Below are 114,696 nucleotides of genomic sequence, written 5' to 3' on the forward strand. Positions count from 1 at the left end.
CTCCCCCCCACCCCCCCCCCCCCCCCCCCCTCCCCCTCCTCCTCACCCCCCCCCCCCCCCCCCCCCCCCCCCCCCCCCCCCCCCCCCCCCGGGCCCGTTTTCGGGAGAGGCGCTTGCACTCGCAGGGGTCGAGTGCTAATCATTGGCGTTAGCACTCTCCCAGTGAGAGTGACAGAACTTGGATCGGGCCAGTGAGGCCCGCGGGCCTGTGGGGCAAGGAACCACAAGGCTCGCAGGCCGTCCGTCGCGGGCGCGGGCACGATCCGGAGAAATCCACCCCGTCCGGGAGGACCACTTCACATGGCCAAGATCATCGCGTTCGACGAGGAGGCACGGCGCGGTCTCGAGCGCGGGATGAACCAGCTCGCCGACGCCGTCAAGGTCACCCTCGGCCCCAAGGGCCGCAACGTCGTCCTCGAGAAGAAGTGGGGCGCGCCCACGATCACCAACGATGGTGTTTCCATCGCCAAGGAGATCGAGCTCGAGGACCCGTACGAGAAGATCGGCGCCGAGCTGGTCAAGGAAGTCGCCAAGAAGACGGACGACGTCGCCGGCGACGGTACGACCACGGCGACCGTGCTGGCCCAGGCGCTCGTGCGCGAGGGTCTGCGCAACGTCGCCGCCGGCGCCAACCCGATGGCTCTCAAGCGCGGTATCGAGAAGGCCGTCGAGGCCGTCTCCGGTGCCCTCCTCGAGCAGGCCAAGGATGTCGAGACCAAGGAGCAGATCGCCTCCACGGCCTCCATCTCCGCCGCCGACACCCAGATCGGCGAGCTCATCGCCGAGGCGATGGACAAGGTCGGCAAGGAAGGCGTCATCACCGTCGAGGAGTCCCAGACCTTCGGTCTGGAGCTGGAGCTCACCGAGGGTATGCGCTTCGACAAGGGCTACATCTCGGCGTACTTCGCCACCGACATGGAGCGTATGGAGGCCGTTCTCGACGACCCGTACATCCTGATCGCGAACTCCAAGATCGCGAACGTCAAGGACCTGCTCCCGCTCCTCGAGAAGGTCATGCAGGGCGGCAAGCCGCTGCTGATCATCGCCGAGGACGTCGAGGGCGAGGCCCTGTCGACCCTGGTCGTCAACAAGATCCGTGGCACCTTCAAGTCCGTCGCCGTCAAGGCCCCGGGCTTCGGTGACCGTCGCAAGGCCATGCTCGGCGACATCGCCATCCTCACGGGCGGCGAGGTCATCTCCGAGGAGGTCGGCCTCAAGCTGGAGAACGCGGGTCTGGACCTGCTGGGCCGTGCCCGCAAGGTCGTCATCACCAAGGACGAGACCACGATCGTCGACGGCTCCGGCTCTGCCGACCAGGTCGCCGGCCGGGTCAACCAGATCCGTGCCGAGATCGAGAACTCGGACTCGGACTACGACCGCGAGAAGCTCCAGGAGCGCCTGGCGAAGCTGGCCGGCGGCGTGGCCGTCATCAAGGCCGGTGCCGCCACCGAGGTCGAGCTCAAGGAGCGCAAGCACCGCATCGAGGACGCCGTTCGCAACGCGAAGGCGGCCGTCGAGGAGGGCATCGTCGCCGGTGGTGGCGTGGCCCTGCTCCAGGCTTCCTCGGTCTTCGAGAAGCTTGAGCTCACGGGTGACGAGGCGACCGGCGCCAACGCCGTGCGTCTCGCCCTGGAGGCCCCGCTCAAGCAGATCGCCGTCAACGGTGGTCTCGAGGGTGGCGTCATCGTCGAGAAGGTGCGCAACCTGCCCGTCGGTCACGGCCTGAACGCCGCGACCGGTGAGTACGTCGACATGATCGCCGAAGGCATCATCGACCCGGCGAAGGTGACCCGCTCTGCTCTGCAGAACGCCGCCTCCATCGCCGCGCTGTTCCTCACCACCGAGGCCGTCATCGCCGACAAGCCGGAGAAGGCCTCGGCCCCGGCCGGCGGCGGCATGCCGGGCGGTGACATGGACTTCTGATCGACCCCGGTCGATCATCGTCCTGACGTTCCGAGGGCGGCACCTTCCCGCGAGGGAGGGTGCCGCCCTCGGGCGTTTCCCCGAGCCTCCTGATCCCCATCGAGGCCGGCGGACCCGGTCAGGGCCTGCGCCCCTTCCGGGCTCAGCGCCGGCTCAACGGCCTCGCGGAGCCCTAAAGGGCACCCTCCTGAACAGGGGCCCGGGATTCCGGGTGATCTGGATCATCGGTCGGGGCGGCGGCACGCAGCGCCGCCTCGACCTGGCGGTTGCCGGTCATGGTCGACGTGACGGCGGTCATGGTGAGGAGGAGGCCGGCGGCGGTGTAGAGCGGGGTGCGTACGTCGTAGGTGGTGGCCAGCCAGCCGCCGAGGAAGGCGCCGAACGGGGCGGCGCACATGGCGAGCATGCGGGAGGTGGAGGCGACCCGGCCCATCAGGTGGGCGGGGACGACCGCCTGCCGGAGGGAGGGGCCGAGCACCATCGTGGCGCCCATGCCCGCTCCGCAGACGGCGAGCGCGAGGCCGGCGACGTACGGGTTCGGGGCCACGGCAAGGCCCAGGATGGCGAGTCCCTCGACCGCGGCCGTGCAGGTGAGCGCGGTGCCGGTGCCGAGTCGTCGGCCGAGGAAGGAGGCGATGCCCGCGCCGAGCAGGCCGCCGGTGGCCTCCGCCGTGAGGAGCAGGCCGAAGCCGAAGGTGTCGATGCCGAGACGATCGTGCGCGAAGAGGGCGAGTACGGTCTCCACGGCGAGGAAGGCGATGTTCCCGACCGCCGGACGCAGCGCGAGCCCGAGCAGTAACTGATCCCGGAATACGTACGAGGCGCCGGCCCGCGCCTGCCGCAGCAGCGACTCACGGGCCTGCGGTACGGGCCGGGGTGCGGCAGGCAGCGACCGTACGAGCAGTGCGGAGAGCGTGAACGACACCGCGTCGGCGAGCAGCGGAACCGCCCGCCCGAGCGCGAGCAGGGCACTGCCCGCGGGCGGCCCCGCGAAGCCGGACGCGGCGGTCTGGGCGCCGCGCAGGCGGGCGTTGGCGCGCTCCAGGAGCGCGGGGTCGCGGCCGAGCAGATCCGGCAGATAGGCCGTGGCGGCCGTGTCGAAGAAGAGTCCGCCGAGGCCGAGCAGGAAGGCGACGGCCGCGAGCAGGGGAATGCTCAGCACGTCGAGCGCGGCCGCCGCCGCCGGTATCGCGAGCAGCACCGCACGCGCCGCGTCCATGACCCACATCGTGCGCCGACGGTCCCAGCGGTCCACCAGCGCGCCGCCGAGCACCCCGAAGAGCAGCCAGGGCAGCGTTCCGGCGGCCGTGACGACGGCGAGCGCCATCGGATCCCGCGTCAACGTCAACGCGAGCAGCGGCAGCGCGGCATGCGACACCCCGTCACCGAGCGAGGACACCGTCTGCGCGGTCCACAGCCGTTCGAACCCGGTCGGTAACTTCCTTATGTCTGAGGTCACTTGGCGTCCCCTTCGGCCTGCTCGCGCGATGTCGGGTGGAACAGTGCGAAGACGAGTGACGTGTCCGGCAGCGACGGGTCGGACAGCTCCCGGTACTCGATCGCCAGTGCCTGTAGCCGCGCCCCCAGCTCCGCGAACTGCTCGTCGGTGAGCCGCAGATGCGCCATCCCTACGTGCCGCTCGCCGTCCACCGGCGACGCCTCCAGGTCCGCCACCGCGTGCCGCATCAGCACGTCCGGGCCTCCCTCGCCCGGATCCGGCAGCACGATCGACCGCGCGGCCATGGCGTAGTACCGCTCGGTGACCCCCCGGACCTTCCGCGTTCGCACCACCTTCACCAGGCCGGCCCGCTCCAGCAGCCGTACGTGGTAGCTGGAACTCCCCTTCGCGACGCCCACTCGCTCGGCGATCTGCGTGATCGTCGCGGGTTCGAAGCGGAGCACGGCCATGATCCGGTGACGCGTGAGGTTGGAGACGGCGCGTAGCTGGTCGTCAGTGGTGACGTGGAACGTCTCGGGGAGATCGTCGGTAGGCATGCCTCCAATGGTCAACACTTCTTGACCATTGGGCAAGGGGGTTTTTCGGCCTTCCGGAACCGGCCACCCGTTACCCGGTCCCCGCGGGCGTGGTCCGGATCACAGCGACGGATCTCGGCTCGGTGGAATGCCGTGTCCGGTGTCGCGGTTGACGCTGAAGAGCAGTCGATGCATGTGCACATACCGCACGGAATCTCCTGCCTCGCCGACCACTCGACGTCATACCGACCACCTGTTCGAGGAGCCCCCACGTGACCGCTGACGCCGCGTCCCGCGCAGCCGAGATCCTTTCCCGCCCCGTTTCCCTGAACGGCCTGACCGTCCCGAACCGGATCGTCATGGCGCCGATGACCCGGATGTTCTCGCCGGGCGGTGTACCGGGTGAGGACGTGGTCGGCTACTACTCCCGCCGCGCCGCCGCGGGCGTGGGCCTGATCGTCACCGAGGGCACCTACGTCGGCCACGACTCGGCCGGACAGAGCGACGCGGTGCCGCGCTTCCACGGGGAGGACCAGCTCGCCGGGTGGACGAAGGTCGCCGACGCCGTGCACGCGGCGGGCGGCACGATCGTCCCGCAGCTCTGGCACATCGGCATGGTCCGCAAGGCGGGCGAGCCGCCCTTCGCGGACGCTCCGCCCGTCGGCCCCTCCGGCCTCTACAAGGAGGGCGCCGAGGTCACCGGCGAGAGCATGACCCAGCAGGACCTCGACGACGTCATCGAGGCGTTCGCCAAGGCCGCCGCGGACGCCGAGCGCATCGGCTTCGACGGTGTCGAACTGCACGGCGCCCACGGCTACCTGCTCGACCAGTTCCACTGGGCGGGCACCAACCGCCGCGAGGACGCGTACGGCGGCGACCCGGTGGCCCGTACGAAGTTCTCGGCGGAGATCGTCGCCGCGGTGCGCGCCGCGGTCTCGCCCGAGTTCCCCGTCCTCTTCCGCTACTCGCAGTGGAAGCAGCAGGCCTACGACGCCCGGCTCGCCGAGACCCCGGAGGAACTGGAGGCGATCCTCGCCCCGCTCGCCGCGGCCGGTGTGGACTCCTTCCACGCCTCCACGCGCCGCTACTGGGTGCCCGAGTTCGACGGTTCCGACCTCAACCTCGCCGGCTGGACGAAGAAGCTGACGGGCAAGCCCACCATCACCGTCGGCTCGGTCGGCCTGGACGGCGACTTCATCAAGGCCTTCGCGGGCGAGGGCTCCCCGGTCAAGGGCATCGACGACCTCCTCGACCGCATGGAGCGCGACGAGTTCGACCTCGTCGCCGTCGGCCGCGCGCTGCTCCAGGACCCCGAGTGGGCCGCGAAGGTCCTGGCCGGCCGCTTCGACGACCTGGCCCCGTACGACGCGGCGGCGCTCGGTTCGCTGAGCTGACCCGGCGTGGGGGCCGGACCGACGGGAGCTGTCACACGCGCGGCCGCTCCCGCCGGTCGGCCATCGCCGCACGCGCGGCGGCGGCGTGGGCGTGGACCGCGGTGGAGGTGAGCGGGCCGGTGAACCGTGGGGCGGTCTCGCCCCGGCACGGCCCGCAGACACCGCCGGGCAGCGCCTCCGGAGGCCCCGGGGTCCCGCACTTCGCGCATTCCAGGGCGCGCAGGGGTGGGCGAGACGGGGTGTCCGGTACGGGTTCCGGCGGGAGTTTGCTGGTCAGGCGCTGCCGCACGAGGGCGGCCGGACTGTGGACGGGGACGGGGAGTCCCGCGGTGAGGGCCCGGATCACCTGTTCGTCGGTGGCGCCCCGCACGAACCACTCGGTCAGCAGGGGCGCGAGGTCCGCGCAGTCCCTGGCCGACAGGGACAGGACCGGGGTCGTACGGCCCAGTGCCGCCAGCAGGATGTGGGCGCGGGAGCGGGTGGGGGCGGACCGCCGGTCCGGGGGTTCCTCCGGGATGTCGCCGCGGCTGAACCCCGCCCACCAGCCGTCGTCGCGCGCCGTTCGGGTGAACCACGATCGAGTGACCCAGCGAGAGCTTCCCGAACCGGCCAGATGTTCGCGTCCACGGCGCAAGTGGCCCGCCCGGGTCAGGTTGTTGAGCGCGGTACGCAGCGCGCACTGCCCGTACGGCAGCTCCTTGGCCAGCGTTTTCACGGAGATGTCGGCCCCGTCGGAGAGCCGGTCGACATACGCGGCGATCGCCGCCTCCCGCGGCGGGAGGTGCGCGAAGTCGTCGCTCGCGCGGGGGCGTTGCCCCGGTGCGCTGCGCTTGCCGTAGCCGGGATTGGCCATCGGGTGCGGGAAGGCGTGCGCGGAGCGGGGCGCGGCACTAAAGTTGGCGTCAGCCATGGGATCGACCTCATTCGTCGGATCTCGTTGGTCAAACCCCCGCAGGTGTTGGCGCACCTGGCGGGGGTTGTTCGTTCTGTGGGCACGCTAGAGCCTGGTGACTGTGCGTGGCAAGTCGGTCGCGAGAAGTCAACTCTCCAGGGTGGGTGGGCGGGTTGGGCCCACCGCCCATTCCTTGTTGAGAGCGCTCGGAGTTCGGTACTTGAGCTTCGGACCTGGGGCTACTGGGCCTTGACCCCTTCGAGGAAGGCCGCCCACGCCTGGGCCCGGAACGTCAGCCGGGGCCCGGCGGGGTTCTTGGAGTCCCGCACGGGGACGAGGGTGGGGTGACCGTCGGCGACTTCGAGGCAGTCGCCGCCGTCACCGGCGCTGTACGTCGACTTGCGCCAGCGAGCGACCTCCAGGCAGTTGCCGCCGCTGGCGTCGCTGTAGTTGGACCGGTACCAGGTGACCGAACTCAGTTCGTACTCATGGGTGTTGTTCTCCATGTTCGTAATCATGCGCCACGGACTCGACCAGGGACAGGGAGGCCTTTGGCGCGAGTGCCGCCGCCTGAATGAGGTTGAAGGTGAGACTGTGCCGGGCGACCGTGGCCGGGTCGTCCACCAGCTTCCCCATGTCCACCCCCTCGACGAAGCACAGCGGGGGCGCGTCCATGAACTCCATGAGCTTCAACGAGCCGCCCATCGCGGCATGTGTACCGGCGTCGAACGTCAGCATCTGCATGATGATCCGGCGGCGGTGCGCCAGGTCGGCCAAATGGCGAAGAGCCTCTGCCATCGTCGCGGCTCCGCCGACCGGTCGGCGGAGCGCGGCCTCGTCCAGAACCACCCACAACAACGGGGTTGTTGGATCGTCAAGGAGGCGGGCGCGTTCCATGCGGGTCGCCACCAGGTCATCGATCTCGGTGTCGGGGACGGTCGGCCGATAGATGCGGAACAGGTCCGCGGCGTACGCCGGAGTCTGCAACAAGCCGGGGATGAGCAGCGGGAGATAGTGCTTGATCGCCGTCGCGATCGCCTCCGCCTCCGCCGCCTCGGCGAAGTGGTCCGGGTACCTCGACTTGGCGAGGGCGGCGCAGTTACGGGTGAAGAACCCGTTCGTCCCCAGGATCTCGTCTATCTGGACGGCGTACTCAAGCTGCAACCGCCGTGTCCCCGACTCCAGTTGGCCGACGAACGAACCGCTGACGAAGAGGGGTTCGCCCAGTTCGGCCTGGCTGAGGCCGGCGTTCTCGCGGGCGTGCCGCAACTCCGCGCCGATCATGGCGCGGGGTGAGGAGGACGGGTCGAGGTCCTTGGGTCCGGGCATGGCGACTCCCTGTCACACAGGTGGGGTTGTTGGAGCGCCGACTCTTCCCAGGTTAGAGGGGTGATGGCCACGCTGGGTGGTGAATACGGACACTCAGCGTGGAAGGTGCGGTGCGATGGAGATGACGTCGAGTAAGCGCGTGCGGCCGACGGAGGAGATCGTCGAGGAGCTGCGGGCGGCACTGACCGGGGTCGGCGTGGTGCTGCCGTCGCTGCGGGTCGATCCGGTGACCGGCGCGAGCGACGAGCCGTTCGCCCTGGTCGCGCTCGGCCGCTGCAACGTGGGCACCGCCCAGAAGCTGACCGCCGTGCTGCGCGAGTGCGGCGTTCGTGACGGCCGCGGTGAGGCGTGAGCGCGGAGTACGCCGTCGACGTTCGGGACGGGCGGCTCGGGCAGGTGATGGGGCGCGAGGGCGGACTCGTACAACTGCGGCCGCCCGGCGGCGGTTGCGAGTGGGACTGTCCCGAGGACGCCCTCGGGGAGGCGCCGCCGGGGGAGGTGCTGCGGGCGCGGGTCCGGCGGCTCAACGCGGAGGCGCGCCTGCCGTGACCCCGCGCCCGGGAGAGGGGCGGGACCGCTCGCCTACAGATTCCCCATCGGCTCGATGTCCACCTTCACCGGCGTGCCCCAGATGCGGAGTACCTCGTAGTCGGTGAACTCGTGGACGAGGCGGTAGGCCATGCCGGGGCGGGGGGTCCGGCGCTCGGCGGCGAGGTAGCGCTCGGCTTCCTGGCGGTCGCGCCGGGGGGTGCCGCACAGGTGCCACTCCTGGCCGCTCCAGACCTCCGGGAGCCAGCGCTGCTGGGGCTGCGGGCGGTCGGCGCGGACTCCGTAGCGGGTCATCGTGCGGTCGGGCAGCTCGTCGGGGGCGGGCGCCCGGCCGTGCCCGTACGCGTCGTTCACCTCGGTGCGGCGGGCGGTGCGGCGGCGGGTCTCGCAGAGCAGGCAGCGGTCCGGGGCGCTCTCGTCCACCGGGCCGGTCGGATGCTCGGAGCAGCGGGTGGTCGGCGCCGCCGTCGTCACCGTGTCGTCGAGCAGGTCCAGGGCCCGCTTCAGGTCCGCCTTGACCTCGTGCAGCTTGGCGTCGGGGGTGTCGGTGTTCAGTGCGTCACCGTGCTCCCCGAGCAGCCGCAGGGCGCGGCCGAGGGCGGTCAGCTGTGCGTGGTTCATGGGCCCAGCCTCGCACGCGCCACCGACAGTGCGGCTGGGACAAGGTCCTAAACGGTGGCCTGTTCCGCGGCCTGTTCCGCCCGGGGTGCCGGTGTCACGCCGCCGAGGCCGAAGAAATAGGTGGCCGCGAACCCGACGGCGTACCCGGTGAGCAGGCCGCCCGCGTAGATCGCCGCGGTCAGGGCGAGGCTCCGGTTGCCGGACAGCAGCGGGAACAGGGCCAGGCCCGAGGGGCCGATGGCCGTCGAGCCGACCCGGTCGCCCAGCATCGAGAAGAAGCCGATGAAGGCGCCGCCCGCCGCGCCGCCCGCGCAGGCGGTGACGAAGGGGCGGCCGAGGGGGAGCGAGACGCCGTAGATCAGGGGTTCGCCGACGCCGAGGAGTCCGGCCGGGAGCGCCGATCTGATCGTCGTACGCAGCGAGGTGTCGTGGCGCAGCCGGACGTACACGGCGAGGGCGGCGCCGACCTGGCCGGCGCCCGCCATGGCCAGGACGGGCAGCAGGACGGTGTAGCCCTGCTGCTCGATGAGCGTGGTGTGGATGGGGATGAGGGCCTGGTGCAGGCCCAGCATCACCAGAGGCAGGAACAGGGCGCCGAGTACCAGCCCGGCGAAGGCGCCGGTGGTGGAGAGCAGCCAGGCGGCGGCCGTGCCGATGGCGGAGGAGAGCGCACCGGCCGCGTACATCAGCGCGTACAGCGTGACCAGGCCGGTCAGGAGCACCGTGAGGGTGGGGGTGACCAGGACGTCCAGGGTGGGCGGGACCCAGCGGCGGCACCACTTCTCCACGTACGTTCCGAGCAGGGCGGCGGCCAGGGCGCCCAGGACGCCGCCCTGGCCGGGGGCGAGCGTCACGCCGAGGACCGTCACCTTGGCGACCCCCGCGTACACGATCACCGAGGCCACCGCGCCGCCCAGGATCGGGGTGCCGCCGAACTCCTTGGCCGTGTTGTAGCCGACGAAGACGGCGATGAGCGCCATGAATCCGGCGGCGATGGCGGTCAGGGCGGGGGTGAGACCCGGCAGCACGCCGAGGTTGACCAGCAGGCCGTTGAGGCCCGCGATCACCCCGCAGCCGATCAGGCCGGGGATCAGCGGCACGAAGATGTCGGCGATCCGCCGCAGGAGCAGTTTGAGGGGGGTGGCGTTGCGGCGGGTCCTGGCGGCCTTCAGTTCGGCGCCGCGCAGGGCGAGCCGGTCGGCCGTGGTGGTTTCGGCGTCGTGCGGGGCGAGCCGGTCGGCCGTGGTCGTCAGCAGCGCCTCGAACTCGGGCGTGACGCGGGCGACCGTGCCGGGGCCCAGCACGATCTGGCAGGTGTCGCCGTCCGCGACCAGGCCGAGGACGGCGGGCAGGGCCCGCAGGCCCTCCTCGTCCACCAGGTTCCGGTCCCGCAGGCCGAGCCGGAGCCGGGTCATGCAGTGGGCGACGGTGAGGACGTTCGCGGGGCCGCCCACGAGGGGGAGGAGCGCCGCTGCTGTGGTGGAGCCCGGTGTGCGCACTCCCCGAGCGTGCTGGTCAGCCGGACGCCTTCGCCAGCGCGGCGCGCAGATGGCCCTCGGACTCCTCCAGAAGGCGGGCGGCGGTGGGCCCGTCCACGCCGCCGAGGACGGTCAGGATGGCGTTCTTCACCTCGCCGTCCGTGGCGGCGAGCGCGTGTTCGATCTCCTCGTCGGAGGCTCCGGTGGCGAGCGCGACGATCCGGCGGGAGCGGGCCCGCAGCTTCTCGTTCGAGGCGCGGACGTCGACCATCAGGTTCCCGTACGTCTTGCCGAGCCGGATCATCGTGATCGTCGAGAGCATGTTGAGGACGAGCTTCTGCGCGGTGCCCGACTTCAGGCGGGTGGAGCCGGTGAGCAGTTCGGGGCCGACGACGACCTCGATGCCGTGGGCGGCGGCGGCCGCGAGCGCGCTGTGCGCGTTGCAGGACAGGCCGACCGTGAGCGCGCCCTGCTTGCGGGCGTGCTCGACCGCGCCCACGGCGTACGGGGTGCGGCCCGACGCGGAGACGCCGACCACCGTGTCGTCGGCCGTCACGGCGAGCGCGTCCAGGTCGGCCGCCGCCAGTTCCCGGGAGTCCTCGGCGCCCTCGATCGAGGTGACCATGGCGGTCGGGCCGCCCGCGATCACGCCGACGACCTGGGAGGGCTCGGTGTTGAAGGTGGGCGGGCACTCGGAGGCGTCCAGGACACCGAGGCGGCCCGCGGTGCCGGCGCCCGCGTAGATGAGGCGCCCGCCGCGGGACATGCGCTCCGCGATGTCGTCGATCGCGGCGGCGATGAGCGGGAGCTGCGCGGCGACGGCCGTCGGCACCGTCGCGTCCTCCCCGTTCATGAGCCGCGCGATCTCCAGCGTGGGCAACCGGTCGATCTCGGACAGTTCCGGGCGGAACGCCTCGGTGGTCAGCGTCTCCAACTCTGCTCGAAGATCGCCGTGGTCGGGCATGGAGGTCATGGGAGGAGCGGCTCTTTCCGGTGAGGTGTCGTACCGCGCCCCGGGGGCGGGGCGCGGGCCGGGGACGGCGTGCGGCATCGCCGCGCGGGCGCGACGAGCCACCCACGGGACAGCGGTCTCCCCGATGGATCAGGTTCCCGGTCTGTGGCGCGGTGCGGCTAGCGACCGCCGCGCGGGGAGTGGCGGTGCGCCAGGGCCTCGTACGAGGCGGACAGCGCGGGCGCCGCCGTCTCGTAGGTGCGCTGGGCGACCCCCACGAACAGACAGTCCACCACCAGGAGCTGGCTGGTGCGCGACGACATGGCCGCCGGGCGCAGCTCGCTCTCGCGGGCGGTCGAGGTGGTGAGGATGTGGTCGGCGTACTGCGCGACCGGTCCGCTCGGACGGCCGGTGATCGCCACCGTCGTCGCCCCGTGCTCGAAGGCGACCCGGAGCGGTTCGATGACGTCGCCGGTCGAGCCGGAGTGCGTGATGGCTATCGCCACGTCCTTGGCGCGCAGCTGCACCGCGTTGGTCACCGCGAGGTGCGGGTCGCTGTGCGCGTGGGCTATGAGCCCGATCCGCATGAGCTTCTGCAGGAGATCCTGGGCGACCAGACCGGACGCGCCGACTCCGTAGATGTCGACGCGGCGGGCGGTGGCTATGGCGGCGACGGCGTGGCCGAGCTGGACCGTGTCGAGCGCTGCGGCCGTGTCGGCGAGGGTCTGCTGCTCGTCGTACGCGAGCTTCGCCACGACGTCGGCGATGGGGTCGTCGACCGCGATGTCGGCGGTGACGGCGGGGGCCCGGCCCGACTGCTGCTGGGCGGCGAGCCCGGCGAGCGCGAGACGCAGGTCCCGGTATCCGGGATAGCCGAGGAGGCGGGCCGTGCGCACGACCGTGGCCTCACTGGTGCCGGTGAGCTCGGCGAGCCCGGTGACCGTGAGGGCCGCGCAGCCGGCCGGGTCGGCGGCGACGGCCTCGGCGACCCGCTGCATCGAGCGTGTCATCGAGGGCGCGAGGGTGCGCACCCTGGCCGCGAGGGCGGCGGGGGCGGGCGGTGCCTCACCCGCGAAAATTTCCTTCACGTCATGGGTCACACCATGAAAGATATTTTCCTTTGGGGTGGACGGTCAAGGGTGCGCACAATAGGGGCATGGACCCCACCGGCAGCCCCCTCAGCCCCCTGGAGCAGGCGTTGCACGCGGCGCGCGCCCGTGTGCTCGCCGACCTGATCGCGGGCCGGGTCGCCGAGGCGGACGTCGTCTCCCTGGTCGAGGACTCCGTGGTGCAGCGCCGCTGGTGGGTCGAGCAGTGGCCGGAGGGCGCCGGATTCGTCGCCGGGCTCGTCGCCCAGGACGTGCAGGACGCGCTCCTGGAGCGGTACGGGCGGTGGCCGCTCTGCCCGGTGTGCGCCGCAGGCGACCCGCACGCCCTCGAAGTCGAGCCCGAGTTGGGGCCCGACCCGCACTGGGTGTGCCACCAGGCGGGCGTGAAGGTGTCCCCGGTGGGCTCCCTCGCCTCGGCGACCGGCGGAAACCCGCCCTCGTGACCGTCTACATCGATCCACCCACGTGGCCGGGGCACGGCCGGGTGTGGTCCCACCTGATCAGCGATGTCTCGTACGACGAACTCCACACGTTCGCCGAGGAGTTGGGGGCGCCTCCGCGCGCCTTCGAGCGCGACCACTACGACATCCCCTCGCACCGCTACGCCGACGCGGTCGCCGCGGGAGCGGTGGAAATCAGCAGCCGCGAGGTCGTACGGCTGCTGCACGGGTCGGGACTGCGCCGCCGCAAGCGCGCGGGCTGACCGCGCGGGGCGCGGGTGCTCTCGGGGGCGCCTTCGCGGGGCCCTCACCGGGCTGTCGCGCTCGCCCGCGACCTTGCGCCCGCCGGGGGTTGCAGGGCGGGCCGCCCCCGGCCAACCGGCCCGGCCGCCCGGTCAACAGGCCCCCGCCCTCTCAGCTTTCGCGGGCGTACAGCCGCAATGACCCGTCCAGGCCGTGCAGTTCGCGGGCCGCCTTCTCCAAGTCCTCGCTCACGCGGGTGAATCCGGCGCGGGCGATCACCCGCTGGGACGGGGCGTTGTCCTGCTCGATGGCGGCGAACAGGAGCTTGACGTCGTCGCGGGCGAGGGCCTGCTCGGAGAGGGCGCACAGGGCCTCGGTCGCGTAGCCCCGGCCGCGGGCGTTCTCCGCGAGGTCGTAGCCGACCTCGGCGCGTCCCTCCTCGTCGGGCACGCTGTGGAAGCCGATCCCGCCGACCGCCCGCCCGTCCTCGCGCCGTACGAGGACGAACATCCCCCATTCCGGCCGGTGCGCCCCCTCCTCGTACGCGCTGACGATCATCCCCGCGGCGTCCCGTGTGCCCTCGAACGGGCCGCCCTCGATCCAGTCGAAGCCGCCCGTGCCGCCCGCGTTCAGATCGGCGGCGGCTGCCGGGGTGACCCCCTGGAGGGTGAGCCGCTCGGCCCCGATCACCAGGTTGTTGCTCCAGCGCCACTCGGCGAGCGGTTCCCGGCCGGGCAGGTCACCGCGCCCGGTGGCCCACAGGAGCGTGCTCCACGGGGCGTCGGGTTCGGGCCGGACGTGCGGGAAGATCCGGGTGAGGACCCAGGCGCACAGCTCGGCCGGCGGGCTGTACGGGAGGCCGAGTCCCTCGGCGATGTCGTGCGTGTGCAGCAGGATCTCGGTGACCCCCATCGCGGCGAAGCCCTCGCGGTTCGCGCTGCGGAACGGGTACGGGTGGAAGGCGCGCACCTCGCGCGGTGTCGTCCGGACGGCGGCGGCGAGCAGCCCGCCGGTCGCCTCGATCACGTCGACGACCCCCGCGTTGCCGGTGCCGTCGTCCAGCGTGATGCCGAACGGCACGTACGCGGTGGTGGCCCGCCCGGCCAACTGCCCGGCGTACGCGATGAGATCACCGGCGACGTGTTCGGCGGTCAGCCGGCAGCTCCACTCCAGCCGTCCCGCCCGTACGCCGTCCCAGTCCCGCCCGGCCGCGGGCCGCAGCAGCGCGGCACAGCTCGCGACGGCTTCTTCCACCCGGTCCCCGCCCATGTCTTCCATGCGGCCGAGAATAGGACGGATCACGCCTTGGAACGTACGGGATTCTTCGCCGGTCCCCCCTCGCCCACGACCCTTGAGCCCGGCGTACGGCGGTGCGGTCGCAGCGATACGACGGCCAGGCCGATGGCCGCCACGTTCAGCGCCGCGCCCGCCCAGGCGGTGGCCGGGTAGCCGAGCCCGGCGTCGATGACGGTGCCGCCGAGCCAGGGACCGGCGGTGTTGCCCAGGTTGAAGGCCGCGGTGGTGGTGGCGGCGGCCAGGGTGGGGGCGGCCGCGGCGACGTCGAACATCCGGGCGTTCAGGGCGGGGGCGGTGCTGAAGCAGGCGACCCCGAGCAGGAAGGAGAGCAGGACGGCGGCGACGGCGTACCGCCCGAGGAGGGCGAACGCGACGAGGACGACGGTGTCCGCCACCATGCCGCTGATCAGCACCCCGAACAGGTGGGCGTCGGTGAACCGGCCGCCGATCGTCGTCCCGATGACCGCGCCCACGCCGAACAGCGCCAGTACGGTCGGGACCCAGCCCTTGTCGAGGCGGGCGACATCGGTGAGCAGCGGGGCGAGATAGCTGAACGCGCAGAAGACACCTGCCGCGGTGAGCGCGATCGTGCCGATGGACAGCCAGACCTGCCGGTCACGGTAGACGAGCAGTTCCCTGCGGAGCCGCGGCCGCTCGGCAGGGGGCGGAATGGGCGGGACGAGGGTCACGATGCCGACGAGCGCGACGGCGGACGCCGCCCCGACGGCCCAGAACGCGGCCCGCCAGCCGAGCCCTTCGCCGAGGAAGGCGCCCGCGGGCACGCCCAGCACGTTCGCGATCGACAGGCCGCCGATCATCACGGCCAGCGCCCGCGCCCGTGAGGTCACCGGCACCATCGCGATGGCCACGGCCGCGCCGACCGCCCAGAAACCCGCGCAGGCCAGGGCGCTGACGACACGGGACGCGAAGAGCACGGCGTAGCCCGGCGCGAGGGCGCCCGCCACCTGGCCGAGCCCGAAGACCGTGATCAGGGCGACGAGGGTGGTCCGCCTGGGCAGGCGGAGCGTGGCCACGGCGAGCAGCGGCGCGCCCACGACCATGCCGATCGCGAACGCCGAGATCAGCAGGCCCGCCTGCGGGATCGTCACGCCCATGTCGTCCGCGATGGGCGGCAGGAGCCCGGACAGCATGAACTCACTGGTACCGAGGGCGAAGACGGACAGGGCGAGGATGTAGACGGACAGGGGCATACGGGGGCGGTCGCCGGGCGGGGTGATGGTGGGAGCGACGGTGGAAGCGGTGCCGGGTATGTCCGGCTTCCGGGGGTCAGGGCTCGGGGGCATGCCTCCTTCGTACGTGTTCCGGAGCCTGCCGTCGAACTTCTTTTCTCGCCCGGACCGGTCCTCAGGTCCCCGTCAGTGCCGTCAGTTCGTCCCCCATGTTCCGGCGTGCCGGCCCCGACCACTCGCGTTCCCCGTACGAGGTCCTGAACAGCCCGGGCAGGTCCAGGAGTTGACGCAGTACGGCCGCCCGGCCCGCGCGGAAGGCGTCGTCGGGGACGAACGCGTACTCCTCGCGGACGGCGGCGGTGTAGGCGGCGTACGCGTCCGGGGGCGACGCCAGGACCGCCAGGTCCGCGTCGCACAGGACGGCGCCGTTGGTGTCGTCGTCGGCCGGGTCGTGGGAGACGGTGAGCCGGACGAGCCGGGCGACCTCGGCCGTGCGGTCCGCGCCGACGCCCAGTTCGGCCAGGGCGCGTTCGGCGAGCCGGGCCGAGCGCTCCTCGTTCTCCGAGCGGTCCGGCAGATACACGGCGTCGTGGAACCAGGCCGCCAGCCGCACGGCGGCCGGGTCGGCGGCATGCTCCCCGTGCGCCTCCAGTACGTCGACGCGGTCGAGGACCGCGAGGAGATGGCCGGTGGTGTGGTACCGGCGCTGGGGTTCGGCCCAGCGGTCCAGGAGGTTCGCCGCGTAGGGCCCGGGCGCGGGTCCGGACCCCTCGTGGCCGTCGCGGGCGGCCAGCACGGTGTCCGCCCAGCGTTTCGTCAGTTCCGCGTGGGCCGGGTGGCGGTTGCTCTCTGCTGCCATGAGGCCATTGTCCCCGTAGCCCGTAGCCCGTAGCCCGTAGCCCGTAGCCCGTAGCCCGTAGCCCGTAGCCCGTAGCCCGTAGCCCGTAGCCCGTAGCCCGTAGAGGGGCTGCCGGCTCAGGCGCGCCCGAGGAGTGGCCGCTCGCTGTCGTCCCGGGCGGGGCGGGTCCGGGCGCGGAAGGTGCGGCGGTAGGCGTCCGGAGGCACGCCGACCGTGCGGTTGAAGTGGCGGCGCAGCGTCGTGGCGGTGCCCATGCCGGTGGCCGCCGCGATGGTGTCGACACCGGCGTCGGTGGTCTCCAGCAACTCCTGTGCGTGGCGGATCCGTTGGGTCAGCAGCCATTGCAGCGGGGTGGTGCCGGTCACCGACCTGAAGTGGCGGCCCAGGTTGCGCGAGCTCATCCGCGCCTGGCGGGCCAGGTCCTCCACGGTCAGCGGACGGTCCAGCCGTTCGAGGATCCAGGGGAAGAGCTCGGCGAGCGGGTGGTGGTCGGGGGCGGGCACCGGGGTGGTGACGAACTGGGCCTGGCCGCCGTCCCGATGGGGTGGCACGACCAGATGGCGGGCGACGGTGTTGGCGACCGACGAACCGTGGTCGAGGCGTACGAGGTGCAGGCACAGGTCCATGGCGGCGGCCTTGCCCGCGGAGGTGAGCACCCTGCCGTTGTCCACGTAGAGGACGTCCGGATCCACCGTCACCCGGGGATGGCGGGCGGCCAGGGCCCGGGTGTGCGCCCAGTGCGTGGTCGCGCGCTTCCCGTCCAGCAGGCCCGCGGCGGCCAGGACGAACGCGCCGGTGCACAGGGAGGCCACGCGCGCGCCCGCCTCGTGGGCCGCGCGCACCGCGTCGACCAGGACGGCGGGCGGCTCCCGGTCGATGTCGGCCCAGCCCGGGACGATCACCGTGTCGGCACGCGGGAGTTGGTCGAAGCCGTGGTCGGGCTCCAGCCGGAACCGGCCCGCCCGCACGGCCTTCGGCCCGCACAGCGCGAGGTCGTACCAGGGGCCCGTCACGGCGGCCGGCGCGGAGCCGAAGACCTCGCAGGCCAGGGCCAGTTCGAAGTGGAGCATCCCGTCGGTGACGGCCAGCGCGACAGAAGTCATGTCCGGAATTGTATGGGGCGTGGCGTTCCGGACACTCGTGCGGGACGTCCGTCCTCGACAGGATGTCCGTGACGGATCAAGGCAGTTCACTTCGAGCACGGGGGAGAACCCATGGAGTCGGGGCAGGCGGTGACGGTGTTCGGCGCGTACGGGCACACCGGACGGTTCGTGGTGGCGGAACTGCTGGAGCGCGGGTTCGTCCCGGTCCTCTCCGGCCGGGACGCCGAGAAGCTGAAGGAACTGGCGGCCTCGCACCCCGGACTCGACGTCCGCCCGGCCTCGGTCGACGATCCGGCCTCGCTCGACCACGCGCTGGCCGGTGCGGCGGCTGTCGTCAACTGTGCCGGGCCCTTCGCCACGACGGCCGCCCCCGTGATCGAGGCGGCCCTGCGCGCCGGGATCCCGTACGTGGACGTGGCGGCCGAGATCGAGGCCAACCTCGACACGTTCGCGCACTTCTCGGAGCGCGCCCGCGCCGCGGGAACGGTGATCGTCCCCGCCATGGCCTTCTACGGCGGCTTCGGCGACCTGCTGGCCACCGCCGCGATGGGCGAGTGGACGGCGGCCGACGAGGCGCACATCGCGTACGGGCTGAGCGGCTGGCACCCCACCGCCGGTACGCGTGCCGCGGGCGCGGTCTCCCGGGAGCGGCGCGGCGGCCGGCGCGTCCGGTACTCCAACGGGCAGTTGGAGTACCGCCAGGACGCCCCGCCCACCCTGGAGTGGCCGTTCCCCGACCCGACGGGTCCGCGGACCGTCATCGGGGAGTTCTCGATGGCCGACGTGGTCACCGTGCCCAGCCACCTCGCCGTCCCCGAGGTGCGCACCTACATGACCGTCGAGGCGGCCGGGGAACTGGCGGCCCCGGACACCCCGGCGCCGCGTGCGGTCGACGAGCGCGGGCGGTCCGGGCAGACCTTCGTCGTCGACGTCGTCGTACGCTCCGCGGGCGCCGAACGGCGGGCCGTGGCGCGGGGCCGGGACATCTACGCCGTCACCGCGCCGCTCGTGGTGGAAGCGGTCGACCGTATCCTCACGGGCCGCACCAGGACGGTCGGTGTCGCCTCCGCCGGGAAGATCTTCGACGCCCCCGACTTCCTCCGCGCGCTGTCCCCGCACATCTCCTTCGAACTGCGCCGGTAGCGGGCGCACACCCCGCACGCCCTCACGCTCCTGGTCCGGGCCGGCCGGGAACGCGGTCATGTGCCGCTGCCCGCGGACCTCGACGACCCCCTGCGCCTGGGTGGCGTCCCCGGCGACCGGCCCCCGGCCCGCTACATCGGCGGCGCCGCGACCCTCGTACGGCTCTGCGCGGGCCGGCCGGTCGCGAAGACGACGGCGTACGAGCTGGTGGGGGCCGGGGAGGAAGAGCTCAATCTGTTCGGCTGAACGGCAGAGCCGCACGGGTGGGGCCGCACGGTTGGGCCGAACCGTGGGGAAGGGAGGGGCCGGAGGGGAAAACCCTCGACGGTCCCTCCACTCGCCGTGATCTTCTCGCGCCCCCGCTTCCGCCCGCGTACTCTTGGATTGGACTAGACCTGTAGCGGCCCAAGGGAAGAGGTCCGATGAGCGAGCGGAAGAGCGCAGTCCTGGAGGTGATCGCCCTCGACGTGGAGGACGCGGTCGCCGCTCAGGCCGGCGGTGCGGACCGGCTGGAGCTGGTCACCGACATGGCGGCCGACGGGCTGACTCCGTCGGTGGAGACCTTCGCCGGGATCCGTGCCTCCGTCGACATCGCCCTGCGTGTGATGCTGCGCCTGTCGGACGGCTTCGCGGCGGGCGGCGCGCGGGGCGTCGACACGCTCGTACGGGTCGCGGGGGAGCTGCGGGACGCGGGCGCGGACGAGTTCGTGCTCGGATTCCTGGACGAGGACGGCGGACCCGACCTGACCACGGTGGAGCGGATCGTCGACGGACTGGACGGCTGCCGCTGGACCTTCCACCGCGCGATCGACCGCGCCGCCGACCGTGACGCCCTGCGCAAGCAGCTCGCGGACCTGCCCGGCCTCGACGCCTATCTGACCGCCGGGTCCCCGACGGGCGTCGACGACGGGCTCTCCGTCCTCGCGGCCGAGTCCGCCCGCCGCGGTGAACCGGGATACGAGCCGCGGATCATGGTCGGCGGCGGTCTGCGCCTCGACCATGTGCCGGGGCTGCGCGCCGCGGGCCTCGACGCCTTCCACATCGGCGGTGCCGCCCGTCCGGGAGGCTGGACGGGACCGGTCTCGGCGGAGGCGGTACGGGAATGGCGGACAGCCCTCGACGCGTAGGCGCCGCCCCCTCGGCCGACGTACAGGTCGCCGCCCCCTCGGCCGACGTACAGGTCGCCGTCCTCTCGGCCGACGTACAGGGCGCCGTCCTCTCGGCCGAGGTGGAGAGCGCCGTCCCCTCGACGCGTGGAACGCCTTCCTCCTTGGCCGGTTCGGCGTCCGGCCGCCGACGGGAAGTTCAAGTAGGGCCTCGCGCCGAGCGGTTGGCGGGTCAGGCCGGCGTTACGCCGGAGGTCGCCAACCGGTCGGCGGGTCAGGCCGCGCGGCGGGTCGGGTCCGGATCGGCTCGGCCGGTGAGACCGGTCGCGCCGGTCCGGCCGGTCAGGTCAGCTCGGCCGGGAGCGGCGCCGCGTGCGTCACGATCAGCCCCGAGACCGCACGGGTGAGCGCCACGTACAGGCGGCGCAGGCCGGTGCGTTCGTCCGGCTCGCCGTCGACGACGGCCCGCGGCTCGTCCAGGACCACGTAGTCGTACTCCAGGCCCTTGGCGAGCGAGGCCGGTACCAGGGTCAGCCGGGTCTCGGCCGTCGTCTCCTCGCCGGGACCGAGATACGTCCGTCCGGCCGCCGTCAGCGCCTCGGCGAGCACCGGGATCCGGGCGTCGGCGGCGATCAGCCCGACCGACCCCTCGTGGCCCAGCAACTCCTCCACCGCGCCCAGGACTTCGGCGTCCGCCGCGCTCGCGCGCACCTCGAAGAAGCCCGGGTTCTCGCGCACCGACGCGACCGGTGTGAGACCGGGCGCGATGTGCGGCAGCAGCCGGGACGCGTAGGTGATGACGTCCGTGGGGACGCGGAAACCCGCCGTCAGCTCCTCGACGACGGCGTCCCCCTTGCCCAGATGGCCGAGGGCCTCCTCCCAGCTCCGGGTCGCCCAAGGGGTCGTCCCCTGCGCCAGGTCCCCGAGCACGGTCGCCGACCCCGTCGTGCAGCGCCGTCCCACCGCGCGGTACTGCATCGGCGACAGGTCCTGCGCCTCGTCGAGCACCACGTGCCCGAGGGAGTGCGTGCGCTGGACCAGGTCGGTGGCCTCGTCGATCAACACGGCGTCGGCGGCGGACCACTTGGCCGCCTTCACGCCGCGCACCGGCTTCGCCCAGAGGATCTCCTTCTGCTCGCCCTCGTCGAGCAGCCCCTCCGCGTGCTCGGCGAGGAACTCCGCGTCGGTCAGCAGCCGGAGCACGAGCTTCGCGGGGTCGACCTGCGGCCAGATCGCCTTGACGGCGGCCTTCACGGCGGCGTTGCGGGCGACGGCGTCCTGCACCCGGTCGTCCGGGGCCTCCCCGGAGCGCTCCATCTGGACCAGCACGGCGTGCGCGATCCGCTGCGGAAGGGCCTGGTGGGCGGCGCCGTACCGGATGTCCCGGCCGAGCAACTCCCTGACGATCTCCTCCAGTTCGTACGCCGGGACACGCCAGCGCCGTGATCCCCTGACCACCACGACGGGCTCCGCCGGGATGGTCACGTGCGAGCGGACGGCCCGGCGCAGCACCTGGGCCATCCGGGCGTCGCCCTTGAGCACGGCCGCGGCCGAGTCGTCGTCGCCACGCACCTCGACATGCGCGACGAGGTCGTCGACGGTCGCCTGCCTGACCTCCAATTCGCCGAGTGCGGGCAGGACTTGCTCGATGTAGTGCAGGAAGGACTTGTTCGGCCCGATGACCAGGGTGCCGGTGCGGGCGAGCCGCTCCCGGTGCGCGTACAGCAGATACGCGACCCGGTGCAGGCCGACGGCGGTCTTCCCGGTGCCGGGACCTCCCTGCACACAGACCGAACCGGACAGCCCGGACCGTACGATCTCGTCCTGTTCCGGCTGGATGGTCGCCACGATGTCGCGCATCGGACCGACGCGCGGGCGCTCGATCTCCTGCTGGAGCAGCTTGCTGGTGGCCGCGGCCTCGGCCGGGTCGGAGAGGTGCTCGTCCTCGTAGGCGGTGAGGTCGCCGCCGGTGTAGCCGAAGCGGCGGCGCAGTCCGACGTCCAGCGGGTCCTTCTTCGAGGCCCGGTAGAACGGCTGCGACACCGGCGCGCGCCAGTCGATGACCATCGGGTCGCCGCCGGCGTCGTGGACATGCCGGCGCCCGATGTAGAACCGCTCGCCCTCCGCGCCCTCCGCCCGGTCGGAGCCCGGCGGGTGCAGATAGTCGAGCCGTCCGAAGAACAGCGGGGTGTGGCTGAGGTCGGCGAGGGCCTTGATCCGCTCGCCGATCTGCCGGTGCAGCACCTCGGCGTTCACCCAGTTCGCGGTGACGTCGCGGATGTCGAGGTTCTCCGCGTCCTCGCGCATCGCGCGGAGCGCCGAACGGGACTCGGAGAGGTGGGCGCGCTCGCGGGACAGGGGATCGTCGGACTCGGACGGGGCGCCGGACGGACTGTCGGACAGAGTGGACACGCGGAATTGCCTCCGGGGAAACCTGCTTCGGGAGTGCTTCGGGAGTGCTTGGAGTGCTTGTGGGGTGACGCAGATCGTGGATCTCTGCGGATTTCGTTGGGAATCCGTGCGGAATCCGTGCGGAATCCGGTGTGATTCCAGGTGCCGTCCGGTTTCCGGCCGGGCGGCGGCACTCCGCGAAGGGAGGCGGGCAAGAGCGAAGATTCTAGGCGACGGACGGATGCCGGGGCCAACGGGTTTTCCGCTCCCCGACTGCCTTGTCAGGGTCGGGCACCCGGGGACCCTAGGGGGTGGTGTCCGTCGTAGGGCGTACGGCGGGGGGCCCGGAGCCGTACCTGGGGGGTGGCGAGGTTCGGTCCGAAGACCGACGCCATTCGGCGTATCAGTGCGCACCATGGAGATATGAGTGCAGCCACTTTCACCCAAGGTCCTGCCCATCCCGGGCCTGTCGCGCGAGGCGCGACGGCCGTCACCTCCGTCCACCATCGGCACCGCCTCGGCGACGCCGTGCGCGCCGTCAAGGTGTTCGCGCGAGCGGCGCTCGGTGTCGTGCTCCTCGGCGAATACGGCGAAGAAGCAGGCGTCCGCCACCACTGACGCGTACGCCCGCCCCTTCTGCCGCGCTACCCGGAACCCCGGCCCGGGTCGGCGGCCCCGCAAGCCGACCCGGCGCGGCTGAGCGGCATCCCGCCGCACGCCGACGGCCTGTCCGTCGCTTGATGGCCTGGCCACCCGTCCGGGAGCAGGAGAGCCCCGTCTCTGGGCCGCGAGCCGCCCCTGCGCGGCTGAGCCGCGTTCCGCCGCACGCCGGCGAACCCCGGCCGGGTGCTCCGCGTCCGTCGGGCGGCAGCCCTGTTCAGCGCGGCCGAGTGGCATCCTGCCGAACGCCGACGGCCCGCTGGGGCGTCGGCGCCCGGCTACCCGCCCGGGGGCCGGGCCCGCCCGGGGAGTTCACTCCTTGTCGGTCTCTTTGTCGGTCAGGAGTTCGTCGGCGTCCATGATCCGGTAGGCGTAACCCTGTTCCGCCAGGAAGCGCTGGCGGTGGGCGGCGAAGTCCTGGTCGATCGTGTCGCGGGCGACCACGGAGTAGAAGTGGGCCTTGTGGCCGTCGGCCTTCGGGCGCAGGACGCGGCCCAGGCGCTGGGCCTCCTCCTGGCGGGAGCCGAACGTGCCCGAGACCTGGATGGCCACCGTGGCCTCCGGCAGGTCGATGGAGAAGTTGGCGACCTTCGACACGACGAGGACGCTGATCTCGCCCTCCCGGAAGGCGTCGAACAGCTTCTCCCGCTGGGCGTTGCTGGTCTCGCCCTTGATGACGGGCGCGTTCAGATGCTCGCCCAGCTCGTCGAGCTGGTCGATGTACTGGCCGATCACGAGGATCTGCTGACCCGCGAACCTGCGGACCAGCGCCTCGGTCACCTTCCGCTTGGTCGCCGTCGTGGCGCAGAAGCGGTACTTCTCCTCCGCCTCGGCGGTGGCGTACGCGATCCGCTCGGAGTCGGTGAGGTTCACCCGCACCTCGACACAGTCGGCCGGCGCGATGTAACCCTGCGCCTCGATCTCCTTCCAGGGCGCGTCGAACCGCTTGGGCCCGATGAGCGAGAAGACGTCCGACTCGCGCCCGTCCTCCCGTACGAGCGTGGCGGTCAGCCCCAGCCGGCGCCGGGCCTGGAGGTCGGCGGTGAACTTGAAGACGGGAGCGGGCAGCAGATGGACCTCGTCGTAGAGGATGAGGCCCCAGTCGCGGGAGTCGAAGAGTTCGAGGTGCGGGTAGACACCCTTCCGCCGGGTCGTCAGCACCTGGTAGGTGGCGATGGTGACCGGGCGGATCTCCTTGCGCGTACCGCTGTACTCGCCGATCTCCTCCTCGGTCAGCGAGGTCCGCTTCACCAGCTCGTGCTTCCACTGCCGGGCGGAGACGGTGTTGGTGACGAGGATGAGCGTGGTCGCCTTGGCCTGCGCCATGGCACCGGCCCCGACGAGCGTCTTGCCCGCGCCGCAGGGCAGCACGACCACACCGGACCCGCCGTGCCAGAAGTTCTCCACGGCCTGCCGCTGGTAGGGCCGCAGCGCCCAGCCGTCCTCGGCGAGCTCGATGGCGTGCGCCTCGCCGTCGACGTACCCGGCGAGGTCCTCGGCCGGCCAGCCCAGCTTCAGCAGGGTCTGCTTGATCTGGCCGCGCTCGGAGGGGTGCACGGCCACCGTGTCGGCGTCGATCCGGTTGCCGACGAGCGGGGCGACCCGCTTGGAACGCAGCACCTCTTCGAGGACGGGCCGGTCGGTGGTGGTGAGGACGAGTCCGTGGGCCGGATGCTTGCTCAGCGTGAGCCGTCCGTAGCGGTCCATCGTCTCGGCGATGTCCACGAGCAGCGCGTGCGGGACCGGATAGCGGCTGAACTCCACCAGCGCGTCCACGACCTGCTCGGCGTCGTGCCCGGCGGCCCGCGCGTTCCACAGGCCGAGCGGCGTCACCCGGTAGGTGTGGATGTGCTCGGGCGCCCGCTCCAGCTCGGCGAAGGGGGCGATGACCCGACGGCAGGCGTCGGCCAGCTCATGATCGACTTCGAGCAGAAGCGTTTTGTCGGACTGGACGATGAGCGGTCCGTTCACACGCGTCCCTTTCTGCGTGGCGGCACCCGGCGCGGATGCTCGGCCAAACGTCCAGTGTGCCCTACCGGCGGGTGATCACGGCTGGTCGTCGGCCAGCTCCGCGACGCCCGTGACCCGGTGCAGCGGATAGGTGCGGACCTCGTCCGCGGTGTGGTCGTACGCCGTGACGAAGCCGCCCTCGACCCGGATGGGGGCGATGACGCGCTGGCTGGCGGAGCCCTCGGCGTTCACGTAGCCGATCCACACCGCCTCGCCCGTCATGACGGCGGCCTGCATGGTCGCGAGGGTCTCGGCGGGGCTGGTGCGGGGCAGCCCGCCGTTGCCGGGACCGCCGGCGGCCGGGTCCTCCTTGCGCGGGGCGGTGGAGGCGAGGTCCCCGGCCCGGATCGCGCGGACCGCGGCGCCGAGGAGGGTGGCGTCGGGCACCGGCGGGCCGTCCGGGACGGGCTCCGGGGCGGTGCGCGGCGGGGTGCGGTGGGCGTGCGCCCGGCTGATCAGGACGTCACCCTCCGCCGACTCGGCGGCGGGCGCGAAACCCATCGACCTGAGGCCGGTGAGCAGGCTCGCCGGATCGGTCTGCGCGGCCAGCACCGTGGGCGCGATCCGCCGCAGCCCGAACTCCTGCGAACGCTTGTCGGCGAGGATCTCGTTGAGCACCGCCTCGTCGTCGCAGCGGACGTACGCCGACGCCGCCCCGATCCGCAGATGGCCGTGCCGGCGCGCCATGTCGTCGATCAGATAGGCCAGCGGCTGCGGGACCGGCGTACGGGAGTGGGCGGCGAGGAACGCGTGCAGGTCGGACGCCGAACGGCCCGCGTCGAGCGCCCGGCGCACCGAGCCCGGAGTGAAGCGGTAGACCGTCGCCCCGCCCTTGGACTCGACGTCCGCGAGCACCCCGAGGGTGTCGGCCAGCGGACGCTCCAGGGGGCCGGGCGCGACCGCCGTCAGGTCCGCCTGGAGCAGGACGTGGTCGAGCGGCTCGGGCAGCAGCGGAGCCAGGAGCCTGGCGGCTCGGGTCGCCGCCGCGGCCCGCTCGGCGGGGGAGTGCGGCACGGGGGCGGTCACGGGGTGGTGCCGCTTGTGGGCGGGGAGCTTGTCACCCGGGCCGGACGGCTCCGCGCCCTTCGCGCCCGCCGTCGCCGGCAGACCAAGCAGCGCCCGCCCCTGCGCGGACAGCGCGCCCCGGCCGGTCACCCCGAGCAGCTCCGACTCGGACAGCGTCCAGCGGGTCAGCCGGGCGCGCAGGTCGTCCGGCGCGGGCCGGGCGCTGCGCGAGGGCCGTTCCCAGTACAGCCGGGCGAGGAGGGAGTCCGTGGCGGGCGTCGCGCCCTCGGGCAGTTCGGCGAGGAGGGCGAGGACGCGGTGGCGGACCTCGGGCGCCGCGGACCGGTCGAGGCCGGGGCCGAGCGCCGAGAGCGTACGGTCCTTCGCGTCCCGTCCGCCGACCAGTCCCGTCGTGCGGGTCGCCGCGAGCCACGCCGAGGCGAGCCGCGCCCAGCGCTCCGCGGCGGGCAGCTCCAGCCACGCGTCGTAGGCCGGCGTGGCCGCGTACCGTTCCTCCGCCTCGCCGTCCGACGCCAGCAGGCCCGCCCCGTAGGCGAGTTCCACCCAGAACGCGGCGATCGGCTCGGAGACGTCGAGCGCCACCGCCGTCCGCTTCAGGTCCCGCACACTCAGCCCGCCCGCGCGCAGCACCGCGGGACCGCCCTCGTGCCAGTCCTTCAGCAGCTCCTCGACGGTCGCCAGCGTCGTGTACGCCTGGCCGGCCGCGGCGGCGTCCACAACCTGTGGACGGTGCGTCGTCGCGGCCTCGACCGCGGGCGCCACCGGCTCGGTCACCCGGTGCGCGCGGCCCGCCCGCAGATGCAGGGCGACCTCCCGGGGCAGAACGACCGTGCCGGGACCCGTCGGCAGCAGCAGCCCCCGCCCGATCAGCCAGCGCAGATGCGCCGCCGGTTCGGCCGTCACCTGCCCGTACGGCGGCCCCCACACCAGCCGGGACAACACCTCGATCGCCTCGGCGGGCGCCTCGTCGAGCAGCGCCGACATCCGGCTCCGGTCGGCGAACAGGGCGCTCAGCGACGCCACCGCCGACACGGAGTCATGGGTGGACGCCAGCCCCGCCGTGGCCACGATCTCCTGGATGCGCCCCGGCGACATGCCCGCCGTGGCCTCGCCGACCGTCGGCCCGAGCCCCGTCGGGGACGGGTGCTGCGGCGACGGGGCGAGCAGCTCCCGTGCCGTCCGCACGAGCCGGAGACGGTCGTCGCCGCCCCACAGGAGCGCCTGCTCGCGCAGGGTCCCGAGCGCGTGCGGGAAGGCCGCCGTGACCGTGGGGTCGGCGTCGTCGCCCGCCAGCAGCCCGAGCAGTTCGTCGTACGTCGCCGGTTCCCGCGCCACCGCCAGCGCCTCCGCCGTCTGTAGCGTGAAACGGTCCAGACGCTCCAGGGCGCGGACGACCGACGCTCGCGTGCCCGCCCGGGTGGCCAGCTGGGTGAGATCCGTGGGGACGGGGGTGATCAGGTCCGGCCGGGACCGCAGAAGGGCGGACAGTGAGGCGTCGTCCCGCGCGCGGAGGGCTTCCGCCAGGGACCGCGGGGCGGTCGTCTCGGGGCTCATCCTCTCAACGTTAGCGGGTGGCGCGCTCCCCGGGACCGGCCCCCGGCCCGTGGATCGTCCGACGGTCGTGCGGCCCGGGCGGCCGGCGACGGTCGTACGGCTGCCCGAGCCCCGGGCGGGTCGCTCCCGCACACGGGAAAACCGGTACCTTCGTCACCGCGGGGTATCCAACGCACCGGCCCCGGAGGGGACTTCGTGGGGATCGAGAGCGACCAGCTGGTCTTCGACTATCTGAGCCGGGTCGGCGACCTGGCCCAGCGGCGGCAGTTGCCGTCGGCGACCCGGATGCGCCTGGTGTCGGAGCTGCGGGGCGAGATCGACCGCCGCCGGGCGAAGACCACCGTCGACAGCCCCGCCGCCGTCCGCCGCATCCTCGACCGCCTCGGCAGCCCCGACGAGATCGTCGCGGCGGCCGGACGGGGCACCGACGGCAGCGGCAGCGGAGCCGGTACGCGGACCTGGGCCGCCGTGCCCGTCCAGCGTGCCGCCGCCGAACCGGAGGAGCGCCCCAAGGGACTGCGCCGCGTCGTCCCCCGCCCGCGCCCCTCGCAGGAGCGGCCCGCCGGGAGCGCGGGGGCCGACACACCGTCCCCGCCCCACCTGGCGAGCGCCCACGAACTGGGCGACAGCGCGACCCGGCCGGACTGGTGGCGCGCGACCGACAGCCCCTTCGGGCTCGGCGACAGCGTGCCGGGGTTCGTCGGCGGCGTGGAGATCCCCGAGCTGCTCAAGCCGCCCCCGGGGGACAAGGACCGCGGAGCCGAGGACGACGCGACCCCGGCCAAGGACACGGTGGCGGCACCGGGCCCCGAGGACGAACCGGCCGCCGAGGCCGCCGTCAGGCGCCGCTTCCCCCGCCGCCTCCCGCGCCTGGGCGGCTACACCAACCCCCTGCTCCTGCTCGCCGCCGCCCTCCTCGTCGCGGGCGCCGTCCTCGGCAACTGGTTCGCGCTCGGCCTCGGCTGGCTGATCGCCTACGGCTCGCGCCGGCTGAGCCCCGCGGAATCGAAGTGGGCCGTCCTCGTCCTGCCGGGACTGTCGGCCACGGCAGGCATCGTCTGGCTGTGGGGCCGTACGAACGGCCGCTGGGGCACCCCGATCGCCGAGGGCCACATGAACGACGCGATGGCCCAGACCTGGCCCTGGGTCGTCCGCGGCGCGGCGGTCACCTCGGCCCTGTACCTGGTCTGGCGCTCCCAGCGAGGCCGCTGAGGCCCGGTGCGACCGGTGACGCCCGGCGCTCGCGGCGCTCGCAACGACCTGGACCGGCCTCCGGAAAATGCCTGGACCGTACATCCGGTGCCCTGGGCACAATGGCTTATATGACTTCCCCTGCGCTGACCGTCGGCTTCGACCTCGACATGACCCTGATCGACTCCCGGCCCGGGATCCACGCCTGCTACGAGGCGATCTCGGCGCGGACCGGGACGTACATCGACTCGGATCTCGTGGTCACGCGGCTCGGCCCGCCGCTGGAGGACGAACTCGCCAACTGGTTCCCCGCCGAGGAGGTCCAGGCGACGGCCGACCTCTACCGCGGGATGTACCCCACGTACGCGATCACCGGCACCCTCGCGATGCCCGGCGCGCGCGAGGCCGTCGCGGCGGTGCGGGCGGCGGGCGGGCGCACGGTCGTCGTGACCGCGAAGTGGGAGCCCAACGCCAGGCTGCACCTGGACCACCTGGGCATCGACGCGGACGAACTCGTCGGCAGCCTGTGGGCCGAGCAGAAGGCGGTGGCGCTGCGCGAGCACGGCGCGAGCGTGTACGTCGGCGACCACACCGGCGACGTACGCGGCGCGCACTCGGCGCGGGCGTACGCCGTGGCCGTGGCGACCGGGCCGTGCGACGCCGAGGAACTGCGCGCGGCGGGCGCGGACGTCGTCCTCGGCGATCTCACGGAGTTCCCGGCCTGGCTGGAGAACCACCGGTGAGGGCATGACGGCGCCGACACCGGTCCGCCGGAACGGCCGCCGTCAGGGACGCGCCGGGAACGGGCCGGAAGGGGTCGGTGACGAGTGCCGTCAGGAACGCGCGGCGCGCGCCCGGCGGCGGCCCTGCGCGGCGGACTGGAGCACGCCGGCCGCCGCCAGCAGGAATCCGACGCCCATGAGCATGCTCAAGCCGAACATGTAGAACGGGAAAGGTTTCGTACCGAGCAACAGCGGTGCCACGGTGACCAGTGTGGCCAACGCTCCGATGAAGAACACGATGGCACCGGCACGGATCAGCCGGTCACCGGCTTCTGGGGAATTCGCTTGGGTTTTGTCACGCACCCGACCAGGGTAGTTCCCTGCGCGAAGGAACAATCCAGCGACGTCTTGTCACGAACCGACGGACCATTAGCCTTGGTACCGGCGGGTCGGCGGACCCGCTCCAGTGCTATCCAGAGGCGTTTTACGGGCAGTTGCCCCTGCAACCACCCGAGCCGTTCCAGAGAAGTTCCCGACGAGTACGAGGACGAGGACAGACGTGCCCACCGGCAAAGTCAAGTGGTTCAATTCCGAGAAGGGCTTCGGCTTCCTCTCCCGTGACGACGGCGGCGACGTCTTCGTCCATTCCTCGGTCCTGCCCGCCGGAGTAGACGCCCTCAAGCCCGGCCAGCGCGTCGAGTTCGGTGTCGTCGCCGGTCAGCGCGGCGATCAGGCGCTTTCGGTGACCCTTCTGGAGCCGGCCCCCTCGGTCGCGGCGGCCCAGCGCCGCAAGCCGGACGAACTGGCCTCCATCGTCCAGGACCTGACGACCCTCCTCGAGAACATCACGCCCGCCCTGGAGCAGGGCCGCTACCCCGAAAAGGCCTCCGGCAAGAAGATCGCGGGCCTGCTGCGCGCGGTCGCCGACCAGCTCGACGTATGACCGCCCGTCAGCGGCCCCCGGCCAGGGGCTGAGGAGCGTCCGGAGAGGTCCGGGGGAGAGATCAGGGGAAGTCCAGCGCGTTCGGGCCGAGGGGCGGCACCAGTCCCTCGGCCGCCGCGCGCGTGAGCAGTCCGCGGACCGCCGCGTATCCGTCGTCGCCCAGATCGGCCGTGAACTCGTTGACGTACAGGCCGATGTGCTGGTCCGCGACGCTCGGGTCCATCTCCTGGGAGTGTTCCAGGACATAGCCGCGGGACGCCTCGGGATCGTCCCAGGCGGCGCGGACCGAGGCGCGGGCGGCGTCGGCGAGCTCCCGGAGCCGCTCCGCTCCCAGCGACCGCCTGGCGATGATCGCGCCCAGCGGGATCGGCAGCCCGGTGGTCCGCTCCCAGTGCTCGCCCAGGTCGGCGAGCTTGTGCAGCCCGTAGTCCTGGTACGTGAAACGCGCCTCGTGGATGACGAGCCCCGCGTCGACCTTCCCGTCCCGCACGGCCGGCATGATCTCGTGGAACGGCATGACCACGATCTCGCCGACCCCGCCGGGAACCGTCTCCGCCGCCCACAGCCGGAACAGCAGATACGCCGTCGACCGCTCGCTGGGCACGGCGACGGTACGACCCGTGAGTCCCCCGGGCTCCAGGCTTCCCCCGAGCGGCGAGGTGACCCCAGCGCCCGCCTCCCCGGTCAGCACGAGCGGCCCGCAGCCCCGCCCGAGCGCGCCGCCGCACGGCAGCAGCGCGTAGGTGTCGAGGACGTACGGCAGCACGGCGTACGACACCTTCAGCACGTCGAACTCGCCGCGCTCGGCCATGCCGTTGGTGATGTCGATGTCCGCGAAGGTCACGTCCAGCGCGGGCGCGCCCGGGATCCGGTCGTGCGCCCAGGCGTCGAAGACGAAGGTGTCGTTGGGGCAGGGCGAATAGGCGATCCGCAGGGCTTCGGCGGATTCAGTGTGTGCGCTCATGCGGGTTCCAACTCTCCAGGAGGGGCCCCAGCTTCCCGAAGGCCTCGGTGAGGGCCGCGAGGGCGTCGCCGACGCGCCACGCGGCGCGGTCGCGCGGGCCGACGGGATTGGACACCGCGCGGATCTCCAGCACCGGCACGCCGTGCGCGCCGGCCGCCTCGGCCACCCCGAACCCCTCCATCGCCTCGGCGAGGGCCCGCGGATGGCGGGCACGCAGTTCGGCGGCGCGAGCGGCGCTGCCGGTCACGGTCGACACCGTGAGCACAGTTCCGGCGCGTCCACCCGTGACGGCCACGGCCCCTCGTACGAGTGATTCCGGCGGCCGATGGCTGACGGTCCCGAAGCCGAGCTCGGTGACCGGGAGGAAGCCTTCCGGTGCCTCCGCGCCCAGGTCCGCCGCGACGATGTCGTCGGCGATCACGAGCGATCCCACGGGCGCGCCGGGCTGGAATCCACCGGCGATGCCCGCGCAGACGACGAGGCCGTAGGGCGCGCCGTCCAGGGCGGCAGCGGTCAGCGCGGCGGAGACGGAGGCGGCGGCGAGGCCGGGGCCGACACCGGCGGCGAGCAGATCGAGCCCACCGAGCCGGTGGAGCGTCGCCCCCGGAAGCCGTATCTCGCGCGCCGTGCCGGACGACGCCGCGGCCACCGCTTCCCTCTCCGCGGAGACGGCGGTGGCCACGAGCACCTTCGGCCCGGCGGCGGCGATCAGTTGTCCGAGTCCTTCTTGAACTTGAACGACCACAGGCCCTTGACCGTCTTGTCACCCTCCTTGACGGAGATGACGTTCGACGTGGCGTTGGCGCCGTACTGCTGGTTGAAGAACACGCTGCCCGGAATGGTCAGGTACGTCTTCTTGGTGCTCTCGGGCAGGAGCTGCTGCCCGTTCAGCAGGATCGTCCAGCCGTTGTCGGCGATCTTCGGGTCCACGCCGAACCGCACGGTCGCGTCGGGGTCGACGCCGATGGACTTGATGTCCTTGGACCGCAGGCAGCTGGTCAGGTCCGCGGTCTTCAGGACGTTGCCGTCGTTGTAGCAGTCGGCCTCGGAGCTCACCGACTTCGTTCCGACGGTGACGGTGGCCATCGGTGTCGGCTTGTCACAGGCGGACAGGGCGAGGAGTCCGGCGGAAACGGCGCCGACCGTGGCGACGGCGCGGCGACGGCGCGCAGCGCGTTGTCCATTAGCGGCTCTGCCGCGGGGCAGGGAGGTCATGGCCGAAGGCTATCGGGCGCGCCCACCCGTGCCCCCACGTGGGGTGCGGCGTGCCGTGTGTGGCCCCCGCGCGGCTCAGGAGACGCGCTGCCGGGCCGATCCGCCGCGCCGGGCCACGGAGAGCAGCCCCCGCACGGTCGTCAGCCACCCGACGGCGACGATCCCGGCGGCCACCCAGAGGCCGAGCGGGCCGTTGAGCGGCATCGCGATACCGATGGCCCCGCCGAGGACCCAGGCCATCTGGAGCAGTGTCTCGGAGCGGGCGAAGGCCGAGTTCCGGACAAGTTCGGGGACGTCGCGCTGGATCAGGGCGTCCAGGGACAGCTTGGCGAGGGCCTGCCCGAACCCGGCGACCGCGGCGAGGCACGCCACCATCAGAGTCCCGAAGAAGAGCGCCGCCGTGATCGCGGCACCCAGCACGAACGCCACCACCGTCACGATGATGATCTCCGGGGCGCGCTGTTTCAGCCAGGCTCCGACAGCCGTGCCGAGCGCGTTGCCCACGCCCGCCGAGACGACCACCAGGCCGAGCGAGACCGCCGCGCTCTTGCCGCTGAGCGGGTGCTCACGCAGCAGGAAGGCGAGGAAGAAGATCAGGAAGCCGGACAGGCAGCGCAGCGAGGAGTTGGCGCCGAGCGCGTGGGTGACGGCCGTCCCCACGGTCCGCAGCCCGGGGCGCGGGGGTTTCTTCAGGTGCGGGCCGTGCAGATGCTCCTCGTCGGCGGCGAGCAGCGCCTTGTCCTCGCCCTTGGCGGAGTCGACCTTGGGCGGCAGCGAGAACGACAGGAAGGTGCCCCCGATGAAGATCGTGAAGGCGCCGTAGAGCGGATAGCGCGCCCCCAGCGTCTGGAGCACGGCGGCGATCGGCCCGGCCACACCGGTGGCCAGGAGCCCGCCCAGAGTGACCCGGGAGTTGGCCTTGACCAGGGAGAACGTCGGTGGCAGCAGCCGGGGCACGACGGCACTGCGCACCACGCCGTACGCCTTGGAGGCGACGAGCACGCCGAGCGCGGCGGGATACAGCTCGAACGTTCCGCTGACGACGGCCCCCGCCAGCATCAGCGCGAGCATCGCCCGGGCGAGCATCGAGCCCGCCATGGCGGCCCGCCGGCCGTGCGGCAGACGGTCGAGCAGCGGGCCGATCACCGGGGCGAGGAGGGCGAACGGCGCCATCGTGATGCCGAGGTAGAGGGCGACTCTGCCGCGGGCCTCGTCGGTCGGCACGGAGAAGAACACCGTGGAGGCCAGCGCGACCGTGATCATGACGTCGCCCGCGCCGTTCACCGCGTGCAGCTCGATCAGTTTGCCGAGGCCGGACTCGCCCGCTCCGTGCGCGTGGGTCGCCTTCCGGATGCCGCGCGCCGTCCGCTTGACCGGGAACTGCAGGGCATGCCCCACCGCACGGACGGACCCGGTCACCCGGCCCGATCCGCCATTCCGGTTACTCCCCTTGGCGCCACCGATACCGGTTGCTCCCTGGGGCGACCTTGCGGATGCCACTCCGTCATAGTGCCCCGACTTCGGGGTGCGTAGTGCGGTTACCGCGCGTATGGGGGCCGAGTGGGGCCGGGCGGATCACATTTCGACGGGGCGGATCACGTTCGGCGGGGCTGGACGGGCCTGGGTCGGGCGGGTCGCTTTTTGGCGGGGTGAGACAGGTGGTGCGGGTGGGAAACTCTTGGCGCGGAGCGCCGGAGATATCGCCGCGGAGCGGCAAAGATCCCGGCGTGGAGCGCCGAAGACGCCCGCCGGTGTGGGCCCAGGGGCCAGGAGAAGGTAGCGTGCGTAACGCGCCTGCGGCGATTGTTCTCGGCCGCGCGCCTCTCGGTCATCCCGCAGAATGGATGGCGTAGGTGCGCCCGAGTGCGATCGGGCGCGGACGTCGACGCGGCCCAACGGTCCGCTCCGTCCGCACCCCCGCTGAGGATGGGCGCACCCGTGAGACGGCGTAGGAGAGAAGCGATACCTGTGAGCGCAGCGACAACGCGAAGCCGCACCCCGGACCGTCTGTGCGCCGAGGCCGTCGACCTCGCCCGCGCGGCAGCGGAGGAAGCCGCCCATCCCGGCATCGTCGGCGAGCACCTCGGAATGGTCTCCGAGGGAGACCGCGTTGTCACGCACTACTTCGAGTGCAAGGAACCCGGGTACCGCGGCTGGCGCTGGGCGTCGACCGTGGCCCGCGCCTCCCGGGCGAAGAACGTCACCCTCGACGAGACGGTGCTGCTGCCCGGCACGGACGCGCTGCTGGCCCCGGAGTGGGTGCCGTGGAGCGAGCGGCTCCGCCCCGGCGACATGGGCCCCGGGGACCTGCTGCCCACGGACGCCGAGGATCTGCGGCTGGAGCCGGGCTACTCCGGCGAGGACGAGCCCGCGCCGAACTCCGCGGTCTCCGAGGACATGGCCGAGCTGGTGGAGGCGGAGGACGCGGAGGTGACCGCGGGCACGCCCGCGAACCTGCCGATGGTTCCGCGCCGGGGCTCGATCGCCTCCGTGGCCGAGGAATTGGGGCTGCGCAGGGCCCGGGTGCTCTCCCGGTACGGGCTGCATGTCGCGGCCGACCGCTGGGAGGAGTCGTACGGACCCAAGACGGTGATGGCGCAGGCCGCGCCCGCGTCGTGCGTCAGCTGTGGCTTCCTGAACCGCATCGGGGGTTCACTCGGACAGGCGTTCGGTGTCTGTGCGAATGAGTTCTCGCCGGCGGACGGGCGTGTGGTGTCTCTGGCGTACGGGTGCGGTGGGCACTCCGAAGCCGCGGTCATGCCGACGCCTCCGCGACCGCCGCTTCCGGTGATCGACGAGACCCAGGTGGACCCGTTCCCGCTGCGTCCGTCCCCGGACTCGGGCTCGGTGCCCGCGACCCCCGACGAGTCCACGGCCGAACTCGGCCACTCGTAGCCCCCGAGGCGGCGGCCTTCCCTCCCTGGGGCGTACCTCCCCCGGGGAGCCGCACCCGCCTCACCCCGGCACAGGCACAGCCTTCTTCCGCCCCCTCCGCCCCTGCCCGTCCCGAACCTGGGGCTCCGCGCCCCAGACCCCGCTCCTCAAGCGCCGGAGGGGCTGAGTCCTGCGCCCGGGGATGGGCCGGAGGGGCTGAATCCTGCGCCCGCGCCAGCGGGATGGGCCTCAGGGGCTGGGTCTTGCCCCTGAGGGGCGGCACGCGGCGGCGGGAACCAGGGAGAGCGCGCGGTACCTTCGTGCCGCGACCCGGCGCAGCATTCGCGGTCGCGCCAGGCGAGAGGGAGAGTGAACCCGTGAGTAAGTTCGTGCGGCCGGCTGCCGAGGGTACGGACCCGTTCGGCACGGCGCGCCTGCGCCGCGGCGTACTGGACGCCTGGGCGACCAGCCCGGCCCGGTTCCGGGAGGACGCCAACGCCGAGGAGGACCTCGTCCTCGGCGGCTACCGCGACCGGCTCGTCGTGGAGCTCGCCCAGAACGCCGCCGACGCGTCGGCCCGCGCCGGCACCCCGGGCCGGCTGCGCCTCACCCTCCGCGACGGCGTCCTGGTGGCGGCCAACACCGGCGCTCCCCTCGACGCGGCCGGAGTCGAGTCGCTCGCCACCCTCCGCGCCTCCGCGAAGCGGGACGCGCACGACACGGCCGTGGGCCGTTTCGGTGTCGGCTTCGCCGCGGTCCTCGCCGTCACGGACGAGCCCGCCGTCGTCGGGCGCCACGGCGGTGTCCGCTGGGCGCTCGCGGAGGCCCGCGGTCTCGCCGCAGACACCGCCGGGAACAGCCCCGGCCTCGGTGACGAGATCCGCCGACGGGACGGTCATGTGCCGCTGCTGCGGCTGCCGTTCGCGGCCGAGGGCACCGCCCCGGACCCGTACGACACCGCCGTGATCCTGCCGCTGCGCGACACCGCCGCCGAGGACCTGGCCGAGCGCCTGCTGCGGAACATCGACGACGCCCTGCTCCTCGCCCTTCCCGGCCTGGAGGAAGTGGTCGTCGAGATCGGCGACGCGGAGATCCGCACCCTGCGCCGCGCCGCCGCCGAGCACGGGGCCGTCATCGACGACTCCCGCGACGGCGCGACCCGCTACCGCACCCTCGACCGGCACGGCCCCCTCGACCCCGCCCTGCTCGCCGACCGTCCGGTCGAGGAGCGGCTGCGCCCGCACTGGTCCGTGACCTGGGCCGTCCCGGTCGACGCCGAGGGAGCCCCGGCCCGCCCGCGGACGAGCCCCGTCGTGCACGCGCCGACGCCGAGCGACGAAGCCCTCGGCGTGCCCGCGCTCCTCATCGCCTCCCTCCCGCTCGACACCACCCGGCGGCACGCCGCCCCCGGCCCGCTGACCGACTTCCTGGTGGAGCGCGCGGCGGACGCCTACGCCGAACTCCTCGCCGGCTGGCGGCCGGTGGACACCGGGATCATCGACCTGGTGCCCGGCCCGCTCGGCAAGGGCGAGCTGGACGGCGCGCTGCGCCAGGCGATCCTGGACCGGCTGCCGCGCACCGCGTTCCTGCCGCCCGCCGCCCCGCCCGACCGGATGCCGGCCGCCGACACCCCGGAGGACTGGCCCGAGAGCAGCCCCGCGGAGAACCCCGTCGCCCTGCGGCCGCGTGACGCCGAGGTGGTGGAGGGCGCGGGCGCCGACACCGTCCGGGTGCTCGCCGAGGTGCTGCCCAGCCTGCTGCCCGCCGGGCTGGAGCGGCGGGTGGAACTGCGCACGCTGGGCGTCGCCCGGGTTCCGCTCACCGAGGCCGTGGACCGGCTGGCCGGTCTGGAGAAGGACCCGGAGTGGTGGTACCGCCTGTACGACAGCCTGGCCGGGGTCGACCCGGACCGGCTGTCCGGACTGCCGGTGCCGCTGGCCGACGGCCGGACGACGATCGGGCCCCGCCAGATCCTGCTGCCCACCGCCGAGGGGTCCCTGGTGGCCCCCGACACGCTCGCCCGGCTCGGCCTCAAGGTCGCGCACCCGGACGCCGCCCACCCGCTCCTGGAGAAGCTCGGCGCTCTCCCGGCCTCGCCCCGCGCGGTGCTCACCACCCCGCAGGTGCGGGCCGCCGTGGCCGCCTCGCTCGACGACGAGGGCGGTGCGTGGGACGAGGACACCCCGGACGCGGAGGAGCTGGCGGACACCGTTCTCGCGCTGGTCCGCGACGCCGCCCTCGAACCCGGCGACGAGCCCTGGCTCGGCGCTCTCGCGCTGCCGGACGACGAGGGGGAGCTGGTGCCCGCCGGTGAACTCGTGCTGCCCGGCAGCCCGTTCGCCCAGGTCATGCGCGAGGACGAACTCGCCTTCGTCGACTCCGAGTTGGCCGACCGCTGGGGTGAGCAGCCGCTCGCCGCCTGCGGAGTCCTCGCGGGCTTCGCCCTGGTGCGCGCCACCGATGTCGTCCTCGATCCGGACGAACTGGAGCCGCGCGACGGGGACTTCGCCGAGCCCGACGACGCGGGTCTGCTGGACGCGGTGGACGTGTGGTGCGAGGACGTCCTGGACCGGCTGCCCGATTCGCCGGTGCCGCCCGTCGCCACCGAGATCGTCGCCGTACGGGATCTGGACCTGGTGGACGACGACCGGTGGCCACAGGCCCTCGCGCTGCTCGCCCAGCCGCCGCTGCGGGACGCGATCACCCAGCAGGTGCGCGTTCTGCTGCCGGACGGCACGCACGAGATCGTCCGGCCGTACACGGCCTGGTGGCTGCGCGGGCATCCGGTGCTCGACGGGCGCCGCCCGGCCGGTCTGCTCGCCGCCGGCGGCGATCCGCTGCTCCGCGGTCTGTACGACGAGGCCGACGCGACCGGCTTCGACGACGAACAGGTGCTGCGGGCGCTCGGCGTCCGTACGTCCGTGGCCGCCCTGCTCGACGAGCCCGGCGGCGCCGCCGAACTCCTCGACCGGCTCGCCGACCCGGACCGCGAGGTCTCCGGCGCCCAACTGCACGCCCTCTACGGCGCGTTGGCCGACCTGGACCCCGAGCGGGTGACACTGCCGGACGAGCTGCGGGCCGTCGTGGACGGCGAGGTGCGGGTCGTGGACGCGGCCGACGCGGTGGTCGTGGACTCACCGGATCTGCTGGCGTTCACCGACGGGACACCGCTGCTGCCGGTGCCGCCGTCGCGGGCCGCCGAGCTCGCCGAACTGTTCCAGGTACGGCGGCTCAGCGAGTCCGTCACCGGCGAGGTGACCTCCGAGGGCACCGAGCACGACGTACCGGAGTCCGTACGGGTCCTGCTCGGCCCCGGGACCCCCTCCTCGTACGTCGAGCACGAGGAGCTCGTGGTCGACGGCACCGAACTCGACTGGCGCCGCACCCGGGACGGGGTGCTGCACGCCTCCACCGTGGAGGGCGTCGCCGCCGGACTCGCCTGGTCGGCGGGTCAGTGGCCGCGCCGCTTCGAGGTCGCGGCCCTGCTGGAGGACCCGTCCCGCACGGAGGAGCTGGCGCGGGACCGCTGGTTCGACTGATCGGGTGTGACCGCTGGTCCGACCGGCCGGGGCGGACCAGCGGACCGCGTCGGCCGGGGCACCGGACCGTGCGGGACCGGCCGCGGCGCGGGGCCGTACGGGAACCGTGGCGCGGCCAGTGGCACATGCGTTCACGATTTCGTCACCCGGCGTACAACCCTTGCGCACCCTCGTGTATCTATTCGTCTGAGCCAACAGGCTCAGTGATCACTTGGGGTGGCGGCTGCCCCCGGCCGTGTGCCGGACGGCCGCCGGGACCTCGCTCCTAACAGAGGAACGCATGCGCACACGCGCCATTGTGGCCGCCGTCTCCGGTGCCCTGGCTCTCTCCGCCCTCGCAATACCCGCCGCCCAGGCGACGGGCGGTCACTCGTACAGCCGCGACGACGTCCAGAAGGCCGTGCAGGCCGCGCGCGAGGCCGCCGACGGCAAGTCGGCCTACACCGGCTCCACGGGCGAGGACGCCACGACGTACCCGCTGGACGTCACCTTCTCCGCCGTGAAGGTCAACAACGGCAAGCCGATCGTGGTGGGCACCAGCAACACCGTCACGGTCCCCGTCACCTTCACCGTGACGCACTCCGCGGACGTCGACATCTACGCCGCCGACACCTACATGGACGTCGAGCTCTACCGCGGCGACTACAGCCTCCCGGACAACTGGCTGGTCGGCCCGGACTGGCCGGTCTGCACCGACGTCTCCGCGACGAAGGCGAACTGCAAGAGCACCATCGAGGCCGACCCGACCTGGGACCTGCTGGGCAACGAGGACGCCACCACGTGGAAGGCCGACGGTTACGTCCTCGACTTCAACGACCAGGACCCGCTGGCCGACGACATCGACTGGAGCCAGGTCGGTTTCGCCGGGGCCGGCAACCTCGCCACCACCACGCTCCAGCGCTACTCCAAGCTGACCGTCAACGCCGCGCCGGAGCCCGTGAAGAAGGGCAAGACCGTCACGGTGACCGGCAAGCTGTCCCGCGCCAACTGGGACGACTTCGCGTACCACGGCTACACCGGCCAGTCGGTGAAGCTGCAGTTCCGCAAGAAGACCAGCAGCACCTACACCACGATCAAGACGATCAAGACGGACGGCACCGGCAACCTGAAGACGACCACGACGGCCACCGTCGACGGTTACTTCCGCTACAGCTTCGCGGGCACCTCGACCACCCCGGCGGTCAGTGCCGCGGGTGACTACGTCGACGTGAAGTAGCCTCCGCGGTCGCGCTCCGGCGTGATCCGAACGCGTTCCGTGTGTCCGGTCCTGGGGTTTTCCAGGGCCGGACCACGGATTTGCAATCCTTGCGCAAAACGTTTCGACGTCCGTACAACTGTCTCCCCGGCCGGACGGTCTCCTCACGTGAGTCAGCAGACTCAATGATCACTTGGGCCGCACGCCCACTTTCTCCACCAGGGGAATCATGCGTACTCGCGCCATCGTGGCTGCCGCTTCCGGCGCCCTGGCCCTCTCGGCCTTCGCCCTGCCGGCCGCCCACGCCGCCGGCTCAGCCCCGTCGTTCCGCACGGAGGCCGCGAAGGCCGTCGCCGCCGCCGGTCGTACCACGTACGCCGGCTCGACCGGCTCGACGCTGAACGTCAGCTTCTCGAACTTCAAGATCGCCAGCGCGATCAAGGTCGGCACGAGCAACCACGTCGCCGTCCCGGTCACCTACTCGATGACCTTCGACTCGACGTACCAGCTCGGGGTGAAGAACTACGACAACGGCCCCCTCATCTACAAGGGCTCGCTGGCCACCCCGGACAACGTGCTGATCGCCGACAACCCGGCGACCTGCACCGCGACGAGCTCCACCACGGCCAACTGCACCGGGCAGATCGACATCTACCCCGGCGCGGGCACGGACGACGCGTCGTACGAGCTGCTCAACTCCGACGCCGGCAAGTGGACGGCCGGCGCGCTGGCGGTGAGCGCCGATGATGGGTCCGCCCTGAAGGGCGACCTGGCCACCACCTCGGTCCAGCGCTACTCCAAGCTCACGGTCAATGCCGCGCCCGAGCCGGTGAAGAAGGGCAAGACCATCACGGTCACCGGTGCCCTCACCCGCGCCAACTGGGAGGACAACGCGTACCACGGCTACACCGTCCAGCCGGTGAAGCTCCAGTTCCGCAAGGCGGGCACCACCACCTACACCACGGTGAAGACCGTCACGAGCAGCTCGACGGGCTCGCTGAAGACCACCGTCACGGCCGCCTCCGACGGTTACTTCCGCTACAGCTTCGCGGGCACCACGACCACCCCGGCCGTCAACGCCACGGGTGACTACGTCGACGTGCAGTAGTCCGGCCGAAGCCCCGTGCCCCGGCGGGGGCACGGGGCTTCGTCATGTCCTGGGCGCGGCGAGGGCCCCGGCGTCTCAGTCGGACCGCCGGTCGACCCACCTCCACAGGAGCTCCAGGACGGCCGCCGCCACCACCGAGATCAGCACCGCGACCCACGGCATCGCCTCGCCGACCAGCTTCAGCGCGAAGAAGTGCTGCAACCTCGGCACCACGAGCACCAGCACGAACGCCCCGCCCATCGAGGCGACGAGGCAGATCCGCCACCAGGTGTAGGGCCGGGCGATGATCGCCAGCACCCACATCGAGACCAGGAAGAGCGTCAGCGTCGCGGCGCTCGTCTCCGCCTCCAGCGAGCCGTCTCCCGTGTAGTGGTGGCGCGCGATCAGATACGTCACGAAGGTGGCCACGCCCGCGACGACCCCGCCCGGGACCGAGTACCGCATCACCCGCCGTACGAAGTGGGGCTGGGCGCGCTCCGTGTTGGGGGCGAGGGCGAGGAAGAACGCCGGGATACCGATCGTCAGAGTGGACAGCAGGGTCAAGTGGCGTGGCAGGAAGGGGTATTCGACCTGCCAGCACACCACCAGGACGGCCAGCAGCACCGAGTAGACCGTCTTCACCAGGAAGAGCGTCGCGACCCGGGTGATGTTCCCGATGACCCGGCGGCCCTCCCCGACCACCGACGGCAGTGTCGAGAAGCTGTTGTTGAGCAGCACGATCTGGGCCACCGCGCGGGTCGCCTCGGACCCCGAGCCCATGCTCACCCCGATGTCGGCGTCCTTCAGAGCCAGGACGTCGTTCACGCCGTCGCCGGTCATCGCCACCGTGTGCCCGCGCGACTGCAGAGCGCCGACCATGTCCCGCTTCTGCTGCGGGGTGACCCGCCCGAAGACCGTGCCCTTCTCCAGGGACTCCGCCATCTCCTCCGGCCCGTCCGGCAGCCGGCGCGCGTCCACGACCTCGCCGGTGAGCCCGAGCTTGCCGGCGACCGCGCCCACCGACACCGCGTTGTCGCCGGAGATCACCTTGGCCTTGACGCCCTGCTCGGCGAAGTAGCGCAGGGTGTCGGCCGCGTCGGGGCGCAGCCGCTGCTCCAGCACGACCAGCGCGGCGGGCCGCGCGGCCTCCGCGACGCCGGGGTCCTCCAGGTCCTTGGTGGTCTTCGCGAGCAGCAGCACCCGCAGACCCGCCTCGTTCAGCCGCTCGGTCTCGGCCAGCGCCGCGTCCCCCTCGGGCAGCAGCACGTCGGGAGCGCCGAGCAGCCAGGTGCTCGACTCGCCGTTGCCCTCGCTGAAGCCGGCCCCGCTGTATTTCCGGGCGGAGGAAAAGGGCAGCGACTGGGTGCAGCGCCACTCCTCGCTGTCGGGGTAGGCGGCGATGATCGCCTGGAGGGAGGCGTTCGGCCGCGGGTCCGAGTCGCCGAGCGCGCCGAGGACCCGGCGCAGATACGACTCGTCGGCGCCCTGGAGCGGCCGCAGCTCGGTGACGTCCATGCCGCCCTCGGTGAGGGTGCCGGTCTTGTCGAGGCAGACGGTGTCGATGCGGGCGAGGCCCTCGATGGCGGGGAGTTCCTGCACGAGGCACTGTTTTCGGCCAAGGCGGATGACCCCGATCGCGAAGGCGACGGAGGTGAGCAGGACCAGACCCTCGGGGACCATCGGCACGATCCCGCCGACGGTCCGCGCGACGGAGTCCTTGAAGCCGTGCTGCTTGACCACGAGCTGGCTGATGACGAGGCCGATGGCGGTCGGGATCATCATCCACGTCACGTACTTGAGGATCGTGGAGATACCGCTGCGCAGCTCGGAGTGGACCAGCGTGAACCGGGAGGCCTCCTCCGCGAGCTGGGCCGCGTACGCCTCCCGGCCCACCTTGGTCACCGTGAAGGCGCCGGTGCCCGCGACCACGAAACTGCCCGACATCACCGCGTCGCCCACGTGCTTGACCACGGGGTCGGCCTCACCGGTGAGCAGCGACTCGTCGATCTCCAGCCCGTCGGCCTCCGCGCAGGCGCCGTCGACGGCGACCTTGTCGCCCGGTCCGATCTCGATGAGGTCCCCGAGGACGATCTCCGACGCGCGGACCTCGGCGGCGACCCCGTCCCTGCGGACGGTCGGTCTCACCTCGCCGATCACCGCGAGCGAGTCCAGGGTCTTCTTGGCGCGCCACTCCTGGATGATCCCGATCCCGGTGTTGGCGATGATCACGTAGCCGAACAGGCTGTCCTGGAACGGCGCCACGAACAGCATGATCAGCCAGAGCACGCCGATGATCGCGTTGAACCGGGTGAACACGTTCGCCCGGACGATCTCGCCCACGGAGCGGCTGCTGCGCACCGGGACGTCGTTCACCTCGCCGCGCGCGACCCGTTCGGCCACCTCGGCGGCCGACAACCCCTCGGCCCGCCGGGAGGCGGGTATGGGCACGGGGTGCACGGGATCGAGTTCGGCGCCCGCGTCGATGTGGGTCATGCATTCGACGGTACGTGCGGATATGCGGCTTCACTCGCCGAGTGCGTGAAAGTTCCGACCTGCGGAGGACCGAGGACGACGGCAATGCTGCCGCGGGTGTAGAGGAACGCCCGTTACTCCGTCAGGGGACGGCCGGGCCACTCCGTCACGGGGACGGCGGCGGCTACTCCGTCACGGGAGTGGCCGGCCCCGCGGCGGCGGCCCGCTTGATCGCGGCGTCACGCCTGCGGACGTACCAGATGCCGATCAGTCCGAGGCCCGCGCCGGCCAGACAGGTCCAGAGCCACCACAGGTGTCCGTGGTCGTCGAACCAGCCGTAGAACGGCAGCTGCACCAGGAAGAGGACGAACCAGAGGATCGTGCCGCCCGTGATGGTGGCGACGACGGGGCCCTCCAGGGGCTCCGGCGCCTCGTGCTTGGGGGTCCACTTCGCCATGTGCACAGCTTACGAGGGTCGGCGACCGGTTGTGTTCGCACCCGCTCTCCCTTGTACGGCAAGGGTCTACGCGCGGAGATAGCGATTTCCGACTCATATGTTCATACTGAAACCGTCCGAGTCTGGCCAGTTGTATTCGTAGAAAACACCAACAGCGACCTGGGGGAACCTGCTGGTGAGCGACCACTGACCAGGCTCGATCACGTTCCCCGTCCCCCTGCACGCTTGAGGACCCGCATGTCCACCTCGGCCGCCACCAAGGCCCCCGCCCCGCAGGAGCCGGAGTCCCGGCCCACGCAGAGCACCCTCGACCGCTACTTCAAGATCTCCGAGCGGGGCTCCAGCCTCCCGCGTGAGATCCGCGGCGGTTTCGCCACCTTCTTCGCGATGGCGTACATCATCGTGCTGAACCCGATCATCCTGGGCAGCGCGAAGGACATGTACGGGCACCACCTCGACAACGGGCAGCTGGTCACCGCGACCGCGCTGACCGCGGCCTTCACCACGCTCCTCATGGGCGTCATCGGCAACGTGCCGATCGCGCTGGCGGCGGGCCTCGGCGTGAACACGGTCGTCGCCCTCCAGCTCGCGCCCCGGATGTCCTGGCCGGACGCCATGGGCATGGTGGTCCTCGCGGGCTTCATCGTGATGCTCCTGGTCGCCACCGGTCTGCGCGAGCGCGTCATGAACGCGGTGCCGCTCGGCCTGCGCAAGGGCATCGCGATCGGCATCGGCCTGTTCATCATGCTGATCGGCCTGGTCGACTCCGGCTTCGTCACGCGCATCCCGGACATCGCCCAGACGACGGTCCCGCTCCAGCTCGGCACCGACGGTCACCTGCACGGCTGGCCCGTCCTGGTGTTCGTCCTCGGCACCCTGCTCACCCTCGCGCTGATCGTGCGCAAGGTGCCCGGCGCGATCCTCATCTCGATCGTCACCATGACGGTCGTCTCGGTGGTCATCAACGCCGTCACCACCGTCCCGTCCTGGGGTCTGACCACCCCGAAGTGGCCCGGCAACCCGGTCGCCAGCCCGGACTTCGGGCTCGTCGGCCAGTTCAGCCTCTTCGGCGGCTTCGGCAAGGTCGGCGTGCTGACCGGCGTCCTCTTCGTCTTCACCGTGCTGCTGTCGTGCTTCTTCGACGCGATGGGCACGATCATGGGCATCAGCGACGAGGCCAAGCTGACGGACGCGCAGGGCAACATGCCCGGCATCAACAAGGTCCTCTTCGTCGACGGCATCGCCGTCGCCGCGGGTGGCGCCACCTCCTCCTCGGCCACCACGTGCTTCGTGGAGTCCACGGCCGGCGTCGGCGAGGGTGCCCGCACGGGCTTCGCGAACGTGGTCACCGGCGCGCTCTTCGCCGTCGCCCTCTTCCTGACCCCCGTCGCCACGATGGTCCCGTCCCAGGCCGCCACCCCCGCGCTGATCGCGGTCGGCTTCCTGATCATGTCCCACTCGGTCAAGGAGATCGACTGGGCGGACTACACGATCGCCATCCCGGCCTTCGTGACGATGATGCTGATGCCGTTCACCTACTCGATCACGAACGGCATCGGGATGGGCTTCATCACCTTCGTCGTGCTGCGCCTGGCGGCGGGGCGCGGTCGTGACATCCCGGTCGCCATGTACGTGGTGTCGGCGGTGTTCACCTTCTACTACCTCATGCCGGCCCTCGGCCTGACCTGAGCGGCACCCGCCGTACGGGGGCTCACGTGACCCCGTAGAACTTCTCCGTCTCCTCGACGGCGGTCTGGAACCGCTCGTCGAAGTCGTCGCGAATGAGCGTCCGGACCACATAGTCCTGGACGCTCATTCCGCGTTTCGCGGCATGTTGTCGGAGCCGGTCGAGCAGCTCCCCGTCCATACGCAGGCTGAGCACGCTGGTCCCCATGGAGTCGAGGGTCGCCGCTTCCCGACCGGATTCGGGTTGCTTTCCGGAGCGATCTCACTCATATGAGTGATCCGCCGATTGGATGGCGCGTTTCACGGGCACCCCATTGTTCTTTAGCGAGAGTAATGAGTTACGCTAAAGAACATGCCTGACCTCACCCATGGCGACGACGAGGCCGCCGTGAACGCCTTGCGCTCCGCAGTGATGCGGTTGTCGCGTCGACTCAAGCACCAGAGGGTCGACGAGTCGCTGAGCCCCACCGAGATGTCGGTGCTCGGCACCCTCGCCCGCTGCGGCAGTGCCACGCCCGGCGAGCTCGCCCGTAAGGAACACGTGCAGCCGCCGTCGATGACCCGTATCGTCGCGCTGCTCGAAGCCAAGGGGCTCGTCAGGCTGGAGCCGCACGCCGAGGACCGGCGCCAGAAGGTCGTGACGCAGACCGACAAGGCTGAGGCGATGCTCGAAGAGAGCCGCAGCAAACGGAACGCGTTCCTGGCCGGACTGGTCGAGGCCCTCGACGAGGACGAATGGGCCAAGCTCCGCGAAGCCGCCCCCGTCCTGGAAAAGCTCGCGCACATCTGACCGACGGCGGCCCTCTTTCGCTCCCCGATCCCGGTCCGGATCACTGATCTCGGCCCGGATCGCTGATCCCGGTCCGGATCGGCGGTCACGACTCGGATCACCGGTCTCGGTCTGGATCGCTGATCTCGGTTCGGATCACTGCTCTCGGAGCGACGGAGGGTCCGCCCTTCCCCGCAAGCGCCGACGCCCCCCATGACGCCGACGTCCTCGATCGCACTGGAGGCGAGCCCTTTTGAGTACGGGACCCGGAGCACACTCCGCACCCGCACCAGCCACCCACGACCCCACAGCCGCCCGCGACTCCCCCCGCTCCTCCTCGATGTTCAGCTCGCTGAAGATCCGGAACTACCGGCTGTTCTTCCTGGGCCAGGTCGTCTCCAACACCGGCACCTGGATGCAGCGCATCGCCCAGGACTGGCTGGTGCTGAGCCTGACCGGCTCCTCCGCCGCCGTCGGCATCACCACCGCGCTCCAGTTCCTGCCGATGCTGCTCTTCGGCCTGTACGGCGGTGTCCTCGTCGACCGGCTCCCCAAGCGCCCCACGCTGCTGGTGACCCAGACGGCGATGGCCCTCACCGGCCTCGCGCTCGCCTTCCTCACCCTCTCCGGCCATGTCCAGGTCTGGCACGTCTATCTCGCCGCCTTCGCCGTCGGTATGGCCACCGTCGTCGACAACCCGGCACGCCAGTCCTTCGTCTCCGAGATGGTCGGCCCCGGCCAGCTGCAGAACGCGGTCAGCCTGAACTCGGCCAACTTCCAGTCCGCGCGGCTGGTCGGCCCCGCCGTCGCGGGCCTGCTGATCACCGGCGTCGGCACCGGCTGGGCCTTCCTCCTGAACGGCCTGTCGTTCGCGGCCCCCATGGCGGGCCTGCTGCTGATGCGTGCCCGTGAACTGCACGTCGTCGAGCGGGCGCCGCGCGCCAAGGGCCAGCTCCGCGAAGGCCTCCACTACGTCGCCGGCCGTCCCGAACTGATCTGGCCGATCGTCCTCGTCGGCTTCATCGGCACCTTCGGGTTCAACTTCCCCGTCTGGCTGTCGGCGTACGCGGACGACATCTTCCACTCGGGCGCGGGGGCCTACAGCCTCTTCAACACCCTGATGGCGATCGGCTCACTGGCCGGCGCGCTGCTCGCGGCCCGGCGCGGCACGGCCCGGCTGCGGGTGCTGATCGCGGCGGCGGTGGCCTTCGGCGCGCTGGAGGTGGTGGCGGCGACGGCCCCCACGCTCTGGCTGTTCGCGCTCCTGATGGTCCCGATCGGCATCTTCGGACTGACGGTGAACGTCACCGCGAACACCTCGGTCCAGATGGCCACCGACCCGGCCATGCGCGGCCGTGTCATGGCGCTGTTCATGATGGTCTTCGTGGGCGGCACGCCGCTGGGCGCGCCGCTGATCGGCTGGGTCACCGACGTCTACGGTCCCCGGGTGGGCTTCGCGCTCGGCGGACTGGTCTCGATGATCGCGGCGACGACGATCGGTCTGGTCCTGGCCCGCCTCGGCGGCCTGCGTGTCTCCCTCGGCTGGCACCACGGACGCCCCCGGATCCGCTTCGTCCCGCGCGTGCCGAGCGGTGAGGAGCAGCTCGTCACCGCTGTGTGACAGGTGCCGCCCCGGAGGCGGTCGGCCCGCTCGCGCGGCCGGCCGCCTCACGCGTACGCAGGGAGACCGAGGGGTTCGAGAGAGCGGGCACCCCTCACGCGTACGTCCGGAGGCCGAGGTCCGGGGGAGCGGACCCCTCCCGGGTACCTCCGCACGCCGGGGTCCGAGGGGACCCGGCCGGTCTGCCCGCTCCCGTGTGCTGATCGTCGTTCCCTGGAAGGCTGGCCCCATGAGACTCTTCGCGGCGGTACTGCCCCCTGCCGATGTGGTACGTGAACTCGCCCCGGAAGTGGACGCGTTGCAGCGGATGCCGGGTGCGGACGCGTTGCGCTGGACGGGCCGCCCCGGCTGGCACTTCACCCTCGCGTTCTACGGCGAGGTGGCCGAGGACGTCGTCCCGGACCTCGCGGAACGGCTGCTGAGGGCCGCCCGTCGCACCGACCCGTTCCCGCTGTCCCTGCACGGCGGCGGGCACTTCGGCGGGCGTGCCCTGTGGGTGGGGGCGGCGGGGGACCTGGAGACCATGCGGCTGCTGGCCGACCGGGCGGAGGCGGCGGGCCGCAAGGCGGGCGTCGAGATGGAGGAGCACCGCCGCTACCGGCCGCATCTGACGGTGGCCCGCAGCCGCGACTCCGCGGACTTCAAGCCGTACGTCGCCGCCCTGGACACCTTCGTCGGGAAGCCCTGGACGGTGGGTGAGCTGTGTCTCGTCCGCAGTAACCTGCCGGTGTCGGGAGTGCCCGGTGAGCAGCCCCGATACGAAACGGTGGTCAGCCGGCCGCTGGGGGCGGGCGACGGGACGGGCCGGGCGGCCGGTTAACCTCGATGACGTGAACCCGAAGACCCGTAACCGGATCATGGCCGGTGTGCTCGTGCTGATGTTCTTCGTCGTGGCCATGGCGGCGGCGCTCAGATAACGACCGCCACCGCCGGACGCCGGCAGTGGTCGGAAAGTGACCTCCACCGCCGGACGCCGGGTGCGTCGCCTGGCTACCAGGCGAACGCCTCGGGGGACGGTCCCGGTCCCGGGAAGATCTCGTCGAGACCCTCCAGGACCTCCTCCGACAGTTCCAGTTCCGCCGCGCGCAGCGCCGACTCCAACTGCTCCGCGGTGCGCGGGCCCACGATGGGACCGGTGACCCCTGGACGGGTCAGCAGCCAGGCCAGGGCGGCCTCTCCGGGCTCCAGACCGTGCTTCTCCAGCAGATCCTCGTACGCCTGGATCTGGGCGCGTACGGCCGTGTTGGCGAGGGCGTCGGCGGCCCGGCCGCCAGCCCGGCGGCCGCCCTCGACCTCCTTCTTGATCACACCGCCCAGCAGCCCGCCGTGCAGCGGCGACCAGGGGATGACACCGAGCCCGTACTCCTGGGCGGCCGGGATGACCTCCATCTCGGCGCGGCGCTCGGCGAGGTTGTAGAGGCACTGCTCGCTGACCAGGCCGATGGTGCCGCCCCGGCGGGCGGCGATCTCGTTGGCCTGGGCGATCTTGTAGCCGGGGAAGTTGCTGGACCCCGCGTAGAGGATCTTCCCCTGCCGCACCAGGACGTCGATCGCCTGCCAGATCTCCTCGAAGGGAGTGGACCGGTCGACGTGGTGGAACTGGTAGATGTCGATGTAGTCGGTCTGCAGGCGCTTCAGGCTCGCGTCGACCGCCCGCCGGATGTTGAGGGCGGAGAGCTTGTCCTGGTTGGGCCACGGAGCGCCCTCGGCGCCCATGTTCCCGTACACCTTGGTGGCGAGGACCGTCCGCTCACGCCGGTCGCCGCCCTGCGCGAACCAGCTCCCGATGATCGATTCGGTACGGCCCTTGTTCTCGCCCCAGCCGTACACGTTCGCCGTGTCGAAATAGTTGATTCCCGCGTCCAGCGCCGCGTCCATGATGGCGTGGCTGTCGGCCTCGTCGGTCTGCGGTCCGAAGTTCATGGTGCCGAGGACGAGCCGGCTGACCTTGAGTCCCGTGCGTCCGAGCTGTGTGTACTTCATGACTCACCAGCCAACGGCGTGGAGTGCGCTCTAGGCAAGGGCGGGCCGGGTGACGGCAGCGGAGGCCGGCAGTCTCTGACCGCGGGGAAACGCGTCGGTCCCGACCGTCAGGCCGGTTGGGCCGTGTACTGCTCGCCCAGGTCCCAGGCCTGGTACATCGCCTCCGCGAAACCCTCCGCGATCTTGTGCTCGCCGCTCGCGTTCGGGTGGGTGCCGTCGTACGTGTCGAAGGTGGTGTCGTACGAGAGGGGCGGGGACGCCAGCAGCAGCGGGGAGCGGGGCTCGTCGAGGTCGGCGACCGTCTTGGCGAGCAGCTCGTTGAACGCGGCGACCTGGGCGGCGAACGGGGCGTCGGACTCGGCGCGGACGTTCGGTATCACCGGGAGCAGGACCATGCGGACGCGCGGGTTCGCGGCGCGGGCCTCCCCGACGAAGGCGCGGGCGTTGTCGGCGGTCTGGACGGCGTTCGTGTAGAAGCCGAGGTCGATGAGGCCGAGGGAGACCAGCAGCACGTCGGCGCGCTGCGCGCGGACCGCCTCGCGGATCAGCGGGGCCATGTGCAGCCAGCCCTCGCCCCAGCCGGCCAGGTGGGCGCGGGGGAACTCCGGGTCGGCGTACTCGAGTGAGTCGGGGGACTCCGTCGCCTTGTCGTACAGCGTCTCGCGCGGGCCGACGATCTTGAACGGGCCCCCGTACGTCGCGCGCAGGTGCTGCCACATCCGGTAACGCCATGTGTGTTCGCCCGCGCTACCGATCGTCATGGAGTCGCCGACGGGCATGAACCTGAGCATTCGCTCATCATGGACGATCGGTCCGGGTGCCATGGGCCGTGACGGTGTGAAGCTGGACACGCCGGTGCGCGGTCGGACGGGGTGCACGGGGCAGGGAGGGTGCCTGGGCCGGGCGGTGCGGGTCCGGGCGGGCGGGCGGCGACGTGAACGGGCCTGTGGGGTGGCACGCTTGGGGCCATGCGCCGATCGCCCTCGTTCGTGTCCGGAGCCGCCGCCGGAGCCCTTGCCGGAGCCGCCCTCGCCGTCGCCCTCGCGGCGCCCGCCCTCGCCGACGGCGGGGACGGGGGGTTCACCATCAAGGACCCCCGGATCAAGGAGTCCAGCGGCCTCGCCGCCTCGCGCATCCACCCGGGCATCTACTGGACCCACAACGACAGCGACGACGGGCCCTACCTGTACGCCGTCGACAGCAGGACCGGCCGGACCGTCGCCACGATCACCATGAGCGGGGTCGGCAAGCCACGGGACGTCGAGGCGATCTCCCTCGGACCCGACGGCGACCTCTACGCCGGCGACATCGGCGACAACCTCGGCGGCAAGTGGGACCACGTGTGGATCTACAAGCTCCCCGAGCCCAAGGTGCTCAAGGACCAGACGATCCGCGCCACCCAGTACGTCGTGAAGTACTCCGACGGCCCCCGCAACGCGGAGGCGCTGATGGTGCACCCCAAGACCGGGCGCGTCTACATCGCCGACAAGAACGAGGACGGCGGCCACCTCTACGAGGGCCCCGCCCGTCTCTCCGCCACCACCACCAACATCTTCAAGCCCGTCGCCACCGTCGACCTCTGGGTCACCGACGGCGCCTTCTCCCCCGACGGCCGGCAGCTCGCCGTACGCGGCTACTTCGGCGGCATCGCGTACGCCTGGAACGACGGCCGGATCAAACGCCAGGGCCGCCTGAACGTGCCCCTCCAGGGCCAGGGAGAGTCCATCACGTACACCCCCGACGGATCGAAGCTCATGTACGGCAGCGAGGGCGCGGACAGCCCCGTACAGCCGGAGGACGCGCCCGGTACCGGCGGCTCCGACTCCAAGTCGCCCTCCAGGGGCGGTGGTTCGGCCGCCGGGGACGGGAGCGGTGGCGGAATCGGCGGCGGGCTGAAGGTCGGCGCCATCGCGGTCGCCGCCCTCTTCGCCGTGGTGTTCGGCTTCAAGAGGCTGCTGCGCCGCGACTGACCCGCACCACCACGAAGGCCGAGGGCCCAACTCCGGCTGAGGGGCGCGTCTTTCGGCTGACGGGCGCGCCTACGACTGAGGGGCGTCCGGCACGCTTACGCGCCGGACGCCCCTCAACTCGTGGGAAGGGAACGGTTACAGCTTCTCGATCACGTAGTCGACGCAGCGCGTCAGCGCCTCGACGTCCGCCGGGTCGATCGCCGGGAACATGGCGACGCGGAGCTGGTTGCGGCCGAGCTTGCGGTAGGGCTCGGTGTCGACGATGCCGTTGGCGCGCAGGACCTTGGCGACGGCGGCGGCGTCGATCTCGTCGGCGAAGTCGATCGTGCCGATGACCTGCGAGCGCTTGGCCGCGTCCGTCACGAACGGCGTGGCGTACTTGCTGTCCTCGGCCCAGCGGTACAGGCGGGTCGAGGAGTCCTTCGTCCGGGCCGCCGACCAGGCGAGGCCGCCCTGTCCGTTGATCCACTCCAGCTGCTCGTTGAGCAGGAAGAGCGTGGCGAGGGCCGGGGTGTTGTACGTCTGGTTCTTGCGGGAGTTGTCGATCGCCGTCGGCAGCGAGAAGAACTCCGGGACGTGCCGGCCGGAGGCGTGGATCCGCTCGGCGCGCTCGATCGCGGCCGGCGAGAACGCGGCGATCCACAGGCCGCCGTCGGAGGCGAAGGACTTCTGCGGGGCGAAGTAGTAGACGTCGGTCTCGGCGATGTCGACGGGCAGGCCGCCGGCGCCGGAGGTGGCGTCCACCAGGACGAGGGAGCCCTCGTCGGCGCCCGCGACCCGCTTGATCGGGGCGGCGACACCGGTCGAGGTCTCGTTGTGGGTGAAGGCGTAGACGTCGACGCCCGCCTCGGCGACCGGTTCGGGGTGCGTGCCCGGGTCGGAGGAGACCACGGTGGGATCGGCCAGCCACGGGGCGAGCTTCGCCGCCTTCGCGAACTTGGAGGAGAACTCGCCGAACGTGAGGTGCTGCGACTTGTTCTCGATCAGGCCGTGCGTCGCGACGTCCCAGAACGCGGTGGAGCCGCCGTTGCCGAGGACGACCTCGTACCCGTCGGGCAGGGAGAACAGCTCGCGCACGCCCTCGCGTACCTTGCCGACCAGGTTCTTGACCGGGGCCTGGCGGTGGGATGTGCCGAGCAGAGAGCTGCCGGTCGCGGCGAGCGCGTCCAGTGCCTCCGTCCGCACCTTGGAGGGGCCAGCGCCGAATCGTCCGTCGGCGGGCTTGATGTCAGCGGGGATCTGGATATCAGCCACGCGGGGAGCCTAGCCGTTCCGGGAAACCTGGGCGAAACGTCGTCCGTCGGCTGAGACGGGCGGGTTGACGCGGGTCGGCGGCCACCGTCGCCGGAGGGGCCGTGGCGGGCCCCTCCGGCGAGCTGCCGCTCCGTCAGTCCACCTCGTCCTGCGATCAGCCGCACGGGTGGTTCGCGTATGACTCGCGTATGACTCACGGGTGGCTTACGGGCGGCTCATCTCATTCGGCGATCAGCCGCACCGGCAGTTCGAACAGGTCGTTCTGTGTCACCACCGGCTTGTTGCGGAGCTCCGACACCGGGACGGTGAGGTCCAGGGCGGGGAAGCGCGCGTACAGGGCGGGCAGGGCGACGCCCGCTTCCAGGCGGGACAGGGCCGCGCCGGGGCAGACGTGGGGTCCGTGGCCGAAGGAGATGTGCCGGTTCTGGCTGGTGCGGCTGATGTCGAAGTCGCCCGCGGTGGGACCGTGGGCGTTCTCGTCGCGGCCGATCGCGCCGTACGACACGATGAGCGCGTCGCCCGCCGGGATCACCTTGTCGCCGACCGGGACGTCCTCCGTCGCGAAGCGGATGAGGACGTGGGAGGTCGGGGTGGAGTGGCGCAGGGTCTCCTCGACGACCGCGGACCAGTCGGCCTCGCCGGCGAGGACGAGGGCGCGCTGCTCGGGGTGCGCGGAGAGGTTGACGACCGCGTTGACGATCAGGGAGATCGTCGTCTCGTGGCCCGCCGCGACCATGAGCTGGAGGGTGGAGACGATCTCCGCGTCGGTGAGGTGGTCGCCGTCCTCGGAGGCCACGATCAGCGCGCTGGTCAGGTCGTCGCCCGGCTCGGCGCGCTTCGCCGCCACCGTCTCCGCCATGATCCCGGCCAGTTCGGTGAGCGTCGCGATGACCTCCGCGGGCGGGGTCTGCGTCGAGAAGAACTTCTCGAAGAGCTCCTTCAGGCGCGGCAGGCGGGACTCCTCGATGCCCATGAGGTCGGCGATGACGTACATGGGCAGCGGGTAGGCGAAGTCGGCCTTCAGGTCGACGACTTCCCCGGTGAGGTTGTCGAGCAGACTCTCCGTCAGCTTCGCGATGCGCTCCCGCATCTGCTCCACCCGGCGCGGTGTCAGCGCCTGCGCCACCAGGGTGCGCATCCGCCGGTGGTCCGCTCCGTCCACGGTGAGCATGGAGCGGCCCGGGTTGGCGAGTCCGATCAGCGGCCAGTCGGGGGCGATCTCGCCGCGCTGCCAGGCACCCCAGACGTTGATGTCCTTCACCAGACGGGGGTCGGTGAGCAGGGCGCGCGCCTCGGCGTGGTGGGTGACCGCCCAGACCGGCACACCGCCGGGCAGTTCGACGGCGGCGAGCGGCCCGGCGGCGCGCAGCGCGGCGCTCTCGCCGTCCAGGTCGGTGACGAAGGGGTCCAGGACTATGCGGGTCTCTTCGGTACCGGTGGTCATGCGGGGGTGCCTCCAAGGGCTGGGGTGGGGGTACTGGCGGCTTCCCGGGGCGGGGAGGGGCCCCAGGACCCGGCCGAACAGCGTGTCGGCCGGGTGCGAAGGCGTCTCAGAGGACGGGTACGGGCGTGAACCGTACGGGCAGTTCGCTCAGGCCCCGCAGCCACGGGGAGGGGCGCCGGGTCAGTGACTCGGCGGGTACGGCCAGGTCGATGTCCGGCAGCCGGTCGAGCACGACCTCGATCCCGGTCCGCGCGATGACCTCCGCGACCTCCTGCGCCGGGAACGGGCAGCGGTGCTCCCCGTGACCGAAGGAGAAGTGGGCGCTGTTGCCCCCGGTGAGCGCGGAACTGTCGGTGCGGACCTGGGGGTCGGAGTTGGCGCCCTGGAGGCCGAGCAGCAGCAGGTCGCCGGAGCGGACCCGGCGGCCGCCGAGCTGGGTGTCGCGGGAGGCCCAGCGCCCGGCCACGTTCTGGGTGGGGGTGTCCTCCCACAGCACCTCGTTCATGGCCTCGGCGACACTGTGCCGGCCGCCGAACAGCGAGGCGGCGAACCGCTCGTCGGTGAGCATCAGGCGCAACGAGTTGCCGATCCAGTCGGCGGTCGGCTGGTGGCCGGCGGCCATCATGACCATCAGGTCCTGGACGATCTCCTCGTCGGTGAAGCCCGCGGTGTTCGCGAGCATCCGGGAGACCACGTCGTTGGCCGGTCGCTCCTTGCGGTCGGCGATCAACCGGGCCATGGAGGAGGCGAGATGCTGCTGTCCGGCCAGCGCGCCCTCACGCCCGTTGATCATGTCGTTCAGGGCGGTCACCAGGCCCGGACCCTGCTCGTCCGCGAAGCCGTAGAGCGTCGCGAGGACCCGTACGGGCAGCAGGGCCGCGTAGTCGCCGACGAGGTCCGTCTCGCCCTTGGGGCAGACCGTGTCGATCAGTTCGTCGGCGAACTTCTCGGCCTGGGAGCGCAGTTCGAAGGCGTCCACGGCTTCGAGGGCGTCGCTGATCATCGCGGCGCGCTCGCGGTGGCGCTCGCCGACGGTGTACAGGATGGAGGGCTGCCTGCGGCCGATCATCGGCAGCAGCGGCCAGTCGTCCGGGATGCGGTCCCACTGGCTCCACAGTTCCGAGTCCCGGCTGAACAGCTGCGGATCGCCGGTGACTTGGTGCAGTTCGCGGTAGCCGAGGACCAGCCAGGCCGGGATGTCGCCGTCGAGGACGACCGGCACGACGGAACCGTGGTCGCGCCGCATCTCCCGGTACAGCTCGGCGGGTTCGGTCTGGAACCGTGGCCCGCCGAGGGGGACGGGCGCGGATGCGGTGGTGGGGGTCACAGCGCCAACTCCGGTGATTGAAGGGCGCCTTCCGCGGCTGCGGCGCCGTGACGGGCGTGGAGGGACTGGAGGTGCTCGATCAGCGTGATCAGCACCCGCTTGCTGGACTCCCGGGACCGGGCGTCGCAGTCGAGCAGCGGCACGTGCGGGTCGAGGTCGAGGGCCTCGCGGATCTGCGCGGGGGTGTGCGTGGGCCCGCCGAAGTCGTTGCAGGCCACGATGAAGGGCGTGCCGTGGTGCTCCAGCCGGTCGATGGCGTACCAGGAGTCGTCGATACGACGGGTGTCGACCAGGACGATCGCCCCGAGCGTTCCGGAGAACAGCCGGTCCCACAGGAACCAGAACCGCTCCTGTCCGGGCGCGCCGAACAGGTAGAGGATGTTGTGCGTGTCCAGCGTGATGCGTCCGAAGTCGAAGGCGACGGTGGTCGCGGACTTGCCGCGCACCTCGCTGATGTCGTCGACGGCCTCGCCGGCCTGCGTCATCGTCTCCTCGGTGTTGAGGGGACGTATCTCGCTGACCGAGCGGACCAGGGTCGTCTTGCCGACACCGAAGCCACCCACGATCACGATCTTGAGGCCGTTGTCGGCCGACGCGGACAGGGGCGCACGAGCGTCAGAGGTTACGGAGTCCAACGAGCACCTGCTCCAGGATGTCGGGATCGGGAAGACCGGAAGGAACAGTGGTGTGCGGGTGACGGGCGCTGACATGGCCCGTGGAGAGCAGGTCGGAGAGCAGGACGCGGGTGATCGACACCGGCAGCCTCAGCTCCGCCGCGATCTCCACGACCGCCGTCGGCCGATCGCACATCCGCAGGATCGCGGCGTGCTCGGACTGCATGCCCGCCACCGGATCGCACTCGGCGACCACCAGCGTCACCAGGTCGAAGGGGGTGTCGGGCCCGGACCGGGAGCGCCCCTGGGTGAGGGTGTACAGCCGGTCGGGCGCGTCGTCCCTGCCAGGACGGCTCATGACGACCGGGGCGGCGTGCTCAGATATTCGCCGAGTTGTTCCACGAGTTCGCTCATGTTGTGCCCGACCAGCCCGGCGTCGGCGTCCTCGGCGGTGACGACGGCGAGATGCGCGCCGTCACCGGCCTCCACGATGAACAGCACCCCGCCGTAGAACTCGGCCATCGCCGAGCGCACACCGCCGCTGCCGTCGCCGAACTCCACGGACGCCCCGTGGGACAGCGACTGGATGCCGGCGGCGATGGCGGCGAGCTGGTCGGCCTGGTCGACGGACAGCTCCGGAGTGCGGCACAGCTTCAGGCCGTCGCGGGAGAGCACGAGCGCGTGCCGGGCGCCCGGGGTGCGCTCAAGGAGGCCCTCGATGAGCCAGGTGAGCTTCTCGTCGGCGGTGATGGTGCCGGTCATGGGGTGGTGTCGCCTTCCGGGAGCGAGTGTGCGGTGGGGGTGGTGGAACGGGGGGAAGCGGCGGGGGCGCCCTGTACGACGGCGGCCTCTTCGCGGACGTCGTCCGTGTCGCGTACGGGATGCCCGTCCGGGACACGGTCCTCGGCCCGTAGGAGCTCCTCGGCTCGCGGACGGTCCTCGGCCGGTACGTGGTCCTCGGGCCGTGCGCGGTCCTCGGCCTGCGGGGGATCTCCGGCCGCTACGGGGTCGGGGGCGCCCGGCGCCGTGCCGCGTACCGCCTGGCGGAAGGTGCCGAAGCGGGCGGCCGACCGGGCCTTGGGGTCGTCGCCCTTACGGGGTTCCGGGGCGGCCGGGGCCGTGGTGTGCGAGCGGCTGCGCTCGGCGTGCGCGAGGGTGCGTCCGCGACGGCGCTTGGGAAGGCCGCCGGTGGCCGCGGGACCCTGCTCGTGCCGGGGTGAGTCATGGGCCGGGACGGGGTCCGGGTCGAGGTCGTCGGCCGCGCGGGCGGCGGCGTACGACACGGGGGACGCGGAGGATTCCCGGGGCGACCGGGACTCCTGCGAGCCCTGCGAGCCGTGTGACCGCTGGGGCTCCGGCGCGTCCTGGCCGGTTCGGGACCGTGGCGCGGAGGCGCGGCCGTCGGCGGCTGTCGGGGCCGACGCGACGAACTCCGGTCCGGCCGACAGCGGGGTCGTGATGTGCGGGGCGTTCGCCGGCGTGAGGAGGTCCTGCGGGATGAGGACGAGAACGCCGGTGCCGCCGCGGGCGGAGGGCCGGAAGGACACCTTCAGGCCGTACTTGCCGGCCAGCCGGCCGACCACCGCGAGGCCGAGGCGGGTGCCGGTGAGTCCGCCGAGATCGGACGCGTTCACGATGCCCCCGGTGACGGCGCGTTCGGCGCGCCGCAGCTGGACGTCGCCCATCACCAGTCCGCTGTCCTCGACGGAGACGATGACACCCGCCGGGACCTCCTCGACGTACACATGCACTTCGGCGGTGGGCGGCGAGAACTTGGCGGCGTTGTCGAGGAGTTCGGCGAGCGCGTGCATGACGCCCTCGGCGGCGTGTCCGGCGACGGCGGCCTCGCTGGCGGAGTGGACGCGCACGCGCTGGTAGCCGCCGATGCGGCCCATGGCGCCGCGCAGGATCGACTCCATGACGATCGGGCGGGCCCAGCGGCGTCCCGAGCGCGCACTCGTCAGGACGGCGACGGAGTCGGCGAGGCGGCCCGCCTGCGCGGTGCGGTGGTCGAGGTGCAGGAGGTCGGCGAGGACGTCCTCGTCGGAGTGTCTCTCCTCCATGGCCCGCAGGTCGGCGAGCATGCCGGTGGACAGCGCCTGCATGCGGGCGGCCGCGTTGGCGGTCGCCGAGACCGCGGCGGTCCGGTTGCTGTCGGCGTGCCGGGCGCGCTCGGCGAGTTCGGTGTTGAGCTCGGTGAGCCGGGCGCGTTCACCGATGAGCAGTTCCCGCTCCTCGGCGAACTCCTCGGTGAGGCGGGCGCGTTCGCGGGCGGCGGCCTCGGTCAGGCGGATCCGCTCCTGGGCCGCGGCCTCGGCGGCGCGGGCGCGGTCACGGGCGGCCTCGTCGGCCAGCCGGGCCCGTTCCTGGCTGAACTCCTCGGTCAGCCGGGCGCGTTCCTGAAGGAGCCGGCCGGCGTCCTTGGTCACGTTGTCGAGGCGACGGAGTATCAGTCGCTTGGTCTGTACGGCGCGGGCGGCCACCGTGACGGCCGTGCACAGCAGCACCGCGGCGGCGCCGGTTCCCCAGGCGAGGGGTACGCGGGCCGGCTCGGGGGCCAGCAGGACGGCGGCCACCACCGCGACCGCGGCCGGTACGGCGGCGGTCAGCGCGGCTTTTGCTGTGGCGCGCGGGGTGGGTCGTTCGCCGGAGGGCAGGGGCGGGGTCATCAATCGGTCCTCGGTCGTGTTCCTGGGGGGAGAACGTGTCCTCGGTCGTGTCCTCGGTCGGTCCTGGGCGAGAAGCGACACCTGATGCTCAACTCGCGGTCACTATATGAGAGTTCGTGATCCGATTGGGCAGCTTCGGGAAGCGGTTGCATGATCGCCTCGGCATATCGGGGCCTTTCGGGTGCGCGTCCGGGTGGCCGGTGCCGGTGCCGGTGCCGGTGCCCGGCGGCATCCTGGAGGCATGACGGATCTGGGTGGACGGCCGGAGGAACAGCCGGAAGGCGCGGAACTGCGGTACGAGCTGGCGAGAGCGGTGCGCGGCGAGGTCTCCTTCGACGCGACGGCACGGGCGCTGACCACCATGGACGCCTCCAACTACCGGCGCGTACCGCTCGGTGTGGTGGCCCCGCGTGACGCCGACGACGTGGCCGCGGTCCTCGCCGTGTGCCGCGCCCACGCGGTGCCGGTCGTGGCGCGCGGCGGCGGCACCTCGATCGCGGGACAGGCCACCGGCACCGGTGTCGTCCTGGACTTCACCCGCCACCTGAACCGGATCGTCGCGCTCGACCCCGACGCCCGTACGGCCGTCGTCCAGCCAGGTGCCGTCCTCGACCGCCTCCAGGAGGCCGCCGCCCCGCACGGCCTGCGCTTCGGCCCCGACCCCTCCACCCACAGCCGCTGCACCCTCGGCGGAATGATCGGCAACAACTCCTGCGGCTCCCACTCGGTCGCCTGGGGCACCACGGCGGACAACGTCCTGGGACTGTCGGCCGTCGGCGCGGGCGGCGACCCGCGCCGCCTCGGCCGGGACTGGCAGGGCGCCCCGGACGGCCTGCGGGCCCTGGTCGAGAGCGAGTTGGCGCTGCTGCGGACCGGCTTCCCGGACCTCCCGCGGCGGATCTCCGGGTACGCCCTCGACGCGCTGCTGCCCGAGCGGGGCGCGGACGTGGCCCGCGCCTTCTGCGGCTCCGAGGGCACCTGGGGCATCCTCACCGAGGCGGTCCTGCGCCTGGTCGAGGCACCCCGCGCGCGGGCGCTGGCCGTCCTCGCCTACCCCGACGAGAGCGCCGCCGCGGACGCCGCCGCCGGTCTGCTGCCGCTGGGGCCGCTGACCGTGGAGGGGATGGCCGCCGATCTCGTACCGGCGAACGCGGGGCTGCCGCGCGGCGGGGCCTGGCTGTTCGTGGAGACGGGCGGCGGATCGCCGGCGGAGGCACGCGCGCACGCGGACACGATCGTGCGGGCGGCGGACGTACAGGACGCCCTGGTGGTCACCGATCCGGCGGGGCAGCGGGCGCTGTGGCGGCTGCGGGAGGACGCGAGCGGCACGGCGACCCGGATGCCGTACGCCGGGGGCGGCTCCGGCCCGGGCCGCGGGCTCGGCGGCGAGGCCTGGCCCGGCTGGGAGGACTGCGCCGTGCCGCCCGCCCGGCTGGGCGCGTATCTGCGGGACTTCCGGGCCCTGCTCGCGGCCCACGGCCTGCGCGGAACGCCGTACGGGCACTTCGGCGACGGCTGCATCCACGTCCGCATCGACTTCGACCTGATCTCCACGGCGGGCGTCGCCCGCTTCCGGCGCTTCTCCGAGGAGGCCGCTCACCTCGTCGTCTCGTACGGCGGCTCCCTGTCAGGCGAGCACGGCGACGGGCAGGCGCGCGCGGAACTGCTGCCCGCGATGTACGGCACCGAGATGGTCCGCCTCTTCGAGAGGGCCAAGGACCTCTGGGACCCGGACGGCCTGCTCAACCCCGGCATGCTCGTCCGCCCGCACCGGCTGGACGAGAACCTGCGGTTCGCGGTCCTGCCGGACCGCCCGGTGGACGTGGAGTTCGGCTACCCGGCGGACGGCGGCGACTTCTCGGCGGCGGTGCGCCGCTGCGTGGGCGTCGCCAAGTGCCGTACGGCCTCGGTGCCGGGCGGCGACGACGTCATGTGCCCCTCCTTCCGCGCGACCGGCGAGGAGGAGCACTCCACGCGCGGGCGGGCCCGGCTGCTGCACGAGATGCTCGCCGGCGAGATCGTCACCGGCGGATGGCGCTCCACGGAGGTCCGCGACGCGCTGGACCTGTGCCTGTCGTGCAAGGGATGCCGGTCCGACTGCCCGGTCGGCGTCGACATGGCCACGTACAAGGCGGAGTTCCTCCACCACCACTACGCGGGCCGCCGCCGCCCCGCCGCGCACTACGCCCTGGGGCGGCTGCCCTTCTGGCTCGCGGCGGTGACCCGTACCCGCTCGGCGCGCCTCGTCAACTCCCTCGCATCCGTGCGTCCGTTGGCCGCCCTCGCCAAGCGCCTGGCGGGTATCGCGCCGGAACGGGAGATCCCGCGGCTGGCCCCGGAGACGTTCAGCCAGTGGTGGTCGACCCGGTTCCGGGACCGGGTGCGGGCGTACGTGCGCGAGCGGCGCCGGGGCGGTCCGGGCGGTCCGGGCGGTCCGGGCGGTCCGGGCGGGGGAACGGACGAGGGAGCGAGCGGGGGCAGGCGGTTCGCGAGCGGACTGTTCCCGGGCTTCGGCGGGACGACGGTCCTCCTGTGGCCGGACACCTTCACCGAACACCTGGAACCCTCCGCCGGACGCGCGGCCGTACGGGTCCTGGAGACCGCGGGACTGGCCGTCCTGCTGCCCCCGAGGACGGTGATGCGGCACGGGCCCATCGGCGACGGCGTCACCCGCGGCCCCCTCCTCCTCGGCACGCTGCTGCCGCGCCGCCGCCACCGTGTCTGCTGCGGACTGACGTACGTCTCGACCGGCCAGCTCGACCGCGCCCGCACGGTGCTCCGCCGCACCCTCGACCTCATGGAGCCCTACCTCGCCATGGACGACCTCCCGGTCGTCGTCCTGGAGCCGAGCTGCGCCGCCGCGCTCCGCACGGACCTGCCCGAGCTGCTGCCGGGCGACCCGCGCGCGGCACGGCTGGCGGCGGCGGTGACGACCTTCGCGGAGGCCCTGGAGCGGTACGCGCCGGGCTGGACGCCGCCCCGGCTGGACCGGCCGGCCATCGGCCAGACGCACTGCCACCAGCACGCGGTCCTCGGCGACGGGGCCGAACGCCGGCTGCGCGAGGCGGCGGGTCTGACCGGCACCCTCGCGGGCGGCTGCTGCGGCCTGGCGGGCAACTTCGGCTTCGAGAAGGGTCACGAGGAGGTGTCGCGGGCCTGCGCGGAGGAACAGCTGCTCCCGGCGGTACGGGAGGCCGACGACACCGCGGTGGTCCTCGCCGACGGCTTCTCCTGCCGCACCCAGCTGGCCCACCTGAGCGACCGGCGGGGCCGCCACCTGGCGGAGGTACTGGCCGAGGCGCTGGAGAACGGTCCGCAGGGCGGCGGGTCGGCGGGACCCGCGTGAGTACGCTGGCGATTCCACCGGTCCGAGGACTTCGAGGAGCAACGCGCATGGCCCTCCGCCTGCAGGCGATCACCCGTGACGAACACCTCGCGTTCGTCCGCTCGCGGCCCTCGGCCAGCCATATGCAGGTGCCGTCGTGGGGGGACGTGAAGCCGGACTGGCGTGCGGAGAGCCTCGGCTGGTTCGACGAGGACGGCCGCCTCCGGGGTGCCGGTCTCGTGCTGCTGCGCCCGCTGCCGAAGGTCAAGCGGTACCTCGCGTATCTGCCCGAGGGTCCCGTCATCGACTGGCACGACCCGGACCTCGCCGAACGCTGGCTCCGGCCGATGCTGGCGCATCTCAAGTCACACGGCGCGTTCACCGTGAAGATGGGCCCGCCCGTGGTCGCGCGCCGCTGGAGCGCGGACACGGTCAAGACGGCCATCGCCGATCCGGCGGCGCGGCGGCTGGGCGAGGTGACGGCGACCTCGTACGAGCCGGGTGCCGCCGAGATCGCCGAGCGGCTGCGGGGCATGGGCTGGCAGCGGACCGAGCCGGGCGGCGAGGACGGCTTCGCCGCCGGACAGCCGCGCTACGTCTTCCAGGTCCCGTTCGCCGGACGGTCCCTGGAGGAGATTCACAAGGGTCTCAACCAGCAGTGGCGGCGCAACATCAAGAAGGCCGACAAGGCCGGCGTCGAGGTGGTCCGGGGCGGCTACGACGACCTGCCCGCCTTCTACGAGCTCTACGCGGAGACGGCGCAGCGCGACCGTTTCATCCCGCGCCCGCTGCCCTACTTCCAGCGGATGTGGACCGCGCTGACCGCCGAGGACCCCGACCGCATGCGGCTCTATCTCGCCCGCCACGACGGCGACGTCCTCGCCGCGGCCACCATGATCACCGTCGGCAGCCACGTCTGGTACTCCTACGGCGCCTCCACCGGCCGCAAGCGCGAGGTCCAGCCCAACAACGCCGTCCAGTGGCGCATGATGACCGACGCCCACGCCCTGGGCGCCGCCGTCTACGACTTCCGCGGGATCACCGACACCCTCGACGAGACCGACCACCTCGTCGGCCTCCTGCGCTTCAAGGCGGGCGCGGGCGGCGAGGCCGCGGAGTACCTCGGAGAGTGGGACTTCCCGATCAACCGGGTGCTGCACAAGGCACTCGGCCTGTACATGGCCCGCCGCTGATCCGCTCGCAGGCGGCCGGGAGGCCGGGGACGGGCGTCGGCGCGAGGGCCGTTAGCCGTCCAGGTTCGCGTCGAGCCCCGTGGCCTTCCCGCGGCCCACCTGGGTGCGCACCGCCCCCATGCTCGCCGCGATGACCAGGGCGATGGCGAGGGACTCGGTGAGGGAGAGGGCCTGGTCCAGGACGAGGAAGCCGGCGACGGCGGCCACGGCCGGTTCCAGGCTCATCATGATGGCGAAGGTGGCGGCGGGCAGGCGGCGCAGGGCGAGAAGTTCCAGGGTGTACGGGAGGACCGAGGAGAGCATGGCCACCGCGGCACCCAGGGCGACCGTCGTCGGGACCAGGAGCCTCGAACCCGACTCGACGATCCCGAGGGGGAGGAACGCCACCGCCGCGACCACCATGGCCAGGGCGAGACCGTCGGCCTGGGGGAAGCGCCGGCCCGTCCGCGCGCTGAAGATGATGTACGCCGCCCACATGGCGCCCGCGCCCAGGGCGAAGGCGACACCCGCGGGGTCGAGGCTGCTGAAGCCCCCGCCGCCACCGAGCAGGAAGACGCCGACGAGGGCGAGGCCCGCCCACAGCAGGTTCACGGCGCGGCGGGAGGTGAGGACGGAGAGCGCGAGCGGGCCGAGCACTTCGAGCGTGACGGCCGTGCCGAGCGGGATGCGGGCGACCGACTGGTAGAAGAGGCCGTTCATCGCGGCCATCGTGAAGCCGAAGACGACCACCGTGCTCCAGTCGGCGCGCGAGTGCCCGCGGACCTTCGGACGGCAGACCAGCAGCAGCACGACCGCGGCGACCAGCAGTCGCAGCGTCACCACGCCGAGGGCGCCCACCCGGGGCATCAGGCTCACCGCGAGAGCCCCGCCGAACTGCACCGAGACGCCTCCGGCGAGCACCAGGCCGACCGGCCCGAGGGCACCACGTCGGCCGGGACCGCCCGCCGTGGGCGCGGGCGCGCCGGCCGCGGGCACGGGTGCCAGGGCGGGGGCGGCCGAGGCCGGGGAGGACGGGGCGGCGCTGGGGGTCTTCACGGGGCCTTCCAGGGGATCGAGGCGTTCGTTCATCATGCTGCACCTGCCGGTCCAGAGTAATGGACCCAGTCAGGCGTGTGAACTTGTTATGCAACTGTCCCAGAGAAACGGACGGAGCGCCCGGACGCCCTGCGCCGAACCCCGGACCCGGAGACGGTCTGAATTAATGCAAGCATGCTTGATTGTTTCTTCGGGCGCTGTCATGCTCCGTGCCACACACCGTCGTGTCCCGAGGGGAGCGCATCGTGTCCGACGCGTCGTCCGTGATCGCCGTGATCGACGACCTGCACCGGGAGAGTGAGGAACTCGACCGGCTGGTGGGGGAGTTGAGCGAGGAGCAGTGGGCGCTCGGTACGCCCGCCGCGGGCTGGACCGTCGCCCACCAGATCGCGCATCTCGCCTGGACCGACCGGTCGGCCCTGCTGGCCGTCACCGACGCCGGGGCCTTCGCGAAGGAGATCGAGAAGGCGCTCGCCTCACCCGACGGCTTCGTGGACGAGGGCGCGGAGACGGGCGCCGCCCAGCCGCCCGCCCTGCTGCTCGCCGGCTGGCGCGAAGGGCGGACCGCCCTGGAGACGGCCCTGCGCGCGGCACCCGCCGGAACCAGGTTCCCCTGGTACGGCCCGCCCATGTCGGTCGCCTCCATGGCCACCGGCCGTCTGATGGAGACCTGGGCCCATGGACAGGATGTGGCCGACGCGCTGGGTGTGGTGCGCGAACCCACCGACCGGCTGAGGCATGTGGTCCGCATCGGGGTGCGGGCCCGTGACTTCGCCTTCGCCGTGCACGGCCTCACCGCGCCCGCCGAGGAGTTCCGCGTGGAGCTGGACAGTCCCTCCGGCGAGGTGTGGGCCCACGGTCCGGCCGACGCCCCGCAGCGCGTCACCGGCCCCGCCCTCGACTTCTGCCTGCTGGTGACCCAGCGGGCCCACCGCGCCGACCTGGCCGTACGGGCGGAGGGCCCCGACGCCGACCGCTGGCTGGACATCGCCCAGTCCTTCGCCGGCCCGCCCGGCGCCGGGCGGGACCCCAAGGAGACCGGCCGGTGACCCCGGGAGCCGAGAAGCGCCCGCTGCGCATCGGTAACGCCTCCGGCTTCTACGGCGACCGCTTCGACGCGATGCGCGAGATGCTCACCGGCGGCCCGCTCGACGTCCTCACCGGCGACTACCTCGCCGAACTGACGATGCTCATCCTCGGCCGCGACCGGCTGAAGGACCCCGGACGCGGCTACGCCAAGACCTTTCTGCGCCAGTTGGAGGAGTGCCTCGGCCTCGCCCACGAGCGCGGCGTCCGCCTGGTCACCAACGCGGGCGGCCTGAACCCGGCCGGACTCGCCGACGCCGTGCGCGAGCTGGCCGGGCGTCTCGGCATCCCGGTCCGCGTGGCCCACGTCGAGGGCGACGACCTCACGCACCGGTACCCCGGCAGCCTCGCCGCCCACGCCTACCTGGGCGGAGCCGGCATCGCCGCCTGTCTGCGCGAGGGCGCGGACATCGTCGTCACCGGGCGTGTCACCGACGCGGCGCTGGTCACCGGCCCCGCCGTGGCCCACTTCGGCTGGGGGCCCGGTGACCACGACCGGCTCGCGGGCGCCGTCGTCGCCGGACACGTCCTGGAGTGCGGCACGCAGGCCACCGGCGGCAACTACGCCTTCTTCGCCGACCACGACCCCGCGCGGCTGCGCCACCCCGGCTTCCCGCTCGCCGAACTCCACGAGGACGGGTCGAGCGTCATCACCAAGCACGACGGCACCGGCGGCCTCGTCGACGTCGGCACGGTCACCGCGCAGCTCCTCTACGAGACGCAGGGCGCCCGGTACGCGGGACCCGACGTCACCGCCCGCCTCGACACGGCCCTGCTCACCCAGGAGGGCCCCGACCGGGTACGGATCGACGGCGTGCGCGGCGAGGCCCCGCCGCCCGCCCTCAAGGTCGGCCTCAACAAGCTCGGCGGCTTCCGCAACGAGGTCGTCTTCGTGCTGACCGGCCTCGACATCGAACGCAAGGCGGAGCTCGTACGGGCCCAGCTGGAGGCCGCCTTCGACACCGCCAAGTCCCGCCCGGCGGACGTCCGCTGGGACCTTGCCCGCACGGATCACCCCGACGCGCCCACCGAGGAGACCGCGAGCGCCCTGCTCCGCCTCGTCGTCCGCGACCGGGACCAGAGCGCGGTCGGCCGGGCGCTGAGCGGAGCCGCGGTGGAACTGGCGCTGGCGAGCTACCCCGGATTCCATGTGATGGCGCCACCTGGGCCGGGCGCGCCCTATGGGGTCTTCGAGGATGTGTACGTCCCCCATGGCGCCGTGGACCACATGGCGGTCCTCCATGACGGGCGCCGGATCGCAGTACCCCCGGCCCAGGACACGCTCGTACTGGAAACCCTCGAAGAACCGCCCCTGCCCGAACCGTTGCCCGCGGGGCCGACCCGGCGGGCGCCGCTCGGGCTGGTCGCCGGGGCGCGCAGCGGGGACAAGGGCGGGAACGCGAACGTCGGTGTCTGGGCGCGTACGGACGACGCCTGGCGGTGGCTGGCCCACCACCTGACGACGGACACGTTCCGGAGTCTGATTCCGGAGAGCCGCGATCTGACGGTCGTCCGGCACGTCCTGCCCAACCTGCGCGCCCTCAACTTCGTGGTCGAGGGCATCCTCGGCGAGGGCGTCGCCTCCCAGGCCCGTTTCGACCCCCAGGCCAAGGCCCTCGGCGAATGGCTCCGCTCCCGTCACCTGGATATCCCGGAGGCCCTGTTGTGACCGTGTTTTCCTCCGCGCTCGACATCAAGTCCCCCGAGTACGCGGCCCATCGCGAGACGATGCTCGGCAAGCTCGCGGACCTGGAGACCGAGCACGCCAAGGCACTGGCGGGCGGCGGCGAGAAGTACGTCGCCCGGCACCGCAAGCGCGGCAAGCTCCTGGCGCGTGAGCGGATCGAGCTGCTGCTCGACCCGGACACGCCCTTCCTGGAGCTGTCGCCGCTCGCCGCCTGGGGCAGCGACTACGCGGTGGGCGCCTCGCTCGTCACCGGCATCGGCGTGGTCGAGGGGGTCGAGTGCCTGATCACGGCGAACGACCCGACCGTGCGCGGCGGCGCGAGCAACCCCTGGAGCCTGAAGAAGGCGCTGCGGGCGAACGATATCGCGCTCGCGAACCGGCTGCCCTGCATCAGCCTGGTCGAGTCGGGCGGCGCGGACCTGCCGTCCCAGAAGGAGATCTTCATCCCCGGGGGCGCGATCTTCCGCGACCTCACCCGGCTGTCGGCGGCCGGCATCCCCACGGTGGCCGTGGTCTTCGGGAACTCGACGGCCGGCGGCGCCTACGTCCCCGGCATGTCCGACCACGTGATCATGGTCAAGGAGAAGGCGAAGGTCTTCCTCGGCGGGCCGCCGCTGGTGAAGATGGCCACGGGTGAGGAGAGCGACGACGAGTCGCTGGGCGGCGCGGAGATGCACGCGCGCGTGTCGGGCCTCGCGGACTACTTCGCCGTCGACGAGCGGGACGCGCTGCGCCAGGCCCGCCGGGTCGTCGCGCGGCTCAACCACCGCAAGGCGTACGGCGATCCGGCTCCGGCCGAGCCCCCCAAGTACGACGAGGACGAACTGCTGGGAATCGTCCCCGGCGATCTGAAGCACCCCTTCGACCCGCGCGAGGTGATCGCCCGGATCGTCGACGGCTCGGACTTCGACGAGTTCAAGCCGCTGTACGGGACGAGCCTGACCACCGGCTGGGCGAGTCTGCACGGCTATCCGGTCGGCATCCTCGCCAACGCGCAGGGCGTGCTGTTCAGCGCCGAGTCCCAGAAGGCCGCCCAGTTCATCCAGCTCGCCAACCAGCGCGACATCCCGCTGCTCTTCCTGCACAACACCACCGGCTACATGGTCGGCAAGGAGTACGAGCAGGGCGGCATCATCAAGCACGGCGCGATGATGATCAACGCGGTGAGCAACTCGCGGGTCCCGCATCTGTCGGTGCTGATGGGCGCCTCCTACGGAGCCGGCCACTACGGGATGTGCGGGCGCGCCTACGACCCGAGGTTCCTGTTCGCGTGGCCCAGCGCCAAGTCGGCCGTGATGGGCCCGCAGCAGCTCGCGGGCGTCCTGTCGATCGTCGCCCGGCAGTCGGCCGCCGCGAAGGGCCACCCGTACGACGACGAGGCCGACGCGGCGCTGCGCGCCATGGTGGAGCAGCAGATCGAGTCCGAGTCGCTGCCCATGTTCCTGTCCGGGCGGCTGTACGACGACGGGGTCATCGACCCGCGCGACACCCGCACCGTCCTCGGCCTGTGCCTGTCCGCGATCCACACGGCGCCCTTCGAGGGCGCGCGCGGTGGCTTCGGCGTCTTCCGGATGTGAGGGTTCCCGTGATTTCGAGTCTGCTGGTCGCCAACCGGGGCGAGATCGCCTGCCGGGTCTTCCGTACCTGCCGCGAGGCGGGGGTGCGCACCGTCGCCGTCCATTCGGACGCCGACGAGAACGCCCTGCACGCGCGGGTGGCGGACGCGGCGGTGCGGCTGCCGGGCGCGACGCCCGCCGAGACGTATCTGCGGGGCGATCTGATCGTGCGGGCCGCGCTCGACGCGGGCGCGGACGCCGTGCACCCGGGGTACGGGTTCCTGTCGGAGAACGCCGGGTTCGCGCGGGCGGTGATCGACGCGGGTCTTGTGTGGGTCGGTCCGTCGCCGGAGGCGATCGAGGCGATGGCCTCCAAGACCCGGGCGAAGAAGCTGATGGGGCTCGCGCCCCTGGAGCGGGTCACCGCCCAGGACCTGCCGGTGCTGGTCAAGGCCGCCGCGGGCGGCGGCGGGCGCGGGATGCGGATCGTCCGTGAACTGGACGATCTGGAGGCCGAGTTGGAGGCGGCCCGCGCGGAGGCGCTGAGTGCCTTCGGGGACGGGGAGGTGTTCGTCGAGCCGTACGTGGAGGGCGGCCGGCACGTCGAGGTGCAGATCCTGGCCGACGCGCACGGCACGGTCTGGCCGCTGGGCACCCGTGACTGCTCCCTCCAGCGCCGCCACCAGAAGGTGATCGAGGAGGCGCCCGCTCCCGGGCTCGGGGACGAACTCACGCACAGGCTCTACGAGTTGTCGGTGCGTGCCGCCCGCGCCGTGGACTATGTCGGCGCCGGAACGGTCGAGTTCCTGGTCGCCGACGGCACCGCGCACTTCCTGGAGATGAACACCCGCCTCCAGGTCGAACACCCTGTGACGGAAGCGGTGTTCGGGATCGATCTGGTAGCGCTGCAACTGCGGGTCGCGGAGGGCGGGCGGCTGGAGAGCGAGCCCCCGCCCGCACGCGGCCACGCGGTGGAGGCCCGGCTGTACGCGGAGGACCCGGCGGGCGCGTGGGCGCCGCAGACGGGCACCCTGCACCGGCTCGCCGTCCCGGACGGCGTCCGGCTGGACACCGGGTTCACCGACGGCGACTCCGTCTCCGTCCACTACGACCCGATGCTCGCGAAGGTCGTCGCGCACGCCGGCACCCGCGCGGAGGCCCTGCGGAAACTGGCCGGCGCCCTGGAGCGGGCCACGATCCACGGCCCGGTCACCAACCGGGATCTGCTCGTACGGTCCCTGCGCCACGAGGAGTTCACCGGGGCCCGCATGGACACGGGCTTCTACGACCGTCACCTCGCCGCGCTGACCGCGCCCGCCCCGGACCCGTACGCCCCACTGGCCGCCGCCCTGGCCGACGCGCACGGCCGGTCGCGGTTCGGCGGCTGGCGGAACCTGGCGTCGCAGCCGCAGACCAGGCGCTACCGGATGCACGGCGCCGAGCACGAGGCCGCCTACCGGCACACGCGCGAGGGGCTCACCGCCGACGGGGTGCGTGTGGTGCGCGCCGACGCGGGCCGTGTCGTCCTCGAAGTGGCCGGTGTGCGGCGGACGTTCGAGGTCACGCGGTACGCCGACGGCCAGGTCTTCGTGAACGCCACCGCGCTCACCGAGCTCCCCCGCTTCCCCGATCCGGCCGCGGACCGGGCTCCGGGTTCGCTGCTCGCGCCGATGCCCGGCACCGTGGTCCGGGTCGCCGAGGGCCTGGCCGAGGGGGCCGTCGTACGGGCCGGAGACCCCCTGCTGTGGCTGGAGGCGATGAAGATGGAGCACAGGATCTCCGCGCCGACGGCGGGGACGCTCACCGCCCTGCACGCCGTCGTCGGACAGCAGGTGGAGGTGGGCGCGCTGCTGGCCGTCGTGCGGGAGGAGACGCCGGGCGATACGTCGGGGGAGGTGCCGGGCGACGACGCCCGGTGAGAGCGCGCCCCGTCGTGGGGGCGCCGGGCCGCACCACCGCGCGGAGGTCCGTCGCGCGGGCGCGAACAGCTACGTACAGCCGCAGTTTCCGTACCGAACCTCCGTACCGAGGAGCCGTCATGAGCCCTGTCACAGAGACCGACGAACACAAGGCGCTCCGCTCCGCGGTCGCCGCTCTCGGCAAGCGTTACGGCCGCGAGTACATGACCAAGACCGTCGCCGAGGGCGGCCACCCAGACGAGCTGTGGTCCGAGGCGGGCAAGCTCGGCTACCTCGGGGTGAACCTCCCGGAGGAGTACGGCGGCGGAGGCGGCGGCATCGCGGAACTGTCCATCGTGCTGGAGGAGTTGGGCGCGGCGGGCTGCCCGCTGCTGATGCTCGTCGTCTCGCCCGCCATCTGCGGCACGGTCATCGCCCGCTTCGGCACCGAGGAGCAGAAGCGGCGGTGGCTGCCGGGTCTGTCGGACGGCACCCGCACCATGGCGTTCGGCATCACCGAGCCCGACGCCGGCTCCAACTCGCACCGGATCACCACCACGGCCCGCCGCGACGGCACCGACTGGGTCCTGACCGGCCGCAAGGTGTTCATCTCCGGCGTCGACATCGCCGACGCGACGCTCATCGTGGGCCGCACGGAGGACGCCCGCACCGGCAGCCTCAAGCCCTGCCTGTTCATCGTCCCGCGCGACACCGAGGGTTTCGGGCGGCGTCAGATCGACATGGAACTGGCCAGTGCCGAGAAGCAGTTCGAGCTCACCCTGGACGAGGTGCGGCTGCCGGCCGACGCGCTGGTCGGTGGGGGCCCCTCCCACGCTTTCGGCAGTGGGGGAGAGGACGCGGGACTGCTGCAACTGTTCGCCGGGCTCAACCCGGAGCGGGTCATGACGGCCGCGTTCGCCATCGGCATGGGTCGTTTCGCGCTCGCCAGGGCCGTCGAGTACGCGCGTGAGCGCACCGTCTGGAAGGCCCCGATCGGCGCCCACCAGGCCATCGCCCACCCGCTCGCGCAGGCCCACATCGAGCTCGAACTCGCCCGTCTGATGATGCAGAAGGCCGCGTTCCTGTACGACTCGGGGGACGACATCGCGGCGGGGGAGGCGGCCAACATGGCCAAGTACGCGGCAGGAGAGGCCTGCGTACGGGCCGTCGACCAGGCGGTCCACACCCTCGGGGGCAACGGCCTCACGCGGGAGTTCGGCCTCGCCTCCCTGATTACGGCGGCGCGTGTGTCTCGTATCGCACCGGTCAGCAGGGAGATGATTCTCAACTACGTCTCCCACCAGACCCTGGGCCTGCCCAAGTCGTACTGAGCGCTCTAGGAGAAACCGTGTTCCGCAGCGAGTACGCAGATGTACCGGCCGTCGAGGAACCGATCCACGACGCCGTCCTGGGCCGCGCCGCCGAGCGCGGCGAGACACCCGCGCTCGTCGACGGCGTCGACGGCACCACGCTCACCTACGGCCAACTCGACCAGTACCACCGGCGGCTGGCCGCCGCGTTCGCCGACGCGGGGCTGCGCAAGGGCGACGTGCTCGCCCTGCACAGCCCCAACACCATCGCGTTCCCGACGGTGTTCTACGGGGCCACGCGCGCGGGGGCGTCGGTCACGACCGTGCACCCGCTCGCCACGCCGGAGGAGTTCGCCAAACAGCTGAAGGACAGTTCGGCCCGCTGGATCGTGACGGTCTCGCCCCTGCTGGAGGCGGCCCGGCAGGCCGCCGAACTCGCGGGCGGCGTGCGGGAGATCTTCGTGTGCGACCCGGCGCCGGGGCACCGGTCGCTGGCCGAGCTGCTCGGCAGCACCGCGCCCGAACCGCAGGTCGACATCGACCCCGTTCACGATGTGGCGGCGCTCCCGTACTCCTCGGGCACCACGGGCGTCCCCAAGGGCGTGATGCTCACCCACCGCTCCATAGCCACCAACCTCGCCCAGCTCTCGCCGGCCATGCCGATGAACCCGGGCGACCGCATCCTCGCCGTGCTGCCGTTCTTCCACATCTACGGGCTGACCGCCCTGATGAACGCGCCCCTGCGGCAGGGCGCCACCGTCGTCGTGCTGCCCCGCTTCGACCTCGACACGTTCCTGGGCGCCATCCAGGAGCACCGCATCACCGGCCTGTACGTGGCGCCGCCGATCGTCCTGGCGCTCGCCAAGCACCCGGCGGTCGCGGAGTACGACCTGTCGTCCCTGGAGTACATCGTCTGCTCGGCCGCGCCCCTGGACGCCGCGCTGGCGGCGGCCTGTTCGGCCCGGCTGGGGCTGCCGCCGGTGGGCCAGGCGTACGGCATGACGGAGCTGTCGCCCGGCACGCACGTCGTCCCGCTGGACGCCGTGAACCCGCCCCCGGGAACGGTCGGCAAGCTCGTCGCGGGCACCGAGATGCGCATCGTCTCCCTCGACGACCCGGACAAGGACCTCGGAGTCGGAGAGGCCGGCGAGATCGTCGTCCGGGGCCCCCAGGTCATGAAGGGCTACCTGGGCCGCCCCGACGCGACCGCCGCGATGATCGACCCGGACGGCTGGCTGCACACCGGGGACGTCGGTCATGTGGACGCGGAAGGCTGGCTGTTCGTCGTGGACCGCGTCAAGGAGCTCATCAAGTACAAGGGCTTCCAGGTCGCCCCCGCCGAACTGGAGGCGCTGCTGCTCACCCACCCCGGCGTCGCCGACGCCGCCGTCATCGGCTCCTACAACGAGGACAACAACGAGGTCCCGCACGCCTTCGTGGTGCGCCAGCCCTCCGCCGCCGGCCTCTCCGAGGGAGAGGTGATGATGTACGTCGCCGAGCGCGTCGCCCCGTACAAGCGGGTCCGTCTCGTCACCTTCATCGACGCGATCCCGAGGGCGGTCTCCGGGAAGATCCTGCGCCGCGAACTGCGAGGGCTGTCATGACCGTCGTCCACGCGGCGCACGAGCGCGGCGTCACCACCCTCACCCTGGACTCGCCGGGCACCCGCAACGCCCTGTCGGCCGTTTTCGTCGGCGAGCTGGCCGACGCGCTCACCGGCTGCGGCAAGGACGGCGACATCCGCGCGGTCGTCCTGACCCACACCGGGAACACCTTCTGCGCGGGCGCCGACCTGCGCGACCCCCCGCCCCCGGACGCCTTCGTCGGCCTGCTGCGGGGGATCGTCGGGCTGCGCAAACCCGTCGTGGCCCGGGTGAGCGGACACGTCCGGGCGGGCGGCCTCGGCCTGCTCGGGGCCTGTGACATCGCGGTGGCCGGCCCGGAGGCGAGCTTCGCCTTCACCGAGGTACGCATCGGGGTCGCCCCCGCCGTGATCTCGCTCCCGCTGCTGCCCCGCGCCGACCCGCGCGCCCTCGCCCGCTACTACCTCACCGGCGAGCGCTTCGACGCCGCCGAGGCGGTCCGCACCGGGCTCCTGACGGCGGCCGGCGACGACGTGGACGCCGTCCTCGCGCCCGTTCTCGACGGGCTGCGCCGGGCGGCCCCGGAAGGTCTCGCCGAGACGAAGGCGCTGCTCACGGCTAAGGTGCTGGAGGCCTTCGACCGGGACGCGGCGGACCTGACCGCGCTCTCGGCCCGGCTGTTCTCCTCCGCGCAGGCCCGCGAGGGGATGACGGCCTTCCTCGAACGACGGGATCCCGCATGGGTGGTGTGAGCGCGACGGAACACGCGGCACGTCCTCCGCACGTCCCCAAACAGGACCGCAGCCGGGCCACCCGGCAGCGGCTCCTGGCCGCCGCCGTGGCCTGCCTCGCCGAACACGGCTGGGCGGGCTCCACCGTCTCCGTCGTCGCCGAGCGCGCCGGGGTGTCCCGGGGCGCCGCCCAGCACCACTTCCCCACCCGCGAGGACCTGTTCACGGCGGCGGTCGAGTACGTCGCCGAGGAACGCTCCACCGCCCTGCGCGCCCTCTTCCCCGACGGCCCCGCCGACCGGCGTGTGGTGGTCGCCGCCCTCGTCGGCCTCTACACCGGGCCGCTGTTCCGTGCCGCCCTCCACCTGTGGGTCGCGGCCTCCAACGAGGACCAGCTCAGGTCCCGGGTGACCGAGCTCGAAGCCCGCGTCGGCCGCGAGAGCCACCGCATCGCGGTGGACCTGCTGGGCGCGGACGAATCCCGGCCCGGGGTGCGCGAGACGGTGCAGGGCCTGCTCGACATGGCCCGCGGCCTCGGCCTCGCGAACCTGCTCACCGACGACGCGGCACGCCGCGAGCGGGTCGTGGCGCAGTGGGGGGCGATCGTGGAGGAGACCCTGGGCTGAACGGCAGCACAGGCTCCGCCCTCGCCCGCCGGTCAGGGGCTCAGACGTTCGACCCGCCAGCTTCCGTCGGGCTCGGCCGTGTAGCGGAGCCGGTCGTGGAGGCGGTTCTCGCGGCCCTGCCAGAACTCGACCGTCTGCGGGGCGATCCGGAAACCGCCCCAGTGCGGCGGCACCGGAACCCGCTCCCCCTCCGGGTAGCGAGCGCTCAACTCCGCGTACGAGACGTCCAGTTCGGTGCGCGAGGAGATGACCGTGGACTGCGTGCTCGCCCAGGCACCGAGCTGGGAGCCGTGCGGGCGGGTGCGGAAGTACGCGGCGGTCTCGTCCCGGCCGGTGCGCCGCGCCGTCCCGGTGACGATGACCTGCCGGGCCATCGGGTGCCACGGGAAGAGCAGCGAGATGTACGGGTTGCGGGCCAGCTCGCCGGCCTTGCGCGAGTCGTAGTTGGTGTAGAAGACGAAGCCCTGCTCGTCGTACTGCTTGAGCAGCACCGTGCGCGAGCTGGGCCGGCCCTCGGCGTCCGCCGTGGAGACGACCATCGCGTTCGGTTCGTGCACGAAACCGCGCACCGCGGCCTGCGCCGCCTGCTTGAACCAGCGGGAGAACTGCTCCATGGGGTGCGCGGCGAGATCACCCTCGTCGAGGCCCTCGGCGCGGTAGTGCGCCCGCATGGCGGCCGGGTCGGCGGCGATCTCCTCGTCCGCGGCCTCGGCGGCCTCGGCCGCGGCCTGGATGAGGGGCTCGCTCGTGGATTCGTCCGGGAAACGATCGTTCACGCGGTCATCCTGCCGTATCCGGGCCCGCTCCCGGGCGGGTGTGCTTCATCACGCAGTGGCACTCAGTGCCGCGTACTCTCCCCAAAGGTGGCACTCAGAGATATCGTGCTGGTGCCGTTCCGGTTGGAGGACCAGCCGTACGGGGCATCACCGGGGTGACCGCTTTCGGACCGCGAGTCGGCGGAGACAGTCCGAGGAGCATTCGGGAGTCTTCGTAGAACGACCGCGGGACCGGCCGGCGAAGCGCCCGACCGTCGACCGTCACCCCCGCAAGGGCAGGGGGTCACCCCTCCAGGAACACGGGGTCACCCCCACCCCGACAACACCATCCGTCGCACACATCACGAGGAGCCGCCTGATGTCCGACTTCGTACCCGGACTCGAAGGAGTCGTCGCGTTCGAGACGGAGATCGCCGAACCGGATAAGGAGGGCGGCGCTCTCCGGTACCGGGGCGTCGACATCGAGGACCTCGTCGGCCATGTCTCCTTCGGCAACGTCTGGGGACTCCTCGTCGACGGCGCCTTCAACCCCGGTCTGCCGCCCGCCGAGCCGTTCCCGATCCCCGTCCACTCCGGCGACATCCGTGTCGACGTGCAGTCCGCGCTCGCCATGCTCGCCCCCGTCTGGGGCCTCAAACCCCTCCTCGACATCGACGAGAAGCAGGCCCGCGAGGACCTCGCCCGCGCCGCCGTCATGGCCCTGTCGTACGTCGCCCAGTCCGCCCGCGGCCAGGGCATGCCGATGGTCCCGCAGAACGAGATCGACAAGGCCCACTCCGTCGTCGAACGGTTCATGATCCGCTGGCGCGGCGAGCCCGACCCCAAGCATGTCGCCGCCGTCGACGCCTACTGGACCTCGGCCGCCGAGCACGGCATGAACGCCTCCACCTTCACCGCGCGCGTGATCGCCTCGACGGGCGCTGACGTCGCCGCCGCGCTCTCCGGCGCCGTGGGAGCCATGTCGGGTCCGCTGCACGGCGGCGCCCCCTCCCGCGTCCTCGGCATGATCGAGGAGATCGAGCGCACCGGGGACGCCGACGCCTACGTCCGGCACGCCCTCGACAGGGGCGAGCGCCTGATGGGCTTCGGTCACCGCGTGTACCGCGCCGAGGACCCGCGCGCGCGGGTGCTGCGCCGCACCGCGCGCGAGCTCGGCGCCCCCCGCTACGAGATCGCCGAGGCCCTGGAGAAGGCCGCCCTCGCCGAGCTCCACGCCCGCCGCCCGGACCGCGTCCTCGCGACGAACGTCGAGTTCTGGGCGGCCATCGTCCTCGACTTCGCCGAGGTCCCGGCGCACATGTTCACCTCCATGTTCACGTGCGCCCGTACCGCGGGCTGGTCGGCGCACATCCTGGAGCAGAAGCGCACCGGCCGCCTGGTGCGCCCGTCCGCGCACTACGTGGGCCCCGGCACGCGGGGCCCGCAGGAGATCGAGGGATACGGGGACATCGCGCACTGACCCGCGCCCCGGCCCAGCGCGCTGACTCCGCGCGCCGGCCCCGCGTCCGCCGCCGGTCATCACGCGGGAGCGAGCAGCTCCGCGTGGTGGCGGGCGGCGACGAGCGGGTGCGCCCGCAGCTTGCCCTTCAGCTCGTTGAAGCCGTACTCGGCGAAGAGCGGATTCGACGGATCGTCGGTGGCCCCGGGCGCGGCCGAGGCGTGCGGGAAGGGCAGCGGCTCGATCCGCGCGTCGAGGCGCGGGTTGTAGAAGAACGGCACCGAGAACCGCTCGGTGGCCCCGGCCGGGCTCACCACCCGGTGGTTGGTCGCCACGAGATACCCGTTGGTGGCGACCTCCAGGAGCTCGCCCAGGTTGACCACGAAGGCGCCCGGCAGCGGCGGCACGTCGTGGAAGAGGCCGTCCTCGCGTTGCACCTGAAGGCCGCCGACCTGATCCTGGAGCAGCAGCGTCAGGAACCCGTAGTCCTTGTGCGCGCCCACGCCCTGGTCGGCGCCGTCGCCCGCGTTCCCCGGATACCGGACCAGCTTCAGATGCGGATGCGCCCGCTCGCCGAAGACCGGGTCGTAGAAGTCGGCGGGGCCCCCGACGGCGGTCAGCAGCTCACGCAGCAGCCGCTCGGCGACCGCGCTCAGCCGCTCGATCCAGGCCAGCGCCGCCGTCCGCAGCTCCGGCAGCGCCGCCGGCCACTGGTTCGGCCCCTGGAGCCACCAGTACGCGGGCTCACCGGGACCGGGTGTCCGCGCCGGCCGCTCGGCGCCTATGTCGAGCTGGTCCCGCCAGTCCCGGCTGCCGCCGGTCCGCTCGTCACCCGTCCGTGTGTACCCGCGGAAGTGCGGCGAGCCGATGTTGTCGAGGGCCAGCCGGTCGGCCTCGGGGAGCGTGAAGAACCGGTGCGTGGCCCGCAGCAGCGCGCCGGTCTCGGCCTCGCTCACCCCGTGCCCGATGAGCTGGAAGAACCCCACGTCGTGGGCGGCGCTGTGCAACTGCGCGTGCAGCAGCGCCCGTGCCTGGGGACCGCGGTCGGCCGCGGAGAGATCGATGATCGGGAGCTGCTGGTACGAGGAGGCGTACGAGGGGGTGCTCCGCCCGGTCGGGGCAGGCGTGGAAGACGTGTTCGTCGTCATGAGATGCGTCCGCGGGGTGTACGGGTGCCCGGGCGGGCCGCCAGGGGTGGGGCGGGGGCCACGGGTGCCAGGTGAAGAAAAACGGTGCGAGGGGGCTGGGTCAGGCTGAGCGCCGACAGCCCATGCTCGTGACGCGCACGAAATCCACGTGGCGGCGTCGGACGAGCATCGGAAGCATGGCCACAGCGTACTGCCGTCCCCGCGATCCGCCTGTGACCCGCGTCACTTCGGCTCGACTCCCGCGGCCTGGCCGGATTCCCGCCGGGCCGGATTCCCGCCGGGCCGGACGCTCGCCTGGCGGAACGCGGACGACCCGCGAGCTCGGGGCCCTCCGCCTGGCGGCGGCGGGGCCGGCCGGACGCACCGGCGAGCTCGCGGGTCGGGTGACTGCGTTGGATTGGGCCGGCTGCATGCACATCGCGCATGCTGGTCCGGCGCCGAACCGAGTCCGACAACGGGCCGCTAGCCCGCAGCCACCTCGTATGTCCGGGTTTCCGTCATGAGCCGAACCACCTCCTCTCCTACGTGGGAAGAACTCTAGGAAGACATCCCGGGAGCCTCAAGCGATTTATGGAGAGCGATTCGTGGAGCGCCATTTACGGAGAAGCCCTGCGCCGCGATGTGCGCTACGGGGGTCCTGGGGCGGGCGGGGCGGAAATCCGGCGTACAGCGATTTCTTCCCATCTTCGGGGAACGAGGTGTGGGCTGGGTCACGTTCGAGTTGAATGGTGACGAGTGAGTGAACTGTCGCGCCGTACACGCGGACGCAGCCTGCAGGGGGTCCAGGTGAGTGCTTCCCGGCGTAGTGGGACCACCGACGAGCTCGGGCCGGACGAGCCCGAGCGGGACGGCTCGGATCTGCTTGCCGCCCTGCTGGACGGCATGGACGCGGCTCTGTGCGCCTTCGACGCCGACGGGGTCCTCACCCACTGGAACCGTGAGGCCGAGCGCATTCTCGGTTGGACGGCCGCCGAGGCCGTGGGGCGGCGCGGATTCGCCGGCTGGGCCGTGCGGACCGCGGACGCCGAGGAGGTCGAGGCCCGGCTGATGTCCGCCATGGAGGCCCCCGGCCGCCAGGTGCACGAGTTCGCGCTCCTCACCAAGGACGGTGGCCGGGTGCTCGTCCGTACCCAGTCCGCCGCCGTCCGCGGCCCGGACGGCAAGCCCGCCGGGGTGTACTGCGCCTTCAGCGAGGTGCACACACAGATCGACCTGGAGCGGTCCATCGCCCTGAGCGAGGCGCTCTTCCAGGACGCCGGCTGGGGCGTGGTGCTCGTCGACGCCGACCTGCGGCCCGCCGTGGTCAACGCGCACGCCGCACAGGCCCTCGGGACAGGCCGCACCTCGGTTCTCGGCCGCCCCCTGGGAGAGCTGCTGTCCCAGGGCGTCGAGGAACTGGAGAGCGCCCTCACCCACGTCCTGTCCGAAGGCGCGCCGCCCGCCCCCGCGGAGATGTGGGTGAGCGTGCGCACGCCGGAGGGCGAGAAGCGGCGCTGCTGGCTCAGCGGCTTCCTGCGGCTCGCCTCGCCGCTCGCGGAGGAACCCGTACCGCTCGGTGTCGGCTGGCTCTTCCAGGACGTGACCGAGGCCAAGCAGACCGAGCAGGAGGCGGCGCTGCTGCGCTTCCGCGCCAACCAGCTGCATCGCGCCGCGCGGGCCGCCGCCGAGTGCGAGGACCCGGGCGAGGCGGCCACCGTCCACCTCGACTTCGCCCTCGCGGGCTTCGCCGACCACGCCCTGGTCGACCGGGTGGCCGGGGGACGGCTCGCCGACGGGGAGAGGCCCGTGCGGCTCGTCCGGACGGTCGCCACGCCCGCCGGGTCGCCCGGACCGAGCCTGATCACCGGGAAGGCCGGGCTGCCCCTGCGCTACGGGGAGGGGCACCCCGCGCTCCAGTGCGTGGAACGCGCCGGTTCGGTACGGGCCGACGCGGCCGCCGCCGACGCCGAGCAGGCGCGCGAGTGGGCGCTCGCCCGGCAGTGGCCGCGGGACTCCGTGCACGCCCTGTGCGCGGTGCTGCGCAGCCGCGGGCGGACGCTGGGAGTCGTGACGTTCCTGCGCACCGCGGGCCGCAACCGGTTCGAGCGCATGGACGCGATGTACGCCGAGGACGTGGCCGTACGGATCGCCACGGCCCTGGACCTGGAGGAACTGACGGGGAAGTGACGAGCTGACGGGGAAGTCCTGAGGACGCCTCCGAAGTTCCCGGGGCGCCGGTAGAAGATCGAGCCCCTCAGCGCCGGTAGAAGATCCGGTCCCCGTACTCCGTCATGACCCGGCCGTTCCAGTCGTGGCCGCCGTCGACGTTGCCCGAGCGGAGCAGGGGCGGCTCGATGCCGCGGTCCGCCAGGGCGCCGGCCGCGGTGGCCATCACGGCCTGGAGCAGGGCCGAGGTGACGACGGTCGAGGCGGGGGCGAAGGGCGCCTCGATGGAGTCCACGGTCAGTTCCGCGTCGCCGACCGGGATCCGCGAGTCGAGGACGAGATCGCAGTGGTCCTTCAGGTAGGTGCCCGACACGTGCCGGGACGTCGTCTCGGTGGCGTAGGCGACCGAGGTGACGCCGATGACCTTCACGCCCAGGGCGCGGGCGTTCATGGCCATCTCCACGGGGAGCGCGTTGCGGCCGGAGAGGGAGATGATCACCAGCAGATCGCCGGAACGCAGCGGGCTGGAGTCCAGGACCGCGCTCGCCAGACCGTCGACCCGCTCCAGGGCGGAGCCCAGCGTCGCGGGCATGACGTCGACGCCCACCACTCCCGGCACGGCGAGCAGGTTCATCAGGGCGAGGCCGCCCGCGCGGTAGACGATGTCCTGCGCGGCGAGCGAGGAGTGCCCGGCGCCGAAGGCGAAGAGCCGGCCGCCGTCGACGACGGTGTCGGCGATCAGGGTCCCGGCCGCCTCGATCTCCCCGGCGTCCTCGTCCCGTACCCGCCGCAGCAGGCCGATCGCGGCGTCGAAGAACTGCCCGGCCAGCTTGCTGTCGCTCATCGGCGAAGCCCCTTAGAAGTCACGTCGGCGTGGACGTCTCGTCGGCGTCGGAAAGGTGCGGGGCGGGTGGACGGCTGAACCGGGTGCCCCGGTGCGGACGTACTCCCGTCGTGTCGCGGATCACGTTGCGGTCTGGACCAGTGCCCTGTCAATACGGCCTCCGGGGGTGCCGCCGAGCACGGCGGCCGGGGCGCGCGTGGACCGGCCGGGTCCCGGGTCCGCGCGGATTCCAGGGCAATCGGCACCAAGCGGTTTCAACGGCGAGGCACGGTTGTCAGTGCTATGCGTCAGAATTGAGTTCAGGGCCAGCGCACACGCCGGTGGGCCATCGAGTCTCCGGCAGAGCTAATCGAGGGGCACGAATGTCCGGACTGATCGACACCACGGAGATGTATCTCCGCACCATCCTCGAACTGGAAGAGGAAGGCGTTGTCCCCATGCGCGCCCGGATCGCGGAGCGGCTCGACCAGAGTGGTCCGACGGTGAGCCAGACCGTGGCGAGGATGGAGCGCGACGGTCTGGTGGCGGTGGCGAGCGACCGGCATCTGGAGCTCACCGACGAGGGTCGCAGGCTCGCCACGCGCGTCATGCGCAAGCACCGCCTCGCCGAGTGTCTGCTCGTCGACGTGATCGGCCTGGAGTGGGAGCAGGTGCACGCGGAGGCCTGCCGCTGGGAGCACGTGATGAGCGAGGCGGTGGAGCGGCGCGTGCTGGAGCTGCTGCGCCACCCGACCGAGTCGCCGTACGGAAACCCGATCCCGGGCCTGGAGGAGCTGGGCGAGAAGGACGGCGCGGACCCGTTCCTGGACGAGGGCATGGTGTCGCTGGCCGAGCTGGACCCGGGTCTGGACGGCAAGACCGTGGTCGTACGGCGCATCGGTGAGCCGATCCAGACGGACGCGCAGCTCATGTACACGCTGCGGCGGGCGGGCGTACAGCCCGGCTCCGTGGTCAGCGTGACCGAGTCGGCCGGCGGGGTCCTCGTGGGCAGCGGCGGCGAGGCCGCGGAGCTGGAGGCCGACATTGCCTCCCATGTGTTCGTCGCCAAGCGCTGACACCGCCGGCGGGTGTGCCGGCAGCCACGCCGCCGGCATCCGCGCGCCCGGTACCGGTGCGTTCGGAATGCGCGCCTGCGGTGGCCGTGCTTCTGTTGGTCGTAGATCCGGTGGCCGTGCTTCCGGTAGCTGCGTTTTCGGCGCCGGTGCTTCCGGATTCCGAACCTCCGGAAGGCGCGCTTCCGGAACCCCGTTTTCTCCCACCCATGTTTCCGGTGCCCGCGAGGGGCAGCTCCCGGGCGCCGGCCGAGAGGTCGGCAGCCGCTGACCTCGACGTCGGCGTCCGGGCGCTCGCCGGACACCGTGGGGCGCACCCGGTCCGCCCTGCCTCAGGCGTGTCAACTGCTGTGACGGCAGAGGCAGTTGTGATGCTTTCGCGACCTGGCCGATACGAAGATTCAGTGTGCGGAATCGCAGCGCCCGGACCGTTTGCGTGCGAGGCTGTCGCGTGAGGCATATGACCTGAGGGCTCTTGACCGTGTCCGAGAGCGATGGTGCGCGGTCGGGGAGGGGGCGTAAGGATGTGCCGCAGACGTGGAGAGGGCCCCGGCGCCATCTGGCGCCGGGGCCTGTCCTCCCCTGTGCTGACCCGGAGCCCCGAGCTCCCAGGGTCATTCCCCTCGGACCGTTTTCCCCGAGCGGTCCGCCTCCCGCAGAAGATCTCCCCCCGGCGGCGGCGGTCAATCCTCGCGGGCGGTCACTCGAACGAGGGGTGTTGCGGGCAGAAAGGCCAGTTTCGAAATCCCATTCGATAACGTGGCGACGCGGCGGGAGTACATACAGGGACACCGGGCAGCACAGCAGGAGCAGTGCCAGGAAGCGGTACGAGTGGACCGGCCGGGACGAGCGGGAGCGAGCCGGTCCGAGCGAGCTAGGGGGGTGCCATTACCGATGGTGCGGCGCATCGACGTGACGGGAGCGGGCGGAGTTCGCCTCGCCGCCTGGGAGTTCGCCGATCCTCCCAAGAGCGACCAGCCGAGGGCCTCCGAGGCGCCCGGCGTGCTGTTACTGCACGGTCTCATGGGCCGCGCCTCGCACTGGGCGTCCACCGCCCGCTGGCTCTCCGAGCGGCACCGCGCCATCGCCCTCGACCAGCGAGGACACGGCCAGAGCGACAAGGCCCCGGAGGCCGAGTACACCCGTGAGGCCTACGTCGAGGACGCCGAAGCCGCCCTCGACCAGCTCGGTCTCGGACCGGCCGTCCTGGTCGGACACGCCATGGGCGCGCTGACCGGCTGGCAGCTCGCCGCCAAGCGCCCCGATCTCGTCCGCGCCCTGATCATCTGCGACATGCGGGCCTCGGCACTGGGTGCCGCCTCGCAGCGCGAGTGGGAGGACTGGTTCAAGGCCTGGCCCGTCCCCTTCGCCACGCTCGCCGACGTACGGAAGTGGTTCGGCGAGGACGACCCCTGGGTGGAGCGCCGCAACCCCTCACGCGGCGAGTTCTACGCCGAGGTGATGCACGAGTCCTCCGACGGCTGGCGCCCGGTCTTCGAACCGGAACAGATGCTCAAGTCCCGCCAGACCTGGGTGTACGACGCCCACTGGGAGGAGCTCGCCCAGGTCCAGTGCCCCGCTCTGGTCGTACGGGGCCTCGACGGCGAGCTCGGCCGGGCGGAGTCCCAGGAGATGGTCCGGGTCCTGCCGCGCGGCCAGTACGCGGAGGTCGCCGACGCCGGCCATCTCGTGCACTACGACCAGCCCGAGGCGTGGCGCGCCGCCATCGAGCCGTTCCTGGACGGCGTGCTCACCAGCTAGGACCTGTCCTGGAACCGGCGCGGCCGGGGCGCGTTCACCCCTTGCTGACCGCCGCCAGGATCTCCGGCAGCCGCTGGGCCGTCCGCGGTGCCGCCAGCCGGAGCCCGAGCAGCGTGATCAGTGCCCCGTAGACGGCCCCCACGGGCAGCAGCAGCCAGCTCCACCGGTCCCCCTCCGCGCTGACGTTCAGCCAGATCGTGAGGGCGATGACGGGGGCGGCGAGCAGGGCGGCCGAGACCATGCCGCCGAAGATGGCGATCCAGGCGAGGCCGGCCTGACCGGGGGCCACGTTCTTGTAGCCCTCCTGGGGGATGGAGTACGGGAACCGGGCCGAGGACCAGGCGCCGGTCGCCAGCATCGCGCCGAGCAGCGCGAAGGACAGACCGAGCACCTCGGGCAGCTTCCCCCACTCGTGGAGCAGCCCGGTCGTCAGCGCGGTCACGAGCGTCGCGTACGGCAGGGTGATCACCAGCAGGGCCAGCGCCCGCCCGCGCAGTTCGACGTACGCGTCGCGGGTCGAGGAGATCGTCAGCGCGACCATCCAGAACGCGGACGTGTCCTGCCCGAACTGGTTGTACATCTGGATCCCGAGCATCCCCGCGGCGAAGCACGCGAAGTAGACCGAGCCGGTGCCCTGGAGCGCGTTGAACACCGGCACGATCAGCCCGATGGCCAGCGAGGTCACCCACGCCGCCTTGGTCTTCGGATCGCGCCACACGTACCGCAGGCTGCGCTCCATGACCGTTCCGGTGCGCCCGGCCGGCAGCAGCCGCGCGATCCCCGACGAGCCGCGCTCCCGGCCGGCGGGCTCCGCGGCCTGGAGCGTGGACCCGTCGGGCGAGGTCATCAGCCGCGTGAGGTGACGGGACCAGAGCGCCAGCAGCCCCGCCAGGGCGGCCGCGCACAGCGCGAGCTGGACGATTCCGGCCCCGTACGATCCGCCGCTCACCGAGTCCACGGCGCCGATCGCCGACGCGGGCGGGATCCAGCGCAGGACGTCCGCGGCCGGGTCCAGCTTCGACAGGCCGCCCGCCGAACCGAGCCGCTGGGCGCCGAAGTTGACCACCTGCGCGCCGACCGCGACGACCAGTCCGCTGAGCACCGCCAGATCGCGGCCCTTGCGGCTGGACAGCAGCCGGATGTTGGCGGCCGCGACGGCCCGCGCGAGGGCCACACAGACCAGCAGGGCGAGCGCGAGGGCGACCACCGCCGTCGCGTACGCCGCCGCCCCGTGCGCGACGGAGACCACCGCACCGAGCAGCAGGCAGAACGTGAAGAGCGGTCCGACGCCGACCAGCGAGGCGGTCAGCAGCGCCCGGACGAGCGGCCGCGGCCGCAGGGGCAGCATCACCAGCCGCGTCGGATCGAGCGTCTCGTCGCCGCTGGGGAAGAACAGCGGCATCACGGCCCAGCCGAGCGCCAGGATCGCCACGAGCAGGACGCCGACGGCGGCGGCGTGCGGGTGGCCGCGCAGCGCGATCAGGCCGATCAGCTGGAGCGCGGCGAAGAGCAGCACGAGCACCGTGGACACGATGAACGCGGCCCGCCGCCCGGCCGACTGCCGCAGGCCGTTGCGCAGGAGCGACAGCTTCAGGCGTACGACGACGGGGGTGATCGACGCGGCGGAGACGCCGGCGGTGGCGCTCACCGGGGAGCCCCGCCGCCCAGCCAGTCCAGGTCGGCCGTGGCGCCGCGGCCGTGCGCGCCGACCAGTTCCAGGAAGGCCTGCTGGAGCGAGGGCGCGCCGCCGCGTACGTCAGCCAGCGGACCGTGCGCGCGGATGCGTCCGGCGGCCATGACGGCGACCCAGTCGCACAGCGACTCGACCAGCTCCATCACATGGGAGGAGAAGACGACGGTGGCGCCGGACGCGGTGTACCGCTCCAGGACACCGCGGATGGTCTGCGCGGAGACCGGGTCGACGCCCTCGAACGGCTCGTCGAGGAAGAGGACTTCGGGGTTGTGGAGGAGGGCGCAGGCCAGGCCGATCTTCTTGCGCATGCCGGTCGAGTAGTCGACGACGAGTTTGTGCTGCGCGCCCGCGAGGTCGAGGACGTCGAGGAGCTGGGCGGCCCGCTTGTCGACCTCGGCGCCGGGCAGACCCCGCAACCGGCCGGTGTACCCGAGCAGTTCGCGCCCGGAGAGCCGCTCGAAGAGCCGGAGCCCCTCGGGCAGCACGCCGATCCGCGCCTTCACCTCCACCGGGTCGCGCCACACGTCGTGACCGACGACCTCGACGGTGCCCTGATCGGGCCTGAGCAGGCCGGTCACCATCGACAGGGTGGTGGTCTTGCCGGCGCCGTTCGGCCCGACGAGCCCGATGAACCGCCCCGCGGGCAGCTCCAGATCGATCCCGGCCACGGCGACCTGCTCCCCGAACCGCTTCCAGAGCCCCCGCACACGTACGGCGGGCACGCCGCCGTCCTTCGCTCCCTCGCTCATACAGGCACCCTAAGGGCCTACGGCCGCCTGCCACCCGTCCCTACCCGTCTCTGCCGATCTCCACGGAGCCCCGCGGATCACTGGGGCCCTCGGCGGATCACTGCCGATCACTGCGGCCCCCACGAACCCCCGCGTACCTCTAGCGATCCCGTCCGCAGGCGTACGCCAGTGGCGAGACCAGCTCCTCCGCGTCCGGCAGCCAGCGGTTCGCGGGCGTCGGCCGGCGGGCCCACTGCACGGCACCCCGGGAGCCGAACCGGGTCGGCGGCGCGGCCACATAGGCCCCCTCGCCGAGCGCGACCAGGTCGAGCGAGGCGGGCGGCCAGCCCAGCGTCCGTAGGAGATCGGGGACTTTCGCCGCCGCGCCGGGAAGCACGAAGAAGTGCATGCGCCGGTCCGGTGTGCAGGTCACAGGACCGAGGGTGAGCTCCATCCGCTCCATGCGGGCGAGAGCCAGGAACCCGGCCGTCTCGGGCACGTCGATCGCGTCGAACGTACGTCCCGTGGGCAGCAGGATCGACGCCGTGGGCCGTATCGACCAGAGCCGGCGCGCGACGGTCGCGCTGCCCGTCGCCTGGGTCGCCCAGTCCTCGCGCGCCGGATGCGCGCCGGGGGCGGCACAGGCGGGTTCACCGCAGGAGCAGAGCTGCACCCCGCCGGCCGCTTCCAGCCAGGTGCCGGGGAACACGTCCCAGTGGCGTTCCTCGGCATAGCGCACGGCGGCTTCCTGCAGCGATTCGCCACGCTGCTCGGGGATGTGTGCGGACTCGGTGCCTGCGATGGTCTCTTCCACGTCGACCTCAACTCCCGCGTCCACCTCGGGTTACGGGGGACACGCGCGGGGGAGGAGCATCGATTCCCCGCCTGGGGCGCATGGATGCACGTGTGGGGGCGCGCGGGAGGAACGGCAGCCGGTAATGGGTAATCAGGGGTGGGGTCGGGCAACCGCCCTTACCCCGGCAATCCTCACATGTCCCGCATCTTCGGCATGTCTGCGGGGCATTGATCTTCCTGGCCGGCTTCTTTCGGTGCCCGGCCGTGAGGACACGTCAACTCGGTGCGTGGGCAGGCACCGCAGCCACAGGGGGTACGCCATGGCCGCAAGGCCTCTCATCGCCAGGCAGCCGAACGAGCGACTGCAGGCACTCATCGCGGAAGCGGGCTGCTCGAACGCCGGGCTGGCCCGCCGGGTCAACATGTGCGGAGCCGAGCACGGACTCGATCTGCGCTACGACAAGACGTCCGTCGCGCGCTGGCTGCGCGGTCAGCAGCCGCGGGGACGGGCTCCCGCGATCATCGCCGAGGCGCTCGGCCGCAAGCTCGGCCGGACGGTCACGATCGACGAGATCGGCATGGCCAACGGCAAGAACCTGGCGTCCGGCGTAGGTCTCCAGTTCTCGCCGACCATACTGGGCGCCATCGAGCAGGTCTGCGAGCTGTGGCGCAGCGACGTGGGGCGGCGGGACTTCCTCTCCGGTTCGTCCGTCGCCGCCTCCGCGCTCGTCGAGCCGAGCCGCGACTGGCTGATCTCGTCGCCGGACTCGCAGGTCGCCCGCTCGGGGGGCCCGCGCGTCGGGCTCTCGGACGTGGCGGCGGTCCGCGCGATGACCCAGGCCCTCGTCGGCCTCGACCACCAGTACGGCAGCGGGCATGTGCGCCCGGTCGTCGTGCACTACCTGAACAGCGTGGTCTCCGGGCTGCTCGCCGGCTCCTACCGGGAGGCGGTCGGACGCGAACTGTTCGCCGCCGTCTCCCGGTTGACGGAACTCGCCGGCTACATGGCCATCGACACCGGTCAGCCCGGGCTCGCCCAGCGCTACTACATCCAGGCGCTGCGGCTCGCGCAGGCGGCCGGCGACCGCGGGTACGGCGGTTACGTCCTCGCCGCGTCCATGAGCCACCTGGCCGCCCAGCTCGGCAACCCGCGCGAGATCGCGCAGTTGGCACGCGCGGCCCAGGAGGGGGCGCGCGGGCGGGTGACACCGCGGGCGGAGTCGATGTTCCACGCCGCCGAGGCACGCGGGCACGCGCTGATGGGCGACGCGCGCGCCGCGCAGGTGTCGTCCGGACGGGCCGTCACGGCGCTGGAGAACGCCGACGACGCCTCCGGGGACGACCCGACGTGGATCGCGCACTTCGACGAGGCCTATCTGGCCGACGAGTTGGCCCACTGTCACCGGGACCTCGGCCAGGCCGAGGCCGCCGCGCGGTGCGCCGAGGAGTCCCTGGCCGGCCATCCCGAGTCGCGTGCCCGCCGCCGGGCCATCGGCTATGTCCTGCTGGCCACGGCACAGGTCCAGCAGCGCGAGGTGGAGCAGGCCTGCCACACCGGTCTGCGCGCCGTCGAACTCCTCGGCACCCTCCGCTCCAACCGCGGCGCCGAGTACCTGGAGGACCTGCAGCAGCGCCTGGAGCCGTTCCAGGACGAGGCCGTGGTACGGGAGTTCGGGGCGCGCATGGAGTTGCAGGCGGCGGCGTGAACGTACGCGTGGGACACGTGGGTTGACTGTGTGCCGCCCGGCGCGGTCGGACCGGTGTGCGTCCCGCTGGGGGCGCACACCGCGTGCGCCCCGTGCGGACCGGGCCTCGTGCGCTCCGTGGCGCGTGCGCTCCGGCGTGAGGGCTTGGCGTGAGAGCTTCGCGTGAGGGACTGGGGAGCCGTCCGGGAGCGGTGGCGCGATCGAGGGGGCTCCGGCGCGGGGTGATCATTTCTCTTCCGCTCCTTCGGGACCCGCGCGTATGAACATATGGCCTGTACCGGCGTGAACGCCGGGAAAACGAGAGCGCTGTGAGCGAAGGAAGTGAAATACAGCGCATTCGGGGGCGGTTTCGTTACCCGTGTCACACAGTGCGAAGGTCACCGCGGGTGCTGCGTAGCACCGGGTTGTGGGGACCCGGTAGCGTGAGCCGATGATTCCGAAGGTCCCCCATTCGTAGGAGTCCCGGTGACGCAGAGTGGACAGGGCGAGGAGCCCTCGGCGCGGCCCGCGCGCGAAGGCATCGTGCTGCCCTCCGACGGTAGCGAACCGCTGCTGCCGGGTACGACGGGTGACCGTGTGACCCCGGTGGGCGCTCCCGCGTGGGGCGGACAGTGGGGACCCGACCAGTCGGCCCCCCCGGCCCCGCAGTCCGGTGACGGCTGGGGTGCGCCGGTGAACGCCACCCAGTCGTGGGGCGCCTCGGCGTCCTCCGAGTCCCAGGGCTGGCCGGCGTCGGATCAGCACGGCGCACAGCAGGCGCAGGGCTTCGCCCAGCAGGGCTCCGGCTCCGGAGCGCTGCCGCCCGAGAGCGCGCAGTCCTCGTCGTACGGCGCCCAGAACGGCTATGCGCCGGGGGCGCACGGCTCGCACGCGGCTGCCGGGTACGACGGCTACGGCACCTACGGGGCCCAGGAGCAGCAGGGCGCGCCGCTGCCGCCCGGCGGCGAGGACGGGGCGACTCAGTACATTCCCTACATACCGGCCGCCCCGGGTGGCGACGACGGGGCGACGCAGTTCATCCCGCCGGTCCCCGCCGCGCCGGACGACGGCGCCACCCAGTACATACCGCCGGTGGGACCGGGCGCGCTGCCGCCGGAGGTCCGGCCCGAAGCGGCGCAGTACCTCGGGCGGACGCCGCAGGGCGGTTCCGGCGCCGGATCGCCGCCGCCCGCCACCGGATCGGACGCCGACGCCACGCAGTACATCCCGCCCGTGCCCGCGCAGCCGTCCGGGTCCTACGGGATGGCCGCCGGCGGCCCGGAGGAGCGGCAGCCCCCGGCGGAGTTCGACAGTCTCTTCCGCAACGAGCCGGAAGTGGCCGGATCGACGCAGATGCTGCCGCGTATCGACGCCGCCGCACCGCCCGCCCCGCGCGGGGCGGGCGACATGTACGGCGCGCAGCCCGCGCCGGGCGCGCCCGGCGGCCGGGCCGCCGCACGGCGTGGCGGTCCGTCCGACGGTGACGGAGCGGGCGGCGGTGGCCGTTCACGCGTCCCGGTGATCGCGGCCGTCGGCATCGGCATCATCGTGCTCGGTGTCGGCGCCGGCGCCCTGCTCAGCGGCGGCGGCGGAGGCGGCGGGAACGACGACACCGGCAAGACGGTGGCCGCGACCGCGCCCGCCTCACAGGGTTCGTCGGCGGCCGGCGGTGACCCGGTGAAGGCGCAGGCCGTCGAGCTGGACAAGCTCCTCGCGAACAGCACCAGCAGCCGTGACTCGGTGATCAGCGCCGTGGCGGACGTGAAGGTGTGCAACAACCTCGACCAGGCGGCCGGCGATCTGCGGGACGCGGCCAAGCAGCGCGGCGAGCTGGTCACCCGGCTCTCCACCCTCGCGGTCGACAAGCTGCCGAACCACGACGAGCTGGCCGCCGCCCTCACCAGCGCCTGGAAGGCCTCCGCGGCGGCCGACAACCACTACGCGGCCTGGGCCGACCAGGCCGACAACGACAAGAAGGGCTGCCACAAGGGCCACGCCCGCACCACCGGGCAGACCCTGGCGGGCAACCAGGCCAGCGGCACGGCCTCCACGCAGAAGGAGAAGGCCGCGAGGCTGTGGAACTCCATCGCGTCCAAGTACGGACTGACACAGCGGACCCGCACCCAGCTGTGACGCGTGCTCAGGTGTGACGCACACCCAGGTGTGACCCGCACGAAAGCCCGGCTCCCCCGCTGAACGGCGAGGGAGCCGGGCTTTGTCGTGGTCGCTGTCCTGGCTCCGGGTGGCCGGGACGGGAGGAACCCGTCCCGACCGCGGGCGGGTCCGCCCGCGATGCCCGTATGGCTATTCCGCGTTCGCCAGCGTCTTCGTCATGTTGATGAACCCGCCTCGCTGCGCCGACAGTTGGCCGTCGCGAATGACCTGGAAGGTGACATCGGCGTTGACGAGGCGCGCGAAGTCGCCGGGCGAGGTCAGTTCGTCGAAGCGCCAGCTGAGGGTCGGCGTGAGCCCGCCCGTGGTCACCTTGAGACCGTTGTCGAGCTCGCGCCGGATGGTGAGCGACGAGATCTCGCCCGCGCCGAGGGACTCGATGACCTTCTTCAGCACGGTGTAGGCGATCCAGGTGGTCTGCACTCCGGCGTCGGCCGGATCGATCCGGTTGTCGCCGAAGGCCTCCTCCTTGATCACCGCGCGCATCGCGTTCCAGCGCGCGTCGTTCGAGGTCGGGTACCAGCCGGTGACGTACGAACCCTCGTAGGGGCCCGACTTGCCGCCGGTGGCGTCGATCTGGGACTGGTCGATGTTGCTGATGACGGTTCCGGTGTGCACCTTCGGGTAGTCCGCGCTGTCGCGCCGGAAGGAGTCGATGAAGGTGTTCGTGCGGTCACCGAGCGCGGGGACCACACAGCCTTGTTCGGCCGAGTCGGAGGTCGCGTGCTGGAGTGCCAGCTGCGTCGGCCGGGAGTACTCGGTGGCGTCCTCGGCCGCCCGCTGGTCGGCGGCCTGGGCGTGGCCCAGCGCCTTCAGGCCGGAGTTGAGCAGTACCGGCAGCTCGTCACCGGCGATGGTGTCGGGACGGATGAGCGAGACAGGACCGCAGTTCTTGCCGAGCTGCTCGCCGAGGCCCGCCAGCAGGGCGGGCTGACCGCCGTTGACGGGATAGGAGATGGGGCTGGTGAACTCGTCGTCGGTGACGCCGAAGCCCCCGATGTAGGGGATGCCCGCGCTTTCCAGCGGGGCGAGGAACGCGCGGCTGTGCTGGCTGTAGGAACCCACGACCGCGACGACCTTCTCGTCGACCGCCCGCTCGGCGCAGTGCGCGGCGGTGACCGAGTCGTTGTGGTCGTTGCAGGTGAGGACCTCCAGCTGACGGCCGTTGATGCCGCCGTGGGCGTTGACCCAGCGCGCGTAGGCCTTGGCCAGCGCCGGCATTCCGGGCTTGTTCGTTGCGCTGGTCTTCTCCGGTGCCCAGGTCATCACCTTGACGGGGCCATCCCCGGAGCCCCCCGTGGCACCAGGGATGACCCCGCATCCGACGGCGACCGACGCGCACGCGACCAGCGCGCTCGCGTACAGCAGCTTGGCCTTGCGGGGCCGGGGCGTGGGGGAGGTGGTGCGAGTACGTCGCCTACCGGTCATGGACATGCACGATTCCCCCACACGAAAAACCCTTGTGTGACCCGTGGTCGACACCGGGTGACGCAGAGGTGAATTGCGGGGGTCGATGAACTGTTTTTCACAGGGAACGTACGATCGGTGACCGTGCAAGACTCGGAGAACTCTTCCCGTCGCGGTCGTCGCTCATCCACCATGGGCGGCATGCCACTGAACGACATGCCTTGGTGGCGCTGGCGCAGCAATGTGCGTTCCGCGCTGCACATGCTTTCCGACCCCGCCTTCCAGCGAGACGTCTGGCTCGCCGGCGTAGACGGGTACGGCGACGTCACCGACGCCGTGTACCGCCTGGTCGAGGACACCTGGCTGGACAACTGGTCGGCCGAGAAATACGTGGGCACGATCTTCCGGGACTCCCAGGAGGCGGCCCTCGTGGACAGCGCCGTCCTGCGGGTCCTGCGGATCATGCACCAGGTCGGACCCGACGCGCCCGTCTCGGCCTATCTCGACCACCAGGCGTGGCCGGACGCCCTACAGGCCGCGCGCGCCGCGCACGTACGGCTGGCGTCGAGCGACGGCGAGGACCCGGACGCGCCCCCGCGCACCCTTGAGGTCCTGCGCATCCTGACGCGGTCGGCCTAGCGGTTCGACCGGCGGTTCCCCCCGGCGCTTCGGCCGACGGGTGGTCCGGTGGCCGGCCCGACGGTCGGCACAGTCCTCGCCGCGCCCCTCGGCGCGACTCTCGGTCAGGTGGTGACCGGGGGTCGTCCGCGGCGTGCTCGTGGAGTGCTCCCGGGACGGCGCCGAGGCGCTCGCAGGACGTCCGCCGGGCGGCAAGGGGTGCCCCCTGGCGCGTCCGCGTGGCGGGACGGCACTCCGCCGCGGGCGCCTGGTATGGGACCCTGTCCCGCATGAATGAGCCGTCCGTCCGCGGGACCGCGCCCGCCTCCGAGCAGTACGTCCTGACTCTCTCCTGCCCCGACAAACAGGGCATCGTGCACGCCGTGTCGAGCTACTTGTTCATGACCGGCTGCAACATCGAGGACAGTCAGCAGTTCGGCGACCACGACACGGGTCTGTTCTTCATGCGCGTCCACTTCTCGGCGGAGTCGCCGGTGACGGTGGACAAGCTGCGCGCGAGCTTCACGGCGATCGGTGACGCCTTCCACATGGAATGGCAGATCCACCGGGCCGAGGACCGGATGCGGGTCGTCCTCATGGTCAGCAAGTTCGGCCACTGCCTGAACGACCTGCTCTTCCGCGCGCGGATCGGCGCGCTGCCCGTCGACATCGCGGCAGTGGTCTCCAACCACACGGACTTCGCGGAGCTCGTGGGGTCGTACGACGTGCCCTTCCACCACATCGCGGTGACGAGGGACACCAAGGCCGAGGCCGAGGCGCAGCTGCTGGAGCTGGTGCGCGAGAAGGGCGTCGAGCTGGTCGTCCTCGCCCGCTATATGCAGGTCCTCTCGGACGACCTGTGCAAGCAGCTCAGCGGCCGCATCATCAACATCCACCACTCCTTCCTGCCGAGCTTCAAGGGCGCCAAGCCGTACCACCAGGCGCACGACCGAGGGGTCAAGCTCATCGGCGCCACCGCGCACTACGTGACCGCCGACCTCGACGAGGGCCCGATCATCGAGCAGGAGGTCGAGAGGGTCGGCCACGACGTCACCCCCGACCAACTGGTCGCCATCGGCCGTGACGTGGAGTGCCAGGCGCTGGCCCGCGCGGTGAAGTGGCACGCGGAACGCCGCATCCTGCTGAACGGGCGCCGCACGGTCATTTTCGCGTGACCGCGTGACCACGTAGTCGGGTGACCGCCTGACCGCCTGACCGCCTGACCGCCTGACCGCGCACGGCCGCAAGGGCGTACGGGCCTCCGGGCCCGGAGGTGTCGGGCGGTCGTGGCCTCGCCGCTGCGGCCGGCCGGGTTACATCCGGCTCAGTGACGCCGCCGCGAACAGCACGTCCCTGATGGCCTCGCGGTCGCCGTCCTGTCCGGCGGCCGCCTCCTCCGGAGACACATGGCCCGCGGCGAGGCGGCAGAACTCCACCCCGTCCAGCGCGACATGGGCCACCTCGCGCTCGGCGGAACCGACGGCGCCCGGCGAGTCGAGCGGGATGAGCCACTCGCCGCCCCCGGAGCCCTCGATCTCCAGCCGCAGGCTGCGCCCCGGAGCGCCCGCCGCGACGAGATGCCGGGCCGGCGGGGCCGACAGCCCGGCACGGCGCCGCTCGGCGAGCGATACGGGCAGCATCCGCGCGGCCAGATCGATCATCCGGTGGAGATGCCGGGGAGCGGGCGGTTCGTACGGGTAGTCCACGGCGTCGGCGATGTCTCCCGCGTGCACCCAGCACTCGAAGGCCCGGTCCAGCATCGAGTCGCTGAGCGGCAGTTCGAACCCTCCGTACGCCACGGTGAGCCGCCCGGAGGCCTCTCCGCCACCGGCCTCGCCCGCGTGGGAGGTGCCTCCCTCCACGAACGACACCGTCCGGACGATGTCGTGGCTCTGCTCCCGCCAGGGCCCGCGCACGGACCGGGTGGGCGGGACGCGCGAGGCACGCCAGTACGCCTCGGTGCGGTCCTGCGGTGTCGGCCGCTCCGCGTCGGCCCCGCCGAGCGGGTCGCCCAGACCCAGTGCGACGGCGACCAGTCCGTCGACGGTCAGCAGATGGGCGATGACCCCCGCGACCGTCGTACGGCGGCTCACCGGCCCGTCGCCCTCGAACCAGCGCAGCCGCACGGGTGCGTGCCATTCGGAGCCGCCGATGTCCTGGAGCAGGGCGTCGAGGCGGGCGGTCTCCGCGTCGTACGGAGCGGCCCACTCGGGTACCGGGATGCGCGGCGGGCGCCGGTCCAGGCAGCTCGTCAGGACGCGGGTGCGCAGCGTCGGGTCCAGGTCGAGGCTCTCCGCGGGGTGCAGCAGTCCGACCGCCTCGCGCAGTCGCAGCGCCTCTTCCGCGCACGAGCCGCAGTACCCGAGGTGCTCCTCGACGGCCGTCGTCTCGTCCGCCGGGCAGGCGGCCAGCGCCCACGCGCCCAGCAGTGACTTCAGGACCCGGTGTTCGAGGACGAGCGGTGCCGGGCCGGGGGCCGCGGCCGGTTCGGGCAGTGGCAGTCCGGTGTCCTCGACCGAGGCGCGTGGCGGCGGTATGCGCGGGGGCCCGCCCGGCCGGGGGCCGGCGGCACCGCCGCCCACGTCCTCATGCCCGTCCTCATGCATGCCGCTGTGCCCGTCCTCGTCCATGTCCTTGCGCACGTCCTCGTGCACGTGCCTGTGCCCGTCCTCGTGCCCGTGCTCGTCCACGCCCATGTCCCCGTGCAAGCCCTCGCGCCCGTTCTCGCGCCCGTCCTCGTCGTCGGACGACGCGAACCGGTCCGTTCCCCCGGTCACCGCGCACCCCCGTATTCCGGCGGCGCGCCGGCGGGGCCGCTGTCGTGGGCGGTGGACAGGAGCTGCAGGCCGAGGCGGAGCCGGCGGCGGGCCTCGTCCTCGGTGACGCCGAGATCGGCGGCGGCCTGGCGGTAGTCACGCCGCTGGAAATACGCCAGTTCCAGGGCGGTCCGCAGCGGGGTGGGCATGGACGTGACGATGTAGTCCGCGCGGGCGGCGACGGACGCGCTGCGCACCTTGCGCTCCAGCTCCTCGGTGGTGCCGTCGCCGCCCTGGGCGAGCGCGGCGGTCTCCGTGGCGCGCAGGCGCTGCACGGCCAGCCGGTGGGTCAGTGCGGCGACCCAGGAGCGCAGGGGACCCTGCTTGGGGTCGTACGCGTCCGGGTTCTCCCAGACGTGGGCGAAGACCTCACGGGTGATCCCGTCGGCGGCGCGCTCGTCTCCGAGCACGCGATGGGCGAGACCGTGCACGAGCGACGCGAATCGGTCGTAGAGCTCACCGAGCGCTGCCGCCTCCCCGCGTGAGAGCCGCTGCTGCATCTTGCGGTCCCAGCGGGGCGGTGCGTCCTGCGTCGCCATACGGCCCCCTCACCCCTGGTCGTGCCCGGCGCCCGTCCGTGAATCCGTGAATCCGTGTGTCTCTGTGTCCGGCCGGTGTCCCGTCCGTGTCCCCTGCCGTTGTCCGGTCATGCGGTGCCGCTGTCCAGCCTCTGCGCGACTGTTGTCCTGAATGTAGTCGGCACGTCCGACAACGCACGCCCCTTTGCGTCAATGTGCGCCCCTGGACAGGCCATGGATGGTAGAGGCATGTCACTTCCATCCATGGATCTGACCGCAACTGGTCGTACACGACCGAAAGAGAACCTTCGTGAAGCATTTTCGACCGTAGACAGTCGTTTCTTCCTGGCGGGATCCGTGTTTCATGGAACTACGGCGGGGCAGCCGCGCTGGAAGGAAGCGTACGGAGCGCTTCCGTTTCTGCTGGGCGAGGCGAGCGAGAGGCGTGGCGGTGACGCTCAAGGTGACTCACGTGACCGACGTGGCCGACGGCGAGAGCGGCGCGGACGGCACGGGGAGAGGGAGTACGAGTACGGGCGGTCCGGGCGTCGTGGGCCGCCAGGAGGACGAGTGGGCCGTGCTGCGGGTGTCGGGCGAGCTCGACCTCGTGACGTCGCCGGCGCTGCGCCAGAGCGTGCACGACGTGGTGGCCGCGGGCCGGCACAGCATCGTCCTGGACCTCTCCGAGGTCGTGTTCTGCGACTCCAGTGGTGTCGGCGTCCTGATCGCCGCCCGCCGCCTCATGCGGTCCTGCCGGGGGCGTCTGCGACTGATCCTGCCCGCCCAGGGCGCGGCCGACGGCTCCCACGTCAACCGCGTGCTCGGGGCCCTCGGCGTGCGCCGTCTCTTCGACGTGTACCCCGACGTCGACGCGGCCGTCGACGAGGAGTCCCGCCCGCTGTCGGCCTGACCGCGGTCGGCGGCGCGCTCGCCCCCGCCCCGCTCTCGCCCCGCCCTCGCCCGGAGTGACGCCCCCTGTTCACTGCGCGACGCACCGCCACGCTGTTGTTCCAGAATTTTTGCGGTCTTGGTACAACCGTCGTTTCCGGCTCCCCGGGCGGCCCGGGCGTCGTACGCTCCGTCCCAGATGAACCGCAGTCCGGCCGAGGCCGGCTGAGCAGTGAGGCGGTCCGACACACCATGGTCAGTACCGAGTACGAGCGCAGGATTGCCGCCCGGTTCGCCGGATTCGACCAGGACGGCAACGGCTACATCGACCGGGAGGACTTCAACGCCGCGACCAAGGCGCTTCTCGCCGAGTTCGGTACGACGGCCCGGTCGGACAAGGGCCAGGCCCTCTACATCGGAGCCGAGGCGTTCTGGCAGGGCATGGCCGGAATAGCGGACCGGGACGGTGATCAGCGGATCACCCGCGAGGAGTTCGTGAGCGGCGCCGTGAAGCGGCTGCGCGACAACCCCGACCGGTTCGCCGAGATCGCCCGCCCCTTCCTGCACGCGGCCCTCGCGGTGGCGGACACCGACGGGGACGGCGCGGCCACGATCGACGAGACCGCACGCGTCCTCAGGGCCCTCGGAGTGGGGGACGACATCGCCGCCACCGCGGCCACCGTCCTGGACGCGGACGCCGACGGACGCATCGGCGAGACGGAGGTCGTGAGCGCGTTCGCCCGCTACTTCACGGTCCCGGAGTAGAACGGTTCGAGACCGCCGGGCTCTCACCCCGAAAAGCGCTCCCTGAGCCGGTACTTGAGCACCTTCCGTAGTGCCTCGTTGCGCGGAAGGGCGTCCACGACCTCCAGCCGCTCCGGCAGCTTGTGCACGGACAGCCCTTCCCCGCGCAGATACGACGTCACCGCGGCCAGCGTCAACTCCGCCGCTCCCGGAGGCTGTTCGACCACCGCGCAGACGCGTTCCCCGCGCTCGGCGTCGGGCAGGCCGATCACGGCGACGTCCCCGACCGCCGGGTGCCGGTGCAGCAGGTCCTCGATCTCCTTCGCGGAGATGTTCTCGCCCTTGCGGATGATGATGTCCTTCACCCGGCCGGTGAGAACGAGGTGCCCGGATCCGGTCAGATGCCCGACGTCCCCGGTGATCAGGAACCCGTCCCCGTCGAACGCCTCCGCCGTCTGCGCCGGGTTCAGATACCCCTGGCACACGGCCTCACCCCGGAGCCGTACGTCTCCGTCGGCACCGCACGGCCGTGAGGCCCCCGCCGCGTCCACGATCCGTATCTCCATGCCTCGCGGGGGCCTGCCCTCCGTGGTCGCGAGGTTCTCCGCCGAGTCGTCCGGCGAGCCCATCGTGATCATCGGGACCTCGGTCATCCCGTACCCGTGGGTGAGCTGCACGCCCATCTCCCGGACGACGGAGTGATAGACCTCGGGCGGCTTCGGGGCTCCGCCGCCGGCGAGCAGCCGCAGCGTGGGGATGACCGGCTCCCCGGGCCGCTTGCGCTGTTCGGCGAGGAACATCGAGTAGAACGCGGTCGACCCGCCCGCCACCGTCACGCCGTGCCCGCGGTAGTCCTCCAGGGCGGCGGGCAGCGCGAAGTGCTCGAACAGCACGGCAGGGAAGCCGTACAGGAGCAGCATCACCGTGTAGTCGGGCCCGGCGATGTGCGCGTACGGGAAGGCCATCGAGCCCACGTCGTCGGCGGACAGCCGCAGCGCGTGGGCGAGGCAGGAGCCGCCCGCGATCAGTGAACGGTCCGTGTGGAGAACGCCCTTGGGGTCGGAGGTGGTGCCCGAGGTCCAGTAGATCCAGCGGACGGAGGTGCCGTCGGCGGGCGGGGCGGGCAGCACGGCCGGATCGCCGTCCGGCAGCGTGTCGTACGCCTCGAAGACGTTCTTCGCGCCGAGTCGGAGCGCCATCGCGGTGTGGTCGAAGCCGCGCCACTCGCCCGGCACGGCGAAGTACTCCGCCTTCGACTCCCGCAGCGCGAAGCCGACTTCACGGTCGCGGTAGAAGGGGATGACCGGCGACTGCACTGCTCCGATCCGGGCCAGCGCGAAGGACAGCAGGGCGGTCTCGATCCGGGTGGGCAGCTGCCAGGCGACCACCGTGCCGGGGCGTACGCCCTTGTCGTGGAGGCCCGCCGCCACCCGCTCGGCGCGGTCGCGCAGCTCGCCGAAGCTCAGGGAGCGGTCGCCCTGGAGCAGGACGGGCCGGTCGGGGGTGAGGTCGGCGCGGCGGGCGACCAGTTCCCACAGCGTGCGCGCGGAACTCAGGGCGTGTGCGGTGTCGTTCACTTCGACCCCCGGTGGTCGTGCGCTTCGACGCCCGAAGCTGACGGGCAGTCAGATCGTGCGCAGAGCGTAGGGCCCGCCGCCTTGTCGGTCCATAGGCGCGGAGCTAGCCTGCTTCTGAACAGCTATCTGACGACCCATCAGATACGTCGTGGGAGACACCCGCGGACGGACCCGCACGCAGGCGGAGGGGACCATGACCGAACTGCCCCGCATCATCAGCGTCGACGACCATGTGATCGAGCCCGCGCACCTCTTCGAGACCTGGCTGCCGCGAAAGCACCGGGAGCGCGGTCCGCGGCCGCTCACCGCCGGGATCGGCGAACTCGCCTACGTCGCGGGCAAGTACCAGATCACCATGGACCCGGACGGTCCGCCGACCGACTGGTGGATCTACGAGGACCTCAAGTTCCCGTACAAGCGCAACATCGCCGCCGTCGGCTTCGACCGCGACGAGATGACGCTGGAGGGCATCACCCGCGCGGAGATGCGGCCCGGCTGCTGGGACCCCGTCGAGCGCCTCAAGGACATGGACCTCAACCATGTCGAGGCCAGCCTCTGCTTCCCCACCTTCCCGCGCTTCTGCGGCCAGACCTTCGCCGAGGCGCACGACAAGGAAGTGGCCCTGGCCTGCGTGCGGGCGTACAACGACTGGATGGTCGAGGAGTGGTGCGGGGACAGCGGCGGCCGGCTGATCCCGCTGTGCCTGATCCCCCTGTGGGACATCGGCCTCGCGGTCGCCGAGATCCGCCGCAACGCCGCCCGGGGCGTCAAGGCCGTCACCTTCTCCGAGATCCCCACCCACCTCGGGCTGCCCTCCATCCACTCCGGCCACTGGGACCCGTTCTTCGCGGTCTGCCAGGAGACGGGGACGGTCGTGAACATGCACATCGGCTCGTCGTCCCAGATGCCCGCCGCCTCTCCCGACGCGCCCCCCGCCGTCCAGGCCTCGCTGTCCTTCAACAACGCGATGGCCTCCATGATGGACTTCCTGTTCAGCGGCGTCCTGGTGAAGTTCCCGCGCCTCAAACTCGCCTACTCCGAAGGCCAGATGGGCTGGATCCCGTACGCCCTGGAGCGCGCCGACGACGTCTGGTCGGAGCACCGTGCCTGGGGCGGGGTCAGGGACCTGATCCCGGAGCCCCCGTCGACGTACTACTACCGGCAGATCTTCTGCTGCTTCTTCCGCGACAAGCACGGCGTGGCGTCCCTGGACGTCGTGGGCCGTGACAACGCCACCTTCGAGACCGACTACCCGCACGTCGACTCGACCTTCCCGCACACCAAGGAGGTCGCCCTCGACCATGTGAAGGGCCTCGACGACGAGACGATCCACAAGCTGATGCGCGGCAACGCCATCCGCATGCTGGACCTGGACCTGTAGTGGATCTCGCTTGCACGCCCGAGGAGGAGGAGTTCCGCGCGCGCCTGCGGACGTGGCTCGCCGGGGTCCTCCCGACGCTGCCGCCGAAGCCGTCCCCTGACGACTGGCCCGCGCGACGGGCGTACGACCTCGGCTGGCAGCGGAGGCTGTACGACGCCGGGTACGCGGGCCTGCACTGGCCCGTCGACGCAGGCGGCCGGGGTGCCACCCCGACCCAGCACCTCATCTACCTGGAGGAGACGGAGAAGGCGGGCGCCCCCTACGTGGGGGCCAACTTCGTCGGGCTGCTGCACGCCGGGCCGACCATCGCCTCCGAGGGGAGCGCGGAGCAGCGGGCGCGCTGGCTGCCGCCCGTGCTGCGCGGCGAGGAGGTCTGGTGCCAGGGCTTCAGCGAGCCGGACGCCGGCTCGGACCTCGCGGCGCTGCGCACGCGCGCGTGGCGGGACGGCGACGACTACGTGGTGAGCGGGTCCAAGATCTGGACCTCCCACGCCGAGGTCGCCGACTGGTGCGAACTGCTGGTGCGCACGGACCCCGGAGCCCGCAAGCACCGGGGCATCACCTGGCTCGCGATGCCCATGGACGCGCCCGGGATCACCGTCCGGCCGCTGCGGACGCTCGCGGGCTCCACCGAGTTCGCCGAGGTCTTCCTCGACGAGGTGCGGGTCCCGGCCGCCAACCGCGTCGGCGCCGAGAACGACGGCTGGCGCGTGACCATGGTGACGCTGTCCTACGAGCGCGGCACCGCCTTCGTGGGCGAAGTGGTCGCCTGCCGACGCGTCCTGGCCGAGGTCGCCCGCGAGGCGCGGAAGAACGGCCGCTGGGACGACGCCGTGCTGCGCCGCCGCCTCGGCCGGCTGAACGCCGAGTTCCGTGCGCTGTGGCGGCTCACCCAGTGGAACGTCAGCGAGGCACAGGGAACCGGGGGAGTGCCCGGAGTAGGCGGTTCGGTTTTCAAACTGAGCTACTCGCACGCCCGCCAGGAGCTGTTCGACGCCGCCGCCGAGGTCCTCGGCCCCGAGGCCCTGGACCTGGGACGGGAATGGACCCTGGACCGGCTGTCGTCCCTGTCGTACACCATCGCGGCCGGCACCTCGCAGATCCAGCGGAACATCGTGGCCGAGCGGATCCTCGGCCTTCCCAAGGGGAGGTGAGTCCGGAAAATGGACTTCCGGCTCACGGACGATCAACGGGCTTTGCGGCACGGGATCAGGGAACTGCTGGAGGGCCGGTTCGGGCGGGAGGCGCTGCGCGCGGCCGTCGACCGGGCGGACGGGAAGGGCGGGACGGCGGACGGGAAGCACACGGAGGACGGCGCCCGTGTCCTCGACCGGGACCTGTGGCGCGAGCTCGGTGCGGCGGGGTTCTTCGCGCTGTGCCTGCCCGAGGCCGAGGGCGGTGTCGGACAGGGCCTCCCGGAGGCCGTGCTGGCCTTCGAGGAGGCGGGGAGGGTGTTGCTGCCCGGCCCGCTGATCGCCACGCATCTCGCCGCGGGCGCCGTCGCGGGGGCGGCCACCGGGGAGGTGGTCGTGACGTCCGTCGACGGCGGGCTCGTGGAATGGCTGGACGAGGCCGACGTCGTCCACGGGAACGCCTCCGGCGCCGAACCGCTGGCCTCCGTTGACCCGCTGACCCCGCTGCACCGGCTGCCCGCGGGCAGCGCCGCGCGGCCCGCGAGCGGCACACCCCGGGGTCCCTGGACACCGGGCGGGCCCGGCGGTCCGCTCGTGCCGTACGGGCTCGGTGGCTCCCCGGCGCCGGATGCGCTCGGCGGTTCCGCGCCTTCGCAGGCCGGGGACGCGCGTCTCGTGTCACTCCTCACCGCCGCCGAGCAGCTCGGCAGTGCCGCCCGGACCTGCGGGACGGCCGTGCAACACGCCCGGACGCGGGAGCAGTTCGGGCAGCCGGTCGGGGCCTTCCAGGCGGTGCAGCATCTGTGCGCTGACATGCTCGTACGGGTCGAGGTGGCCCGCGCCGCCGTCTACGCCGCCTCGGTCACCGCCGACCCGGTGGACATCGCGGCGGCCAGGCTGCTCGCCGACGAGGCCGCCGTGCGCGGCGCCCGCGACTGCCTTCAGGTGTATGGCGGCATGGGCTTCACCTGGGAGTCCGACGTCCACCTGCACCTGAAGAGGGCGTGGATACGCACCTGTCGTGCCGGTGGCGCCGCACGGAGCGAGGAGGAACTGGCGGACGACTTGACGGCCGGGACGCCGTAGAGGGCCGCTGTCCCGGGACGCCACGGGAGGAACGCGGGCGGATGTCACGGATCGTGGCAGAACGGAATCACGGAGCGTTGAGACCGGGTTGTGTCCTAGGCGTGACTTGTCACGGCCTGGAGTCGGCGCCGGGCTCCGGTACCTTGTGTGGGATGCGAGTGGTTCTGAGGCTGAGCCATCCCGGTGTTGCCCTCGAGGCCGCGCCGAACCCGGCGATGCGCGCCGCTCGTACGGCAGGGCGGACCCCCGCACCTGCCTGTTCGACTCCCCGTGGCGAGCGTCGCACAGTATGCCGCACGCGTACTCCTTCGCGCTGGAATATGCCCGAAGCGCTTGTTGGGGTGACTGTACGTCAACCATGCTGTCTCGCAAGGGAATCACGTTCCGTGATCCTTGTTCTGGCCATGCAGAAAATGGCTACGATCGTGGCCCTTGTGAGGCGCGAGGCGATGTGTCCGCCGGTTCGGATGGTGTGAGCGGTGCAGGTGCTTCAAGTGCAGCTGGAGATCCGGCCCGACCCCGCAGAGGTGGGGCGAGCCCGGCAGTGGGCCCGTTCACGGCTCGCGGGGTCCGGGATAGAAGCCGATGAACCACTCGCCGAGACGCTGATCCTGCTCGTCTCCGAGCTTGTCACCAACGCCGTGGTGCACACCGGGTGTCCGGCCGTGCTGCGCCTGTGTCTGCCGGGCGGTGCCGGGGCCGCCACCGTGCGCCTCGAAGTGGCCGACTCCAGCGCCCGGCCGCCGATCCCCCGCCACGCCGAGGGCGACGAGACCAACGGCCGCGGCCTGGAACTGGTCGACGGCCTCGCGGACCGGTGGGGCTGGAATCCCGAGGGTGCCGGCAAACGCATCTGGTGCGAGGTGGACCGCTGCGCCTCGGGCGCCGCGCAGGATGCCCCGTACCCGGCCTACGGAGGCTTCGCGTACGAGGCGGTCTAGTGGCCGTCCGGCGGCCACTTCCGCGCGCACCGCGCCTGCCGCGTCTGTCGTGCTGCCGCGCGAGACCGTCGGGTCTGGTCCGGTCGCCGAGGTGATGCCGCCTCTCCCGTGACCGTGCGGTGCGAGGCGGTCCCATCCGGCCGCTGACGTGATTCCGCCCGTGCGACGCGTTCGAGTTTCCGGCCGCGCGGTTCGCCCCGGTCTCCCGGTCCGCGTGACAGGCCGCGGACGACGGGTGCGCGGTTTTGTGCATGTATGCACGAAACCTCTGTACACGGCCGCGGTGGTGGCCGAATGCGCCGTGTCGTGCTTCCGTACGCGCTGTCTCAAATAGGGCGAAGTGCCATGAATCCCCGGACGGGTGTTGACGTGGCGTGTCCGTTTGATCACGCTTGTGTTCAGCGATTCGCCGCGAGGGGACGGCGAGGGTTCCGGTGACGGGGGCCCTCGGCGAGTGTGGGTCGTGATTCGGCGTCGGCTCCCCCGCGGCCAGGGGGTGGGGCGGGTACGCCGGAGGCGGATGGCGGCGCGCGGTGCCGTGCCCGCGGTGAGGTGGGGGACCTCCCGGTCGGGCGCAGTCGAGAGTGGGGGGAAGCGTGCCGCCGTCCGGCCCTCGGAGGAGCGGGCCCCTGGACGAACCCCCTAGAGGATCGCCACGGGTGCCACGGGTGTGCCGGTGCCGCCGACGAAGGGTTCCGGCATCGCCGACAGCAGGAACGCGTACCGGTTTTCTTGTCCACAGGCTGTGGACAACTCTTCGAGATTCCAGTTCTGGCCCTGCAACATCCCCATTTCGACCAGATCGAGCGCGTGGACGGGCAGCCACAGGTCCTCGATCTCGGGCGGGAAGATCTCGAAGGTCAGGGTGTCGTTGGCGACCGCCGCGACATCGCGCGCGTGGAACCACTCCGGGGTACGCACCGACAGGCCCGGCGACGGATACCCGTACCCGTGCTTGTCGCCCGCCAGGTACACCTGGATCTGCCCCGTCCGTACGAGCACGATGTCGCCCGCCCGTACCCGCGTGCCCGCCAGCTCCTCCGCCGCCTCCAGGTCCTCGGGGGTCACCGCGTGCCCGCCGGTCAGCCGGTGCTCGCCGCGAGCCCGTGCCACGTCGAGCAGCACGCCGCGCGAGACGATGTGCCGCGGTTTGTCGATCCCGCCGAACTCGGCACCGCCGTGCGGGGTGACGGTGGAGGCCGGGCGTCCGTTGTAGAGCTTGCCGGAGTGCGAGACATGGGTCAGCGCGTCCCAGTGGGTGCCCGCCTGGAGGCCCATGGTCACGGCGTCGTCGCTGCACGCCACCGTCCCGGGGCCGAAGATCTCCTGGTTGATCTGCACCATCGCGTGCAGCGGATTGACCCGCCCCGGGATCATCCCGGTCTGCACGCCGTCCTGTTGGAGCGGGAGGGCGAGCGGCACGCGGCGCCCGGTCCGTACGGTCGCGGCGGCCTCCCGCACCACCTCGTCGGTGACGAGGTTCAGCGTCCCGATCTCGTCGTCGGCCCCCCAGCGCCCCCAGTTGTTCACCCGCTCGGCGATCTCGTGGAACTCCGGATGGAGCGTCGGCTGCGACATGAGTCCTCCCCGGGGGCTTGTCTCCAGGTATCTGACGGGTCGTAGAATCCGAGTTGAATCTAACGGACCGTCAGAAACTGCGGGAAGGGGCCGGGCGTGGGGAACTTCTTGGCGGGCAAGGTCATCGCCGTCACGGGCGCGGGACGGGGGATAGGCCGGGCGGTCGCCCTCGCCGCGGCGGCCGAGGGCGCACGCGTCGTCGTCAACGACTACGGCGTGTCCGTCGAGGGCGCCGAGCCCACCAGTTCGGTCGCCGACACCGTCGTCAAGGAGATCGAGGCGGCCGGCGGGGAGGCGGTCGCGGTGGCCGACGACATCTCGACGATGGCGGGCGGCCAGCACGTCGTCGACACCGCCCTCGCGTCGTACGGGCGGATCGACGGCGTGGTCTGTGTGGCCGGCATCCTGCGCGAACGGATGCTCTTCAACATGTCCGAGCAGGAGTGGGACCCGGTGGTCGCCACCCACCTCAAGGGCACGTTCACGCTCTTCCGGGCCGCCTCGGCGGTGATGCGCGAACAGGGCTCGGGCACGCTGATCGGCTTCACCAGCGGCAACCACCAGGGATCGGTCGCGCAGGCCAACTACAGCGCGGCGAAGGGCGGCATCATCTCGCTGGTGCGCAGCGCGGCCCTCGGACTGCACAAGTACGGCGTCACCGCGAACGCGGTCGCGCCCGTCGCCCGTACCCGCATGTCGGCGAACGTCCCCATGGAGCTGAAGGAGATCGGCGAACCGGAGGACGTGGCCGCCCTCGTGGTCTACCTGCTGTCGGACCGGGCCCGCGAGGAACGCATCACCGGGCAGGTCTACACGATCGCCGGACCCAAGATCGCCGTATGGGCCCAGCCCCGCGAACTGCGCGCCGGATACGCCGAGGGCGCCTGGACCCCGGAGAGGATCGCCGACTTCCTGCCCGGCACGGTGGGCGTCGATCCGATGCCGCTGCTGGAACAACTGGAGGCGATGGCACGGGCGGCGGCGGAGAGGACGCGCCCCAACGCGTGAGTTCGGTGTCGGGTCCGGTGGGAGGAGAGCGCGTGGATTTCGCATTCGGTCCGCAGGACCAGGCCTTCCGGCGCGAGGCGCGGGCCTGGCTGGCGGAGCGCCTGGACGGCACGCCCGCGCGCCGCGACTGGGAGCGTGAGCTCGGGCGGGGCGGCTGGATCGGACTCGGCTGGGACGAGGACGGCTACGGCAACCGGCGCGCGGACCTGACCCGGCAGGTCGTGTGGGCCGAGGAGTACGCCCGCTCGAAGGCGCCGCCCAGGTCCGGGCACATCGGCGAGAACCTGCTCGCGCCGACGCTCATCGCGCACGGGACGCCGGAACAGAAACGCCGCTTCCTGCCGCCCATCGCCCAGGGCCGTGAGCTGTGGTGCCAGGGGTACAGCGAACCCGGAGCTGGCTCGGACCTGGCGGGCATCCGGACAACCGCCGTACGGGAAGCCGGAGTTGATCCGTCCAGGGCGTTCCGGGTCACCGGGCAGAAGATCTGGACCTCGCTCGCCCACGAGGCGGACTGGTGCTTCGTGCTCGCCCGTACGGAACCGGGGTCCACCCGCCACCACGGCCTCTCCTTCCTGCTCGTCCCCATGGACCAGCCGGGCCGCGTCGAGGTCCGCCCGATCCGCCAGCTGACCGGCACGAGCGAGTTCAACGAGGTGTTCTTCGACGGGGCGGTGGCGCGGGCCGAGCATGTGGTCGGCGGCGAGGGGAACGGCTGGCGGGTCGCCATGAGCCTGCTCGGATTCGAGCGCGGGGTCTCCACGCTCGCCCAGCAGATCGGCTTCGCCGAGGAGTTGGGGCGCGTACTGCGGACGGCCGTCGAGACGGGAGCGGCCGAGGATCCCGTCGTACGCGACCGGCTCGTGCGTCTGTGGGCCGAGTTGCGCACGATGCGCTGGAACGCCCTGCGCACACTGGGCAGTTCGGGAAGCCCCGGGGAGGTCGCGGCGCCGAGTGTGGCGAAGTTGCTGTGGGGCGGCTGGCATCGGCGGCTCGGTGAGCTGGCGATGCGGGTGCGGGGGGCCGGCGCGGCGGTGGGCCCGGCGGACTGGTCGCCCGCGCTGCCGTACGAACTCGACGCCGCCCAGCACCTGTTCCTCTTCAGCCGGGCCGACACGATCTACGGCGGCTCGGACGAGATCCAGCGCACGATCATCGCCGAGCGCGCGCTCGGCCTGCCGAAGGAACCACGGGGCTGACCGCGGCCCTCCCCGGTACGGCCCAGGAACGTCCCAGAACGGCCCGACAGTGCTCAGGCACAGCCCGGTACGGCCAAGGAACTGTCCGGTACGGCCCAGGAACTGCCCGGGGTGGCCCGGGAAGAGGGGAGCTGGCGCGATGCGAGGCGTGATCTTCGACGGGAAGCGGACCCAGGTCGTGGACGATCTGGAGGTACGGGACCCAGGACCCGGAGAGGTCCGGGTGGCGATCTCCGCGGCGGGACTCTGTCACAGCGATCTCTCCGTGGTGGACGGGACCATACCCTTCCCCGTCCCCGTGGTGCTCGGCCATGAGGGTGCGGGCGTGGTGGAGGCCGTGGGCGCGGGTGTCACCCATGTCGAGCCCGGCGACCACGTGGCGCTGTCCACCCTCGCGAGCTGCGGGACCTGCGCCGAGTGCGACCGGGGGCGGCCCACGATGTGCCGCAAGGCGATCGGCATGCCACGGCGGCCGTTCACGCGGTCCGGGGAGCCGCTCTACCAGTTCGCCTCCAACTCGGCCTTCGCGGAACACACGGTCGTGAAGGCGGTGCAGGCGGTCCGGATCCCGAAGGACATCCCGCTGACGTCCGCCGCGCTGATCGGCTGCGGCGTCCTCACGGGCGTCGGAGCGGTCCTGAACCGGGCCCGGGTCGACCGTGGCGACACCGTCCTCGTCATCGGTACGGGCGGCATCGGCCTGAACGTCATCCAGGGCGCGCGGCTCGCGGGCGCCCTGCGGATCGTCGCCGTCGACTCCAATCCGGCCAAGGAGGCCGTGGCCCGCCAGTTCGGCGCGACGCACTTCCTCACCTCGGCCGACGGGGTGAAGGACATCCTCCCCACCGGCGCCCAGCACGCCTTCGAATGCGTCGGACGCGTCGAGCTGATCCGCCAGGCGATCGACTCGCTCGACCGGCACGGCCAGGCGATCCTGCTCGGCGTTCCCCCGGCCACGGCCGAGGCGTCCTTCCTCGTCTCCTCGATGTACCTCGACAAGTCCATCCTCGGCTGCCGCTACGGCTCGTCCCGCCCCCAGCGGGACATCGCCCTGTACGCCGAGCTGTACCGCGAAGGCCGGTTGCTGCTGGACGAGTTGGTGACGGCCACGTACCCGGTCGAGGACTTCGAGAGGGCGGCCGACGACGCGCACGCGGGGAAGGTCGCGAGGGCGGTACTGACGTTCTAGCGCTCCAGCGCCGTCCCGGAATCACGGCAGGTCCAGTCACCGGCCGCGCTCCGGTGAGCCCGCCGCGATGAACGCCGGTCCACGGACAGTGGTGCTCGATCCGAAGGTCCGGCCGGGCGTGTCGTCACCCGTGCGCCGGTCGGCACATTGACGTCGCCCGGTCGCGGGTGGAGTGCGCGGCCGGCCCGCTGAGCGGGTGCGGCGGCGGGCGGGCTCTGCCCCAGGGATGCCGCTGTCCAACAGGCGACCCATGTTCCCTAGCGGAACGTCCGTCCTTTAGCATGCGCTTCACCAAATCTCCACAGACTCTGAGAGGGGCGTTGCCTGTGACCGGCTACCCGACCGCGGTCAGAGGCGGCGGGCAGCGTCGTGCGCACAAGGGTGGTCGTCCCGCCGCACCCAAGGGACTGCTGCCCACGCCCCCTGACGACCGGGAGAAGTACAGCTACGTCAAACGCCACACCTGGGTGCTGACGTCGAGTTCCTTCGTCGCCTTCGTCTGCGTGCTGCTGAGCCAGCTGGACACGGGTCGGCACAGCGCCTGGATCTGGATCTTCGGACCCACCCTGCTGCTCGCCTGCGTCGGCTTCCTGATCTCGCTGCGGCTGGAGGCCTTCGCACCCAGCTTCAATCTCAAGAGGCACCGCCGCCTGGTACGCGGCTGGCAGCCGGAGCACCACCCGAGCGTGGACGTCTTCCTGCCGGTCTGCGGTGAGCCCCTGGAAGTGCTGCACAACACCTGGATCCACGTCCGGGCCCTGGCCGACGGTTACCCGGGCCGGGTGGAGGTTCTGGTGCTCGACGACGGGGCCAGCGACGAGGCCCGCGCGATGGCGGGCGACTTCGGCTTCCGGTACCTGGTGCGGCCGAACCGGGGCTGGTTCAAGAAGGCCGGGAACCTGCGCCACGGCTTCGAGAACTCCTCCGGCGAGGCGATCCTGATTCTCGACGCGGACTTCGCCCCGCGCACCGACCTGCTGCACGAGATCCTGCCGTACCTCAACGCCGATCCGCGCTGCGCCATCGTGCAGTCGCCCCAGTACTTTCGGGTCCTCGACCAGCAGAACTGGATCGAGCGCGGCGCGGGAGCGGTGCAGGAGCTGTTCTACCGCTCGGTCCAGGTCTCGCGGCAGCGCAGCGACGGCTCGATCTGCGTGGGATCCTGCGCCGTCTACCGGCGCTCGGCGCTGGAGGAGATCGGCGGCACCAGCCTGATCGAGCACTCCGAGGACATGCACACCGGCTTCGACCTGAGGGCCCGGGGCTGGGACCTGCGCTACGTGCCGCTCGCGCTCTCCACCGGCGTCTGCCCGGACACCGTGGGCGCCTACTACAACCAGCAGTACCGCTGGTGCATGGCCTCGATGAGCATGCTGGGCAGCCTGGACGACTTCTGGCGGGTGCGGATGCGCTTCGCGAGCCGGCTCTGCTACATGTCGGGCTTCATCTACTACATCGAGACCGCGCTGCTCAACTTCACCGCGCCGCTCATCGCGCTGACGCTGCTGATCCACTACCCGGACCAGCTCCAGGCCACCAACATGTGGATGGTGCTGCCCAGCGTGCTCTACCTGACGGTGGTCTACCCGCTGTGGCATCTCAACCCGTACCGGCTCGAAGCCTGGGCGACGCGGGTGATGTACGGCTGGGCCCACGTCTTCGCGATCTGGGACGTGGTGCGGCGCCGCCCGATGGGCTGGCAGCCGACCGGGTCGAGCGGGGCGCGGAAGAACAAGACCCGCCGCTTCTGGTGCGGCATGTGGTTGTGGAGCGCGCCCACGGCGGTGCTCTGGCCGGCCTTCGCGGTGTGGCGGATGAGCGGCGCGCACCCGGCGAACTACGCGCTGATGCTCGCCTCGGGTCTCTTCTACGCCGTCGCTGTGGGCCGAGTCCTGATCCAGCCCCGGGAGACAGAGGCATGAACCACCCTCGGATATCCGCCCTCGTGGCGCTGCTGGCCGTGGTGCTGCTGGCGGGCTGCGTCTCGACCGGGCCCGCCCCGATCGGTGCGGGCGGCGACGGCGCGCAGTCGGCGCAGTCCCTGGCCGGCGGCGCGAGCACCTACGTGCCCGTCCAGCCCTACGACATCGAGCGGCTGCTGCACCCGGCCGCGAAGTTCTTCGGCGCCACCTTCGACGGGGTCCCCAAGGACCTCGGTCCGGTCCGGCGGTACGCCGGCCAGGTGGGGCGCACACCCACGCTCCTGGAGTACTACCTCGGCTGGGGCAGCGAGCTCCAGGCCGACCAGACGCTCGCGGTCTGGCACAACAGCCAACTCCCGTATATCGCCTGGGAGCCCTACCGGGCGACGTTCGCGCAGATCGCCGACGGCAGTCAGGACGCGTACATCACCCGGACCGCGCAGACCCTGCGCGCCCTGAACATCCCGGTCGCGATCAGCCTCGGTCATGAGATGAACGGCAACTGGTACCCGTGGGGCACCCGGCGGTCCAATGCCCGCGACTTCGTCCGGGCCTGGCGGCACGTCCATGACGTCTTCCAGGACCAGGGTGTCTCCACGGTGATCTGGGTCTGGAGCCCGAACATCGTCAACCCCATGCCCCAGGTGCGGCTGAAGCCCTACTACCCGGGCGACGGCTACGTGGACTGGGTCGGCGTCGTCGGCTACTACGCGCTGACCGGGGCGCAGGACTTCCGCGAGCTGTTCGGGCCCACCTTCGAGCAGATTCGTTCCTTCACCAAGCGGCCCTTCCTGCTGGCGGAGACGGGGAGCCAGCCCGGTCCGCGCAAACCCGCGCAGATCACCGAGCTGCTGAGCACCGTGGCCCAGCGGCCCGACGTAGTGGGCTTCATCTGGTTCGACCTCGACAAGGAGACCGACTGGCGGGTCGACAGCAGCCCCGCCGCGCTCGCCGCGTTCCGCGCGGGCGCCCGGAACCACCGGTACAACCTCACCCTGGCGGGCCTGCGATGAGCGATACCGAGCGGCACGGCCCTGTCGACTGGCTCGGCGAGCGAGGCGAGCCTGTCTGGGCCCAGCGCTACGCGGAGCCGCCGTTCGGCGTCTTCGAGCCCGAACCGCTGAACGCGCGCACCATGCCGTTGCGCAGGCTGCCGCCGGTCCTTTCCGAGCCCGATCTCGGCTACGCCTTCGTCGAGCCGCCGCTGCCCGGCTGGACCCTGCCGCCGGTCGCCGAGATGGGCTGGGCCGCCGAGGCCGGCCGGCGGCGCCGGCTGATCAGCCTGGGGCTGCTGCTGGTGGTCCTGGTACTTCAGTCCGTGCTCTCGCTGCGGCTGACCAACACGGCCTTCGAGGACGAGGCGCTCTACGTCTACGCCGGGCATGTGGAGATCGGGCACCTCTTCCACGGTCGACTCGACTACGGCGGCTTCGGCGGCTACTTCTCCGGGGCGCCGACCCTGTACCCGGTGCTGGCCGCCGCCGTCGACTCGGTCTTCGGCCTGGCCGGGGTGCGCGCCCTCAGCCTGGTCTTCATGATCACCGCGACCTGCTGTCTGTACGGCGTGACCCGGCGCTTGTTCAACGAGCGGGCCGGGCTCTGCGCGGCCCTGCTCTTCGCCATATCGATGCCGACACTCTTCCTCGGCCACTTCGCCACCTACGACGCGATGGCCCTCTGTCTGCTCGCCGTCGGCGCCTGGCTGCTGATGGTGGTAGCACCTCGGCACTGGACGCTCGTGGCGCCGGTCGGCCTGGTCGTCGCGCTGGCGGTCGCCGTCAAGTACGCGTCGGCGCTGTTCCTGCCCACGCTCACGGTGCTGCTGGTGCTCGCCGCCTATCGTCACCACGGGATGCGCCGGGCGGTGCTGCGCGGTGTCCTCCTCGCGGTCACGACCGCCGCCACGCTGGCCGGAGGACTTCTCGCGACCGGCTACCTCAGCGCCATCCAGAGCACCACCACGGCCCGCGCGCACGGGACCACACCGGCCTGGCAGATCCTCCAGGACACCGGCCGCTGGGCCGGGCTGCTGGTGGCGGTCGCCACGGTCGGCTCCGTGCTGTACGCGCGCACGGCACGGCTGAGCGAGGTGCCGGGGTGGCACCAGGCCGTGCCCGGGCGCCGTTGGCGGACCTGCGTCGGGGTGCTGCTGACCGGGACGGCGCTGCTCGCGCCCGCGTACCAGATCCACCTGCACACCGAGACATCGCTGCAGAAGCACATCGGCTTCGGCCTCTTCTTCGCCGCGCCGATGGCAGGCGTCGGGGTGACCCGGCTGATGGGCGCGCACTTCAAGTTCCCGCAGTGGGCGATCGCCATCGGCGTGGTGGCACTGACCCTGGGAATGAGCCAGTCCGCCGAGTACTACGGCAGTTGGCCGGACACCCGCTATCTGATTCCGCAGCTCGCCTACACCGTGCGGCCGGGGCAGCACTGGCTGGGCGACCCGAAGGAGGGACCGGTCTACTACCTCGGCCGCCAGCACCTGACGTCCTACCGGGACTGGCAGTCCTTCTTCTACATCGACTACGCCAGGCCCGACGGCCGTCATCTGACCGGCCTTCCCGGCTACCGGGCGGCGATCGACGCGGGCTTCTTCGACGGCGTGGTGCTGGACTACTCGGCCGGCCTGCCGCCCGCTGAGCAGGCGGTCCGCCAGGAGATGCGGCTGACCGGCCGCTACCGTCTGCTCGGCGCGCTGCCGTACCGGACCTCGACGGGCGGAGGCCACTTCGAGATCTGGGTCCGGCAGCGAGCGTCCTGAGCGGGCGGTTCGGGCCCCGCGGGCCCAGAAGGTGTTCACCGCGCCGGCGTCGACCCGGTGTCGGCCTCTTCGGTCCCGCCGGTCCCGCCGGCTGCCTCGCCACCGGTGCCGGACCTGAAGGTGCGCCGGTAGGTGGTGGGGGTGACGCCGAGGATCGCCTGCAGGTGCTGGCGCATCGACTGGGCCGTGCCGAAGCCGGCGTCGCGGGCCACGTGGTCGACGGACAGGTCGCTGGACTCCAGGAGATGGCGGGCGTGTTCGACGCGCTGCCGGGTGAGCCACTGGCCGGGACTGACCCCGACCTCCTCGCGGAAGCGCCGGGTGAAGGTGCGCACCGACATGGACTCCTGCTCGGCCATGTCACGCAGCTGGATCGGCTCGTGGAGGCGGCCGAGCGCCCAGGCGCGGGCCGCGGTCGTGCC

The 114,696-nt window shown here is 72.1% G+C and carries 97 protein-coding genes and 1 pseudogene (1 of these 98 only partly in view); 52 read left to right on the plus strand and 46 right to left on the minus strand.

The genetic code is table 11. From position 1 onward, the window contains the following. Window positions 1–300: 300 nt before the first annotated feature. Window positions 301–1,923, plus strand: coding sequence for a chaperonin GroEL (gene groL, locus ACZ6KY_RS19340; RefSeq protein ID WP_468821281.1), 1,623 nt, complete (start codon window positions 301–303; stop codon window positions 1,921–1,923). Window positions 1,924–2,095: 172 nt separating this feature from the next. Here the strand turns inward: groL and ACZ6KY_RS19345 are convergent, their stop codons facing one another. Further along, complete coding sequence (locus ACZ6KY_RS19345; protein WP_469311488.1) at window positions 2,096–3,382, minus strand: MFS transporter; 1,287 nt, start codon at window positions 3,380–3,382, stop codon at window positions 2,096–2,098. Next, on the minus strand, window positions 3,379–3,918 hold the full coding sequence (locus ACZ6KY_RS19350) for an ArsR/SmtB family transcription factor (protein ID WP_469311489.1): 540 nt from the start codon (window positions 3,916–3,918) through the stop codon (window positions 3,379–3,381). Before ACZ6KY_RS19350 ends, ACZ6KY_RS19345 begins: the two co-directional genes overlap by 4 nt. Window positions 3,919–4,169: 251 nt before the next feature. On the opposite strand from ACZ6KY_RS19350, the gene ACZ6KY_RS19355 reads away from it, so the two are divergent. Next, window positions 4,170–5,291: an NADH:flavin oxidoreductase gene (locus ACZ6KY_RS19355; RefSeq protein WP_469311490.1), complete on the plus strand. Its 1,122-nt coding sequence runs from the start codon at window positions 4,170–4,172 to the stop codon at window positions 5,289–5,291. Window positions 5,292–5,322: 31 nt separating this feature from the next. Here the strand turns inward: ACZ6KY_RS19355 and ACZ6KY_RS19360 are convergent, their stop codons facing one another. The 3 genes from ACZ6KY_RS19360 to ACZ6KY_RS19370 form a co-directional block, all read right to left on the minus strand. After that, the gene (locus tag ACZ6KY_RS19360) at window positions 5,323–6,201 is read right to left on the minus strand and encodes a hypothetical protein (RefSeq protein WP_469311491.1); all 879 of its coding nucleotides are present in this window, start codon (window positions 6,199–6,201) and stop codon (window positions 5,323–5,325) included. Window positions 6,202–6,422: 221 nt separating this feature from the next. Continuing rightward, complete coding sequence (locus ACZ6KY_RS19365) at window positions 6,423–6,689, minus strand: DUF397 domain-containing protein (protein ID WP_469311492.1); 267 nt, start codon at window positions 6,687–6,689, stop codon at window positions 6,423–6,425. After that, window positions 6,670–7,512: a helix-turn-helix domain-containing protein gene (locus tag ACZ6KY_RS19370; RefSeq protein ID WP_469311493.1), complete on the minus strand. Its 843-nt coding sequence runs from the start codon at window positions 7,510–7,512 to the stop codon at window positions 6,670–6,672. The genes ACZ6KY_RS19365 and ACZ6KY_RS19370 overlap by 20 nt, the downstream gene beginning before the upstream one ends. Window positions 7,513–7,633: 121 nt before the next feature. On the opposite strand from ACZ6KY_RS19370, the gene ACZ6KY_RS19375 reads away from it, so the two are divergent. Then, window positions 7,634–7,864, plus strand: a complete 231-nt coding sequence (locus ACZ6KY_RS19375) for a hypothetical protein (RefSeq protein ID WP_469311494.1) — start codon at window positions 7,634–7,636, stop codon at window positions 7,862–7,864. Next, window positions 7,861–8,061 carry a hypothetical protein gene (locus tag ACZ6KY_RS19380; RefSeq protein WP_469311684.1) on the plus strand — a complete coding sequence of 67 codons (201 nt, stop codon included), beginning with the start codon at window positions 7,861–7,863 and terminating at the stop codon, window positions 8,059–8,061. The genes ACZ6KY_RS19375 and ACZ6KY_RS19380 overlap by 4 nt, the downstream gene beginning before the upstream one ends. A 33-nt stretch (window positions 8,062–8,094) precedes the next feature. Here the strand turns inward: ACZ6KY_RS19380 and ACZ6KY_RS19385 are convergent, their stop codons facing one another. From ACZ6KY_RS19385 to ACZ6KY_RS19400, 4 genes are all read right to left on the minus strand, one after another. Beyond that, complete coding sequence (locus ACZ6KY_RS19385) at window positions 8,095–8,682, minus strand: hypothetical protein (protein ID WP_469311495.1); 588 nt, start codon at window positions 8,680–8,682, stop codon at window positions 8,095–8,097. A 47-nt stretch (window positions 8,683–8,729) separates the two neighbouring features. Then, window positions 8,730–10,181, minus strand: a complete 1,452-nt coding sequence (locus tag ACZ6KY_RS19390; RefSeq protein ID WP_469311496.1) for a PTS transporter subunit EIIC — start codon at window positions 10,179–10,181, stop codon at window positions 8,730–8,732. Window positions 10,182–10,197: 16 nt separating this feature from the next. Next, a complete protein-coding gene (gene murQ, locus ACZ6KY_RS19395; protein ID WP_469311497.1) occupies window positions 10,198–11,133 on the minus strand; it encodes an N-acetylmuramic acid 6-phosphate etherase in 936 nt (311 codons plus the stop codon). 158 nt (window positions 11,134–11,291) lie between these two features. After that, on the minus strand, window positions 11,292–12,212 hold the full coding sequence (locus ACZ6KY_RS19400; protein ID WP_469311498.1) for a MurR/RpiR family transcriptional regulator: 921 nt from the start codon (window positions 12,210–12,212) through the stop codon (window positions 11,292–11,294). 56 nt (window positions 12,213–12,268) lie between these two features. On the opposite strand from ACZ6KY_RS19400, the gene ACZ6KY_RS19405 reads away from it, so the two are divergent. Beyond that, window positions 12,269–12,664, plus strand: a complete 396-nt coding sequence (locus ACZ6KY_RS19405; RefSeq protein ID WP_469311499.1) for a hypothetical protein — start codon at window positions 12,269–12,271, stop codon at window positions 12,662–12,664. Beyond that, window positions 12,661–12,924 (plus strand): DUF4031 domain-containing protein, encoded by a 264-nt coding sequence (locus ACZ6KY_RS19410; protein ID WP_469311500.1) that lies wholly within the window; start codon window positions 12,661–12,663, stop codon window positions 12,922–12,924. Before ACZ6KY_RS19405 ends, ACZ6KY_RS19410 begins: the two co-directional genes overlap by 4 nt. 151 nt (window positions 12,925–13,075) lie before the next feature. Here ACZ6KY_RS19410 and ACZ6KY_RS19415 read toward each other — a convergent pair whose 3' ends face one another. The 4 genes from ACZ6KY_RS19415 to ACZ6KY_RS19430 all read right to left on the minus strand — a co-directional run bounded on the left by ACZ6KY_RS19415 (window position 13,076) and on the right by ACZ6KY_RS19430 (window position 17,352). Beyond that, complete coding sequence (locus ACZ6KY_RS19415) at window positions 13,076–14,158, minus strand: GNAT family N-acetyltransferase (protein WP_469311674.1); 1,083 nt, start codon at window positions 14,156–14,158, stop codon at window positions 13,076–13,078. A 44-nt stretch (window positions 14,159–14,202) separates the two neighbouring features. Further along, on the minus strand, window positions 14,203–15,411 hold the full coding sequence (locus tag ACZ6KY_RS19420; RefSeq protein WP_469311675.1) for a Cmx/CmrA family chloramphenicol efflux MFS transporter: 1,209 nt from the start codon (window positions 15,409–15,411) through the stop codon (window positions 14,203–14,205). 154 nt (window positions 15,412–15,565) lie between these two features. Further along, complete coding sequence (locus ACZ6KY_RS19425; RefSeq protein ID WP_469311501.1) at window positions 15,566–16,249, minus strand: HD domain-containing protein; 684 nt, start codon at window positions 16,247–16,249, stop codon at window positions 15,566–15,568. Between the two features lie 116 nt (window positions 16,250–16,365). Continuing rightward, window positions 16,366–17,352 (minus strand): helix-turn-helix domain-containing protein, encoded by a 987-nt coding sequence (locus ACZ6KY_RS19430; protein WP_469311502.1) that lies wholly within the window; start codon window positions 17,350–17,352, stop codon window positions 16,366–16,368. A gap of 111 nt (window positions 17,353–17,463) precedes the next feature. On the opposite strand from ACZ6KY_RS19430, the gene ACZ6KY_RS19435 reads away from it, so the two are divergent. The 3 genes and pseudogenes from ACZ6KY_RS19435 to ACZ6KY_RS19445 all read left to right on the plus strand — a co-directional run bounded on the left by ACZ6KY_RS19435 (window position 17,464) and on the right by ACZ6KY_RS19445 (window position 19,622). Continuing rightward, window positions 17,464–18,495 carry a saccharopine dehydrogenase family protein gene (locus tag ACZ6KY_RS19435; protein ID WP_469311503.1) on the plus strand — a complete coding sequence of 344 codons (1,032 nt, stop codon included), beginning with the start codon at window positions 17,464–17,466 and terminating at the stop codon, window positions 18,493–18,495. A gap of 12 nt (window positions 18,496–18,507) precedes the next feature. After that, window positions 18,508–18,741 (plus strand): annotated as a pseudogene (locus ACZ6KY_RS19440) (maleylpyruvate isomerase family mycothiol-dependent enzyme); the annotation flags it as partial. Between the two features lie 176 nt (window positions 18,742–18,917). Continuing rightward, window positions 18,918–19,622 (plus strand): copper homeostasis protein CutC, encoded by a 705-nt coding sequence (locus ACZ6KY_RS19445; RefSeq protein WP_469311504.1) that lies wholly within the window; start codon window positions 18,918–18,920, stop codon window positions 19,620–19,622. Window positions 19,623–19,943: 321 nt separating this feature from the next. On the opposite strand, the gene ACZ6KY_RS19450 is transcribed toward ACZ6KY_RS19445, so the two are convergent. Further along, window positions 19,944–22,013, minus strand: a complete 2,070-nt coding sequence (locus tag ACZ6KY_RS19450) for a HelD family protein (RefSeq protein WP_469311505.1) — start codon at window positions 22,011–22,013, stop codon at window positions 19,944–19,946. A gap of 402 nt (window positions 22,014–22,415) precedes the next feature. Here ACZ6KY_RS19450 and ACZ6KY_RS19455 point away from each other — a divergent pair, with 402 nt between their 5' ends. After that, complete coding sequence (locus ACZ6KY_RS19455) at window positions 22,416–22,610, plus strand: hypothetical protein (RefSeq protein ID WP_469311506.1); 195 nt, start codon at window positions 22,416–22,418, stop codon at window positions 22,608–22,610. 354 nt (window positions 22,611–22,964) lie between these two features. Here ACZ6KY_RS19455 and ACZ6KY_RS19460 read toward each other — a convergent pair whose 3' ends face one another. Both ACZ6KY_RS19460 and ACZ6KY_RS19465 read right to left on the minus strand, forming a co-directional pair. Next, window positions 22,965–24,623, minus strand: coding sequence for a DNA repair helicase XPB (locus tag ACZ6KY_RS19460; protein ID WP_469311507.1), 1,659 nt, complete (start codon window positions 24,621–24,623; stop codon window positions 22,965–22,967). Between the two features lie 75 nt (window positions 24,624–24,698). Continuing rightward, entirely contained in the window at window positions 24,699–27,242 is a 2,544-nt protein-coding gene (locus ACZ6KY_RS19465; protein WP_469311508.1) for a helicase-associated domain-containing protein, read from the minus strand. 195 nt (window positions 27,243–27,437) lie between these two features. Between ACZ6KY_RS19465 and ACZ6KY_RS19470 the strand changes: the two genes are divergently transcribed. Both ACZ6KY_RS19470 and ACZ6KY_RS19475 read left to right on the plus strand, forming a co-directional pair. Then, entirely contained in the window at window positions 27,438–28,454 is a 1,017-nt protein-coding gene (locus tag ACZ6KY_RS19470; RefSeq protein ID WP_469311509.1) for a hypothetical protein, read from the plus strand. Window positions 28,455–28,555: 101 nt separating this feature from the next. Then, entirely contained in the window at window positions 28,556–29,176 is a 621-nt protein-coding gene (locus ACZ6KY_RS19475; protein ID WP_469311510.1) for an HAD family hydrolase, read from the plus strand. A gap of 90 nt (window positions 29,177–29,266) precedes the next feature. On the opposite strand, the gene ACZ6KY_RS19480 is transcribed toward ACZ6KY_RS19475, so the two are convergent. Then, window positions 29,267–29,518, minus strand: a complete 252-nt coding sequence (locus ACZ6KY_RS19480; protein ID WP_037624209.1) for a hypothetical protein — start codon at window positions 29,516–29,518, stop codon at window positions 29,267–29,269. A gap of 196 nt (window positions 29,519–29,714) precedes the next feature. Here ACZ6KY_RS19480 and ACZ6KY_RS19485 point away from each other — a divergent pair, with 196 nt between their 5' ends. Then, a complete protein-coding gene (locus ACZ6KY_RS19485) occupies window positions 29,715–30,098 on the plus strand; it encodes a cold-shock protein (protein ID WP_469311511.1) in 384 nt (127 codons plus the stop codon). Between the two features lie 61 nt (window positions 30,099–30,159). On the opposite strand, the gene ACZ6KY_RS19490 is transcribed toward ACZ6KY_RS19485, so the two are convergent. From ACZ6KY_RS19490 to ACZ6KY_RS19505, 4 genes are all read right to left on the minus strand, one after another. Beyond that, entirely contained in the window at window positions 30,160–31,062 is a 903-nt protein-coding gene (locus ACZ6KY_RS19490; RefSeq protein ID WP_469311512.1) for a 1,4-dihydroxy-6-naphthoate synthase, read from the minus strand. Next, entirely contained in the window at window positions 31,046–31,744 is a 699-nt protein-coding gene (locus ACZ6KY_RS19495; RefSeq protein WP_469311676.1) for a futalosine hydrolase, read from the minus strand. The genes ACZ6KY_RS19490 and ACZ6KY_RS19495 overlap by 17 nt, the downstream gene beginning before the upstream one ends. Window positions 31,745–31,770: 26 nt before the next feature. Beyond that, complete coding sequence (locus ACZ6KY_RS19500; protein ID WP_469311513.1) at window positions 31,771–32,277, minus strand: DUF2771 domain-containing protein; 507 nt, start codon at window positions 32,275–32,277, stop codon at window positions 31,771–31,773. A gap of 75 nt (window positions 32,278–32,352) precedes the next feature. Continuing rightward, window positions 32,353–33,777 (minus strand): MFS transporter, encoded by a 1,425-nt coding sequence (locus tag ACZ6KY_RS19505; RefSeq protein WP_469311514.1) that lies wholly within the window; start codon window positions 33,775–33,777, stop codon window positions 32,353–32,355. A 468-nt stretch (window positions 33,778–34,245) separates the two neighbouring features. Between ACZ6KY_RS19505 and ACZ6KY_RS19510 the strand changes: the two genes are divergently transcribed. The 4 genes from ACZ6KY_RS19510 (at window position 34,246) to ACZ6KY_RS19525 (ending at window position 40,993) form a co-directional block, all read left to right on the plus strand. Continuing rightward, a complete protein-coding gene (locus tag ACZ6KY_RS19510; protein ID WP_469311515.1) occupies window positions 34,246–35,172 on the plus strand; it encodes a DUF3027 domain-containing protein in 927 nt (308 codons plus the stop codon). A 356-nt stretch (window positions 35,173–35,528) separates the two neighbouring features. Beyond that, window positions 35,529–38,690, plus strand: a complete 3,162-nt coding sequence (locus ACZ6KY_RS19515; protein WP_469311516.1) for a sacsin N-terminal ATP-binding-like domain-containing protein — start codon at window positions 35,529–35,531, stop codon at window positions 38,688–38,690. Window positions 38,691–38,970: 280 nt separating this feature from the next. Then, window positions 38,971–39,906: a hypothetical protein gene (locus ACZ6KY_RS19520; RefSeq protein WP_469311517.1), complete on the plus strand. Its 936-nt coding sequence runs from the start codon at window positions 38,971–38,973 to the stop codon at window positions 39,904–39,906. Window positions 39,907–40,114: 208 nt separating this feature from the next. Beyond that, window positions 40,115–40,993, plus strand: coding sequence for a hypothetical protein (locus ACZ6KY_RS19525; RefSeq protein WP_469311518.1), 879 nt, complete (start codon window positions 40,115–40,117; stop codon window positions 40,991–40,993). A 75-nt stretch (window positions 40,994–41,068) separates the two neighbouring features. On the opposite strand, the gene ACZ6KY_RS19530 is transcribed toward ACZ6KY_RS19525, so the two are convergent. Together ACZ6KY_RS19530 and ACZ6KY_RS19535 are read right to left on the minus strand one after the other, a co-directional pair. Further along, window positions 41,069–43,465, minus strand: a complete 2,397-nt coding sequence (locus tag ACZ6KY_RS19530; RefSeq protein ID WP_469311519.1) for a cation-translocating P-type ATPase — start codon at window positions 43,463–43,465, stop codon at window positions 41,069–41,071. A 163-nt stretch (window positions 43,466–43,628) separates the two neighbouring features. Further along, window positions 43,629–43,901: a DUF2530 domain-containing protein gene (locus ACZ6KY_RS19535; RefSeq protein ID WP_469311520.1), complete on the minus strand. Its 273-nt coding sequence runs from the start codon at window positions 43,899–43,901 to the stop codon at window positions 43,629–43,631. Window positions 43,902–44,138: 237 nt separating this feature from the next. Between ACZ6KY_RS19535 and ACZ6KY_RS19540 the strand changes: the two genes are divergently transcribed. Further along, complete coding sequence (locus ACZ6KY_RS19540; RefSeq protein WP_469311521.1) at window positions 44,139–45,590, plus strand: NCS2 family permease; 1,452 nt, start codon at window positions 44,139–44,141, stop codon at window positions 45,588–45,590. 22 nt (window positions 45,591–45,612) lie between these two features. Here ACZ6KY_RS19540 and ACZ6KY_RS19545 read toward each other — a convergent pair whose 3' ends face one another. Beyond that, a complete protein-coding gene (locus tag ACZ6KY_RS19545) occupies window positions 45,613–45,795 on the minus strand; it encodes a BrnA antitoxin family protein (RefSeq protein WP_261701844.1) in 183 nt (60 codons plus the stop codon). 144 nt (window positions 45,796–45,939) lie between these two features. Here ACZ6KY_RS19545 and ACZ6KY_RS19550 point away from each other — a divergent pair, with 144 nt between their 5' ends. The 3 genes from ACZ6KY_RS19550 (at window position 45,940) to thpR (ending at window position 48,797) form a co-directional block, all read left to right on the plus strand. Continuing rightward, window positions 45,940–46,377 (plus strand): MarR family winged helix-turn-helix transcriptional regulator, encoded by a 438-nt coding sequence (locus tag ACZ6KY_RS19550; protein WP_469311522.1) that lies wholly within the window; start codon window positions 45,940–45,942, stop codon window positions 46,375–46,377. 232 nt (window positions 46,378–46,609) lie between these two features. After that, window positions 46,610–47,977 carry an MFS transporter gene (locus tag ACZ6KY_RS19555; RefSeq protein WP_469311523.1) on the plus strand — a complete coding sequence of 456 codons (1,368 nt, stop codon included), beginning with the start codon at window positions 46,610–46,612 and terminating at the stop codon, window positions 47,975–47,977. A 229-nt stretch (window positions 47,978–48,206) separates the two neighbouring features. Then, the gene (gene thpR, locus ACZ6KY_RS19560) at window positions 48,207–48,797 is read left to right on the plus strand and encodes an RNA 2',3'-cyclic phosphodiesterase (RefSeq protein WP_469311524.1); all 591 of its coding nucleotides are present in this window, start codon (window positions 48,207–48,209) and stop codon (window positions 48,795–48,797) included. A gap of 170 nt (window positions 48,798–48,967) precedes the next feature. Here thpR and ACZ6KY_RS19565 read toward each other — a convergent pair whose 3' ends face one another. Further along, a complete protein-coding gene (locus ACZ6KY_RS19565; RefSeq protein ID WP_469311525.1) occupies window positions 48,968–49,960 on the minus strand; it encodes an aldo/keto reductase in 993 nt (330 codons plus the stop codon). A gap of 107 nt (window positions 49,961–50,067) precedes the next feature. After that, window positions 50,068–50,751, minus strand: coding sequence for an SGNH/GDSL hydrolase family protein (locus ACZ6KY_RS19570; RefSeq protein WP_469311526.1), 684 nt, complete (start codon window positions 50,749–50,751; stop codon window positions 50,068–50,070). Between the two features lie 177 nt (window positions 50,752–50,928). Between ACZ6KY_RS19570 and ACZ6KY_RS19575 the strand changes: the two genes are divergently transcribed. After that, window positions 50,929–51,930: a WD40 repeat domain-containing protein gene (locus ACZ6KY_RS19575; RefSeq protein WP_469311527.1), complete on the plus strand. Its 1,002-nt coding sequence runs from the start codon at window positions 50,929–50,931 to the stop codon at window positions 51,928–51,930. A gap of 135 nt (window positions 51,931–52,065) precedes the next feature. Here ACZ6KY_RS19575 and serC read toward each other — a convergent pair whose 3' ends face one another. The 7 genes from serC to ACZ6KY_RS19610 all read right to left on the minus strand — a co-directional run bounded on the left by serC (window position 52,066) and on the right by ACZ6KY_RS19610 (window position 59,238). Next, window positions 52,066–53,184 (minus strand): phosphoserine transaminase, encoded by a 1,119-nt coding sequence (gene serC, locus ACZ6KY_RS19580; RefSeq protein WP_469311528.1) that lies wholly within the window; start codon window positions 53,182–53,184, stop codon window positions 52,066–52,068. 220 nt (window positions 53,185–53,404) lie between these two features. Continuing rightward, the gene (locus tag ACZ6KY_RS19585) at window positions 53,405–54,628 is read right to left on the minus strand and encodes a cytochrome P450 family protein (RefSeq protein ID WP_469311529.1); all 1,224 of its coding nucleotides are present in this window, start codon (window positions 54,626–54,628) and stop codon (window positions 53,405–53,407) included. A 106-nt stretch (window positions 54,629–54,734) separates the two neighbouring features. Further along, window positions 54,735–55,955, minus strand: coding sequence for a cytochrome P450 (locus ACZ6KY_RS19590; RefSeq protein ID WP_469311530.1), 1,221 nt, complete (start codon window positions 55,953–55,955; stop codon window positions 54,735–54,737). Next, window positions 55,952–56,590 carry a GTP-binding protein gene (locus ACZ6KY_RS19595; protein ID WP_469311531.1) on the minus strand — a complete coding sequence of 213 codons (639 nt, stop codon included), beginning with the start codon at window positions 56,588–56,590 and terminating at the stop codon, window positions 55,952–55,954. The genes ACZ6KY_RS19590 and ACZ6KY_RS19595 overlap by 4 nt, the downstream gene beginning before the upstream one ends. Continuing rightward, window positions 56,571–56,927 carry a DUF742 domain-containing protein gene (locus ACZ6KY_RS19600; protein WP_469311532.1) on the minus strand — a complete coding sequence of 119 codons (357 nt, stop codon included), beginning with the start codon at window positions 56,925–56,927 and terminating at the stop codon, window positions 56,571–56,573. The genes ACZ6KY_RS19595 and ACZ6KY_RS19600 overlap by 20 nt, the downstream gene beginning before the upstream one ends. Beyond that, window positions 56,924–57,331, minus strand: a complete 408-nt coding sequence (locus tag ACZ6KY_RS19605) for a roadblock/LC7 domain-containing protein (RefSeq protein ID WP_328554884.1) — start codon at window positions 57,329–57,331, stop codon at window positions 56,924–56,926. The genes ACZ6KY_RS19600 and ACZ6KY_RS19605 overlap by 4 nt, the downstream gene beginning before the upstream one ends. After that, a complete protein-coding gene (locus ACZ6KY_RS19610; RefSeq protein ID WP_469311533.1) occupies window positions 57,328–59,238 on the minus strand; it encodes a sensor histidine kinase in 1,911 nt (636 codons plus the stop codon). The genes ACZ6KY_RS19605 and ACZ6KY_RS19610 overlap by 4 nt, the downstream gene beginning before the upstream one ends. Before the next feature lie 241 nt (window positions 59,239–59,479). Between ACZ6KY_RS19610 and ACZ6KY_RS19615 the strand changes: the two genes are divergently transcribed. Then, a complete protein-coding gene (locus ACZ6KY_RS19615; RefSeq protein ID WP_469311534.1) occupies window positions 59,480–62,584 on the plus strand; it encodes an FAD-binding and (Fe-S)-binding domain-containing protein in 3,105 nt (1,034 codons plus the stop codon). Window positions 62,585–62,631: 47 nt separating this feature from the next. Next, window positions 62,632–63,756: a lipid II:glycine glycyltransferase FemX gene (locus tag ACZ6KY_RS19620; protein WP_469311535.1), complete on the plus strand. Its 1,125-nt coding sequence runs from the start codon at window positions 62,632–62,634 to the stop codon at window positions 63,754–63,756. A 51-nt stretch (window positions 63,757–63,807) separates the two neighbouring features. Here the strand turns inward: ACZ6KY_RS19620 and ACZ6KY_RS19625 are convergent, their stop codons facing one another. Next, entirely contained in the window at window positions 63,808–64,791 is a 984-nt protein-coding gene (locus tag ACZ6KY_RS19625; RefSeq protein ID WP_469311677.1) for an EamA family transporter, read from the minus strand. A gap of 245 nt (window positions 64,792–65,036) precedes the next feature. Here ACZ6KY_RS19625 and ACZ6KY_RS19630 point away from each other — a divergent pair, with 245 nt between their 5' ends. The 8 genes from ACZ6KY_RS19630 (at window position 65,037) to ACZ6KY_RS19665 (ending at window position 75,268) form a co-directional block, all read left to right on the plus strand. Next, window positions 65,037–65,840, plus strand: a complete 804-nt coding sequence (locus tag ACZ6KY_RS19630) for a TIGR03084 family metal-binding protein (protein WP_469311536.1) — start codon at window positions 65,037–65,039, stop codon at window positions 65,838–65,840. Continuing rightward, window positions 65,837–67,546: an acyclic terpene utilization AtuA family protein gene (locus ACZ6KY_RS19635; protein WP_469311537.1), complete on the plus strand. Its 1,710-nt coding sequence runs from the start codon at window positions 65,837–65,839 to the stop codon at window positions 67,544–67,546. The genes ACZ6KY_RS19630 and ACZ6KY_RS19635 overlap by 4 nt, the downstream gene beginning before the upstream one ends. Beyond that, window positions 67,543–69,141 (plus strand): acyl-CoA carboxylase subunit beta, encoded by a 1,599-nt coding sequence (locus ACZ6KY_RS19640; protein WP_328554891.1) that lies wholly within the window; start codon window positions 67,543–67,545, stop codon window positions 69,139–69,141. Before ACZ6KY_RS19635 ends, ACZ6KY_RS19640 begins: the two co-directional genes overlap by 4 nt. 8 nt (window positions 69,142–69,149) lie before the next feature. Next, window positions 69,150–71,039, plus strand: coding sequence for an acetyl/propionyl/methylcrotonyl-CoA carboxylase subunit alpha (locus tag ACZ6KY_RS19645; RefSeq protein WP_469311538.1), 1,890 nt, complete (start codon window positions 69,150–69,152; stop codon window positions 71,037–71,039). Window positions 71,040–71,158: 119 nt separating this feature from the next. Further along, on the plus strand, window positions 71,159–72,349 hold the full coding sequence (locus tag ACZ6KY_RS19650) for an acyl-CoA dehydrogenase family protein (RefSeq protein ID WP_469311539.1): 1,191 nt from the start codon (window positions 71,159–71,161) through the stop codon (window positions 72,347–72,349). Window positions 72,350–72,366: 17 nt separating this feature from the next. Then, window positions 72,367–73,932: a 4-coumarate--CoA ligase family protein gene (locus tag ACZ6KY_RS19655; protein WP_469311540.1), complete on the plus strand. Its 1,566-nt coding sequence runs from the start codon at window positions 72,367–72,369 to the stop codon at window positions 73,930–73,932. Beyond that, a complete protein-coding gene (locus ACZ6KY_RS19660) occupies window positions 73,929–74,663 on the plus strand; it encodes an enoyl-CoA hydratase family protein (protein WP_469311541.1) in 735 nt (244 codons plus the stop codon). Before ACZ6KY_RS19655 ends, ACZ6KY_RS19660 begins: the two co-directional genes overlap by 4 nt. After that, complete coding sequence (locus tag ACZ6KY_RS19665; protein ID WP_328554896.1) at window positions 74,651–75,268, plus strand: TetR/AcrR family transcriptional regulator; 618 nt, start codon at window positions 74,651–74,653, stop codon at window positions 75,266–75,268. The genes ACZ6KY_RS19660 and ACZ6KY_RS19665 overlap by 13 nt, the downstream gene beginning before the upstream one ends. 32 nt (window positions 75,269–75,300) lie before the next feature. Here the strand turns inward: ACZ6KY_RS19665 and pdxH are convergent, their stop codons facing one another. After that, a complete protein-coding gene (gene pdxH / locus ACZ6KY_RS19670; RefSeq protein WP_469311678.1) occupies window positions 75,301–75,939 on the minus strand; it encodes a pyridoxamine 5'-phosphate oxidase in 639 nt (212 codons plus the stop codon). Window positions 75,940–76,402: 463 nt separating this feature from the next. Between pdxH and ACZ6KY_RS19675 the strand changes: the two genes are divergently transcribed. Continuing rightward, window positions 76,403–77,503: a citrate synthase 2 gene (locus tag ACZ6KY_RS19675; protein ID WP_469311542.1), complete on the plus strand. Its 1,101-nt coding sequence runs from the start codon at window positions 76,403–76,405 to the stop codon at window positions 77,501–77,503. 59 nt (window positions 77,504–77,562) lie between these two features. Here the strand turns inward: ACZ6KY_RS19675 and ACZ6KY_RS19680 are convergent, their stop codons facing one another. Next, window positions 77,563–78,630: an isopenicillin N synthase family dioxygenase gene (locus ACZ6KY_RS19680; protein ID WP_469311543.1), complete on the minus strand. Its 1,068-nt coding sequence runs from the start codon at window positions 78,628–78,630 to the stop codon at window positions 77,563–77,565. 786 nt (window positions 78,631–79,416) lie between these two features. On the opposite strand from ACZ6KY_RS19680, the gene ACZ6KY_RS19685 reads away from it, so the two are divergent. After that, entirely contained in the window at window positions 79,417–80,796 is a 1,380-nt protein-coding gene (locus ACZ6KY_RS19685; protein WP_469311544.1) for a PAS domain-containing protein, read from the plus strand. Between the two features lie 67 nt (window positions 80,797–80,863). Here the strand turns inward: ACZ6KY_RS19685 and ACZ6KY_RS19690 are convergent, their stop codons facing one another. Continuing rightward, window positions 80,864–81,619: an SIS domain-containing protein gene (locus ACZ6KY_RS19690; protein ID WP_469311545.1), complete on the minus strand. Its 756-nt coding sequence runs from the start codon at window positions 81,617–81,619 to the stop codon at window positions 80,864–80,866. 362 nt (window positions 81,620–81,981) lie between these two features. Here ACZ6KY_RS19690 and ACZ6KY_RS19695 point away from each other — a divergent pair, with 362 nt between their 5' ends. Together ACZ6KY_RS19695 and ACZ6KY_RS19700 are read left to right on the plus strand one after the other, a co-directional pair. Continuing rightward, the gene (locus ACZ6KY_RS19695) at window positions 81,982–82,674 is read left to right on the plus strand and encodes a metal-dependent transcriptional regulator (RefSeq protein ID WP_469311546.1); all 693 of its coding nucleotides are present in this window, start codon (window positions 81,982–81,984) and stop codon (window positions 82,672–82,674) included. Between the two features lie 891 nt (window positions 82,675–83,565). After that, window positions 83,566–84,432, plus strand: a complete 867-nt coding sequence (locus ACZ6KY_RS19700) for an alpha/beta fold hydrolase (protein ID WP_469311547.1) — start codon at window positions 83,566–83,568, stop codon at window positions 84,430–84,432. A 34-nt stretch (window positions 84,433–84,466) separates the two neighbouring features. Here the strand turns inward: ACZ6KY_RS19700 and ACZ6KY_RS19705 are convergent, their stop codons facing one another. The 3 genes from ACZ6KY_RS19705 to ACZ6KY_RS19715 all read right to left on the minus strand — a co-directional run bounded on the left by ACZ6KY_RS19705 (window position 84,467) and on the right by ACZ6KY_RS19715 (window position 87,667). Continuing rightward, window positions 84,467–86,080 carry a transporter gene (locus tag ACZ6KY_RS19705; RefSeq protein WP_469311548.1) on the minus strand — a complete coding sequence of 538 codons (1,614 nt, stop codon included), beginning with the start codon at window positions 86,078–86,080 and terminating at the stop codon, window positions 84,467–84,469. Beyond that, complete coding sequence (locus ACZ6KY_RS19710) at window positions 86,077–86,874, minus strand: ABC transporter ATP-binding protein (RefSeq protein ID WP_469311549.1); 798 nt, start codon at window positions 86,872–86,874, stop codon at window positions 86,077–86,079. The genes ACZ6KY_RS19705 and ACZ6KY_RS19710 overlap by 4 nt, the downstream gene beginning before the upstream one ends. 139 nt (window positions 86,875–87,013) lie before the next feature. Continuing rightward, window positions 87,014–87,667 (minus strand): bifunctional DNA primase/polymerase, encoded by a 654-nt coding sequence (locus ACZ6KY_RS19715; protein WP_469311550.1) that lies wholly within the window; start codon window positions 87,665–87,667, stop codon window positions 87,014–87,016. Window positions 87,668–87,968: 301 nt separating this feature from the next. Here ACZ6KY_RS19715 and ACZ6KY_RS19720 point away from each other — a divergent pair, with 301 nt between their 5' ends. Both ACZ6KY_RS19720 and ACZ6KY_RS19725 read left to right on the plus strand, forming a co-directional pair. Further along, window positions 87,969–89,354 carry a transcriptional regulator gene (locus ACZ6KY_RS19720; RefSeq protein WP_469311551.1) on the plus strand — a complete coding sequence of 462 codons (1,386 nt, stop codon included), beginning with the start codon at window positions 87,969–87,971 and terminating at the stop codon, window positions 89,352–89,354. A gap of 465 nt (window positions 89,355–89,819) precedes the next feature. Further along, the gene (locus ACZ6KY_RS19725; RefSeq protein ID WP_469311552.1) at window positions 89,820–91,466 is read left to right on the plus strand and encodes a hypothetical protein; all 1,647 of its coding nucleotides are present in this window, start codon (window positions 89,820–89,822) and stop codon (window positions 91,464–91,466) included. A 171-nt stretch (window positions 91,467–91,637) separates the two neighbouring features. On the opposite strand, the gene ACZ6KY_RS19730 is transcribed toward ACZ6KY_RS19725, so the two are convergent. Further along, complete coding sequence (locus ACZ6KY_RS19730; protein WP_469311679.1) at window positions 91,638–92,933, minus strand: ABC transporter substrate-binding protein; 1,296 nt, start codon at window positions 92,931–92,933, stop codon at window positions 91,638–91,640. Between the two features lie 117 nt (window positions 92,934–93,050). Between ACZ6KY_RS19730 and ACZ6KY_RS19735 the strand changes: the two genes are divergently transcribed. Both ACZ6KY_RS19735 and purU read left to right on the plus strand, forming a co-directional pair. Continuing rightward, window positions 93,051–93,551 (plus strand): SCO4402 family protein, encoded by a 501-nt coding sequence (locus ACZ6KY_RS19735; RefSeq protein ID WP_351859976.1) that lies wholly within the window; start codon window positions 93,051–93,053, stop codon window positions 93,549–93,551. Window positions 93,552–93,820: 269 nt separating this feature from the next. Further along, a complete protein-coding gene (gene purU, locus ACZ6KY_RS19740) occupies window positions 93,821–94,705 on the plus strand; it encodes a formyltetrahydrofolate deformylase (protein WP_469311553.1) in 885 nt (294 codons plus the stop codon). Window positions 94,706–94,843: 138 nt separating this feature from the next. On the opposite strand, the gene ACZ6KY_RS19745 is transcribed toward purU, so the two are convergent. Continuing rightward, window positions 94,844–96,136, minus strand: coding sequence for an MDMPI N domain containing protein (locus ACZ6KY_RS19745; protein WP_469311680.1), 1,293 nt, complete (start codon window positions 96,134–96,136; stop codon window positions 94,844–94,846). Between the two features lie 167 nt (window positions 96,137–96,303). Beyond that, window positions 96,304–96,885 carry a sigma-70 family RNA polymerase sigma factor gene (locus ACZ6KY_RS19750; RefSeq protein ID WP_469311554.1) on the minus strand — a complete coding sequence of 194 codons (582 nt, stop codon included), beginning with the start codon at window positions 96,883–96,885 and terminating at the stop codon, window positions 96,304–96,306. Window positions 96,886–97,414: 529 nt separating this feature from the next. Between ACZ6KY_RS19750 and ACZ6KY_RS19755 the strand changes: the two genes are divergently transcribed. Both ACZ6KY_RS19755 and ACZ6KY_RS19760 read left to right on the plus strand, forming a co-directional pair. Continuing rightward, complete coding sequence (locus tag ACZ6KY_RS19755) at window positions 97,415–97,774, plus strand: STAS domain-containing protein (protein ID WP_469311681.1); 360 nt, start codon at window positions 97,415–97,417, stop codon at window positions 97,772–97,774. A gap of 230 nt (window positions 97,775–98,004) precedes the next feature. Next, complete coding sequence (locus ACZ6KY_RS19760) at window positions 98,005–98,517, plus strand: EF-hand domain-containing protein (protein ID WP_469311555.1); 513 nt, start codon at window positions 98,005–98,007, stop codon at window positions 98,515–98,517. Between the two features lie 23 nt (window positions 98,518–98,540). Here the strand turns inward: ACZ6KY_RS19760 and ACZ6KY_RS19765 are convergent, their stop codons facing one another. Next, a complete protein-coding gene (locus ACZ6KY_RS19765; RefSeq protein ID WP_469311556.1) occupies window positions 98,541–100,073 on the minus strand; it encodes a class I adenylate-forming enzyme family protein in 1,533 nt (510 codons plus the stop codon). Window positions 100,074–100,266: 193 nt separating this feature from the next. On the opposite strand from ACZ6KY_RS19765, the gene ACZ6KY_RS19770 reads away from it, so the two are divergent. From ACZ6KY_RS19770 to ACZ6KY_RS19785, 4 genes are all read left to right on the plus strand, one after another. After that, window positions 100,267–101,454, plus strand: a complete 1,188-nt coding sequence (locus ACZ6KY_RS19770; protein ID WP_469311557.1) for an amidohydrolase family protein — start codon at window positions 100,267–100,269, stop codon at window positions 101,452–101,454. Then, complete coding sequence (locus ACZ6KY_RS19775) at window positions 101,454–102,608, plus strand: acyl-CoA dehydrogenase (protein WP_469311558.1); 1,155 nt, start codon at window positions 101,454–101,456, stop codon at window positions 102,606–102,608. Before ACZ6KY_RS19770 ends, ACZ6KY_RS19775 begins: the two co-directional genes overlap by 1 nt. A gap of 9 nt (window positions 102,609–102,617) precedes the next feature. Continuing rightward, window positions 102,618–103,673 (plus strand): acyl-CoA dehydrogenase family protein, encoded by a 1,056-nt coding sequence (locus ACZ6KY_RS19780; protein ID WP_469311559.1) that lies wholly within the window; start codon window positions 102,618–102,620, stop codon window positions 103,671–103,673. A gap of 479 nt (window positions 103,674–104,152) precedes the next feature. Then, on the plus strand, window positions 104,153–104,614 hold the full coding sequence (locus ACZ6KY_RS19785; RefSeq protein WP_469311560.1) for an ATP-binding protein: 462 nt from the start codon (window positions 104,153–104,155) through the stop codon (window positions 104,612–104,614). Between the two features lie 642 nt (window positions 104,615–105,256). On the opposite strand, the gene ACZ6KY_RS19790 is transcribed toward ACZ6KY_RS19785, so the two are convergent. Continuing rightward, complete coding sequence (locus ACZ6KY_RS19790) at window positions 105,257–106,192, minus strand: cyclase family protein (RefSeq protein ID WP_469311561.1); 936 nt, start codon at window positions 106,190–106,192, stop codon at window positions 105,257–105,259. A gap of 96 nt (window positions 106,193–106,288) precedes the next feature. Between ACZ6KY_RS19790 and ACZ6KY_RS19795 the strand changes: the two genes are divergently transcribed. From ACZ6KY_RS19795 to ACZ6KY_RS19820, 6 genes are all read left to right on the plus strand, one after another. Continuing rightward, complete coding sequence (locus tag ACZ6KY_RS19795) at window positions 106,289–107,200, plus strand: SDR family oxidoreductase (RefSeq protein ID WP_469311562.1); 912 nt, start codon at window positions 106,289–106,291, stop codon at window positions 107,198–107,200. A 32-nt stretch (window positions 107,201–107,232) separates the two neighbouring features. Then, complete coding sequence (locus tag ACZ6KY_RS19800; protein WP_469311563.1) at window positions 107,233–108,399, plus strand: acyl-CoA dehydrogenase family protein; 1,167 nt, start codon at window positions 107,233–107,235, stop codon at window positions 108,397–108,399. A 139-nt stretch (window positions 108,400–108,538) separates the two neighbouring features. Next, window positions 108,539–109,588 (plus strand): Zn-dependent alcohol dehydrogenase, encoded by a 1,050-nt coding sequence (locus ACZ6KY_RS19805; protein ID WP_469311564.1) that lies wholly within the window; start codon window positions 108,539–108,541, stop codon window positions 109,586–109,588. Window positions 109,589–109,914: 326 nt separating this feature from the next. Continuing rightward, window positions 109,915–111,510: a glycosyltransferase family 2 protein gene (locus ACZ6KY_RS19810; protein ID WP_469311565.1), complete on the plus strand. Its 1,596-nt coding sequence runs from the start codon at window positions 109,915–109,917 to the stop codon at window positions 111,508–111,510. Next, window positions 111,507–112,523: a glycoside hydrolase family 26 protein gene (locus ACZ6KY_RS19815; RefSeq protein WP_469311566.1), complete on the plus strand. Its 1,017-nt coding sequence runs from the start codon at window positions 111,507–111,509 to the stop codon at window positions 112,521–112,523. Before ACZ6KY_RS19810 ends, ACZ6KY_RS19815 begins: the two co-directional genes overlap by 4 nt. Further along, complete coding sequence (locus ACZ6KY_RS19820) at window positions 112,520–114,274, plus strand: ArnT family glycosyltransferase (RefSeq protein ID WP_469311567.1); 1,755 nt, start codon at window positions 112,520–112,522, stop codon at window positions 114,272–114,274. The genes ACZ6KY_RS19815 and ACZ6KY_RS19820 overlap by 4 nt, the downstream gene beginning before the upstream one ends. A 35-nt stretch (window positions 114,275–114,309) precedes the next feature. On the opposite strand, the gene ACZ6KY_RS19825 is transcribed toward ACZ6KY_RS19820, so the two are convergent. Then, window positions 114,310–114,696: the end of a GlxA family transcriptional regulator gene (locus ACZ6KY_RS19825; RefSeq protein ID WP_469311568.1), read on the minus strand. Its footprint extends 669 nt past the window's final position; the window shows 387 of its 1,056 coding nt (coding positions 670–1,056); its start codon lies beyond the right edge, outside the window — the gene reads right to left on this strand; it ends in the stop codon at window positions 114,310–114,312.

It is taken from the genome of Streptomyces sp. NPDC042002 (assembly GCF_055588305.1).

Bases quoted from the DNA above. Each gene is read 5' to 3' on its own strand.
- groL (WP_468821281.1), top strand. From the start codon at position 301: ATGGCCAAGATCATCGCGTTCGACGAGGAGGCACGGCGCGGTCTCGAG.
- ACZ6KY_RS19350 (WP_469311489.1), bottom strand. From the start codon at position 3,918: ATGCCTACCGACGATCTCCCCGAGACGTTCCACGTCACCACTGACGAC.
- ACZ6KY_RS19360 (WP_469311491.1), bottom strand. From the start codon at position 6,201: ATGGCTGACGCCAACTTTAGTGCCGCGCCCCGCTCCGCGCACGCCTTC.
- ACZ6KY_RS19365 (WP_469311492.1), bottom strand. From the start codon at position 6,689: ATGGAGAACAACACCCATGAGTACGAACTGAGTTCGGTCACCTGGTAC.
- ACZ6KY_RS19370 (WP_469311493.1), bottom strand. From the start codon at position 7,512: ATGCCCGGACCCAAGGACCTCGACCCGTCCTCCTCACCCCGCGCCATG.
- ACZ6KY_RS19375 (WP_469311494.1), top strand. From the start codon at position 7,634: ATGACGTCGAGTAAGCGCGTGCGGCCGACGGAGGAGATCGTCGAGGAG.
- ACZ6KY_RS19385 (WP_469311495.1), bottom strand. From the start codon at position 8,682: ATGAACCACGCACAGCTGACCGCCCTCGGCCGCGCCCTGCGGCTGCTC.
- murQ (WP_469311497.1), bottom strand. From the start codon at position 11,133: ATGACCTCCATGCCCGACCACGGCGATCTTCGAGCAGAGTTGGAGACG.
- ACZ6KY_RS19405 (WP_469311499.1), top strand. From the start codon at position 12,269: ATGGACCCCACCGGCAGCCCCCTCAGCCCCCTGGAGCAGGCGTTGCAC.
- ACZ6KY_RS19420 (WP_469311675.1), bottom strand. From the start codon at position 15,411: ATGCCCCTGTCCGTCTACATCCTCGCCCTGTCCGTCTTCGCCCTCGGT.
- ACZ6KY_RS19425 (WP_469311501.1), bottom strand. From the start codon at position 16,249: ATGGCAGCAGAGAGCAACCGCCACCCGGCCCACGCGGAACTGACGAAA.
- ACZ6KY_RS19430 (WP_469311502.1), bottom strand. From the start codon at position 17,352: ATGACTTCTGTCGCGCTGGCCGTCACCGACGGGATGCTCCACTTCGAA.
- ACZ6KY_RS19435 (WP_469311503.1), top strand. From the start codon at position 17,464: ATGGAGTCGGGGCAGGCGGTGACGGTGTTCGGCGCGTACGGGCACACC.
- ACZ6KY_RS19445 (WP_469311504.1), top strand. From the start codon at position 18,918: ATGAGCGAGCGGAAGAGCGCAGTCCTGGAGGTGATCGCCCTCGACGTG.
- ACZ6KY_RS19455 (WP_469311506.1), top strand. From the start codon at position 22,416: ATGAGTGCAGCCACTTTCACCCAAGGTCCTGCCCATCCCGGGCCTGTC.
- ACZ6KY_RS19465 (WP_469311508.1), bottom strand. From the start codon at position 27,242: ATGAGCCCCGAGACGACCGCCCCGCGGTCCCTGGCGGAAGCCCTCCGC.
- ACZ6KY_RS19475 (WP_469311510.1), top strand. From the start codon at position 28,556: ATGGCTTATATGACTTCCCCTGCGCTGACCGTCGGCTTCGACCTCGAC.
- ACZ6KY_RS19490 (WP_469311512.1), bottom strand. From the start codon at position 31,062: ATGAGCGCACACACTGAATCCGCCGAAGCCCTGCGGATCGCCTATTCG.
- ACZ6KY_RS19500 (WP_469311513.1), bottom strand. From the start codon at position 32,277: ATGACCTCCCTGCCCCGCGGCAGAGCCGCTAATGGACAACGCGCTGCG.
- ACZ6KY_RS19520 (WP_469311517.1), top strand. From the start codon at position 38,971: ATGCGCACACGCGCCATTGTGGCCGCCGTCTCCGGTGCCCTGGCTCTC.
- ACZ6KY_RS19525 (WP_469311518.1), top strand. From the start codon at position 40,115: ATGCGTACTCGCGCCATCGTGGCTGCCGCTTCCGGCGCCCTGGCCCTC.
- ACZ6KY_RS19530 (WP_469311519.1), bottom strand. From the start codon at position 43,465: ATGACCCACATCGACGCGGGCGCCGAACTCGATCCCGTGCACCCCGTG.
- ACZ6KY_RS19535 (WP_469311520.1), bottom strand. From the start codon at position 43,901: ATGGCGAAGTGGACCCCCAAGCACGAGGCGCCGGAGCCCCTGGAGGGC.
- ACZ6KY_RS19540 (WP_469311521.1), top strand. From the start codon at position 44,139: ATGTCCACCTCGGCCGCCACCAAGGCCCCCGCCCCGCAGGAGCCGGAG.
- ACZ6KY_RS19545 (WP_261701844.1), bottom strand. From the start codon at position 45,795: ATGGGGACCAGCGTGCTCAGCCTGCGTATGGACGGGGAGCTGCTCGAC.
- ACZ6KY_RS19550 (WP_469311522.1), top strand. From the start codon at position 45,940: ATGCCTGACCTCACCCATGGCGACGACGAGGCCGCCGTGAACGCCTTG.
- thpR (WP_469311524.1), top strand. From the start codon at position 48,207: ATGAGACTCTTCGCGGCGGTACTGCCCCCTGCCGATGTGGTACGTGAA.
- ACZ6KY_RS19565 (WP_469311525.1), bottom strand. From the start codon at position 49,960: ATGAAGTACACACAGCTCGGACGCACGGGACTCAAGGTCAGCCGGCTC.
- ACZ6KY_RS19570 (WP_469311526.1), bottom strand. From the start codon at position 50,751: ATGCTCAGGTTCATGCCCGTCGGCGACTCCATGACGATCGGTAGCGCG.
- ACZ6KY_RS19575 (WP_469311527.1), top strand. From the start codon at position 50,929: ATGCGCCGATCGCCCTCGTTCGTGTCCGGAGCCGCCGCCGGAGCCCTT.
- ACZ6KY_RS19585 (WP_469311529.1), bottom strand. From the start codon at position 54,628: ATGACCACCGGTACCGAAGAGACCCGCATAGTCCTGGACCCCTTCGTC.
- ACZ6KY_RS19600 (WP_469311532.1), bottom strand. From the start codon at position 56,927: ATGAGCCGTCCTGGCAGGGACGACGCGCCCGACCGGCTGTACACCCTC.
- ACZ6KY_RS19605 (WP_328554884.1), bottom strand. From the start codon at position 57,331: ATGACCGGCACCATCACCGCCGACGAGAAGCTCACCTGGCTCATCGAG.
- ACZ6KY_RS19610 (WP_469311533.1), bottom strand. From the start codon at position 59,238: ATGACCCCGCCCCTGCCCTCCGGCGAACGACCCACCCCGCGCGCCACA.
- ACZ6KY_RS19615 (WP_469311534.1), top strand. From the start codon at position 59,480: ATGACGGATCTGGGTGGACGGCCGGAGGAACAGCCGGAAGGCGCGGAA.
- ACZ6KY_RS19620 (WP_469311535.1), top strand. From the start codon at position 62,632: ATGGCCCTCCGCCTGCAGGCGATCACCCGTGACGAACACCTCGCGTTC.
- ACZ6KY_RS19650 (WP_469311539.1), top strand. From the start codon at position 71,159: ATGAGCCCTGTCACAGAGACCGACGAACACAAGGCGCTCCGCTCCGCG.
- ACZ6KY_RS19660 (WP_469311541.1), top strand. From the start codon at position 73,929: ATGACCGTCGTCCACGCGGCGCACGAGCGCGGCGTCACCACCCTCACC.
- ACZ6KY_RS19665 (WP_328554896.1), top strand. From the start codon at position 74,651: ATGGGTGGTGTGAGCGCGACGGAACACGCGGCACGTCCTCCGCACGTC.
- pdxH (WP_469311678.1), bottom strand. From the start codon at position 75,939: ATGCGGGCGCACTACCGCGCCGAGGGCCTCGACGAGGGTGATCTCGCC.
- ACZ6KY_RS19675 (WP_469311542.1), top strand. From the start codon at position 76,403: ATGTCCGACTTCGTACCCGGACTCGAAGGAGTCGTCGCGTTCGAGACG.
- ACZ6KY_RS19680 (WP_469311543.1), bottom strand. From the start codon at position 78,630: ATGACGACGAACACGTCTTCCACGCCTGCCCCGACCGGGCGGAGCACC.
- ACZ6KY_RS19690 (WP_469311545.1), bottom strand. From the start codon at position 81,619: ATGAGCGACAGCAAGCTGGCCGGGCAGTTCTTCGACGCCGCGATCGGC.
- ACZ6KY_RS19695 (WP_469311546.1), top strand. From the start codon at position 81,982: ATGTCCGGACTGATCGACACCACGGAGATGTATCTCCGCACCATCCTC.
- ACZ6KY_RS19700 (WP_469311547.1), top strand. From the start codon at position 83,566: ATGGTGCGGCGCATCGACGTGACGGGAGCGGGCGGAGTTCGCCTCGCC.
- ACZ6KY_RS19710 (WP_469311549.1), bottom strand. From the start codon at position 86,874: ATGAGCGAGGGAGCGAAGGACGGCGGCGTGCCCGCCGTACGTGTGCGG.
- ACZ6KY_RS19720 (WP_469311551.1), top strand. From the start codon at position 87,969: ATGGCCGCAAGGCCTCTCATCGCCAGGCAGCCGAACGAGCGACTGCAG.
- ACZ6KY_RS19730 (WP_469311679.1), bottom strand. From the start codon at position 92,933: ATGACCGGTAGGCGACGTACTCGCACCACCTCCCCCACGCCCCGGCCC.
- purU (WP_469311553.1), top strand. From the start codon at position 93,821: ATGAATGAGCCGTCCGTCCGCGGGACCGCGCCCGCCTCCGAGCAGTAC.
- ACZ6KY_RS19745 (WP_469311680.1), bottom strand. From the start codon at position 96,136: ATGCATGAGGACGGGCATGAGGACGTGGGCGGCGGTGCCGCCGGCCCC.
- ACZ6KY_RS19750 (WP_469311554.1), bottom strand. From the start codon at position 96,885: ATGGCGACGCAGGACGCACCGCCCCGCTGGGACCGCAAGATGCAGCAG.
- ACZ6KY_RS19760 (WP_469311555.1), top strand. From the start codon at position 98,005: ATGGTCAGTACCGAGTACGAGCGCAGGATTGCCGCCCGGTTCGCCGGA.
- ACZ6KY_RS19770 (WP_469311557.1), top strand. From the start codon at position 100,267: ATGACCGAACTGCCCCGCATCATCAGCGTCGACGACCATGTGATCGAG.
- ACZ6KY_RS19780 (WP_469311559.1), top strand. From the start codon at position 102,618: ATGGACTTCCGGCTCACGGACGATCAACGGGCTTTGCGGCACGGGATC.
- ACZ6KY_RS19790 (WP_469311561.1), bottom strand. From the start codon at position 106,192: ATGTCGCAGCCGACGCTCCATCCGGAGTTCCACGAGATCGCCGAGCGG.
- ACZ6KY_RS19805 (WP_469311564.1), top strand. From the start codon at position 108,539: ATGCGAGGCGTGATCTTCGACGGGAAGCGGACCCAGGTCGTGGACGAT.
- ACZ6KY_RS19815 (WP_469311566.1), top strand. From the start codon at position 111,507: ATGAACCACCCTCGGATATCCGCCCTCGTGGCGCTGCTGGCCGTGGTG.
- ACZ6KY_RS19820 (WP_469311567.1), top strand. From the start codon at position 112,520: ATGAGCGATACCGAGCGGCACGGCCCTGTCGACTGGCTCGGCGAGCGA.